The sequence below is a fragment of the Mesorhizobium sp. B2-3-11 genome (assembly GCF_006442215.1).
In the GTDB taxonomy this organism is placed as follows: Bacteria; Pseudomonadota; Alphaproteobacteria; order Rhizobiales; family Rhizobiaceae; genus Mesorhizobium; species Mesorhizobium salmacidum.
Window position 1 is genome coordinate 281767 of the sequence record NZ_VFVS01000003.1, and the last position, 103211, is coordinate 384977.

Annotated in this window: 101 protein-coding genes (1 of these 101 running past the window's edge); 68 read left to right on the forward strand and 33 right to left on the reverse strand. The window is 63.7% G+C overall.

The window, feature by feature from the left end; all coding sequences use genetic code 11:
* The 8 genes from FJ960_RS06745 to FJ960_RS06780 all read right to left on the reverse strand — a co-directional run.
* Positions 1–1071, reverse strand: the beginning of a protein-coding gene (locus FJ960_RS06745) for a Tex family protein (protein ID WP_140712678.1). The gene continues 1254 nt to the left of window position 1, outside the view; the window shows 1071 of its 2325 coding nt (coding positions 1–1071); its start codon is at positions 1069–1071; the stop codon falls past the left edge of the window.
* A 126-nt stretch (positions 1072–1197) separates the two neighbouring features.
* Positions 1198–2379 (reverse strand): serine hydrolase, encoded by a 1182-nt coding sequence (locus FJ960_RS06750; RefSeq protein WP_140712680.1) that lies wholly within the window; start codon positions 2377–2379, stop codon positions 1198–1200.
* A 32-nt stretch (positions 2380–2411) separates the two neighbouring features.
* Positions 2412–3608 carry a serine hydrolase gene (locus tag FJ960_RS06755; protein WP_140712682.1) on the reverse strand — a complete coding sequence of 399 codons (1197 nt, stop codon included), beginning with the start codon at positions 3606–3608 and terminating at the stop codon, positions 2412–2414.
* Positions 3609–3672: 64 nt separating this feature from the next.
* The gene (locus FJ960_RS06760; RefSeq protein ID WP_140504100.1) at positions 3673–4707 is read right to left on the reverse strand and encodes an extracellular solute-binding protein; all 1035 of its coding nucleotides are present in this window, start codon (positions 4705–4707) and stop codon (positions 3673–3675) included.
* Between the two features lie 23 nt (positions 4708–4730).
* Positions 4731–5531 (reverse strand): ABC transporter permease, encoded by an 801-nt coding sequence (locus FJ960_RS06765; RefSeq protein WP_140504102.1) that lies wholly within the window; start codon positions 5529–5531, stop codon positions 4731–4733.
* Positions 5524–6444, reverse strand: coding sequence for an ABC transporter permease (locus FJ960_RS06770; protein ID WP_140504104.1), 921 nt, complete (start codon positions 6442–6444; stop codon positions 5524–5526). Before FJ960_RS06770 ends, FJ960_RS06765 begins: the two co-directional genes overlap by 8 nt.
* Positions 6444–7538, reverse strand: coding sequence for an ABC transporter ATP-binding protein (locus FJ960_RS06775; RefSeq protein WP_140712684.1), 1095 nt, complete (start codon positions 7536–7538; stop codon positions 6444–6446). Before FJ960_RS06775 ends, FJ960_RS06770 begins: the two co-directional genes overlap by 1 nt.
* A gap of 137 nt (positions 7539–7675) precedes the next feature.
* The gene (locus FJ960_RS06780) at positions 7676–9358 is read right to left on the reverse strand and encodes an amidohydrolase (protein ID WP_140712686.1); all 1683 of its coding nucleotides are present in this window, start codon (positions 9356–9358) and stop codon (positions 7676–7678) included.
* Positions 9359–9618: 260 nt separating this feature from the next.
* On the opposite strand from FJ960_RS06780, the gene FJ960_RS06785 reads away from it, so the two are divergent.
* Both FJ960_RS06785 and FJ960_RS06790 read left to right on the forward strand, forming a co-directional pair.
* A complete protein-coding gene (locus FJ960_RS06785) occupies positions 9619–10272 on the forward strand; it encodes a TetR/AcrR family transcriptional regulator (RefSeq protein ID WP_140712688.1) in 654 nt (217 codons plus the stop codon).
* Between the two features lie 83 nt (positions 10273–10355).
* Entirely contained in the window at positions 10356–11387 is a 1032-nt protein-coding gene (locus FJ960_RS06790; protein WP_140712690.1) for a histone deacetylase family protein, read from the forward strand.
* A gap of 68 nt (positions 11388–11455) precedes the next feature.
* Here the strand turns inward: FJ960_RS06790 and FJ960_RS06795 are convergent, their stop codons facing one another.
* Positions 11456–12649 carry a TMEM43 family protein gene (locus FJ960_RS06795; RefSeq protein WP_140712692.1) on the reverse strand — a complete coding sequence of 398 codons (1194 nt, stop codon included), beginning with the start codon at positions 12647–12649 and terminating at the stop codon, positions 11456–11458.
* Between the two features lie 505 nt (positions 12650–13154).
* Here FJ960_RS06795 and FJ960_RS06800 point away from each other — a divergent pair.
* Both FJ960_RS06800 and FJ960_RS06805 read left to right on the forward strand, forming a co-directional pair.
* Positions 13155–13865 carry a helix-turn-helix transcriptional regulator gene (locus FJ960_RS06800; protein ID WP_140504115.1) on the forward strand — a complete coding sequence of 237 codons (711 nt, stop codon included), beginning with the start codon at positions 13155–13157 and terminating at the stop codon, positions 13863–13865.
* A complete protein-coding gene (locus tag FJ960_RS06805) occupies positions 13862–14632 on the forward strand; it encodes a helix-turn-helix transcriptional regulator (protein WP_140712694.1) in 771 nt (256 codons plus the stop codon). The genes FJ960_RS06800 and FJ960_RS06805 overlap by 4 nt, the downstream gene beginning before the upstream one ends.
* 24 nt (positions 14633–14656) lie before the next feature.
* On the opposite strand, the gene FJ960_RS06810 is transcribed toward FJ960_RS06805, so the two are convergent.
* The 6 genes from FJ960_RS06810 to motA are packed head-to-tail and all read right to left on the reverse strand — an operon-like array spanning position 14657 to position 19490.
* The gene (locus FJ960_RS06810; RefSeq protein ID WP_140504119.1) at positions 14657–15091 is read right to left on the reverse strand and encodes a hypothetical protein; all 435 of its coding nucleotides are present in this window, start codon (positions 15089–15091) and stop codon (positions 14657–14659) included.
* On the reverse strand, positions 15088–16170 hold the full coding sequence (flhB, locus tag FJ960_RS06815; RefSeq protein WP_140712696.1) for a flagellar biosynthesis protein FlhB: 1083 nt from the start codon (positions 16168–16170) through the stop codon (positions 15088–15090). The genes FJ960_RS06810 and flhB overlap by 4 nt, the downstream gene beginning before the upstream one ends.
* Before the next feature lie 3 nt (positions 16171–16173).
* Entirely contained in the window at positions 16174–17187 is a 1014-nt protein-coding gene (locus FJ960_RS06820; protein WP_140712698.1) for a flagellar motor switch protein FliG, read from the reverse strand.
* A 43-nt stretch (positions 17188–17230) separates the two neighbouring features.
* Positions 17231–17617 (reverse strand): flagellar motor switch protein FliN, encoded by a 387-nt coding sequence (fliN, locus tag FJ960_RS06825; RefSeq protein WP_140712700.1) that lies wholly within the window; start codon positions 17615–17617, stop codon positions 17231–17233.
* 17 nt (positions 17618–17634) lie between these two features.
* Positions 17635–18582 carry a FliM/FliN family flagellar motor switch protein gene (locus FJ960_RS06830; protein WP_140712702.1) on the reverse strand — a complete coding sequence of 316 codons (948 nt, stop codon included), beginning with the start codon at positions 18580–18582 and terminating at the stop codon, positions 17635–17637.
* Between the two features lie 32 nt (positions 18583–18614).
* A complete protein-coding gene (motA, locus tag FJ960_RS06835) occupies positions 18615–19490 on the reverse strand; it encodes a flagellar motor stator protein MotA (RefSeq protein ID WP_140504127.1) in 876 nt (291 codons plus the stop codon).
* 157 nt (positions 19491–19647) lie between these two features.
* Between motA and FJ960_RS06840 the strand changes: the two genes are divergently transcribed.
* From FJ960_RS06840 to FJ960_RS06990, 31 genes are all read left to right on the forward strand, one after another.
* On the forward strand, positions 19648–20769 hold the full coding sequence (locus FJ960_RS06840) for a DUF1217 domain-containing protein (RefSeq protein ID WP_140712704.1): 1122 nt from the start codon (positions 19648–19650) through the stop codon (positions 20767–20769).
* Positions 20770–20771: 2 nt separating this feature from the next.
* Positions 20772–21497 carry a flagellar basal-body rod protein FlgF gene (flgF, locus tag FJ960_RS06845; protein WP_027144745.1) on the forward strand — a complete coding sequence of 242 codons (726 nt, stop codon included), beginning with the start codon at positions 20772–20774 and terminating at the stop codon, positions 21495–21497.
* Between the two features lies 1 nt (position 21498).
* Positions 21499–22899, forward strand: coding sequence for a flagellar protein export ATPase FliI (fliI, locus tag FJ960_RS06850; protein WP_140504131.1), 1401 nt, complete (start codon positions 21499–21501; stop codon positions 22897–22899).
* On the forward strand, positions 22880–23713 hold the full coding sequence (locus FJ960_RS06855; RefSeq protein WP_140712706.1) for a hypothetical protein: 834 nt from the start codon (positions 22880–22882) through the stop codon (positions 23711–23713). The genes fliI and FJ960_RS06855 overlap by 20 nt, the downstream gene beginning before the upstream one ends.
* Positions 23714–23873: 160 nt before the next feature.
* Entirely contained in the window at positions 23874–24254 is a 381-nt protein-coding gene (gene flgB, locus FJ960_RS06860) for a flagellar basal body rod protein FlgB (RefSeq protein WP_027144748.1), read from the forward strand.
* A gap of 2 nt (positions 24255–24256) precedes the next feature.
* On the forward strand, positions 24257–24673 hold the full coding sequence (gene flgC, locus FJ960_RS06865; RefSeq protein ID WP_015315914.1) for a flagellar basal body rod protein FlgC: 417 nt from the start codon (positions 24257–24259) through the stop codon (positions 24671–24673).
* Entirely contained in the window at positions 24670–24993 is a 324-nt protein-coding gene (locus tag FJ960_RS06870) for a flagellar hook-basal body complex protein FliE (RefSeq protein WP_181174162.1), read from the forward strand. The genes flgC and FJ960_RS06870 overlap by 4 nt, the downstream gene beginning before the upstream one ends.
* Positions 24994–25003: 10 nt before the next feature.
* Entirely contained in the window at positions 25004–25792 is a 789-nt protein-coding gene (gene flgG / locus FJ960_RS06875; protein ID WP_010911276.1) for a flagellar basal-body rod protein FlgG, read from the forward strand.
* 6 nt (positions 25793–25798) lie between these two features.
* Positions 25799–26335, forward strand: a complete 537-nt coding sequence (gene flgA / locus FJ960_RS06880; RefSeq protein WP_181174163.1) for a flagellar basal body P-ring formation chaperone FlgA — start codon at positions 25799–25801, stop codon at positions 26333–26335.
* Complete coding sequence (locus tag FJ960_RS06885) at positions 26332–27573, forward strand: flagellar basal body P-ring protein FlgI (RefSeq protein WP_140712710.1); 1242 nt, start codon at positions 26332–26334, stop codon at positions 27571–27573. The genes flgA and FJ960_RS06885 overlap by 4 nt, the downstream gene beginning before the upstream one ends.
* Before the next feature lie 3 nt (positions 27574–27576).
* Entirely contained in the window at positions 27577–28158 is a 582-nt protein-coding gene (locus tag FJ960_RS06890) for a MotE family protein (protein WP_140712712.1), read from the forward strand.
* Positions 28155–28859 carry a flagellar basal body L-ring protein FlgH gene (gene flgH / locus FJ960_RS06895; RefSeq protein WP_140504140.1) on the forward strand — a complete coding sequence of 235 codons (705 nt, stop codon included), beginning with the start codon at positions 28155–28157 and terminating at the stop codon, positions 28857–28859. The genes FJ960_RS06890 and flgH overlap by 4 nt, the downstream gene beginning before the upstream one ends.
* 35 nt (positions 28860–28894) lie before the next feature.
* A complete protein-coding gene (locus FJ960_RS06900) occupies positions 28895–29389 on the forward strand; it encodes a flagellar basal body-associated FliL family protein (protein ID WP_140712714.1) in 495 nt (164 codons plus the stop codon).
* Positions 29386–30117, forward strand: coding sequence for a flagellar type III secretion system pore protein FliP (fliP, locus tag FJ960_RS06905; protein ID WP_140504143.1), 732 nt, complete (start codon positions 29386–29388; stop codon positions 30115–30117). Before FJ960_RS06900 ends, fliP begins: the two co-directional genes overlap by 4 nt.
* A 243-nt stretch (positions 30118–30360) precedes the next feature.
* A complete protein-coding gene (locus FJ960_RS06910; RefSeq protein ID WP_140504145.1) occupies positions 30361–31347 on the forward strand; it encodes a flagellin in 987 nt (328 codons plus the stop codon).
* Between the two features lie 278 nt (positions 31348–31625).
* Positions 31626–32696, forward strand: a complete 1071-nt coding sequence (locus FJ960_RS06915) for a flagellin (protein WP_027144759.1) — start codon at positions 31626–31628, stop codon at positions 32694–32696.
* A gap of 131 nt (positions 32697–32827) precedes the next feature.
* On the forward strand, positions 32828–34477 hold the full coding sequence (gene fliF, locus FJ960_RS06920; protein ID WP_140712716.1) for a flagellar basal-body MS-ring/collar protein FliF: 1650 nt from the start codon (positions 32828–32830) through the stop codon (positions 34475–34477).
* A gap of 3 nt (positions 34478–34480) precedes the next feature.
* Positions 34481–35098 carry a hypothetical protein gene (locus FJ960_RS06925; protein ID WP_140712718.1) on the forward strand — a complete coding sequence of 206 codons (618 nt, stop codon included), beginning with the start codon at positions 34481–34483 and terminating at the stop codon, positions 35096–35098.
* Complete coding sequence (locus tag FJ960_RS06930) at positions 35095–36501, forward strand: MotB family protein (protein ID WP_140712720.1); 1407 nt, start codon at positions 35095–35097, stop codon at positions 36499–36501. Before FJ960_RS06925 ends, FJ960_RS06930 begins: the two co-directional genes overlap by 4 nt.
* A complete protein-coding gene (locus tag FJ960_RS06935) occupies positions 36498–37853 on the forward strand; it encodes a chemotaxis protein MotC (protein WP_140712722.1) in 1356 nt (451 codons plus the stop codon). Before FJ960_RS06930 ends, FJ960_RS06935 begins: the two co-directional genes overlap by 4 nt.
* Positions 37854–38131: 278 nt before the next feature.
* Positions 38132–39226 (forward strand): flagellar hook-length control protein FliK, encoded by a 1095-nt coding sequence (locus FJ960_RS06940; protein ID WP_246672645.1) that lies wholly within the window; start codon positions 38132–38134, stop codon positions 39224–39226.
* Complete coding sequence (locus FJ960_RS06945; protein WP_181166653.1) at positions 39159–39743, forward strand: transglycosylase SLT domain-containing protein; 585 nt, start codon at positions 39159–39161, stop codon at positions 39741–39743. The genes FJ960_RS06940 and FJ960_RS06945 overlap by 68 nt, the downstream gene beginning before the upstream one ends.
* A 212-nt stretch (positions 39744–39955) precedes the next feature.
* Positions 39956–40624 (forward strand): response regulator transcription factor, encoded by a 669-nt coding sequence (locus FJ960_RS06950; protein ID WP_015315897.1) that lies wholly within the window; start codon positions 39956–39958, stop codon positions 40622–40624.
* Between the two features lie 79 nt (positions 40625–40703).
* Positions 40704–41963: a flagellar hook protein FlgE gene (locus FJ960_RS06955; RefSeq protein WP_140504155.1), complete on the forward strand. Its 1260-nt coding sequence runs from the start codon at positions 40704–40706 to the stop codon at positions 41961–41963.
* Between the two features lie 27 nt (positions 41964–41990).
* Positions 41991–43442, forward strand: a complete 1452-nt coding sequence (flgK, locus tag FJ960_RS06960; protein ID WP_140712726.1) for a flagellar hook-associated protein FlgK — start codon at positions 41991–41993, stop codon at positions 43440–43442.
* Between the two features lie 3 nt (positions 43443–43445).
* Positions 43446–44489 (forward strand): flagellar hook-associated family protein, encoded by a 1044-nt coding sequence (locus FJ960_RS06965; protein WP_140712728.1) that lies wholly within the window; start codon positions 43446–43448, stop codon positions 44487–44489.
* Positions 44490–44521: 32 nt separating this feature from the next.
* Positions 44522–44869: a flagellar biosynthesis regulator FlaF gene (gene flaF, locus FJ960_RS06970; protein WP_140712730.1), complete on the forward strand. Its 348-nt coding sequence runs from the start codon at positions 44522–44524 to the stop codon at positions 44867–44869.
* Positions 44866–45309, forward strand: coding sequence for a flagellar biosynthesis repressor FlbT (flbT, locus tag FJ960_RS06975; RefSeq protein ID WP_140712732.1), 444 nt, complete (start codon positions 44866–44868; stop codon positions 45307–45309). The genes flaF and flbT overlap by 4 nt, the downstream gene beginning before the upstream one ends.
* Complete coding sequence (flgD, locus tag FJ960_RS06980) at positions 45309–45716, forward strand: flagellar hook assembly protein FlgD (protein ID WP_140504163.1); 408 nt, start codon at positions 45309–45311, stop codon at positions 45714–45716. Before flbT ends, flgD begins: the two co-directional genes overlap by 1 nt.
* A 13-nt stretch (positions 45717–45729) precedes the next feature.
* On the forward strand, positions 45730–45996 hold the full coding sequence (fliQ, locus tag FJ960_RS06985) for a flagellar biosynthesis protein FliQ (RefSeq protein WP_140504165.1): 267 nt from the start codon (positions 45730–45732) through the stop codon (positions 45994–45996).
* A 184-nt stretch (positions 45997–46180) separates the two neighbouring features.
* Complete coding sequence (locus FJ960_RS06990; RefSeq protein WP_140712734.1) at positions 46181–47824, forward strand: MFS transporter; 1644 nt, start codon at positions 46181–46183, stop codon at positions 47822–47824.
* Between the two features lie 23 nt (positions 47825–47847).
* Here the strand turns inward: FJ960_RS06990 and FJ960_RS06995 are convergent, their stop codons facing one another.
* Entirely contained in the window at positions 47848–49629 is a 1782-nt protein-coding gene (locus FJ960_RS06995) for a chloride channel protein (protein WP_140712736.1), read from the reverse strand.
* 291 nt (positions 49630–49920) lie between these two features.
* On the opposite strand from FJ960_RS06995, the gene FJ960_RS29420 reads away from it, so the two are divergent.
* Positions 49921–50256: a hypothetical protein gene (locus FJ960_RS29420; protein WP_181169737.1), complete on the forward strand. Its 336-nt coding sequence runs from the start codon at positions 49921–49923 to the stop codon at positions 50254–50256.
* Between the two features lie 41 nt (positions 50257–50297).
* Here FJ960_RS29420 and FJ960_RS07010 read toward each other — a convergent pair whose 3' ends face one another.
* Positions 50298–50597, reverse strand: coding sequence for a putative quinol monooxygenase (locus FJ960_RS07010; RefSeq protein ID WP_140504171.1), 300 nt, complete (start codon positions 50595–50597; stop codon positions 50298–50300).
* A 115-nt stretch (positions 50598–50712) separates the two neighbouring features.
* Between FJ960_RS07010 and flhA the strand changes: the two genes are divergently transcribed.
* The 3 genes from flhA to FJ960_RS07025 are packed head-to-tail and all read left to right on the forward strand — an operon-like array spanning position 50713 to position 53934.
* Positions 50713–52800, forward strand: coding sequence for a flagellar biosynthesis protein FlhA (gene flhA / locus FJ960_RS07015; protein WP_140712738.1), 2088 nt, complete (start codon positions 50713–50715; stop codon positions 52798–52800).
* A complete protein-coding gene (gene fliR / locus FJ960_RS07020) occupies positions 52797–53549 on the forward strand; it encodes a flagellar biosynthetic protein FliR (protein WP_140712740.1) in 753 nt (250 codons plus the stop codon). Before flhA ends, fliR begins: the two co-directional genes overlap by 4 nt.
* A gap of 1 nt (position 53550) precedes the next feature.
* Positions 53551–53934 (forward strand): hypothetical protein, encoded by a 384-nt coding sequence (locus tag FJ960_RS07025; protein ID WP_140712742.1) that lies wholly within the window; start codon positions 53551–53553, stop codon positions 53932–53934.
* 30 nt (positions 53935–53964) lie between these two features.
* Here FJ960_RS07025 and FJ960_RS07030 read toward each other — a convergent pair whose 3' ends face one another.
* From FJ960_RS07030 to FJ960_RS07040, 3 genes are all read right to left on the reverse strand, one after another.
* Positions 53965–54834, reverse strand: coding sequence for a DUF1194 domain-containing protein (locus FJ960_RS07030; protein WP_140712744.1), 870 nt, complete (start codon positions 54832–54834; stop codon positions 53965–53967).
* 46 nt (positions 54835–54880) lie between these two features.
* Positions 54881–55576, reverse strand: a complete 696-nt coding sequence (locus FJ960_RS07035; protein WP_140712746.1) for a hypothetical protein — start codon at positions 55574–55576, stop codon at positions 54881–54883.
* A gap of 90 nt (positions 55577–55666) precedes the next feature.
* Positions 55667–56650, reverse strand: coding sequence for a DMT family transporter (locus FJ960_RS07040; protein WP_140712748.1), 984 nt, complete (start codon positions 56648–56650; stop codon positions 55667–55669).
* Between the two features lie 152 nt (positions 56651–56802).
* Here FJ960_RS07040 and FJ960_RS07045 point away from each other — a divergent pair, with 152 nt between their 5' ends.
* The 5 genes from FJ960_RS07045 (at position 56803) to FJ960_RS07065 (ending at position 60941) form a co-directional block, all read left to right on the forward strand.
* Positions 56803–58782: a BTAD domain-containing putative transcriptional regulator gene (locus FJ960_RS07045; protein WP_140712750.1), complete on the forward strand. Its 1980-nt coding sequence runs from the start codon at positions 56803–56805 to the stop codon at positions 58780–58782.
* A 122-nt stretch (positions 58783–58904) separates the two neighbouring features.
* Entirely contained in the window at positions 58905–59477 is a 573-nt protein-coding gene (locus tag FJ960_RS07050; protein ID WP_181174164.1) for a rod-binding protein, read from the forward strand.
* 13 nt (positions 59478–59490) lie between these two features.
* Positions 59491–59916 carry a hypothetical protein gene (locus tag FJ960_RS07055; RefSeq protein WP_027144780.1) on the forward strand — a complete coding sequence of 142 codons (426 nt, stop codon included), beginning with the start codon at positions 59491–59493 and terminating at the stop codon, positions 59914–59916.
* Positions 59917–59945: 29 nt separating this feature from the next.
* Positions 59946–60467, forward strand: a complete 522-nt coding sequence (locus FJ960_RS07060) for a hypothetical protein (RefSeq protein WP_140712752.1) — start codon at positions 59946–59948, stop codon at positions 60465–60467.
* A gap of 189 nt (positions 60468–60656) precedes the next feature.
* Positions 60657–60941, forward strand: a complete 285-nt coding sequence (locus FJ960_RS07065) for an SCP2 sterol-binding domain-containing protein (RefSeq protein ID WP_027144782.1) — start codon at positions 60657–60659, stop codon at positions 60939–60941.
* Positions 60942–61024: 83 nt separating this feature from the next.
* Here the strand turns inward: FJ960_RS07065 and FJ960_RS07070 are convergent, their stop codons facing one another.
* On the reverse strand, positions 61025–61579 hold the full coding sequence (locus FJ960_RS07070) for an N-acetyltransferase (RefSeq protein WP_140712824.1): 555 nt from the start codon (positions 61577–61579) through the stop codon (positions 61025–61027).
* 264 nt (positions 61580–61843) lie between these two features.
* Positions 61844–62977: an ornithine/lysine decarboxylase gene (gene odc2, locus FJ960_RS07075; protein ID WP_140712754.1), complete on the reverse strand. Its 1134-nt coding sequence runs from the start codon at positions 62975–62977 to the stop codon at positions 61844–61846.
* Between the two features lie 542 nt (positions 62978–63519).
* Here odc2 and FJ960_RS07080 point away from each other — a divergent pair.
* From FJ960_RS07080 to FJ960_RS07095, 4 genes are all read left to right on the forward strand, one after another.
* Positions 63520–64716 carry an amidase gene (locus tag FJ960_RS07080; RefSeq protein ID WP_140712756.1) on the forward strand — a complete coding sequence of 399 codons (1197 nt, stop codon included), beginning with the start codon at positions 63520–63522 and terminating at the stop codon, positions 64714–64716.
* Positions 64717–64719: 3 nt separating this feature from the next.
* Entirely contained in the window at positions 64720–65619 is a 900-nt protein-coding gene (locus FJ960_RS07085) for a LysR family transcriptional regulator (RefSeq protein WP_027144786.1), read from the forward strand.
* Positions 65620–65867: 248 nt separating this feature from the next.
* The gene (locus FJ960_RS07090) at positions 65868–66536 is read left to right on the forward strand and encodes a DUF1007 family protein (protein ID WP_140504191.1); all 669 of its coding nucleotides are present in this window, start codon (positions 65868–65870) and stop codon (positions 66534–66536) included.
* Positions 66537–66550: 14 nt separating this feature from the next.
* Positions 66551–67726, forward strand: a complete 1176-nt coding sequence (locus tag FJ960_RS07095; RefSeq protein WP_140712826.1) for a nickel/cobalt transporter — start codon at positions 66551–66553, stop codon at positions 67724–67726.
* Positions 67727–67766: 40 nt separating this feature from the next.
* Here the strand turns inward: FJ960_RS07095 and denD are convergent, their stop codons facing one another.
* The 4 genes from denD to FJ960_RS07115 form a co-directional block, all read right to left on the reverse strand.
* Positions 67767–68744 carry a D-erythronate dehydrogenase gene (denD, locus tag FJ960_RS07100; protein WP_140712758.1) on the reverse strand — a complete coding sequence of 326 codons (978 nt, stop codon included), beginning with the start codon at positions 68742–68744 and terminating at the stop codon, positions 67767–67769.
* A gap of 12 nt (positions 68745–68756) precedes the next feature.
* Positions 68757–68966 (reverse strand): hypothetical protein, encoded by a 210-nt coding sequence (locus FJ960_RS07105; protein ID WP_140504195.1) that lies wholly within the window; start codon positions 68964–68966, stop codon positions 68757–68759.
* Positions 68967–69055: 89 nt separating this feature from the next.
* Positions 69056–70039 (reverse strand): cation diffusion facilitator family transporter, encoded by a 984-nt coding sequence (locus FJ960_RS07110; RefSeq protein WP_140712760.1) that lies wholly within the window; start codon positions 70037–70039, stop codon positions 69056–69058.
* A gap of 14 nt (positions 70040–70053) precedes the next feature.
* Positions 70054–70740, reverse strand: coding sequence for a GNAT family protein (locus FJ960_RS07115; RefSeq protein WP_140712762.1), 687 nt, complete (start codon positions 70738–70740; stop codon positions 70054–70056).
* Between the two features lie 82 nt (positions 70741–70822).
* On the opposite strand from FJ960_RS07115, the gene FJ960_RS07120 reads away from it, so the two are divergent.
* Positions 70823–72007, forward strand: coding sequence for a pyridoxal phosphate-dependent aminotransferase (locus FJ960_RS07120; protein WP_140712764.1), 1185 nt, complete (start codon positions 70823–70825; stop codon positions 72005–72007).
* 48 nt (positions 72008–72055) lie between these two features.
* Positions 72056–72430 carry a YciI family protein gene (locus FJ960_RS07125; protein ID WP_140712766.1) on the forward strand — a complete coding sequence of 125 codons (375 nt, stop codon included), beginning with the start codon at positions 72056–72058 and terminating at the stop codon, positions 72428–72430.
* On the opposite strand, the gene FJ960_RS07130 is transcribed toward FJ960_RS07125, so the two are convergent.
* The 3 genes from FJ960_RS07130 to FJ960_RS07140 all read right to left on the reverse strand — a co-directional run bounded on the left by FJ960_RS07130 (position 72431) and on the right by FJ960_RS07140 (position 75277).
* Positions 72431–73186 carry an SDR family oxidoreductase gene (locus FJ960_RS07130; RefSeq protein ID WP_140712768.1) on the reverse strand — a complete coding sequence of 252 codons (756 nt, stop codon included), beginning with the start codon at positions 73184–73186 and terminating at the stop codon, positions 72431–72433. It lies immediately after the preceding gene.
* Positions 73187–73490: 304 nt separating this feature from the next.
* Positions 73491–74228: a tellurite resistance TerB family protein gene (locus tag FJ960_RS07135; protein WP_140712770.1), complete on the reverse strand. Its 738-nt coding sequence runs from the start codon at positions 74226–74228 to the stop codon at positions 73491–73493.
* Between the two features lie 116 nt (positions 74229–74344).
* Positions 74345–75277, reverse strand: a complete 933-nt coding sequence (locus FJ960_RS07140; protein WP_140712772.1) for a rhodanese-related sulfurtransferase — start codon at positions 75275–75277, stop codon at positions 74345–74347.
* Positions 75278–75477: 200 nt separating this feature from the next.
* Between FJ960_RS07140 and FJ960_RS07145 the strand changes: the two genes are divergently transcribed.
* The gene (locus FJ960_RS07145; RefSeq protein WP_140712774.1) at positions 75478–76116 is read left to right on the forward strand and encodes a 2-dehydro-3-deoxy-phosphogluconate aldolase; all 639 of its coding nucleotides are present in this window, start codon (positions 75478–75480) and stop codon (positions 76114–76116) included.
* A gap of 252 nt (positions 76117–76368) precedes the next feature.
* Here FJ960_RS07145 and FJ960_RS07150 read toward each other — a convergent pair whose 3' ends face one another.
* Both FJ960_RS07150 and FJ960_RS07155 read right to left on the reverse strand, forming a co-directional pair.
* Positions 76369–78183, reverse strand: coding sequence for a DUF882 domain-containing protein (locus FJ960_RS07150; protein WP_246672647.1), 1815 nt, complete (start codon positions 78181–78183; stop codon positions 76369–76371).
* A gap of 407 nt (positions 78184–78590) precedes the next feature.
* Positions 78591–80126 (reverse strand): sigma-54 dependent transcriptional regulator, encoded by a 1536-nt coding sequence (locus FJ960_RS07155; protein ID WP_140712778.1) that lies wholly within the window; start codon positions 80124–80126, stop codon positions 78591–78593.
* A gap of 172 nt (positions 80127–80298) precedes the next feature.
* Between FJ960_RS07155 and FJ960_RS07160 the strand changes: the two genes are divergently transcribed.
* From FJ960_RS07160 to FJ960_RS07225, 14 genes are all read left to right on the forward strand, one after another.
* Positions 80299–82140: a M3 family oligoendopeptidase gene (locus tag FJ960_RS07160; protein ID WP_181174165.1), complete on the forward strand. Its 1842-nt coding sequence runs from the start codon at positions 80299–80301 to the stop codon at positions 82138–82140.
* Positions 82141–82498: 358 nt separating this feature from the next.
* The gene (locus FJ960_RS07165) at positions 82499–83278 is read left to right on the forward strand and encodes a proton-conducting membrane transporter (protein WP_140712780.1); all 780 of its coding nucleotides are present in this window, start codon (positions 82499–82501) and stop codon (positions 83276–83278) included.
* Between the two features lie 168 nt (positions 83279–83446).
* Positions 83447–84589 carry an aminodeoxychorismate synthase component I gene (locus FJ960_RS07170; protein ID WP_140712782.1) on the forward strand — a complete coding sequence of 381 codons (1143 nt, stop codon included), beginning with the start codon at positions 83447–83449 and terminating at the stop codon, positions 84587–84589.
* Complete coding sequence (locus FJ960_RS07175; protein WP_140712784.1) at positions 84538–85200, forward strand: aminotransferase class IV family protein; 663 nt, start codon at positions 84538–84540, stop codon at positions 85198–85200. Before FJ960_RS07170 ends, FJ960_RS07175 begins: the two co-directional genes overlap by 52 nt.
* A 19-nt stretch (positions 85201–85219) precedes the next feature.
* Entirely contained in the window at positions 85220–85507 is a 288-nt protein-coding gene (locus FJ960_RS07180) for a YciI family protein (RefSeq protein ID WP_140712786.1), read from the forward strand.
* A complete protein-coding gene (locus FJ960_RS07185) occupies positions 85504–86433 on the forward strand; it encodes a DUF3445 domain-containing protein (protein ID WP_140712788.1) in 930 nt (309 codons plus the stop codon). The genes FJ960_RS07180 and FJ960_RS07185 overlap by 4 nt, the downstream gene beginning before the upstream one ends.
* A gap of 1 nt (position 86434) precedes the next feature.
* Positions 86435–87670 (forward strand): hypothetical protein, encoded by a 1236-nt coding sequence (locus tag FJ960_RS07190; protein ID WP_140712790.1) that lies wholly within the window; start codon positions 86435–86437, stop codon positions 87668–87670.
* Between the two features lie 210 nt (positions 87671–87880).
* Positions 87881–89326, forward strand: a complete 1446-nt coding sequence (locus FJ960_RS07195) for a homospermidine synthase (RefSeq protein ID WP_140504226.1) — start codon at positions 87881–87883, stop codon at positions 89324–89326.
* Between the two features lie 187 nt (positions 89327–89513).
* Complete coding sequence (locus FJ960_RS07200) at positions 89514–89894, forward strand: hypothetical protein (RefSeq protein ID WP_027146250.1); 381 nt, start codon at positions 89514–89516, stop codon at positions 89892–89894.
* Between the two features lie 189 nt (positions 89895–90083).
* Complete coding sequence (locus FJ960_RS07205) at positions 90084–92138, forward strand: bifunctional UDP-sugar hydrolase/5'-nucleotidase (RefSeq protein ID WP_140712792.1); 2055 nt, start codon at positions 90084–90086, stop codon at positions 92136–92138.
* Positions 92139–92284: 146 nt separating this feature from the next.
* Positions 92285–93346, forward strand: a complete 1062-nt coding sequence (hemH, locus tag FJ960_RS07210) for a ferrochelatase (RefSeq protein ID WP_140712794.1) — start codon at positions 92285–92287, stop codon at positions 93344–93346.
* A 52-nt stretch (positions 93347–93398) separates the two neighbouring features.
* Positions 93399–94610: an FAD-binding oxidoreductase gene (locus FJ960_RS07215; protein WP_140712796.1), complete on the forward strand. Its 1212-nt coding sequence runs from the start codon at positions 93399–93401 to the stop codon at positions 94608–94610.
* 121 nt (positions 94611–94731) lie between these two features.
* Positions 94732–95682, forward strand: a complete 951-nt coding sequence (locus FJ960_RS07220; protein WP_140504234.1) for an SPFH domain-containing protein — start codon at positions 94732–94734, stop codon at positions 95680–95682.
* A 14-nt stretch (positions 95683–95696) separates the two neighbouring features.
* Positions 95697–96161, forward strand: coding sequence for an NfeD family protein (locus FJ960_RS07225; RefSeq protein ID WP_140712798.1), 465 nt, complete (start codon positions 95697–95699; stop codon positions 96159–96161).
* A gap of 202 nt (positions 96162–96363) precedes the next feature.
* Here FJ960_RS07225 and FJ960_RS07230 read toward each other — a convergent pair whose 3' ends face one another.
* The gene (locus FJ960_RS07230; protein ID WP_140712800.1) at positions 96364–97365 is read right to left on the reverse strand and encodes a KpsF/GutQ family sugar-phosphate isomerase; all 1002 of its coding nucleotides are present in this window, start codon (positions 97363–97365) and stop codon (positions 96364–96366) included.
* A gap of 247 nt (positions 97366–97612) precedes the next feature.
* On the opposite strand from FJ960_RS07230, the gene FJ960_RS07235 reads away from it, so the two are divergent.
* Positions 97613–99388 (forward strand): outer membrane beta-barrel protein, encoded by a 1776-nt coding sequence (locus FJ960_RS07235; RefSeq protein WP_181174166.1) that lies wholly within the window; start codon positions 97613–97615, stop codon positions 99386–99388.
* Positions 99389–99470: 82 nt separating this feature from the next.
* On the opposite strand, the gene galU is transcribed toward FJ960_RS07235, so the two are convergent.
* A complete protein-coding gene (gene galU, locus FJ960_RS07240) occupies positions 99471–100385 on the reverse strand; it encodes a UTP--glucose-1-phosphate uridylyltransferase GalU (RefSeq protein WP_181169741.1) in 915 nt (304 codons plus the stop codon).
* Positions 100386–100588: 203 nt separating this feature from the next.
* Between galU and FJ960_RS07245 the strand changes: the two genes are divergently transcribed.
* Entirely contained in the window at positions 100589–101812 is a 1224-nt protein-coding gene (locus tag FJ960_RS07245; RefSeq protein ID WP_140712802.1) for a lytic murein transglycosylase, read from the forward strand.
* A gap of 31 nt (positions 101813–101843) precedes the next feature.
* A complete protein-coding gene (locus FJ960_RS07250; RefSeq protein ID WP_140712804.1) occupies positions 101844–103076 on the forward strand; it encodes a DUF459 domain-containing protein in 1233 nt (410 codons plus the stop codon).
* The last annotated feature ends 135 nt before the right edge of the window (positions 103077–103211 follow it).

A 103211-nucleotide genomic window follows, 5' to 3' on the forward strand; every position in this document is an offset into this window, starting at 1 on the left:
GAACGGATAGACCGTCGTCGTCGCCAGCAGCTTGCCGGTGCCGTCGACCACCGCAACCTTCACGCCGGTGCGGATGCCGGGATCGAGCCCCATCGTCGGCCGCGAGCCGGCGGGAGCCGCCAGCAGCAAATCCTTCAGGTTGCGGGCAAAGACATGGATCGCCTCTTCCTCGGCCCGCTCGCGCAGGTCGCGCATCAGATCGAGCGTCAGGTGCAACGACAGTTTTATCCGCCAGGTCCAGCCGGCGACCTCCATCAGCCAGCGGTCGCCCGGCAGGCTGGCGCCGATGGCGTAGGCATTGGCGATCATCCGCTCGACCGGCTTCACCGGTGAGGCATCGTCGGCATCGACCTCGATATCGAGCGACAGCACCTCTTCATTGCGGCCGCGCAGCATGGCCAGCGCGCGGTGGCTTGGCGCCGTGGACCAACGCTCGACATGGTCGAAATAGTCCGAGAATTTCGCGCCGGCCTCCTGCTTGCCGTCGACCACCTTGGCGCGCAGGAAGGCGCGCTCCTTCATGTAGCCACGCAGCTTGCCGACCAGATCGGCATTTTCCGCGAACTGCTCCGACAGGATGTCGCGCGCGCCATCGAGCGCCGCCTTGGTGTCGGCCACCTCTTCGGTGACATAGGCGAGCGCGACTTCCGCGGGCACCAACGAGCGGTCGTTGAGAATGGCTTCGGCGAGCGGCCCCAGCCCGCGCTCCCTGGCGATCTCGGCCTTGGTGCGGCGCTTCGGCTTGTAAGGTAGGTAGATGTCTTCGAGTTCCGCCTTGGTGGCCACCGCCCCGATCTTCGCTTCGAGGTCTGGCGTAAGCTTGCCCTGCTCGCGGATCGAACCCAGGATGGTGTCACGGCGGGCGTCGAGTTCGCGCAGATAGACGAGACGCTCGGCAAGGTCGCGCAGCTGCGTGTCGTCCAGCCCGCCGGTCACCTCCTTGCGGTAGCGTGCCACGAATGGCACCGTCGCCCCCTCATCGAGCAGTCCGATCGCCGCGGCCGCCTGTTCGGGCCGCGCCTTGATTTCGGCTGCGATGATGGCTGCGATGCGCTTGATGTCGGATGCCATGTCGTTCCCACTCTCGTCGAAAAGAGCGGCGACCATAGGCGCAGAGATCAGGTCCGCCAACCGTCACGTTTTCAACGGCGGCGGAGGTCCACAGGAAAGCGCGGGCGATTGGATTGTCCGGGCTGGTCAGACCATGCGGCTCAGCACTTCGAAAAAGGCAACGATTTCGAGGTCCAGTGCATCGTCGACCGGCTCCGGCTGCGACGACATCTTGGCGATGACCACTTCGGTCCTGGGGTCGACATAAAGCCATTGCCCATGAATTCCGATGCCGCAATAGGCGCCATTTTCGAAACCGGTCTGATACCATTTGTTGCGGTAACGGCCTTTCGGGAACAGCGGCAGCATGGCACCGCGCTGCCAGGCTTCCGAGCTGCCGCCGGTGCTGGTGGTGTCGCGCACCCAGGCCTCGGGCACGATGCGGCGGCCATTGGCCGTGCCGCCTTGCCGCATCATCTCGCCGATGCGCGCCAGGTCACGCGGCGTCACCGAAATGCCGCCTGCGGTACGTGCCGTGCCTTCCATGTCGACACCGACGGAGGCCTCACTGACGGCGCCAAGCGGCAGCCACAGTTTTTCGCGCATCAAGTCGCAGAAGCGCTGCCCTGAAGCGCGTTCCAGGAGAAGGCCGAGCAGGTCGGAATTGGGCGAACGGTAGCGGAAGGTCTGGCCATGCGGCTCGGCAAGCCGCTGCAGGGTCAGGATGAATTCGCGCAGGCTTTCGGTGCCGCCGCCGGGATTCCACAGCGTCGCGCGGCGATAACGGGCGAAGGCGCTTTCCGGATCGAGATAGGCCTCCTCGAAATCGAGGCTGACGCTCATGTCGAGCACATTACGCACGCTTGCATCGCCATAGGCCGAGCCGGCGGCTTCGGGGATGTAGCGCGTCACCGGCGCTTCAGGGTCGAACACCCCCTCGCCTTCCAGTATGCCGGCGATGATCGCCGTCACCGACTTGCTGATCGAGAAGATGATGTGGCGCGCGCCGAACTCCATATGCGGCGCGAACCAGTCGCCAATGATCTTGCCGCCTTTCATCACCGTCAATGCGTCGGTGCTGGAGCGGACGAGAAACTCGGCCACCGTCTCCGGCGCGCTCGCGACCGTGACCTTTTCCCCGAGCAAGCCGCCCAAGTCCCGCACAGGAGCCTCGATGACGCCCGGCGCCGCTGCCACGCGTGCCGTCGGCACCAGTTCGCCGAGGTTCTGGAATGACCACCGGTTGAACGGGGCCACGCGCCAGTTGGCGAGCAGCACCTCGTTACGGCCGAATTCGTATCGTGTCTCGAACGCGGTCTTGCCGGCCATCGCGTTTCCTACCAGTCCATTGTTCTTGAAGCTCAGCTAAGCGCCGCTGCGATGGCGTGCACGGCCTTCAGCGTTGCCACGGAATAGGCCATGTTGCTGAAATCCGGGTAGGTCGACAGCTTCACCACCACCATTCCTGTGTTCCAGTCGATATGGATCAACTGTCCAAACACGCCCCGGCACATCAGCGCCCGCGAGCTGGGATCCTCGATCCAGAACTGGTTGCGGTAGCTGCCCTCGGGCAGGCTGGCGGAGAAATCCGGACCATGCTTGCCAGTGCGCGTCGCCTCGATCCAGTCGGCCGGCACGATGCCGCCGCCATTGTCGAGGATCAGCTGGCCAAAGCGGGCGTAGTCGCGCAGCGTCGCGTTGAAGCCGCCATCGGCCAGCGCATAGCCGGCGCTGTCGACGGTGAAGCAGGCGCTTTCGTCGGCCCCGAGCTTTTGCCAGAGTTCCTCGGAAACCAGCTGCGCCAGCCGCTTGCCGGTCACCCGTTCCATAATGAAAGCCAGCACGTCCGTCTCGATCGAGCGGTACTCAAATTGCGCGCCATGCGGGCGCACCGTCTCTTTCAAGCCCAGGATCAGCTCGAACATGTGCGAGGGCCAGCGGAAATCCGGATCGCCGCCCGGCGGCACCGGCTTCCAGCCGGTGGCGACATCGACCTGGCCGATGTCGGAATAGCGGTCGGTGTATTCCTCTGAGAACCGCACGCCGGTGGTCATATCGAGCACATGCTGGACGCTGGCGCCGGACCAGCCGGTCGCGTTGAGTTCCGGCAGGTAGTCCGTCACTAGCTTCGTCGGATCGATCAGACCCCGCCCGGCCAATATGCCGAACACCGAGCCGGTGACAGACTTCGCCATCGACTGCGACAAATGCAGCGTGCGCTCGGTCATACCGTTGAAATAGCGCTCATAGGCTATCCGGCCGTCCTTGAGCACCAGGAAGCCATCCGTATAGGTCTCGTCGAGCAAGCCGGCGAGCGTCGAAGGCTTGCCCTCGCTGTCCTCGACAGCCAGTCCATCGAGATCGACCTCGGCGCGTTCGAGACGGTGGCGGTGACCAGTGCCGCGCCAAACTTCGGCGGTCGGCAGAATTTCCCTGATGTGCTGGAAAGCCCAGCGGTTCCAGGGTGGCCTGTCCCAGTCGAGCTTGGGGGGCACCATGGCGGGCGGCGAACCCTGCATGATCGGTGGCCGCGGATCGCTGTTGCGATAGGAGTCCATGAAGGGCCATTCCCGGAAAAGAAAAGACCCGGCGGCATGTGCCGCCGGGCCCTTGTGTCTGTGACTATTTCTGCAGTTCGGTCCAGATCTTGGTGTAAATGTCCTGGATTTCCGGAGCGCACATCTTCTGCAGTTCGCCAAGCGGCTTGGCGTCCGCCGGGATGACGACTTCCGGCGCGTCCTTCATGTCGGCCGGCATGTACTTGTCCGAACCGGCGATGGCATTGGCGTAGCGGTGGAAGGCCGAGAGACCCGCCGCATTTTCCGGATCCATGATGAAGTTCTGGAACAGCTTGGCGTTCTCGACGTTCTTGGCCTCCTTGAGAACGACGACGTTGTCGCTCCACAGGCCATAGCCTTCCTTCGGATAGTTGAAGTGGATGGCAGGGTTGGCCAGCCGCTGGCGCAGGGCCGAACCGTTCCAGTCGCTGGTTGCCTTGAAGTCGCCGGCGCCCATCTTCTCGATGGTGTTGTATTCCATCGATATCCAGTTCGGCTTGGCCGCGACAAGCGTATCGCGCACCTTCTTCAGAACCGCCTTGTCGTCGGTGCATTGCTGGCCACCGAGATACTTGATCGCCGCGAAGATGACGTCATTCATCTCGGGAACGACGTTGACCTTGCCCTTCAACTCGTCAGGCGTATTGAAGATGATGCCCCAGCTATTGGTCGGGCCCTTGTAGGCGTCGGTGTTGACGACGACGCCGATCGTGCCCCAAGCCCACGGAACGGTGTATTTGCGGCCTGGATCGAAGTCAGGATTGGCCCATTCGGGCGCAATGTTCTTGGCGTTCTCCATCTGGCCAGGGTCGGTCTCCTGGACGAGGCCTTCCTTGATCCAGATCGGCACGTAGGTCTGCGAAGGCACCGCGATGTCGAAGCCGGTGCCGCCCTGGCGGACCTTGGCCAGCGCGGTGTCGTTGGAATCGTAATCGGTGATGGTCACCTTGATGTTGTATTTGGCCTCGAACTTCTTGATCACGTCGGGGCTGGTATAGTTGCCCCAATTGTAGATGTTCAGTTCGCCATCGGCGCGGGCGATGCCCGTCGAAGCGAGCAGCGCCAACCCTATGGCGCTCGCTGTTGTCTTCCAGTTCATGGTTTTAACTCCCATTATCGGTTTCAGTCTCGTTTCCTGCTGACGAAGAAAAACAACGTGACGATCGCGACCGAAAGCAGCAGGAAGGCGGTCGATATCGCGTTGATCTCGGGCGTTATGCCGCGGCGGATCTGGCCGAGCATGTAGGTGGGCAGCGTGTCCTGGCCGCCCGATTTGACGAACTCGGTGATGACGACGTCATCGAGCGAGATGACGAAGGCCAGCATCAGTCCGGCCAGGATACCGGGCCACAAAAGCGGCAGCGTGATGCGACGAAAGGTTTTCCACGGCGGGGCGTAGAGGTCGGCCGCGGCGCGTTCCAGCGTCAGGTCCATATTCTCCAGCCGCGCCCGTATCGGCAGGTAGGCAAAGGGAATGCAGAACGCCGTGTGCGCGGCGACCAGGTAGCCGATACCGGAATAGCCGGTGAAGATCTTGATGCGCGAGAAGAAGATCAGCAGCGCCACGCCGGTGACGATCTCGGGCACCATCAGCGGCTGGTTGATCGCCGCGTATTTGAAGGTGAGGCCGGGATAGGACGCCGTGCGTGTGGTGGCTAGCGCGGCCATGGTGGCGAAGATGGTCGACAGCACCGCCGCGATGGAGCCGATCTGGAACGAACGCAGCGTCGCGTCGATGACCTGCGTGTTCTGGTATGCCGACTGGAACCATTTCAGCGAAAAGCCACCCCATTCGGATGTCGAGCTCGCCGCGTTGAAGGCGTAGATGACCAGCACGATGATGGGCAGATAGAGGATGACAAAGCAGGTCGCCGCGATCGCTGTGAAGCCGGTCTGATGCTTGATGGAAAAGTTCTTAGCCATGCCGCATCCCCGACTTGCCGGCATTGCGCACATAGGCAAGCAGCGCCACCATGACTATGATCATCACCGTGATCGACAGCGCCGAGCCCAGCGGCCAGTTGCGGCCCTGTCCGAACTGCAATTCGATCAGGTTGGACAGCATCATGTTCTTGCCGCCGCCAAGCACGCTCGGCGTCACGTAGGCGCCCAGTGCCGGAATGAAGACCAGGATCGAGCCGGCGATGACGCCGGGTTTGACCAGCGGGAAAATGATCTTCCGCAGCACCTTGAAGCGTGTCGCGTAAAGGTCATAGCCAGCCTCGACCAGCCGGAAGTCGAGCTTCTCCATGCTGGCATAGATCGGCAGCACCATCAGCGGCAGGTAGACATAGGCCATGCCGATCAGGATCGCCGTGTCGGTGTAGAGCATCTGGACCGGCGCCGAGACGATGCCGAGCTTGAGCAGGATCGTGTTTACGATGCCTTCGTTGCGGATGATCTGCAGCACGGCGAAGGTGCGGATCAAAAGGTTCGTCCAGAACGGGATGGTGATCAGGAACAGCCAGAGATCCCTGGTCTTTTCGCTGCGCGTCGCCATGAAATAGGCCGTCGGGAAACCGAGCGCCAAGGTGGCGAGCGTCGTCACCACCGCAAGCTTGATCGAGCGCCAGACGATGGTGACATGCGCCGCCGCGAGCGACAGCGTGTCGTCGAAAATATCGCGTTCCAGGAAGACCGATGTCCAGGCGTCGGATGAGAACTGCCATTTCACGTCGCCATAGGCGCCGGGGGTGAGGAACGAATAGACCAGCACGATCAGCAGCGGGCCGGTCGCGGCAAACAGAATGACCAGCAGCGCCGGCGCTGACAGAAGCCAGCGGTCACGGACATCGCGCCGTTCCGCTGCCTTGGCGACTTCTTCCGCGGTGGCCATCAGTCCCTCAGTACTTGCGCGGCATCGTTGCCGATCATGATGCCAACCTTGTCGCCACGCTCGAAACCGCAGCCGGCGCTGCGCGTGTTCTGCTGGCGCACGGTGAAGGCCTCGCCGCTGTCGAGATGGACATGGATATGCGTGTCGGTGCCGAAATAGACGATGTTCTCGACCGTGCCCGACAGGTCGCCCTTGTCCTTCGACAACTTGGCATGCTCGGGCCTCACCACCACGGTGGCGTTTTCCTTCGGCTGGAAGCCTTCGGCGACGGTGGCATCGATGACCGCACCGGATTTGAGTGTCGCGCGCGCTTTGCCATTGCCGGCGCCTGAAATGGCGGCGGTGAGGAAATTGGTTTCGCCGATGAAGTCGGCCACGAAGCGTTCCGCCGGCTTGTCGTAGATGTCCCAGGGCGAGCCGACCTGCAGGATCTTGCCCGACGACATCACCGCGATGCGGTCCGACATCGTCAGCGCTTCTTCCTGGTCATGAGTGACGAAGATGAAGGTGATGCCGGTTTCGTTCTGCAGCCGCTTCAACTCGATCTGCATCTCCTTGCGCAGCTTGTAGTCGAGCGCCGAGAGCGGTTCGTCGAGCAACAGCACTTTCGGCTGCGGCGCCAATGCCCTTGCCAGCGCCACGCGCTGCTGCTGGCCGCCCGAAATCTGGCCGGTGCGGCGGCCGGCCAGCGCTTCCATCTTGACCAGCTTCAGCATCTCGGTGACGCGCGCCTTGATCTCGGCCTTCGGCTTGCCCAGCATTTCCAGGCCAAAGCCGATATTGTCGGCGACCGTCATGTGCGGGAACAGCGCGTAGGACTGGAAAACGGTGTTGACCGGCCGCTTGAAGGGCGGCAATGGCGCGATGTCCTGGCCGTAGAGCAGGATCTCGCCGGCGGTTGGAAAGTCGAAGCCGGCGATCAGCCGCAGCAAGGTGGTCTTGCCGCAGCCGGATGGTCCCAGCAGCGTGAAGAACTCGTTCTCGCGGATGGACACCGAAACCTTGTCGAGGGCAGCGACCTGCCCCTCACCCGATCCGAAAATTTTGCTGACGTTTACTACCTCAATCGCATTCCGATCCGGTTTGTCCGGCACGATTACGCCTCACTGTTGACCCCGCTCTTGCTGGCGGAGCTTGTCCCCTGTTGGATGTGACCACACGGCCGGTAGGTTGGCAAGCCCGGCATTGAATCACAGTTCAGTCGGTCTTTCAGCCAGCAAGCCTCATGCCATTATCGGGCCTGATAGGTGATCTTGCCGCCGCAGATCGTCGTCACCGGCCGCAGCTTGTGCAGATCGGCCGGCGCCGTCTTCTCGATATCGGCCGACAGCACCACCAGATCCGCCATATAGCCTGATTTCAGCATGCCTTTGCGGTGCTCGGCGAATTCGGCATAGGCGCCCTCGACCGTGTAAGCTGCGATCGATTCATGCAGCGAGAAGCGCTGGTCCGGGTCGCTTTCTGCCCACGGTTTGCGCAGCACTGCCGCCTGGATGCCCAGGATCGGATCGATCGGCGACACCGGCCAGTCCGAGGCGAACACGACGTGGGCGCCGGCGTTCTTCAAGGTCCGCCAAGCATAGCTCAGCGGCCAGCGGGCCGGGCCGATGCGCGACACGGTCGGCTCCAGCGGAAAATCCATGGCGCCGGGCGGATGCGGCGGCTGCATGGAAGCGATGACGCCGAGTTCCGCAAAACGCGGCACATCCGCGGTGGTGGTGACCTCGATATGCTCGACGCGATGCCGGCTGTCACGCTTGCCATTGGCTTTTTGCGCTGCCTCGTAGCCGTCGAGCACGGCACGCACCGCGCCGTCACCGATCGAATGCACCGCGATCTGCAGCTCGCGCCTGTCGACGGCGACAGCCAGATCGATGAACTGCTGCGGCGTGAACAGCGGCTCGCCGACCCAGTCGGGCCGATCGGCATAGGGCTCGACCATGACAGCCGTCCAGGAATCGAGCACTCCGTCGTAGAATACCTTGACCATGCCCGATGACAGCCACTCGCTGTTATAGCGCTCGGCCATCTCGGATGCCTTGTCCAACATGTCGAGCGTCATGAAATTTTTGTAGTGGAAAGGGATCTGCACGCGGCAGGGCAGGCCTTCCCCGGCCTCGATCTCGGCCAGCAGTTCGAGCTGGTAGAGATTGCCGTCCATGTTCTGGATCGAGGTGATGCCGTGGCGCGCGCACCAGGCAAGCCCGCGCCGCATGATATCGCGGTCGGCGGCGCGTTCGGCGGCCGAAGGCATCGGGTCGGGCTCGCCGCCGGTCGCCAGGCCCAGCCGCACGCGGCCTTCGCCGGCAAGGTCGAGAACCGGGCCGAAGGCCTCGCCCTCGCGCAGTTCACCCGCTGCCAGGCCATCGTCGCCCATGACAATCTCATTGCCCGGACCAAGCGTGCGTCCATTGAGGATGCCGGCCATTTCAAGAGCCTTGGTGTTGGCCCACATCGTATGGTGGTCGGGCGCGGCCATGACAAAGGGCCGGTCCGGCAGGATCGCATCGAGATGATGACGCGTCACCCGCTCGTCGTCGAGCACGGTGTAGTCGACGCTCTGCCCGACCAGCATCCGCGCGTGGGGGTGCGTCGCTGCATAGTCGCGGATCGCCTTCTGCAGCGCCTCGAACCCATGCACGCCGGCCAGTTGCAGATGGGCAAGCTCGGCGGCGCCCGAAAACAGATGCATGTGGGCTTCGATGAAGCCGGGCAGGACCGATCCGCCAAGCGCGTTGATGACCTTGGTACCCGATCCCTTGAACTCTTCGATGGAGGTGCTGCTGCCGATGGCGATGATGGCGCCGTCCTTGACGGCAACGGCCTCGGCGGCGGGATTGTCACCGTCCATGGTCAGCACGCGACCGTTGACGACAATCAGATCCGCACTACCACCCGCACCCGTGACCGACATCGCGACTCCGCGTTTTTTTGACGACTGACTGAGACCGGCAAAGCTCGCGTCCAACGACCTGCGCACCACGGCGCAGCGCTATCGGACAAGAAATGATGCCAGTGCGCTGTCTTCGAAATTCCCCTTGTTATCCCAAGAGACAGCGTGGATAAAGAATGCGACTGATTATTCGCGTTTGTCAACATGCCGGATTTAGAATGTATTGTGGACAGAAGCGCTTCGCTTGTGTTGGGACCAGGCGGGAACGAGGGCATCAAGCAGTGAAGCGCAGTCTCGACCGCAAAACCAGGATAGCGCTCGAGCCGCGCAAGCAGCCGCGGCAACAACGGTCCAGCAAGGTCGTCGACAGGATTCTCGACGCGGCGCTGATCCTGACGCGGGAGCAAGGAACCAAGACGCCGACGACGCTCGCCATCGCACAGCGCGCGGGGCTGTCGGTCGGTTCGATCTACCAGTACTTTCCCAACAAGGAAGCCATTCTTCTGGATCTCGCCCGGCGCTGGCTGTCATCCTTTCCCGAGGTGATCGCTAGGCGCATCAAGGTCGCCCCGCCCTCCAACCGCGAAGAGTTCCGGCGGGAAGTGCGCAAGCTCTTCATCGACACATCGAAGCTCTATCTCGAAAACGCCACCCTGATGCCGGTGATCGAGGCCATTTCAGGCAATGCGGACCTGCGGCCGATCCAGAACGAATATGACGACCAGATCATCGCCCTTTATGCCGCATGGCTGCAGCATGTGAACCCGGCACTCGAAGGCAAGATCGCCAGCCGGCTCGGGGTGGTGATGATGGAGGTCGGGCATGCCTGCAGGCTCGTGGGGTTGAAGAAGGACCGCAGGACATTCGACCTCATCGAGGACGATGTCGAAACCATGTGGCTCGCTCTGCTGAGCCCCTATCTCAATCTTGGCTGACCGGTTTCAACGCAATTCAGGACGGAAAACCGCTTCCCACCTATCCCGGAATTGCCTTAGCTTCGCACTTTGAGAGGAATTTCATGAAGACTGTCTATTCGCCGCTTCACGCCGGCCATGCCGGCCAAATGGAACTGGTTACCTCAGCCATCGTGCCCGGCTTTGAAAAGCCCTCGCGCGCGGAGTTCATCAAGGCGCGGGTCGAAAGCGAGAAGCTCGGCCCGATCATAGCACCGGTCGAGCACGACCTTGCCTCCGCCAAGCGCGTCCACAGGGCCGACTACATCGACTTCCTGCCGACCGTCTGGCCGCAATGGGTGGAATCCGGCTTCACGGGCTCGGCCATGCCCTTCACCTGGCCGACGCGCGGCGTGCGCGGCGACGTGCCGCCCAAGCGCATCGATGCCCTGCTCGGCTACTATTCCTTCGACGGCGGCGCCACCTTCGTCGAGGGCACCTGGACCGCGATCAAATCGTCCTTTGACGTGGCGCTGACCGCAGCCGGCCTGGTCAAGGACGGCGAGAGATCGGCCTTCGCGCTCTGCCGTCCGCCCGGCCACCATGCCGGCGCCGGCTTCATGGGCGGCTATTGCTACATCAACAACGCCGCGGTCGCCGCGCAATGGTTCCGTGACCAGGGCGCCAAACGTGTCTCGATCCTCGACGTCGATTATCACCACGGCAATGGTACGCAGGAGATATTCTATGACCGCGCCGACGTGCAGGTTCTCAACCTGCACGGCGATCCGATGGTCGAGTACCCCTTCTTCCTCGGCCATTCCGATGAGCGCGGCGCGGGCGCGGGCGAAGGTTTCAACATCAACTATCCCATGCCCTTCGGCACCGGTTGGGATACCTGGAATGCCTCACTCGAGGATGCCTGCGCCAGGCTCGCCGCATACGCGCCTGACATCGTCGTCGTCTCGCTCGGCGTCGACACCTTCGAGAAGGACCCGATCAGCCAGTTCAAGCTGAAAAGCCCCGACTATCCGAAGATCGGCCGGCGCATCGCCAAACTCGGCCTGCCGACGCTCTTCGTCCAGGAAGGCGGCTATGCCGTCGAGGAGATCGGCATCAACGCCGTCGGCGTGCTGACCGGCTTCGAGGATCGGTAAGCCTGCCAGAAAATCCAGGCGAGCAACGACAGACAGTAAAAGGGCGGCGTGGCCGCCCTTTTTGCAAGCTACGTTGCGATGCCGGTGCTCGGCGCGGCCACTGGCGTGGCTGCCCCGCGTGATCGTCCGAGATAATAGACCGCCGCAGCCGCGACGACGCCGACCGCCAGGATGGCCGCTGCCAGAACCGGCCGATACCAGAACCAGGCAATCGCGATTGTCGTGGCGCCGACCAGGATCGCCAGGAAGAAGGCGATGATGCCGGTTCCCATCCGCGCCATGCTGCCAAGGAACGGAATCACATCGAGGATCACGCCGATCGGGCTGAGGAACAGCGCAAAGCCGATGGTCAGCAATAAAAGGCCGGCAACGCGCAGCAGCCAGGTAATCAGCGTGTTGGCGCTGACCGCCTCGGCGAACATCTTGTCGGCCGGCACCGAGCCGGTGTCGACCATCAGCAGCGCATCGCCCGCCTGCGTCTGGTAGGGCTCGAATCGGCTGCCGGCCTGGCGCGCCACGATGCTGACCACGCCGAGCGGCGCCAACTCGTAGCCGATACGGTAGTCGCCTAGCGCGGGCGTCGTGTTGTCGCTGCCGAGATAGATCTTCCCATCGAGGATGCTGAGCGGCCTCGTTCCGGTGTAGGCGGCCTTGATCGCGGCTGACTGGCTGGCCGACAACGAAAGACCCTTGTCGCCGTCGATGCGATCCAGCACCGGCGTATCGAGATCGAAAGCGCCAAGCTTGCCCTGTGGAATCTGAAAGGCATGGCTGTGGATCGCCATCGGCGGATTCTGATGGCCGTCGGGCTTCTTGAAGTCCGACGAGTCGATCTGGTTGTCGTCCCACACCTTCGAATAGCTGTAGGTCGTCTCCGTCTCCTCGCCGCCGCCAAGCTTCTTGGTGGTTTCCGATTTGGACTCTTCCTTCCACTGATACATCTCGACGCCGCGCGACAGGCGCAGCCCTTGCGCCGTGATGCCGAAATCCGGATCCGCCAAGCTGCTGTCCGCCGTCACTGGCCCGCTGACATGCACCAGTTTCCCTTCATTGGCGGCATCGGAACTATCAGCCTCCACCGAGACCACGGCACCAGAGCCCTCGGCCAGCGAGCGCGCCGTCTGCACCACACGGCCTTCGTTCCAGAACAGCCCAATCACCATCAGCACGATCAACAGCAGGCCGAAGATAACCCCGCCGACCGCGCGCTTGATCCGCCCGAACCACGAGATTGAAGTAACTTCCCGAAATGAATCGCTCATTGTTTCCCCCGAAACCAACCTTGCCAAGACCCGAGTAGCGCCGCAGCGGACAATCGCATTCCGCGCTGCCGACCTTTTGCTCGACTGCCGGGGGTGCCCACCCCTTCGGCACGAGCGAAGCTACCGCAACGGGCCGGACGCTGATATGGCCTACGCGCACAGTCCCGGTATTTTCGCCCCTCAATGGCTTCGAAAGCTCCCCTGAGTCGCAAGCAGAGTCCCCCAGATTCGATTTTGTCAAATCGCGTTTGATGTCGGATTCATCTGCGGGTAGATTAGACCCGAATCAGCCGGTCCGCGGGGGGCGCGGCGACCACCCAAAGTCTCACGTTCCGGACTTCTCCGGCGCCAGACGCGGATGTCTTCGCGTTCCCTGAATGGATTCCGTCTGGTTGGGCGCGGCCCCGCGCCTCGTGTGTGTCTCGTAAAAGTAATGCGTTTTCGGGTTCGGCGGCTGGCTCTCCAGCAACCGGACATCAGCATCGATTCCGGCCAAAAGCAGCAGATGAGCAGTCCCGCCGCGCCTCTTCAATCCGACACATTGGGCTCGCGCCTGACGTCGCGTGGTGATCTCACCAGCTTCTTCATGGAGCTGACCGCCGAGATCGGCGCCGACAGCTACATGCTGGTCGCCATCGTCCATGACCAGGACCGCAACGATGCGCGTATCGTCTCCTCGAACTGGATCTTCGACGCCATCGAGCTGATCGGCAAGCGGCTGATCGCCGGCCTCGCCCAGGGACCACTCACCGCCGCACCCGGTATCCGTCCGACACCGTTGGTGGCGGCCCAGGCGCCGGATGCCGACGGGCTGGTCTCGGGTGAAGAGGCCCGGCTGCTGGACGTGCTCGGCCATGCCGAGATCTATTCACTGCGGCTGAATGTCGGCCGTCAGCGCCTGTTCGCCTTGTTCTCGGCGGTGGCCGCCGGCCGGATCGACCCGCCGGCGCTGATGAAGGCGCAACTGAAATGCTGCTACGCGCTCTCGCACATTCCGCAGTTGATCGCCGCCGCTGCCATGCAGGATCCGCTGTCGGACCGTGAGCGCGAATGCCTGTTCTGGGTCTCGGAAGGCAAGACCACCGACGAGGTGGCCGTCATCCTCGGCGTCTCCTCAAACACCGTCAACAGCTACATCACCCACGCCATCCAGAAATTCGCGGCCAGCAACCGTGCGATGGCCATCGCCACGGCGATCAGGAGTGGCATCATTTGAAACACACCGAGATCAAGGACGCAGCGGAAGCCCTTTTCAACGAGCAGCGCAGCCCTTTCGGCGCCTTCTCGCTGGGATCCGAAACACATCACGCCGTCACCATTCCCGATGCGGTGCGCCGCTGCCGCTGGATATCAGTCGACATTAACGCCTCGGCCTTCGGCCTGTTCTTCGTCAGCCCGTCGCCGGAGCGCGCCCGGCTGGTCCCGTGCTTTGATTCCGATTATCCCAGCGTCGCGGTGGCGTCGAAATTCATTTCAGGCGCCAATGGCGAGGAGATCGTTCGCCATAGCCGGATTTCGACCGAGCCGCGCTGGTGGACGGATGATGGCGTGGCGGCGATGGCCGACATGTTCGGCAATCTGGCCTGGACCGGGCAGATGGCGCCGCTGACACCCGGATCGAGTGGCATTGCCTTTCCCGTCCATGCCGATCGCGGCCAATGCGGCCTTGTCGTCTTCCTGGGATCGGAGATCGCGCTGCCGCAGGATGCGCTCTACGAAATCCACGCTCGCTGCTTTTCGCTGTTCGCCGCCGTCGCGCGGATGCGTCCGGGCGATGTCGGCAGAATGCGGTCGATCTCCAAGCGCGAGCTCGAATGCCTGAAGCTGACCGCCAATGGCAACACCAGCGAGGAGATCGCGCGGCTCCTGAAACTGTCGGTGCACACCGCCAACCAGTATCTCACCCAGTCGACCCAGAAGCTCAACGCCGTCAACCGCAACCAGGCGGTCGCCAAGGCGCTGCGGCTGGGACTTATCGAGTAGCCGCTATCGGCTGACCGAAGCGCTTTAAAACGCCAGCGGTTCGACCTTGCGGATACGAGCCTGTTCGATCACCGCCTCCAGCAGCGCCGTATTGTGCTGGGGGTCTTCGCCCGGTTTTTCAAACGACACGTAATTGACCACCACCGTGTTGCCGGTCTCGTTCAGCGTCAGTTGGAAATAGACGGTCACGCCGGGTGGCCTGAGCTCCAGGTCGAGCACGATGCGCGGGCTGCCGCTCCAGTCGACATGCGCCTCGCCGCCATGGCCGAGCCGCAGCGTACCAGGCATGAAGAACAGCTCCGCCGCTGAATCGACCAGATCCGACAGGCAGGCGAAGTGCTCCAGCCGGATGAAAGCGATATAGTCGGCGACGTCGATCAGCCTGAGTTCCACCACCACCTGCTCGATGGCGCTGGCGACGATGATCTCGCGGGATTTTGCGTGCGGTTGACGGTTCATGAAATCTGTCTGCGCTCAGCCTTTTTCGAGTAGACGATCCGCACCAGTTCGGCGACGGCCTGGTAGAATTGCGACGGGATCACATTATCGACCGAAACTTGCTTGTACATGGAGCGGGCGAGCGCCACGTCCTCGAAGATCGGGATGTTATGCTCCTTGGCGATCTCGCGGATTTTCAGCGCCACGAGATCCTGCCCCTTCGCCACTACGAGCGGCGCCGAGTCCTCGTCGCGCACATATTTCAGCGCGATCGAGAAGTGGGTCGGGTTGGCGATAACAAGCGTCGCGCGCGGCACCGCCGTCATCATCCGCTTGCGCGCCCGGTCTCGCGCCAGCGAGCGCAGCCGCGACTTGACGATCGGATCGCCCTCGGACTGCTTGAACTCGTCCTTGACCTCCTGCTTGCTCATGCGCAGGTCCTGCTTCCAGTGGAAGCGCGACCAGACGATGTCGATCGCCGCGATCAGTCCCATGACGAAGACGATCGCCACCAGTATGTCGACGGCGATGCCGCGGATGACGAGGCCGAAAGCGACCGGATTGGTGATCATCCCGGCAAGCAGCTTGCGGTGATCCTCCGACAGCGTGAAGGTGAGCACCGCGATGGCAAAGCCGACTTTTGCGAGGGACTTCAGGAACTCGACCCAGCCCTGGGCGCCGAACATCCGGTTCCAGCCCTTGACGATCGAGATGCGTGACATCTGCGGCCTGATCCGCTCGCCGACGAATTGCGGCATATTCTGCAGCACCGAGGCGCCGATGCCGGCAACGGTGAGCAGCACCAGCAGGCTGAGTACGGCGCTGCCCACTTCCAGCATGACGAGCTTGTAGAGCGCGATGACATCGGTCTCGGTGTCCATCGGCCAGGCTTCGGGCTTCTCGAGGAACATCGACAGGAACATGCCGAGCTCGATGATGGCGTCCTTGGCATAAAAGACCGTGAACACCAGTATGGCGACAAAGGAGGCCAGGATCGCGGTCTCCCTCGAATGGGGCAATTTGCCCTGTTCGATGGTATCGCGGATCTTCTTTTCCGTCGCCTCTTCGGTTTTCGAGTCCTTGTCGACGGCGTCGGACATGCCTTAGGCGGCGTTCTGCGTCGAGGGAAGTTCGAAGGCGCCTTCGCGCGACAGCCGGATCGTCGTCGTCACGATCGTCTTGCGTGCCGCCATGATGTCGGCGGCGGGCACACCCTCCGACCCTTGCCCGAGTTCGGCCTCGATCATGCGCCGGGAGCGGGCGCCGATCGCCGACAGCACCGCTTCGGCCAGTGCCGCCGACGTGCCGCGCAGCGCCAGCGTGACAAGCTCGGTCGATAGCCCGTCGAACAAAAGCACGCGCGCCTTCTGGGTGAGCAGCGGCAAATCGTCGAAAGCGAACAGCCGGGCCCGAACACCGTCGAGGTCGGGCGTGCCGGCGGCTTCGAGATCTTGCATGACCTCATCGAGCAGGGGCTTTTCCAGCTCGTTGAGCACGCTGGCGACGCGCGCCTGCCCGGCCGAAGTATCCTTGGTCGTGGTGTCCGACAGCACGCTGGCGCGCAGCCGGTTCTCGACGATCCTGGTGGCGGCGGCCGGAACATTGGCCATCGTCACCATGCGCTTGATGATTTCGCCGCGCATCGGCTTCGTCAGCGTCAAAAGCACGCTCGCCGCCGCTTGTGGCGCCAATTTCGACAGCACCATGGCCGCCGTCTGCGGATGTTCGCCCGCGAGGAACGCGCCCAGCCGCGAGGGCTCCAGCTTTTCGAGATCGGGCCAGATCGGCGGTGGCCCTTCGGGTGCCGCCTCGGGCTTCTTGTTGCCCATGATGGCGTTCATCTCTTCGGGCGAGAGAGACTCGTTGAGGATGGTGTCCATCCTGTCGGCGGAATCGAGCAGGCCCGCGCCCTCGGTGAACTCGGCCTCGAATTCGGCGACGATGCGCTCGAGATCGCTTTGCGGAATGGTCCTGAGCAGCCGGGCGCCCTCGATCAGCGCCTTCAGCTCTTCCTGCTTGAAGAATTTCAACAGGCGGCTGGCGGACGGTTTGCCCATCGCCACCAGTATGGCTGCCGCCTTTTGTGCGCGCGTCAGGGTCGTCAGCGGCGTTGTCATGCCTTTCGCCTCCGCTGCCATCGGCAAGCCCCGCCAGCCATGTCTAGGCGCCCTTCGTGCCGGCGATGATTTCGGTCAGCCTGATGCCGAAGCGCGAAGGGTCGCTTTCGAGCACGGTGATCTCGCCGCGCGCTATTTTGCGGCCGTTCACCACCACATCGACCGGCTCGCCGATGCGCCGGTTGAGCGCGACCGTCGACCCCTTCTGCAGCGCCATCAGATCGGCAACCGCCATCTCGGTGCTGCCGAGAATGATCTGAACATCGACTGGGATGTTCATGATGACGCTCGAATTGGCTGCCGCGCCGGCCCTGAACGCCGCATCAGGGCGTTGCTCTTCTTCGTGCAGGACCCCGCGCAATTCCTCGATGGCGCGATCGAGCTGCTCGTCCGGCTGGTCGAGCTCTGGTTCTACCTTGGTCTTGGCCATGCGTCGTCTCCAAAAGCTCAGGCGCGCCCGGCACCAGCCGGCATGAGCCCGTCGATAAAGTCCTGCCCGGCATCGAAAGGATGTCTGATTCGGACGGTGTAATTCTGCCCCAGTTTGCCGAACTCGCATACGAACAGCGTCTGGCCGCGCGCGCCGAGGCGGGCGCGCGATTGCGCCGTTTCTTCGAAGTCGATGACCTGGCCTACTTCGAGATTGGCGAGGTCTCCGAGCGTCAGCCGTGCCAGCGGCATGGTGGCTTCGAGCGCCACGGTCGAGCGCATCACCTCTTCCGAAAAGCGTGCCCGCCAGCTGGTGCTGTGATCGTCGTCGCTGACGCTTGCCGTACCGTCGCGGCCGGCCAGCACGATACGCTGCGGCATTGTCACCGTGATCGAGCCGCTGTCGACCGGCGTCGAGATGCCGAGGACGATGCGGATCGCGGCGCCGTCGCGCAACACGTGTCGCCTGGCCTCGATGCCCGACATGGCCCGCGGCGCCGGCAGCCGCAGCTCGAGCGAGCGCCGCCCCGATCCGTTCAGTGCCTGCGCAACCTCCTGGAACACCATGGTCGAGACATCGGCCTCGATCGACGACAGGTCGCGCTCGATCGGCGACACCGGCATGTCCGGATCGCCGCCGAACAGCGTCGAGACCATGATCGCGATCGCGGGAGCGTCGATGACGAGGGTCATCGCGTCCGAGGACGCCGGGGAGCCGACGACGGTCATGGCGAAATTGTCGCCGGCGCGCGAGCGCGCCTCCGGAACGCGGCTGACCTCGACGGCCTTGAGGTCGACGATTACGGGAATGCCGAGCTCGCCCGAGATCGCCTTTTGCAGCAGCGGCACGGCGCGTTCGGCCATGGCACGTCCGGCGTCGATGACCTGATCGGCCTCGCCGCTGTCGCCGACCAGACGCTCGATGATCAAAGAACGCGCTTGCGAGGGGCTGCCCGGACCCGTCATGACAGTTTTGGCACCGGTCTGTCGTGCATCGCTCAGGCGGCCTTCTTCTCGGCGCTGCCGGTGTTCATCGTGCTCTGTTCGACGGCGTCGATGCTCGGCCGCTCATAGGAGGAGATAGTCTTGCGGCCGAACTCGATCGCCACCTGCGGCAGCGCGCCGTTCATGTAGGCGAGCAGCGTCTGCTTGACGATGATGTAGAGGCGGTTCTTCTTCTCGCGCACCGTCTTGATCTTGGTGGCGACAGGTCCGACCACCGCGTAGGACAGGAAGATGCCGAGGAAAGTGCCGACCAGCGCAGCGCCGATCAGGCCGCCGAGGATTTCCGGCGACTGGTCAAGCGCACCCATCGCCTTGACCACGCCGAGCACGGCGGCGACGATGCCGAGCGCCGGCAGGCCGTCGCCAACCGCGACCAGCGCGTGATAGGCCTTCATCTTGTCGGACTTGATGGTCTGGATTTCCTCGTCCATCAGCGCCTCGATTTCATGCGAGCGGGCGTTGCCGATGATGATGATGCGGCAGTAGTCGCAGATGAAATTCATCAAATCGTGGTTCTTGAGCACGGTCGGAAAGGCCTGAAAGATCGCCGATTCCTCCGGATTGTCGATATGCGCCTCGACCTCGCTGCGCGACTTGGAGCGTAACTCGCGCATCAGGCTGTGCAGAACGCCAAGGGTTTCCAGATAGTCCTGCTCCTTCGGCACAGCCTGTTTGAAGGCCTCCAGTATGCCTTTGCCGGTATCCTTGACCGTCTTCATCGGATTGGCGACCAGGAAAGTGCCGAGCGCGGCACCGCAGATGACCACGGCTTCCCATGGCTGCACCAGCACGTGCAGATGCCCGCCCATGGCCATGAAGCCGCCAAGGACGCAGCCAAGCGTCACCACAAGTCCAATCAGAATGCCCACGACCGGTCCTTCCGCATTTCACGTCGGAGAATGGATAGTCCCTGTGCCTTGTGTGAGGCTTGAATCGGAGCCGCCATGGAACCGAAAGTTGGCGATTCAGTTTCGCGCAAGGAAGTGAGCTTATTGTGCTGGCATAGCTTCGGCCGGAGGCGCGTCCTTGCTCAGTACCTATACCAGCTACCAGTTGATCACCAGAGACATCAACAAGTCGATCGACCGCATCGAGCAGCAGCCGACGGTCGATCGCGATACCCAATATTACCTCGCCAACATCACCAAGGTGAAATCGATCGACGATTTCGTCAAGAACGACCGCTTGTTCAAATATGCCATGAAGGCCTACGGGCTGGAGAACATGGACTACGCCAAGGCGTTCATGATCAAGGCGCTCAAGGAAGGCGTCGCCAATCCCGACAGTTTCGCGAACAAGCTGACCGACAAGCGCTACGCCGCGTTCGTCAGGGCCTTCAACTTCGCTGCCAACGGCGCCGACGCGACGATCTACAACAAGGCCCAGCAACTGGTGACGAAGAACTATGCCACGCAGGCGCAAATCGCAGGCCTCGATCCGAATTCAGACTATGTGAAGGGCGAGACGACGTATTATCTCGCCAACATCACCAAGGTGAAGTCCGTCGACGATCTGATGGGCAACAGCCGGCTTTACACCTATGCCCTGGCGGCGTTCGGTCTCGATTCGGCGACCGAGGACAAGGACCTCATCAAGCAGGTCCTGCAAGGCGGCGTGCGCGATCCCGACAGCGTCGCCAACAAACAGACGAATCCGGCTTACGCGGCACTGGCCTCGGCTTTCAACTTCGAGCAGTACGGCGAAGCGGCCACCACCATCAATCCGGCGCAGCAACCGACCGTCGACAGCTACATGCGCCAGACCCTCGAGGAGGACGCCGGCCAGACCAATGAGGGCGTGCGCCTGGCACTCTATTTCAACCGCAAGGCGTCAACCATCACCAGCTGGTACGACGTGCTGGCCGACACCGCGCTGGCCAGCGTGGTGCGCACCGCGCTTGGGCTGCCTGATTCCTTCGCCACCGCCGACATCGACAAGCAGGCGCAACTGTTCGAGCAGAAGCTCGACATCTCGGATTTCACGGATCCCGTGAAACTCAACAAGTTCCTGACCCGCTTCACCAGCATGTACGAGATCAACAATCCGACCTCGACGGCCGTGACATCGATCAGCGTGCTCTTCGCCAAACCGGTCACATCGGGCATCTCCACCGACCTGATGATGGCCATGCAGAAACTGAAATTCTGATCATGCGAGACAGTCTCTACGTCGCCCTCTCCGCCCAGATGGCCCTCGAGCGACGGCTCGATACGATCGCCGACAATGTCGCCAACGCCAGCACCGTCGGCTTTCGCGCCACCGGCGTGAAGTTCGAGGACGTGGTGTCGGGTGCAGGGCAGAAGTCGGTATCGTTCGCTTCCTCCGGCAAGACCTATCTGTCGGGGGCTCACGGTGCCATGACGGAAACCGGCAACCCGTTCGATTTCGCCATCCAGGGCGACGCCTGGTTCGCCATCGACACGCCGGCAGGCACCGTCATGACCCGCGACGGCCGCTTCTCGATGAACGAGAATGGCGAGCTGATGTCGGTCGAGGGCCATCCGGTGCTCGACGCCGGCGGGGCGCCGATCCAGCTCGATCCCCGTAACGGCCCGCCCAAGGCCGGCGCCGACGGCTCGCTGCGCCAGAACGAACAGCTCGTCGGCTCGATCGGCCTCTACAATTTCGATCCGGGCCAGAATTTCGTTCGCTACGGCAATTCCGGCATTGTGCCCGCACGCACGCCCGAACCAGTCACCGACCGTTCCGATGTCGGCATAGCGCAAGGTTTCGTCGAGGAATCCAACGTCAATCCGGTGCTGGAAATGACCCGGCTGATCATGGTTCAGCGGGCCTTCGAGAACACCGCCGCGCTGATGCGGCAGACCGATTCTTCCACCGACGAGGCGATAAAGACGCTCGGCTCGAAGTCGTAGCATGTCGTCGGAGCAACCATCCATCCGCGCACCCGAAAGACAGCTCCAGCCGGCGCCGAAGGATAGGCTTGCCGGGTTGGAGCGGATTATCAGGCGCTTCGGCGACGGCGACGGGCTGGTCAAGCGCGGCGGTCTCGTCACCGAAGTCACACCCACGCACTACAAGGTGCGCGGCCTTTCCGATTTCACCAGGCTGGGCGACATCGTCGAGCAGCGCGGCCAGGCCGGCGCGCGCCGCGGCGAGATTGTCAAGATCAGCCGGGACGAGGTTGTGATAGCACCCTTCGAACGCAGCGCCGACGCCGGCATCGGCGATGCCGTGTTCCGCAGGGGTCCGCTCGCGGTGGCGCCGCATGCCTCGTGGCGCGGCCGCGCCATCGACGCGCTCACCCGGGCGATCGATGGTGGTCCGCCTCTGATCAGGGGCGACGACATGTCGGCGACCGCCGCGACGCCCGGCGCCATGGCGCGGCAGCGTGTCGGCACAACCTTCATGACCGGCGTCAAGGTCATCGACATCTTCACGCCGCTCTGCTTCGGCCAGCGGATGGGTGTCTTCGCCGGCTCTGGCGTCGGCAAGTCGACGTTGCTTGCCATGCTCGCCGGCGCCGACGCGTTCGACACGGTCGTCGTGGCGCTGATCGGTGAACGCGGCCGCGAGGTCCGTGAATTCCTCGAGGACACGATCGGCGACAGCATGGCCAAGACCGTCGCCGTCGTCGCCACAAGCGACGAGAGCGCCATGATGCGCCGGCGCGCGCCCGACACCGCCATGCGCGTGGCAGAGCATTTCCGCGACCAGGGCCACCGCGTGCTTTTGGTGCTGGATTCGATCACCCGCTTCGCCCACGCGCTGCGCGAGGTGGCGACCGGCACGGGCGAGCCGCCGGTCGCCCGCGGCTATCCCGCCTCGGTCTTCACCGAATTGCCCAAGCTGCTCGAACGCGCCGGACCCGGAGCCGAAGGTAAGGGCTCTATAACCGCCATCATTTCCGTGCTGGTCGATGGCGATGACCACAATGATCCGGTCGCCGATTCCGTGCGCGGCATCCTCGACGGCCATGTCGTGCTCGACCGCGCGATCGCCGAACAGGGCCGCTACCCGCCCGTCAATCCACTGTCGTCCATATCGCGACTTGCGGGCAAGGCCTGGAGCGTCGAGCAGCGAGCCCTGGTGACGCGGCTGAAGTCGATGATCTCCCGCTTCGAGGACACGCGCGACATCCGCCTGCTCGGCGCCTATCAGGGCGGCGTCGACGCCGAACTCGACATGGCCGTGCGCCAGGTGCCCCTGATCTACGAGGCGCTGACGCAATCGCCCAGGGACCGTCCGTCCGCCGATCCGTTCTCCGACCTTGCCCGCTATCTCAAGGGAAAACAGAATGCCGAACCAGGAGACTGAACGCCAGTACACCGAGCGCCTCCTGAACGAGATGATCGCCGAGGCGAACGCCGCGGAGCAGGCTCGAGCGGAGGAGGCCAGGGTCGCCAAGGCAAACACCGCCGGCGCCATAGCCGCCCGGACCGCGGCTGTTCTGGCCAGGGCCGTCAAACCGGCTCTCCCCAGATCCGAACCTGTTCTGGGTCGGACCGCCCTTTCCTCAACGCATGTGGTTCCCGGCGTCGATACTCCCGAGATGGCGCAGGCCAGCCGCGAATCGCTGATCGATGGCCTGTTCGCCGCCACCGAATGGCCGCAACCGCCAAAGGCGCAATTTCCAAAATTGAGAAAGAAGGCTGACCGTCGCAGCGACGTCGTCATCGCCGCGCTCGGCATCACGCTCGGCCTGACCTGCGCCCTGTTTCCCTGGTACATTTTCTTCAACCAGGACCAGTTCGGCGTGCAGGCGATCAAGTTCGGCGGCACCGGCACCAATTCGGGACGCGCGGGCGGCGGTGTGGTCGCCGCACGCAGCGCGCCGCTGACCGCCAAGGACGTTCCCAACACCAGCGTCGACCTGCTTGCCACCGGCACGGTGCAGGACGATTCCAAAGCGGACCCACCTGGCGACCAACCCTTTCCCGCCGATATCGCGAAGTTCCGCATGGTCCATGTCGCCAACGGCCGCGCCATGATCGAGGACGACACCGGCCTGTGGATGGTCCAGCGGGGTTCGACGCTGCCGGATTCCAGCAAGGTATCGGCGATCGAACAGCGCAACGGCAAATGGGTCATGCTCACCAGCGCCAACCAAGTGATCGAGCTTTCCCGGTAAGGCGGTTCGGCTTTGGCCAGAGCTGGATCCAATTCAAGAGACGGAGCAAGATGCCGTCCAAAAGCCGCTTCATGCTTTTCGCCGTCATTTTCTAGCGACCGTCCGCAAGGTCCGCGCAAGACTGGCGGCCTAGTCTTTGGGCACATGCCCGGAGATTCCCATGGAGCCTGTTTCCCTTTTCGATCTCGCCGCCAAGCAAGCGCAGTGGCTGTCCGTGCGTCAGTCGGCGGTCGCCGGCAACATCGCCAATGCCAACACGCCGGGCTACACGGCAAATGATGTCGAGCCGTTCGAGAAGGTGCTCGACCGCACCGCGGTGTCGCTCCAGATCACCGAGCCCGGCCATCTCGGCAGTGCTGCCACCAATGCCGGCTTCACCATCAAGCCGCAGGAAGACGACGGCGTGATCATGCCGTCCAAGAACACGGTCGTGCTTGAAGACCAGCTTCTCAAGGCCGGCGAGGTACGCCGCTCCTTCGAACTCAACACGGCCATCGTCAAGGCATTCCACTCAATGATGATGATGGCGGTGAAGAGCTGATCATGGACGCACTGACCGCAGCCCTCAAAGTCGCAGCATCAGGCCTCGGCGCCCAGTCCGAGCGCCTGCGCGTGGTCTCGGAAAACCTCGCCAACGCCCAGTCGACAGGCACCACGCCGGGCGCCGACCCGTATCGCCGCAAGACCATCAGCTTCGTCTCCGAACTCGACCGGGCTTCCGGCAGCTCGACGGTTGAAGTGAATTCGATCGACCGCGACCCGAGCAACTTTCCCGTCGAATTTCAGCCCGGCAACGAGGCCGCCGACGACAAGGGCTACGTCAAGATGCCCAATGTGAACGTGCTGATCGAAATGGCCGACATGACCGAGGCCAACCGCTCCTACGAGGCCAACCTGCAAGTGGTGAAGCAGGCGCGCGACCTCATTTCAATGACCATCGACCTGATGAGGAACCAATGATCGTCAACGGCATCGGCGCGCTTAACCTGAAGCCTGGACTGGGCAATACAGCCACCGATCTGTTGCAGGGTGGCGTTGCGCCGGCGGCATCGGGCAACCTTGGCACCTCCTTCGCCGAAGCGGTGAGCCAGGCTGCCTCCAAGACCGTCAGCACCATGCAGAATGCCGAGCAGGTGTCGCTCCAGGCGCTCAAGGGCGACGCCGACACCCGTCAGGTGGTCGATGCCGTGATGAGCGCCCAGCAGGCGCTGCAGACCGCCGTCGCCATCCGCGACAAGGTCGTCTCGGCCTATCTCGAAGTCAGTCGCATGGGCATCTGAGGAGCACGCCATGAAAGCACTCGCCATCGCCGCTACCGGCATGAATGCCCAGCAGACCAATCTGGAAGTCATCGCCAACAACATCGCCAACATCAACACCACCGGCTACAAGCGCGCCCGCGCCGAATTCTCCGACCTGCTCTACCAGGTCGACCGCACGCAAGGTGTACCGAACCGTTCCAACGCCTCGCTGGTGCCGGAAGGCGTTTCGATCGGTCTCGGCGTCAAGACGACCGCCGTGCGCAACGTCCACACACAGGGCGAGCTGACCAGCACCGGCAACAGTTTCGACATGGCGCTCACCGGCAGGGGCTGGTTCCAGATCGAGGGTGCCGATGGCGGCACGCTCTATACGCGCGCCGGCGCCTTCAACACCAACGCCACCGGCCAGCTGGTGACGGTCGACGGGGCCAATGTCATTCCGGCCATCACCGTGCCGACCGATGCGGTCGAGGTGATCGTCAACAAGACCGGTCAGGTCTTTGCCCGCATCGACGGCCAGACCAACCTGCAAACTCTCGGCCAGCTTCAGATCGTCAACTTCGCCAACGAGGCGGGATTGGCACCACTCGGCGACAATCTGTTCCAGGAAACGACCGCCTCCGGCCCGGCCAATGCCGGCGTGCCCGGCGATCCCGGCTTCGCCACCATCCAGCAAGGCTATCTTGAGGCTTCCAACGTCGATCCGGTCAAGGAGATCACCGAACTGATCTCGGCGCAGCGCGCCTATGAGATGAACTCCAAGGTCATCCAGGCCGCCGACGACATGGCCTCCGTCGTCTCAAAGAACATCAGGTAACGGATGATGGCCATGCCGATCTCCTGCTCCGCATTCCGCCGCGCCGCGCTGACCCTTGCGCTGGTGGCCGGCGGCATGCCGGCTTTCGCCCAGGAATCGGCCAGCCAATCGACGGGGCAGTCGACCACCCAGATCGCCAGCAACCAGCCTGCCGGCGAGGTCGTGCTGATCCCCAACCGCGTCATCTATCCCGGCGAGACGATCGAACTCGGCGCCCTGAAGCAGGTGACCCTCATCCCGGGCAAGCACAAGCCGGATGCGGTGGCGACCCGTTCCGAGGAACTCCAGGGCAAGATCGCCAAGCGCACGCTGCTGCCGGGCCGCTACATTCCTTCCACCGCCATCCGCGAGGCCTGGCTGGTCGAGCAGGGTGCCGCCGTGCAGGTCTTCTTCGTCGCCGGCGGGCTGACGATAACGGCCACCGCCGTGACCTTGCAGCCGGGCTCGGCCGGCGACTTCATCAAGGTTCGCAACAGCGACAGCGGCAAGATCCTCTCCGGCACGGTGATGGCCGACGGCACAATTCAGGTCGGCGCTTCATGATGCGCCCATTTGCCCTTCTGCTCGCGGCGGCACTTGGCCTGCAGCCGGCGCTGGCCGATGGCCTGACGCCCAAGGCCAAACGCGAGCTCGCCGCCAGGAATGGCGGTGTCTACGACGATCCGGAATATGATCCGGCCACCACCACACGCATGTTCCGCGTTTCGCCCGGGCCAAGTTCGCTGCCACCAGGCCAGGTCGCTTCGCGCATCAAGGACATCGCGCAGCTGCAGAGTTCGCGCGACAACCAGCTCGTCGGCTACGGCCTCGTCATCGGGCTCGCCGGATCCGGCGACAGCCTGCGCAATTCGCCGTTCACCGAACAGTCGATCCGCGCCATGCTCGAAAATCTCGGCATCGCCACCGAAGGCGGCAGCGCACGCGCCAAGAACGTCGCCGCCGTCATCGTCACCGCCAACATGCCGCCCTATGTGCAGTCCGGCGCCCGCATCGACATCGACGTCTCCTCGATGGGCGACGCCACCTCGCTTGCCGGTGGCACGCTGATCATGACGCCGCTGAAGGCGGCGGACGGGGAGATCTACGCCGTCGGCCAGGGCGCGGTCATCGTTTCCGGTTTCATCGCTAAAGGCCAGGCCGAGCAGTTGACGCAAGGCGTGCCGACCGCCGGCCGCGTGCCGAACGGGGCCATAGTCGAGCGGCAGGTGAAGGCCGAGTTCGACGACCAGTCGACGCTGACGCTGCAATTGCGTAATCCCGATTTTTCGACCGCTATCCGCATCGCCGACGCGATCAACGACTACACCGCCCAGCGCTTCGGCATGCGCGTAGCGGCAGAGCGCGATTCCCGAACCGTGCAGATCAGGCGGCCGAAGAGCGTTTCGGCGGCCCGCTTCTATGCCGAGATCGAGAATCTGGTGGTCGAGTCTGACACGCCGGCCCGCGTCGTTATCGACGAGCGCACCGGGACCATCGTCATCGGCAACGACGTCAAGATCTCGCGTGTCGCCATCAGCCACGGCACGCTGACGGTGCGCATCACGGAAGCGCCGCGCGTCGTGCAGCCCGAACCCTTCTCCAAGGGCGAGACCGCCATCGAGCCGTTCACCGCAATCGATGCCAGCCGGCCCGATGCCCGCGTCGCCGTGCTCGACGGGCCCGACCTGCAAACCCTTGTTTCCGGCCTCAACCGTCTCGGCGTCAAGCCGGACGGCATCATTGCCATCCTGCAAGGCATCAAGTCGGCCGGCGCCCTGCAAGCCGATCTGGTTCTCCAATAGGCGATGCCGATGATCTCCTCCCTCTCGTCCCGTGAAAGACGCCGCTCCCGCACCTTCCTGTTTGCGGCCGCCCTCACGGTCATGCCTGTTTTTGGTGGCGCACACGCGGACGATACCGTGCGCCAGGTTCTGCCCGGTGCGCAGCCCGTGGTCGCGCCGCCGCAATTGACGCGGCAGAAAGCGCCGGACCAAAGCGAGATCGAGCGCTTCTGCTCCAATATCGCCGACGCCGCTCGCGACCGCCGCTATGCCTTGCAGGCCGAGGAGTTGAAACAGCTCCAGGCCGGCATCGACGAGCGCATGAAAGCTCTGGACACAAAGAAAGCCGAATACGAGACCTGGCTGAAGCGGCGCGAAGTGTTCCTGGCCCGGGCCGAGGACGGCGTCGTCAAGATCTATGCCGGCATGAAGCCCGATGCGGCGGCCGAACGCTTGGCGATCGTCAACGCAGACCTGGCCGCGGCCATCCTGATGAAGCTCGATTCACGCAAGGCGGGCGTCATCCTCAACGAAATGGACCAGAAGGCGGCGGCGACGCTCACCGGCATCATGGCCAGCGCAGCCCGAAGGGTAGATCCGTCATGATCCGCAGAATGCTCATCCTGTGCGCGGTGGCAGCCTTGTCCGGCTGTGGAACCAACTTCAAGGAGATCGGCAGGGAACCGGCGCTGTCGCCGGTCGGATCGGGCATCGGCAGCGACGGGGCAGCGCCCTACAGCTATCCTCAGCCGCCCGCCACGCCGGTCAAGAAGTTCTCTCTGTGGGACGATCGCCAGAGCCGGCTGTTCACCGATCCCAGGGCGCTGCGCGAAGGCGACATCCTGACCGTCAGGATCAAGCTCAACGACAAGGCCAATTTCAAGAACCAGAACGACAGGAGCCGCACTGCCGCGCGCAAGCTGGGCTATGACGTCACGCTCGGATGGGAAGGCAGCAGCACGAGCGGCAAGGGCGACGCCGGCTTGAGTTCCAGCACCGAAACCAACGCCGACGGCGAAATCAAGCGCTCGGAGAACCTCGAGCTCAACGTCGCCGCCGTCGTCACCGAGGTCCTTCCCAACGGCAATTTGATGATCAGGGGTTCACAAGAAGTGCGCGTCAACTACGAACTCAGGGTGCTCACCATCGCCGGCATGGTGCGCCCGTCTGACATCGGCGCGGAGAACACCATCTCCTATGAACGCATCGCCGAGGCGCGGATCTCCTATGGCGGCCGCGGTCGCGTCAGCGAGGTCCAGCAGCCGGCCTACGGCCAGCAGGTCCTCGACCAGGTTCTTCCGTTCTAGTTCTTGGCAATCTGGGGATTGGAGAGCAAAGCGCCATGGCCGATGTCGAACAGGTTCAGCCTCGCAAGGGTCCTTCCCTTGCCATCCAGGGCGCCATGCTGCTCGTGGTGACTGCCGCCGCCATCGGCATGGGCTGGATGTCAGGTGGCTACCTCAAAGGCGTCGATGCACCACCATCGGTGCCGGTTGCGCCTGAAAATGAGGGCAAGGTCGCCCAGCCCGCCGCCGCACAACAGCCTGGCACGGGCCCGACGCTTGTCGCACTGGCGCCGATCACCACCAACATCGCCTCGCCCGCGGATACCTGGATCAGGATGGAAGTATCCGTGGTCTATGACGCGCCGCAGCCGCCGGCCATGGCGGAGAACATTCAACAGGATCTTCTGGCTTTCGTACGTACCCTGAAGACGCACCAGATCGAAGGCGCCAGCGGCTACCAGCATCTGAAGGCCGATCTCGACGAACGCGCCTCGATCCGCAGCCAGGGGCACGTCAAACAGGTTCTTATCAGGACATTGCTGCTCGAATGAGAAAATTCCTTCTTGCCGCGGTACTGATCGGTGCCGCCACCTCCGTCGCGGCGGCCCAGCAACTGGACCTTGGTGCCATCGGCAAGGCCGATGGCACCACCGTCGGCTACATCATCCAGATGTTCGGCCTGCTTACCGTCTTGTCGGTGGCGCCGGGGCTGCTGATCATGGTGACGAGCTTCACCCGCTTCGTTATCGCCTTCTCGATCCTGCGTGCCGGCATTGGCCTGCAATCGACGCCGGCGAACCTCATCCTCATTTCGCTGTCGCTGTTCATGACCTTCTATGTCATGGCGCCGACCTTCGATCAGGCCTGGAATACCGGCGTCAAGCCGCTGATGGACAACCAGATCAGCCAGACCGAGGCCTTCGAGAAGATTTCCGATCCGTTCCGCACCTTCATGCTGCACAATGTGCGCGACAAGGACTTCGATCTTTTCGCCGATCTCGCGCGCGAGCGCGGCCAGGTCGTTGCCAAGGAGACCGTCGACCTGCGCATCCTGGTGCCCGCCTTCATGATCTCCGAAATCCGGCGCGGCTTCGAGATCGGCTTTCTGATCGTGCTGCCATTCCTGGTCATCGATCTGATCGTCGCCACCATCACCATGGCGATGGGCATGATGATGCTGCCGCCCACGGTCGTGTCGCTGCCGTTCAAGATCCTGTTCTTCGTCCTGATCGACGGCTGGAACCTGCTCGTCGGCAGCCTGGTGCGCTCTTTCACCTGAGCGCCCGCGCCCGGCATCAGGCACCGCGCGCGCCCAGGAACCGGGCGGCGCGAGCATCATCGAATTTTCTCCGAATTATTTTCGATTAACCGTCCGATTTAGTCCTTTGGTAGGGACTCGCCGCCATAGTCGCTCGCAGATGGCGGGTGACCCAAACGCAACGGTCATTGGCATGATGCCGCTCCGTCATACCGGACAAACCGGTATGCAAAAAACACCTGTAAAAACAAGGTACGAGTAGCCATGGCCAGTATCATGACCAACGCCGCAGCGTTGACCGCGCTGCAGAGCTTGAACGCCACCCAGAAGAGCCTCGACACCACCCAGTCCCGCATCTCGACGGGCTATCGCGTCTCCCAGGCTTCGGACAACGCCGCCTACTGGTCGATCGCCACCACGATGCGCTCCGACAACCAGGCCATGTCCACCGTCTCGGACGCGCTCGGCCTCGGCGCCTCCAAGGTCGACACCGCCTACACCGGCATGAACAGCGCGATCACCACCATTAACCAGATCCAGCAGAAGCTGACCGCATCCTACGGCCAGACGGATGCTTCCAAGGAAAAGACCCAGGTCGAAATCGCCGCTCTGCAGAAGCAGCTGCAGGCCTATGCCGATGGCGCCACCTTCTCCGGCACCAATATGCTGTCGGTGTCCACCGCCTCGGGCACGGCGGCCGACGTGAAGGTCGTTTCGGCCTTCAACCGCAGCGCCGCCGGCGCGGTTTCGATCTCGACGATCGACGTCAATGTGGAAAGCATCAAGCTCTATGACGCCGGTGCTGCCCCGACTGCGAAGGGCATCCTCGACACGGCTCGTCTCGGCACCACCGGCGCCGCGGTTACCACGGCATCGAACCCGACCCTGGGCGCTGCCGCTGCGGCCACCGATACCTATTCGGTCGCCTCTCTGGCCATCTTCTCGGGCACCACTGCTGCCAGCGATACCCAGATCCAGCAGATGATGAACGTCGTCGATGCCGCGCTCAAGGGCATGACGACCGCCGCCACCAAGCTTGGCGCCGCCAAGAGCTCCATCGACCTGCAGAAGACCTTCACCTCGAGCCTGATGGACTCCATCGATCGCGGCGTCGGCCAGCTCGTCGATGCCGACATGAACAAGGAATCGACCCGCCTCCAGGCCCTGCAGGTTCAGCAGCAGCTCGGCGTCCAGGCGTTGTCGATCGCCAACGGCTCCTCGCAGTCGATCCTGTCGCTCTTCCGCGGCTGATCGCTCTCGACCGACCAAACCAGGCAAACGGGCCGCGCAGAAGCGCGGTCCGTTTCGCGTTTGCTCCAGCCCCGCGCAACTCTCGTTCCTTAACCCTCTAAAGTCGGCTTTTAACAGGCCGTTAACCATAACGCGCTAGTCATGGTTAACCAATGACTTACAACGGATTACCGAATCGGTCCGATCGGGGCGGCGGCAATCCACGGGCGGGTCGAGCGGCTCGCGAGGGCAACGCCGGTTTTTGAGAAAGACCGGTCTGGAAAAAAGGAGCGAGTTTCTTGGCGAGCATCATGACGAACGCTGCGGCGTTGACTGCACTTCAGAGCCTCAACGCCACCAACAAGTCGCTTGAGCAGACACAGGCCCGCATCTCGACGGGCTACAGGGTCTCCGAAGCATCCGACAACGCGGCCTACTGGTCGATCGCCACGACGATGCGCTCCGACAACCAGGCGCTCTCGACCGTGCAGGACGCGCTCGGCCTCGGCGCCTCGAAAGTCGATACCGCTTATACCGGCATGAACAATGCGCTGGACACGATCGGCAAGATCAAGACCAAGTTGCTCTCCACCATTGGCCAGACAGCTGCTGCCAAGGCGAAGACACAGACCGAAATCACGGCCCTCCAGGCGCAGATGAAGTCCTTTGCCGATGCCGCCACCTTTTCGGGTTCTAACTACCTTTCGGTGACATCGACACAGGTCGCCGCCGCCAATGATGGCGTCCAGGCCAACGCCAAGATCGTCTCGTCCTTCAATCGCTCCTCCTCGGGCGCCATTTCGCTCGGCACGATCGACATCGATGTCGAGAGCACCAAGCTGTTCGATTCCGGTCTCTCCACCGCCGTCAAGAACCAGGGCACGCTCGACCGCCAGACCTCGGTCTATTCCACGGCGGCCGCCCAGAACCTGTATGATACCGCTTATGCGGCCGCAATCGCCGGCGGCGGCACGGACATTGCCGCCAACACCGCCGGCCAGACCGCGGCCGGTGCGGTGGTTCCCAGGATCGACAATGTTTCCGCTTACAATCTCGATATCACGGCGGCCGGCGTGACCGACGACATCATCACCCAGATGGTCGGCAAAATCGACAAGGTCATGAGCCAGTTGACCGACTCCGCCACCATCCTCGGTTCAGCCAAGAGCAGCATCGACCTGCAGAAGACCTTCACGCAGAGCCTGATGGACTCCATCGACCGCGGCGTCGGCCAGCTCGTCGATGCCGACATGAACAAGGAATCAACCCGCCTCCAGGCGCTGCAGGTGCAGCAGCAGCTCGGCATCCAGTCGCTGTCGATCGCCAACAGCTCCTCGCAGTCGATCCTGTCGCTGTTCAAGAACGGCTAATTCAACCTTAGCCGACGGATACGTCGATTTCCAATTCACGGGCCGCGTCGCAAGCGCGGCCCGATTTCATTTTCGCACAAGCTTCGAGGATTAGTGTTCCGGCGGACAGTCATGCTGGGAGTCGCTCAATCGTGCCGGAACAGATCCAGAGCATCATCTCGAATCTCCGCGGCTTTGGCGTCAGGCGCCTCGCCATGCTGGCGGGCATCGCTGTCCTGGTGATGGGCGTCATCGGCGTTGCCTCGGTCTACCTCAACCGCCCGGCCTACGACACGCTCTATGTCGGGCTCGACCGCTCCGACGTGAACCAGATCGGCCTAGTATTGGGCGAAGCCGGCATCGGCTTCGACGTCGGCGCCGACGGAACCTCCGTACTGGTGCCGGCCGGCACCACGGCGCAGGCGCGCATGCTGCTTGCCGAGAAGGGCCTGCCGACCAGCGCCAATGCCGGCTATGAGCTGTTCGACAATGTCGGCGCGATGGGCCTCACCTCCTTCATGCAGCAGATCACCCGCGTGCGTGCGCTGGAAGGCGAGATCGCCCGCACCATCCAGTCCATCGCCGGCATCAAGGCGGCGCGCGTCCACATCGTCATGTCCGAGCGCGCCAATTTCCGCCGCGACGAACAGCAGCCCTCCGCCTCGGTCGTCATCCGTTATGCCGGCATCGACGCGGAGAAGAGCGCCATGTCGATCCGCCACCTCGTCGCCGCTGCCGTGCCTGGCCTGTCGGCCGACAAGGTGACGGTGCTCGATTCCAACGGCAATCTGCTGGCCGCGGGTGATGATCCCTCCAATACCAGTGCCGCCCGCACGCTCGGCATCGAGCAGACCGTGGAGGCGCAGATCGGTGACAACATCCGCCGCGCTCTGACACCCTATCTCGGCCCGGACAATTTCCGCGCCAGCGTCAAGGCCGAGGTCAACACCGACACCCGTCAGACGGAAGAGACAATCTTCGACCCGAATTCCCGCGTCGAGCGCTCGGTGCAATCGGTGCGCGCCAATGAGAACAGCAACCAGAAGCAGGCTTCAACTCCCGCCAGCGTCGAGCAGAACCTGCCCGAAACCCAGGCGACCAGCACCGAGGGTCCGCAGACCTCCTCGGCCAACGACCGCAAGGAGGAGATCACCAATTACGAGATCAATTCCAAGAAGATCGCCACCGTCTCCAACGGCTATTCAGTGACCAAGATGTCGATTGCCGTCGTCGTCAACCAGGATCGGCTGAAGACGATCCTGGGCAAGGATGCGACACCGGAGCAGATCGCCAAGCGCGTCGCCGAAATCCAGAAGATGGTGAGCTCCGCCACCGGCTTCGACGACAAGCGCGGCGACGTCATCGACGTCTCGGCCGTCGAGTTCATCGACGGGCTGGACGGCGAGGCGGTGCCCCAGGCGGGAATGCTCGATTCCATCGGCCAGCACGCCGGCACGCTGATCAATGCCGGCGCCTTCATCGTCGTGGTGTTCCTGGTCGCCTTTTTTGGCCTGCGGCCGATGGCGGCCGCGTTGACGGCCAGGGCGACGCCCGCCATAGCAGGCCCCAATTTCGATGAAGTCCAGCGCTCTCTGCCGACGCCGGAGGCAGCCGCTTCCGTCGATGCGGGTGCCGCCATTGGCGCCCTGCCCGGCACGCGTGCCGGCGCCACCCCGCTCGACGATCTGCGCCAGAAGATCAGGCCGGCCCCGCAGGAGCGGCTTGCCCGCATGGTCGACATCAACGAGGAACGCACCGCGCAGATCCTGCGCAAATGGGCGGCCCAGGAAGTCGCAGCGTAGACCATGCCCTCCGCAGCCCTCTTCGATCTTCTCCCTGATTTCGGCACGCGCGCGCAACGCGCCAGCCAGCCCCAGGCCGCCACCGAGCACAAACCCGAGGCGGCACCGCCGGCCGATATCGGCACGCTGATCGCCGAAGCGGTTGCCCAGTCGGAGGCAGCGCTCGGCGAAAGGCTTGCCGCGACGCATGAAGCAGCGCTGGAAGCGGAACGCCGGGCCAATGCCGAGGAAGCGAAGGCCTTTCTCGACAGCTTCGGTGGCGATGTCGGCAAGGCGGTCTCGTCGCGGCTCGACGCCATGGAGGCGCGCGTGACGGATCTTGTCGGCGCCACGGTCGCCCGCATCATCGGCGGCGTGGTCAGCGACGATCTGCGGAAGCGCTCGCTTGAAGCGCTCGCCGGCGCGGTCCGCGAAGCCGTCGGCGATGGCGAAGCCGTGCGCATCACGGTCCGCGGGCCGCTCTCGCTGTTCGAAACGCTGAAGGCATCGCTTGGGCCGCGTGCCGAAAATCTCGACTTCATCGAGGCGCCCGGCTTCGACCTGACGGTCACCATCGACGAGGCCGTGTTCGAGACGCGCATGGCCGAATGGTCGGCAACACTTTCCGAGGTGCTGTCATGAGCGTCGCCGATGCCGATCATGGCAGGCACGAGATCATCATCGTGCGGCGCGGGCATGACGACCACGACGAAGGTCACCATGGCGGCGTCTGGAAGATCGCCTTCGCCGACTTCATGACCGCGATGATGTGCTTCTTCCTGGTCATGTGGCTGATCAATGCCGCCAACGAACAGACCAAGGCCGCCGTCGCCAGCTACTTCAATCCCGTCAAGCTGGTCGACCGTGAGTCGAGCCGCAAGGGCCTCCAGGATCTCGGCAATGGGCCGCGCTCGGTCGGGCTGATGGCCGACGACCCGCAGGAAGCGACAGCCAAGGCCGGGCAGGACGGCAGCGGCGCCGCGGGCTCATTCGACCGCAAGCAGGAAAAGCAGGAGCCGCAGCAGTCGCCACAATCCGACGAGCATCTTTTCGCCGACCCCTATGCGGTGCTCTCGGAGATCGCCACGGATACCGGCGTCATGCAGAATGTCAGCCAGAAGGGCGATGGCGGCGCGCAGAATTCCGGCCCGGCGACGGGTGCCTCGGGCGGCGCGTCCTACCGCGATCCCTTCGAGCCGGACTTCTGGTCGCAGCAGGTCGCCGCGCCCGGCGCCGAGGCGAGCGCCCAGCGGCCCAAGATCGAGGGCGACCCGCTCAAGTCCGGCGACAAGGCGGCCGAGACTCGGGTCGCCAAGGTCAAGGCCGTGCCGCCCGCACCGCCGGTCAAGGACGCACCGCTCGAGCCCCTGGCCGGAGATGGCAGGAATACCGCCGCGACAATGGTCAAGACGGGCGATGCCAAGACGGGCGATGCCAAGACGGGCGATGCCAAGGCCGGCGATGCCAAGGCGGGGGATACCAAGGCGGGCAACGCCGACGCTGGAGACAACAAGGCCGCTGATGCGGTCGCAAAGCAGGAGGCCGCAAAAACCGAGGCGGCGGACAAGGCTCCGACCACCGCCGCGCTGAAGGCGGCTGCCGACGTCAAGCAGCAGCTCGCCGATGCCTTCAAGCCCGGTGACAAGCTGCATGACGGGGTCTCGGTCGAAGCCACCGACAAGGGTGTCGTCATCTCCATCACCGACCAGCTCGACTTCGGCATGTTCGAGGTCGGGTCGGCGGTGCCGAGTCGCGAGCTGGTGCTGGCGATGGAAAAGATCGGCCACATCGTCAACAGCCAGAAGGGCACCATCAGCATCAACGGCCACACCGATGCGCGCCCTTTCCGCAGCGCCAGCTACGACAATTGGCGGCTGTCGACGGCGCGGGCGCACTCCGCCTATTACATGCTCGTGCGCGGCGGCGTCGATGAACGCCGCATCACCGAGGTTGCCGGCTTCGCGGATCGCCAGCCCAAGGATCCGGCAGACCCAATGTCGGCGGCCAACCGCCGCATCGAGATCCTGATGGCGACCGGCGGATGAAGCGGCCGGCGCTGACCAGCCGCCTGATGGGCCTGTTGCTGCTGGCCACGGCATATCCGTCGGCGGGCTTTGCCCAGGATATGCTGCAGCCCTATCAACTGGTGCGCTCATTGCAGCTCGTCCAGGACCGTATCGCGGCCGGCGATCACGCCGCGATGCCGATGCAGGCCAAGCTGCTCGAGATGACCGATGCGCGGTTGCGCGCGGCCGATGCCGAGGATTTCAAGGATCCCAGGAATTTTCGCGCGCTCCTGGTCTACGGCATGAGCGGCGGCAATCCGGTAACCGTCGAGGCGGCCGTGTCGCGCGCCGCCTCCGATCCGCGCAACCTTGCCATGGCCAAAGGTGTGATCGACTACCTGAACGGCCGGCCCGGCGAGGCGATCGAAGCCCTGAGGCCGATCGATCCGATGGCTCTGCCAGGCGATCTCGGCGCGTTCCTCGCCTTGGTCAAAGGCTCGCTGCTTGCCACGGACCAGCCGGCGACCGCACTCACGCTGTTCGACGAGGCCAAGCTGCTCAGCCCCGGCACTCTGGTCGAGGAAGCGGCGTTGCGGCGCTCGGTCGGCATTGCCGTGACGCAAGGCGACGCGGCACGGTTCGCGCTTGCCTCCACCCAGTATGTCGAGCGCTATCTCTATTCGCCTTACGCCAGCCAGTTCGCCGACTCCTTCGTCTCCGGCGTCATCGCCCTGCACATGTCGATCAGCCAGGACAAGCTTGCCGACATCACCTCGATGATGGATCCCGAGCGCGAGAAGGTGATCTATCTGCGCATCGCCCGCCGCGCCGCGATTGACGGCATGAGCGACTTGTCGGCCTTCGCCTCGGCACGGGCCGAGCAGGGTCGCGACGGCAACACCAATCAGGGCGATCCGCGCGCCCTGCTCTATTCCAGCCTGTCCACGGTGACCTCCGATACCATCGAGGACGTGCGTGCCAAACTGGGCAAGATCGACCGCAGCAGGTTGTCGGACGGCGACCGCGCCTTGCTCGACGCGGCCCAGACCATCGCCGGTGAAGTGGTGGCGCCGCCTGCCTCCCCTCCGGCCGCAAATCCGGCGCCCGCCGCGGTTGTGCCATCGCCCGAACCCGAGGTTGCGGCCACCGATGCCGCCGGATTGCCACCTGTCGAGGGCGCTGTCCCTGAACAGACCGCCGTTACGCCATCCCTGGACGCAGCAGCGGCTGCGCCGAACGCATCCACGCCTGCAACCGATGCGGCAACCGTCCTACCGGCACCGGCGGCCTCGGCCAGCGCCGACACGACAGACCCGACCGACGCCGCCATGACGAAAACCCGTCGACAGCTAGACCTGATCGACCAGATGCTTGGAGCCGCCCCGAAATGACCCCCAGCCTCGGTCCGGCTCTGCAAGGATTCACCGCCGTGCGCACGGCCGAGCAGCCGGCCGCGTCGGGAAAGAAGGACGACACCGGTTTCGGAGAGATGGTGCACGGCGGCGCGAGCCCTGCCCATTCGGAGAAGCAGCCACCGGCCGAGGCGGGCTCCCGCGATCCGCGGTGGACCAGGCTTGCCGCGGAGCTTGCGGCAAAGGCAGGCGAGGACAAGCCGATGCCCGCCGGCAAGGCAAGGGCCACGCCGAGCGGATCGTCTGCCGCGAAATCCATGAAGGACGGCAAGGACGCCGGGACGGACAAGGATGCCGATGCCGAAGCGCCCGCCGCCGATCCGGGCGCAACGCCGCTCGACGGGCATCTGCCGCTGCTGATGGCGTTTCATGACCTGCGCCATTTCTCGACATCGACCAAGTCGGCCGACTCGAGCGCGAGCGAAACAGGACAGGGCTCTGCTATCGATGGACAGCTTCCGTCGAAGGCCTATCGACAGAAATCCGCTGCGGGGCGTGACGGTCTTGAACCCATGTCCGAGCCTGAGCGGGTATCGCTCGTCGACGGGCCGTTGACGAAACTCGACGGCAAGCTCGTCCGCGATGCCGCCGGCGCGCCGAAACACGACAATGCCATCGTTGCCGGCCCGCTGCCCGAGGCGCCCGCGGAGGTGCCAGGCATGGAGACGGAACAGGCGCCGCCACAGCTGAAATCCATCGCCGACCTTCAGTCCTCATTGCGGTCCGAGCCGGGAAAACAGCAGTCGGCGGCGGCACGCATCGACGTGGTTTCCGAACGCAGCTTTCCCGCGCCGCCGCAGGCACCGATGAGCCAGGCAGCCCTCAACGTGATCGGCGCCATTTCAGCCGATGGGGGCCCGAACCAGACGCTTTCCACGGCTTCCGCGACAGCTCAACTGACGGGCTCTGTTGCCGTTCCGACACATGTGTTGAAGATCGAACTTCACCCGGCCGAACTGGGCATGGTCACGGCCCATCTTCGGCTCTCCGGAGAACAACTGTCGATTGAATTGAAACCCGAAACACACGATGCCTATCGCCGGCTTTCCAGCGACAGCGAGGCGATCGTCAAGTCGCTGCGCGGGCTGGGCTTCGAGGTTGATAAGGTCACCATCATGCAACCCTCGGTCGCAATTCCCTCTACAAGCCGGACGGATACAACCGCCTCCGTGAGCGCTGCACCCGGCCGCGATCCATCATCCTTCCAGCCCGGAAATTCCGGCGGCGGCAATAATGGAGCCGGCGGCCAGCAGTCGGGTCAGCAATCCGCAAGGGGTAACCATGATGAAGCGCAAGCACACGGCCGCGCCGCTTCGCCTTCTCGCGAGCGCGCTGGCGATATATTTATCTAGCCTCGCGAGCAGCGCCGGCGCCGCCACCAATCCTTGCGAACCCGAGATCCTGCGTGCCGCCGACCGCTATGGCGTACCCGCCGGCATCCTCTATGCCGTCGGATTGACGGAAACCGGCAACAAGGGCAGTCTTCAGCCTAATGCCTTGAACATAGAGGGAAAAGCAGTCTTCCCGAGAAGCCGGGCCGAAGCGCTTGCCGCCTTCGCCAACGCCCAGCGCGAGGGCAAGACGCTGATCGATCTGGGCTGCATGCAGATCAACCATCACTACCATGCCTCGCATTTCCGCAGCGTCGAGGACATGCTCGACCCACGCCAGAACGTCGACTACGCGGCAAGCTTCCTGGCCAGCCTCCATGCCCGCCATGTGACCTGGTCGATGGCCGTCGCCCGCTATCATGCCGGTCCCGACAACGATCCGGCGCAGAAGGTCTATGTCTGCAGGGTGATCGCCAACATGGTGGCCACCGGCTTCGGCAAATGGACCACGAACGCTCGCGCCTTCTGCAACCCATAAGCGCATTTTCTGCTTCTAATACGTCAACTCCCTGGATGCGAAGCGGTCCATTCGACCTGGGCTCACAAACATATCTGGCGGCGCGCTAATGCAACCGCTCCGATTCCAGACTCCCAAGAAACTAGTTACAAGAAATGACGGTTGTTCAGGATTCTCGCCAGCGGATACGCCTTTCCCCACGGGGCAAATGTGCTGATTCGGAGGCGGGGCCGATGATCGTTATCGTTGACGAGCGAGAGCTCGTGACAGAGGGCTATAATTCACTTTTCGACCGCGAGGGGATTGCCTGCGCCGGTTTCGCGCCGGGCGAATTCGGCGAGTGGGTCAACTCGGCCGCCGACACCGATCTGCGATCGGTCCGGGCCTTCCTGATCGGCGACTGTCGCGACGGCGCGATCTCGCCGCGCCAGATCCGCGACCGCACCGGAGCTCCGGTCATTGCGCTCAGCGAGCAACATTCGCTGGAAAACACGCTGCGGTTGTTCGAGAGCGGCGTTGACGACGTCATCCGCAAGCCGGTGCACATCCGCGAAATCCTGGCCCGCATCACCGCCATCCGCCGACGCGCCAGCGAGGACGTCGCCTATACCGAGATCGGTGCCATGCGCATCTTCATGGACGGCCGCGATCCCGAGATCGACGGCCAACCGCTGCCCTTGCCACGCCGCGAGCGCCGCATCCTGGAATATCTGGCGAGCAATCGCGGCCGCCGCGTCACCAAGACCCAGGTGTTCAACGCCATCTACGGCATTTTCGACGAAGAGGTCGAGGAGAACGTGGTGGAAAGCCACATCAGCAAACTGCGCAAGAAGCTGCGCGAGAAGCTGGGCACCGACCCGATCGATTCCAAGCGCTTCCTCGGCTACCGGCTGGTGTTCTGATGCGGCACCGCGCCAGCCTCGCGCAAGACAGGAGGCCTAGCCTCGAAGCCAGTGGCAAGGATATTGCGGAGACATCTCGATGAGCCTCTACGGAATGATGCGGACTGGCGTTTCCGGCATGAACGCCCAGGCAAACCGCCTGTCGACGACGGCCGACAACATCGCCAACTCCGACACCACCGGCTACAAGCGGTCCTCGGCCGAATTTTCGACGCTGATCATGCCGTCGACCGGCGGCGCCTATAATTCCGGCGGCGTCACCACCACGATCCGCCAGGCGGTCAGCGATCCGGGCGTACTTCAATACACGACCTCGGTCTCCGACCTTGCCGTCAGCGGCGATGGCTTCTTTGTCGTCCAGGACCCGAGCGGCACGCCCTTCCTGACCCGCGCCGGCGCCTTCGTACCCGATGCACAGGGCCGGCTGGTCAATGCCGCCGGTTTCCAGCTGATGGCCTACAGTTACGCCAACGGCACGCCGGCAGCGACCGTGAACGGCTTCGAAGGTCTCGAGCCCGTTGTCATCTCCGACCAGGGGCTGACCGCGACGCCGAGCACCCAGGGCAATTTCAGTGGCAATCTGCCGGCAGGTGCGACACCGGTCGCCGCCGGCAACCTGCCCACCACCAACACCGCAGGCGCGCAGTACACCTCGAAATCGTCGATGGTCGCCTATGACAATCTCGGCAACAAGAGGCTGCTCGACGTCTATTTCACCAACACCGGCGCCGGCACCTGGCAGGTGGCGGTCTTCGACCAATCGAAGGCGACGGCCGGAACTGGCTTCCCCTACGCTGGCGGCGGTGCACTGGGAACGGCCAACCTGACCTTCGATACCACCACCGGCAAGCTTACCGGCACCCCCACCGACGTTTCGTTCACAGTGCCGGGCGGCGCCAGCCTCGATCTCGATCTGTCGGCGCTCACACAGCTCGGCACCGGTTTCACCGTTTCCGACGCCCAGGTGAACGGCAACGCGCCGAGCACCATCGACAAGGTGCAGATCAGCAAGGACGGCACCATCTACGCCCAGTACAAGGACGGCACCTCCAAGCCGCTCTACAAAATTCCGCTGGCCGACGTGCAGAGCCCCGACCAGCTCAAGGCGCTGCCTGGCAATGTCTACGCCCAAGGCACCGACTCCGGTGCCATCCGTGTCGGTTTTGCCAATGAAGGCAAGCTTGGTTCGATCATTTCCGGCGCGCTCGAAAATTCCAACGTCGATATCGCGGAGGAATTGACCGACATGATCGCGGCTCAGCGCAGTTACACCGCCAATTCCAAAGTCTTCCAGACCGGTTCCGATCTGATGGACGTCCTCGTCAACCTGAAGAGATAAACCGGGCTCCGCCCGTGAAAGACCAGCATGTCGCTTTCCTCCGCACTGAGCATCGCCCAATCGGCGCTTCTAGCCACCTCGCGGCAGACAAGCGTCGTCACGCGCAACGTGGCAGACGCCGACAATCCGAACTATTCGCGCCGCATCGCGCTCGTCACCAGCACGACGCCCGGCGCGCGTTCGGTTGATGTCCAGCGTGCGGCCAACGACCTGCTGTTTCGCCAGAACCTCGGCGCTTTGTCCGCCTACGCTGGCCAGAATGCGCTCTACAGCGGCATGGATCAGCTCGACGTTTCAGTGAATGGCGTCGACAACGCCTCCTCACCTTCGACCGCCATTGCCAATCTGCAGCAGGCGCTGCAGCTATACGCCACCTCGCCGTCCAACCAGAATCTGGGCTCGAGTGTCATCGACGCGGCCAAACAGGTCGTGCGGTCCCTGAATGAAGGCTCCAAGGCCATTCAGGATTTTCGTACCCAGACCGACGGCCAGATCGATACCGCCGTCAAAGATCTCAACTCGCTGCTCAACCAGTTCCAGGATGCCAACACGGCGGTCATGTCCGGAACCCGTTCCGGTACCGACGTTTCAGATGCGCTCGACCAACGCGACGCATTGTTGAAGAAGATCGCCAATTACATTCCGGTATCGACCTTCACGCGTGGCGACAATGACATGGTCATCACTACGGGCGACGGCACGACATTGTTCGAGACGATCCCACGTACCGTCAGCTTCGCCCCATCTTCGGGCTATGCCGCGGGTGCGGCTGGCAACACGGTCTATATCGACAATGTGCCGGTCTCGGCGGGCAGCGGCGGCAACACAACCGCCAGCGGCACGATTGCCGGTATGCTGCAATTGCGCGACGGCGTCGCCTCGACCATGCAGAGCCAGCTCGACGAAACCGCGCGCGGCCTGATCACCGCCTTTGCCGAAACCGCACCGTCGATGCCCAACGCGGCGGGCCTGTTCACCTGGTCGGGCGCACCGGCGGTGCCAGCCGCGGGCACGCTCGTCGATGGCCTTGCTGGAACGATCAAGATCAATGCCGCGATGGACCCCAGCACCGGCGGCAACCCGACATTGCTGCGCGACGGCGGCGCCAACGGCGCCGCTTACGTCGCCAACACTGGCGGAGCTTCATACTCCAACCTTCTGGTCGCCTATGGCGACCAGCTCGACAAGCCGATGACGTTCGATTCCTCGGCCGGGATTTCGGCAACCTCCAGCGTTGCCGACTACGCCGCCAATTCGATCGGCTGGTTGCAGGGCGTTCGTCAGCAGGCTTCGACCGCCGCCGACGCCAAGGAAGCCCTGGCACAGCGCAGTGCCGATGCCTTGTCCAACGCAACCGGCGTCAATGTCGATCAAGAGATGTCGCTGATGCTCGATCTCGAGCACACCTATCAGGCATCCGCCCGGATGATGAAGACCGTCGACGACATGATGACGGCCCTGTTGAACGCGGTGGGATAAGCCATGACCTTTGTCTCCTCTGCTGCCCTCACGAATGCCATGCGCTATCAGCAGATGCGCATGCAGGCCGATCTCGTCAAAGCCACGAAGGAGTCCTCGACCGGCAAGGTCGCCGATGTCGGTCTGGCACTTGGTGGGCGCACCGCCCAGTCCGTCACTTTTTCGCGCGACCTCGACCGGCTCAACGTCATTGTCGATTCCAACGGACTGGTGGCCGCCCGGCTCTCATCGACCCAGACCTCGCTCGGCCAGCTCTCCAACGTCGCGCAGACTTTCCTGTCCAGCCTGACCACCGCATCGTCGGGTGACAACTCCGACAGTCTGACCCAATCGACCGGCCAGACAACTATCCAGCAGCTTACGTCGATCCTCAACACCAGCGTTAACGGCGAATATCTGTTCGCTGGCACCAACACCGACGTCAAGCCCATCAACGATTTCACGGCCCCCGGTTCTCCCGCCAAGGCTGCCTTCGACGCCTCCTTCGTCGCCAAATTCGGCTTCACGCCCAATGACCCGGCCGCAGCCAACATCACCGCGGCCCAAATGGACGATTTCATCACCAACGATGTCACGCCGCAGTTCCTCGGCGCGGGCTGGCAGACCAACATGTCGAATGCCACCGACCAGCAGATCGTCAGCCGCATCGCGCTCAACGAAACCACCGAGACCTCGACCGGCGCCAACAGCGACGGCATCAGGAAGCTCGCCATGGCGGCGGCCTTGATCTCCAGCCTGATGTCCACCAATATCAGCCGGGCGGCAAAGGACAGCATCGTCGGCCACTCGCAGGTGCTGGTTGGCGAAGCGCTGAGCGGCATCGCGCAGGTCCAATCCCAGACCGGCATCGTCCAGAAGCGCGTCTCCGACGCCAGCGACCGTATGAAGACGCAGATCGACCTGTTCGAACGGCACATTCTGGATCTCGAAGCAGTCGATCCGGCCGCAGCCGCGACCCGCGTCGCCGACCTGACGCAGCATATCGAGACGTCTTTCGCTCTGACGGCGCGCCTGCAGCAGCTCAGCCTGTTGAATTACCTGACCTGAAAGCACTCTGAACCGGAACGGTAGAGCCAACGATGTACCAATTCTCCTACGCCGACGTCCAAAGCACCTCCGTCACGGACGCCAAGGACCGTGAGCGCGAGCTGCTGACCCGCTCGATCGACATGCTGTCGGCTGCGGCGGTGGCCGGCCAGGATTCGATGGAGGCCGTGGAGGCACTGAATTTCACCAACCGCGTCTGGACTGTCTTCGTCCAAGACCTTGGCTCCAGCGACAATGCGCTCCCCAAGGAATTGCGCGCCAACCTGATTTCCATCGGCCTGTGGCTGCTGCGCGAGGCCGAGGACATCCGCCAGGGCCGCACCGACAATTTCGAGGGGCTGATCGAAGTGTCCCAGATCATCCGCGACGGCATTCAATGACGAACACGCTGAAGATATCGCTGAAGCCCAATGAGAAGATCTACATCAACGGCGCGGTCCTCCGCGTCGACCGCAAGGTCACCGTCGAGCTGATGAACGACGTGCAGTTCCTGCTCGAGAGCCATGTGATCCAGGCCGACGAGGCGTCGACGCCATTGCGGCAGCTCTATTTCATCGTGCAGGTCATGCTGATGAACCCCGCTGGTGCCGATGAAGCACGCGAGATGTTCCGCCGCTCGCTGCCGCTGCTCATTGCAAGTTTCGAAGACGCCGAGATCAGCAACGCGCTGAAACAGGTCGACCGCATGGTCGGCGAGGATCACATTTACGAGGCCTTGAAGGCGATCCGTTCGCTTTATCCTCTCGAACGCCGCGCGCTTGGCGGCAATGACGACGTTCCGGGTGCCGCGCGCCCGCTGGCCGTGGGGGCACGATACTGATGACCGTGGACATGACGACGACGATACCGGCTGGCGCCAACCAGACCACCAAGTCGACCTCGAAGACAGCGGTCGACTATCAGTCCTTCCTGAAGCTTCTGATCGCGGAGATGAAGAACCAGGATCCGACCAAGCCGATGGATTCGACGGCGTACGTCGCCCAGCTCGCCACCTTCTCCCAGGTCGAGCAATCGGTACAGAGCAACACCAAGCTCGACCAGATCATGCAGTCCTCGGCGCTGTCGCAGGCCGACGCTATTATCGGCCGCTCGATCACGTCGGCCGACGGCAAGACCACCGGAATAGTGGCTTCGGTGACGCTCGCCAGCAGCGGACTGATCGCAGTGCTGCAGGACGGCACCCAGGTCCCCGTCGGCGCGGGCGTGTCGATCAAGCCGGCGAGCTAGGCCAACCGCCGACATGAACGAAGCCGACGCTCTCGACATCGTCCAGTACGCGGTTTGGACGGTGCTGACGGCATCCGCGCCGGTGGTGCTGGTCGCAATGGCCGTCGGCATCGGCATAGCCTTGATCCAGGCGTTGACACAGGTCCAGGAAATCACCTTGACCTTCGTGCCCAAGATCATCGCCATTATGCTGGTGGTGGCGCTTACGGGCCCCTTCATCGGCGGCCAGATATCGGCCTTCACCAATGTCATCTTCGAGCGCATCCAGAACGGTTTCTGAGCGATTCCAGAAAGGGTGCTCGGCGCCTTCCGGCACGAGCGTGTGGCCCTTCGCTATCCCCTTGTTGGACCATGATCTTGCCCGCAAGGCATTCGCGCTTTGCGCCGTGATGCCATAGTTTCGGCAAATCATGCGGGGAAACGGATCACCGCAAGGATCGGCACGCCGTGGCAGGAACCCGCCCATGATTGACGAAAAGCCGGATAGCGAAAGCGTCTCGGCGCTGGCGCCGTTCCGGCACGGCATCTTCCGCGCCGTCTGGGGCGCAAGTCTCGTCTCCAATTTCGGCGGCTTGATCCAGGGCGTCGGCGCCGCCTGGATGATGACCACCATCGCCACCTCGCCCTATCAGGTCGCCCTGGTCCAGGCTTCGACCACCTTGCCGATCATGCTGTTCGCGCTTGTCGCGGGCGCCATCGCCGACAGCTTCGACCGCCGCAAGGTGATGCTGGTCGCCCAGACCTTCATGCTGGTCGTTTCGGTGCTTCTGACCGTATTCACCTATCTCGACCTGATCACGCCGTGGACGCTGCTGGCCTTCACCTTCCTGATCGACAGCGGCACGGCGCTCAACAGCCCGTCATGGCAAGCCTCCGTCGGCGACATCGTTCCGCGCAACAAGGTGCCTGCCGCCGTGGCGTTGAATTCCATGGGCTTCAACCTGACCCGCAGTGTCGGCCCCGCGATCGGCGGCATCATCGTCGCGGCCGCCGGTGCGGCCGCCGCCTTCGCGGCAAACGCGGTGAGCTATGTCGGCCTCATCGTCGTGCTGGCACGCTGGAATCCGGATCTACCGGTCTCGACCCTGCCGCGCGAGTCATTGGGGGCCGCCATGGGCGCCGGCCTGCGTTACGTCGCCATGTCGCCCAACATCGGCAAGGTGCTGGTCAGGGGCGCGGCCTTTGGCTTCAGCGCCGGCGCGGTGCTGGCGCTGCTGCCGCTGGTGGCGCGCGACGTCGTCAAGGGCGACGCGCTGACCTACGGCATCATGCTGGGCGCCTTCGGCATCGGCGCCGTCGGCGGCGCGCTGATCAGCGTGCGGCTTCGGCAGTTGCTCTCCAGCGAGACGATGGTGCGCTGTGCCTTCGCCGGCTTCGCTGCCTGCGCCTTCAACGCCGCCATCAGCCAGCATGCCTGGCAGACCTCGCTCGGCCTGCTGGTCGGCGGTGCCTGCTGGGTGATTGCGCTCTCGCATTTCAACGTTACCGTGCAGATGGCGACGCCGCGCTGGGTGGTCGGCCGGGTTCTGTCGGTCTACCAGACCGCCACCTTCGGCGGCATCGCGTTGGGCAGCTGGATCTGGGGTGTGGTCGCCGACGCGCATGGCGCCGAGACGGCGCTGATCGCCGCGGCCATCGCCATGCTGGCCGGCGGTGCCATCGGTCTAGTGCTGCCGCTACCACAACAGCAGGTGCTCAACCTGGACCCGCTCAACCGCTTCAAGGAGCCGCACCTCGCCCTCGACCTGAAGCCGCGCAGCGGTCCGATCGCCATCATGATCGAATATGTGATCCGGCGCGAGGACGAGGCGGAATTCCTCGCCACCATGGCCGAGCGCGGGCGCATCCGCCGCCGCGACGGCGCCCGAAACTGGACGCTGGCGCGCGATCTCGAAAATCCGTCGATCTGGATCGAGCATTATCACACGCCGACCTGGCTCGAATATGTCAGGCACAATGGCCGCATCACCCATGCCGACGCCATGGTCGGCGAACGCTTGCGGGCGCTGCACTCAGGCGACGAGCCGCCGCGCGTGCGCCGCGTCATCGAGCGTCCGACAACCGCCGGCACGGCGCTGGTGCCGGCCAAGGGACCGATCGAGCACTGACGAGTTCGGAGACCGCGGGCTCCTTACCCTTCCCCCGACAGGTCCCGGCGCGCCTTTTCGAGTTCCTCGGCATAGCGCCGCATCAAATGGCCCTCGGTCAGAAGCCCGAGCACAATGTGGTCGGCGAAGTCCTCGACCACGGCCAGTTCCTCGGCGCCGGCGCGCTGGAAGGTCTCGGCGGCGGCCTGCACGTTCATGCTGGGCACCAGGACGGCATCCTTGTACTGGGCAAGATCGCGCACCGGCACCTCGCCTCCGGAGGGATCGCTGTGCAGTTCGGCCACGATCAGCACGCCGACATACTCGTCCCCCGGGTCGACGGCGATCACGCGCTGGGCCGAACCCAGCGGGAATTCCTTGCGGAAGGCGGCCAGGGTCGTCGAGGCGTCGATGGTCTTGATGTCCTTGCGCATCATCGAGCCGACGGTCAGGCTGCGCATCCAGCCGACATCGTGGGCGCTGCGGATCGTCTCGCCGCGCAGGTGGAAGCGCCAGGTCGAGAACGAGTAGCCGAAGGTCTCACGCACCAGGATCGCCGCCATGATCGAGGCGGCCAGCACCACGCCGGTGAGCGTCAGGTCACGGGTCGATTCCAGCGCCAGGAAGGTCATGGTCAGCGGGCCGCCGACGACACCGACGGCGAGCGACGTCATGCCGACGACGGCGGCGACGGAAGGGTCGATGCCGGTCGCCGGCGAGACGAGCGCCATGACACCGGCGAACGACTTGCCGAGCAGCGCCCCAAGGAACAGCGAGGCGAAGAACAGTCCGCCGCGAAAGCCCGAGCCCAGCGAGATGGCCGACGCCGCCAGCTTCAGCACGAAGACGCTGGCCACCACCGCCAGCCCGTAATTCATGGCGAACTCGCGATGCAGCGCGCCGTGGCCGCTGGACAGGACCTGCGGCGTGATCAGGCCGAGGAGGCCGACCAGGACACCGCCGATGACGGGGCGCAGCGAGGCATCGACGGACAGCCTGTTGAACCCGCGCTCGATCAGCGTCACCAGATGCATGATGGCGATCGAGGCCGCGCCGCCAAGCAGGCCGAGCAACAGGAATGGTACATATTGACTGGCGGTGAGTTGCGGCAACCCTGAAAGCTCGAGCGGAAACGGTACGCCGCCGAACACTTCCGCTGTCAGCGACGCCGAGATCGCGGCGGTCAAGACAGGCGCGACATTGGCGACCGAGTAGATGCCGATGACCAGCTCGAAACCGTAGAAGGCGCCGGTCAGCGGCGCATCGAAGGCGGCTGATATGGCGCCGGCGGCGCCGCAGCCGACGAGGATGCGGACATCGTTGCGGCGCAATCGGAAGGCACGCGCCAGCCGCGAGGCGACCCCTGAGCCGATCTGCGTATAACCGGCCTCCAGGCCGACCGAAGCGCCGAAGCCGCTGGAAATCATCGTCTGCACGACGATGATGAAGGTATCGGTGAGCGACATGCGCCCGCCATAGAGCGCGTTGGCCTCGATCGGGTCGACCGGCGTGCGGAATTTCCGAAGCCTCAGCCAGACCACCGATATCCCAAGCAGGATGCCGCCGATCGCGGGGATCAGCGCCTGCATCGGATTGGCAAGCGAGAACATGCCAGACAGGCGTCCGCCGGGCTGGACACCAAACAGCAGCCCGTGCAGGTCCTGCACGATCTGGCTCATCGCGGTGACCAGTATGCCCGCCATGATGCCGACAACGCCCGCCAGGATGACCACGGCGATGCCGCGCGCCTCCAAGAGAGGGACTGACCTCAGAAGCACCGCGCGCAGCCGGCGGGCGTAGACTTGGGGTTGGTTTCTGGAAAGCACCGGGACGGCTCGCCGATATCAAAGGCAACGGAAGACCCGCCTGATACGCCGGGCGGCACGTCGTGACAACCACAATGCCGACATCAAAGGCGCCAATATGGCCGCGATGCCGCCTGACCCGGCCGTTCCCGTCCCGGGCGTGGAAAGCCACCGGCGCGGTGGTCAATCCGGGATCGTCAGCGGCCGCAATCGTCATAGGCAATAAAGGTCGCCAGCAGTTCGGCCGGCTCGGTGGTGCTGGCATTCTCGGCGACGAGATGGATCGCTCGCAAACGGGCCTGATTGCTGATCATGTCGATGTCTCCGGGCGGATTGGTTCAGGCGGGCAAGCGGAAATCGGCGCGCCAGCCGAGTTCCTCGGCCGCCTTTCGCGTCGAGACGGCCTCATTGGGTTCGGCCACGTTGAAGATGCCGGGCACGCCCTTGTCCAGCGCAAGCCGCACGCTGTTCCATGGCCGCATCCATCATATCGAGCTCAGCGCCAGCGGACAGGCCCTGCTGCGGCGATGCTGGGACCGTGTGCATGCGATCGAGAGCGAACTGACCGCCGGCCTGTCGGCGCCGGAGGAACGAGCCGTCAGGCGGTGGCTGGTCGGCGTTGCCACCGCAGACACGGCCGAGACCTGATTGCTTGCTGGCGGCCGGCAAGGATCCGGGCGCCGGACCGCTCAGGTCGGCATGGCTTCGCCGGTCTCGTAGAGCATGAGATTGCGTTCGCCGATGCCGAGGCCCGGCCAGCTCCCGCGCCAGTCGGCGATGTGCGGCGAGCGGAAATGCGCATCGAGTGCCGGCCTGTCGCGCCATGCCTCGGTGACCCGGATCAAGCCGGGATCAAGCACATCCTGCGCATAGGAATATTCAAGGCAGCCGTCCTCGGCCCGGCTGGCGCGAACCATGCGTTCCATTACCGGCCTGGCCTCGTCGAGCCTGTTGGGCGGCAGGCGGATCGTACCGATGATCAGCAGCATGAATTGTCCTTCGCGAGAGAGTCGATCCGGCCACTCTCCCACCCTCGCGCAAGCTTGGCCAGCTACCCTCGCCGGGCTGTCGCATGCTCGGCAGCCCTGTGGTTCGAGGACGAGAATGGCGATCAGCGAAAGCATCCAGCCCGGCGTGGCGGCCAAGAACGGCCGCGACATCTTCTTCGCGCTCGGCATCGTCATCATCCTGGCCGTGCTGTTCCTGCCGATCCCGGCCTTTCTCATCGACATCGGGCTGGCTTTCTCGATCGCACTTTCGGTGCTGATCCTGATGGTGGCGCTGTGGATCCAGCGGCCGTTGGATTTCTCCTCGTTCCCGACCGTGCTGCTCATCGCCACCATGCTGCGCCTGTCTCTCAACATCGCCACCACGCGCATGATCCTGTCGCATGGCAATGAGGGCACGCACGCCGCCGGCTATGTCATCGCCGGCTTCTCCAAGCTGGTCATGGCCAGCGACTTCGTCATCGGCCTCATCGTCTTCATGATCCTGATCGTGGTGAACTTCATCGTCATCACCAAGGGCGCCACCCGTATCGCCGAGGTCGGCGCACGCTTCACCCTCGACGCCATCCCCGGCAAGCAGATGTCGATCGACGCCGACCTCTCCGCCGGCATGATCGACGACAAGACCGCGCAGCTGCGCCGCCGCGAACTGGAAGAGGAATCCTCCTTTTTCGGCTCGATGGACGGCGCCTCGAAATTCGTGCGCGGCGACGCCATCGCCGGCCTCATCATCACCGCCATCAACATCGTCGGCGGCATCGCCATCGGCTACATCAGGCACGGCATGGGCATGGGCGAGGCCGCCGACGTGTTCATCAAGCTGTCTGTCGGCGACGGTCTGGTCACCCAGATTCCGGCGCTGATCGTCTCGCTGGCCGCCGGCCTGCTGGTGTCCAAGGGCGGCACGCGCGGCTCGACCAACCAGGCCGTGTTCGGCCAGCTCGGTGCCCATCCGCGCGCGCTCTACGTGGCGGCCGCACTGCTGGTGCTGCTCGGCCTGATGCCCGGCCTGCCACTGTTCCCGTTCTTCGCGCTCGCCGCCGGCATGGCTGCCCTCGGCTATGTCATTCCGATGCGCCACAACCGGGCAGCCGCCGAGGCCGAGGCGCTGAAGAGCCAGGAAAAAGCGAGCAAGGCCGAGGAAGAGAAGAATTCGGTCAAGGCCTCGCTCGCCACAGCCGAGATCGAACTCCTGATCGGCAAGCAGCTTTCGACCCGGCTGCTGGTCTCGCATCAGGAACTGGTCTTCCGCATGTCCAAGATGCGCAAGAAATTCGCCCAGCAATACGGCTTCGTCGTGCCGGAAGTCCGCGTCGCCGACGACTTCGCCATCCCGCCGAAAAGTTATCAGATCAAGGTGCACGGCACCGTGGTCGCCGAATATTCGATGCGCGTCGGCGAGATCATGGTGCTGCTCGGCAACCGCGACATCCCCGAAATCCCCGGCGAGGAAATCCGTGAGCCCGCCTTCGGCATGCGCGCCTACTCCGTCATGGAGACCTTCGCCGAGGATCTGAAGCGCGAGAACTTCACCTTCGCCGACAACATGTCGGTGCTGCTCACCCATCTCTCGGAAGTCATCCGCAACAACCTGCCGCAGCTCCTCTCCTACAAGGACATGAAGGCGCTGCTCGAACGCCAGGACCAGGAATACCGCAAACTCGCCGACGAGATCTGCACCACCCACATCTCCTATCCCGGCCTGCAGGCGGTGCTGAAGCTCTTGCTTGCCGAACGCGTCTCAATCCGCAATCTGCATCTCATCATCGAGGCCATTGCCGAGATAGCGCCGCATGTGCGCCGCACCGAACAGATCGTCGAACATGTGCGCATCCGCATGGCCCAGCAGATCTGCGGCGATCTCTCGGAAAGCGGCGTCCTCAAGGTATTGCGCCTCGGCAACCGCTGGGACCTTGCCTTCCACCAGAGCCTCAAGCGCGACGCCAAGGGCGAGGTGCGCGAGTTCGACATCGATCCGCGCCAGCTCGAGGAGTTCGGCCAGGACGCCACCAAGGCGATCAAGAAACATCTGGAAGCCGGCGAGCGCTTCGTGCTGGTGACAGCGCCCGACGCCCGCCCCTATGTGCGCATGATCATCGAGCGCCTGTTCACCACGCTGCCGGTGCTCTCCCATGTCGAAATCGCAAAGGGCGTCGAGATCAGGGTGCTCGGGACCATATCGTGAGCGTTCTCTCGCAGGCCGTCGTCATCGCGGCGTTTCTCGCTTTCTGCCGCATCGGCGCCTGCTTCATGCTGATGCCGGGCCTGTCCAGCGCCCGCGTTCCGGCGCAGGTCAGGCTGTTCGTCGCGGTCGCCGCCACCGGCGGCCTGCTCGCCTTCCTGTGGGACAAGATCTTTCCGTTCGTCGATCCGCGCCCGCAGATCCTGGTGCCGATGATCATCTCGGAGCTGCTGGTCGGCGGGCTGATCGGCGCCATGACCAGGCTCTACATGGAAGCGCTGCGCTTCATGGGCTCGGCCATCGCCATGCTGATCGGCTATGGCGGCTCCGGCGGACCGGCGATCGAGGAGCCGGAACCCCAGGCGGCCCTTGCCGCCATCATCTCGTTCTCGGCGCTGCTGATGCTGTTCGTCTTCGACTTCGACCACGAAATCGTCCGTGCCTTGGTAACGTCCTACACGGTCGCGCCGGTCAATGTCTTCTTCAACCCGCAGGCCGCACTGGTCGACATCACCGACACCGTGTCGGACACGTTCTTCCTGGTCATCCGCCTCGGCAGCCCGTTCGTCGCCTATGCCATTCTCGTCAATCTGACGATCGGCTTCGTCAACAAGCTGACCCCGCAGATCCCGATCTATTTCATCTCCCAGCCCTTCGTCATCGCCGGCGGCATGCTGATCTTCTATTTCGCCATCGGCACCATGCTGTCGCTGTTCGTCGACGGCTTCGTCGACCTCACACTGGCAAGGTGACATGAGCACGCGCAAGGACCGCTTGAGGAAACTAGTCAAGGTGCAGGAACAGCTGAAAGCCTTGCACGAAACCCGCCACGCCGCCTTCGTCGCCGCGGCAAACGCCGCCGAGACCGAAGCCCGCGAATTGATCGGCCATTTCGACCAGGACAATTCCCTCTCCGGCCTGTTCCCCGATCTCTATCATCGCCGCATCGCCCAGGCCGTCGTGCGCCAGGAGGAAAGCCTGGAAAGCGCGAGGAAAGAGGCCGGCCTCATCGCCGCGGCAAGCGCCCGCACCAACATGGTCGAGCGCGCCTACAAGGACGTGCGCAACCGCGACGAACGCGAGAGATCAGACCGCGAGCGCCTGGACCTGATCGCCCAGAAGCGGGGCGAGGAGTAGTGCCGGAGCCCGATCGTTGGCCCGAACTCATCAAGGTTGCGTAGAGAGTCCATCCGCCTGCCGGCTAACGTCCATGCTTACTTCCGTAACCAGCTTGCGGCGAAGGGCCATCACATAGTCGCTCGGTCCCTTCGGCGTTATAACGAAGGCTTGGGAACCGCCAATGACCGATTTGGCGAAATAGGATGCCAACGGTTGATCGGGATCCTCATCCTGCGTTGGAATGGCGATCGCGTTGATCGTATACCCCTTGGCAACGGCGTTCAGCCTGCTCGGCTGAACAGGAAGCCCATCGTTATTCTCGCCGTTGGCCGAGATGTCGATTACTTTCTTTGCTGCCGTTCCCGGAAACTGATCGAGCAGAAGGCTACCGACGTCAATAGCCGACGATACGGACGTTCCGCTCCGCCCCCGGCGAGCGAAGCCGGTATCTCCCTTCTTGCTGATCACCGACGCGGCCGCTCTGGCGTCTTCCAGCCCGCAGATGTTTGTCCACGGCAGCACGACGCGTGAGTGTCCGGGACTTGACCACTCAAAGTAGGCAATGCTGATGCAGCCGACGTAATTGCGCGCGATGGCGGCGATGATCTCTGGAGAAGTGAGTGCCGCGGCATGACCTTCGCGCTGTAGATCGGCGACCTTTGGATCAATCGAGGATGAGAAATCGACAGCGAATACTACGGCAACATCGACATTGGCCGCCCAGGCCCGCGGCGCCCAACCCACCGAAGCTGCAAGTGTCCCTACCAGCGCCAAAAATAGGCTGGCACGCTTTGCCGGCCCTTCGGCTGACCGCTCTGTCGCCGATGTCAGGGTGCCCCTGCATATCGCGCACGCCTGCTCGCGAAAAGAGGCCGCTACGGACAGGGCACCTACGCCCCGATGCATACTACCCAACATGTTATTCTCCATCTCAAGAACGGGCATTTTTTCAAACAGTCATTTTTCAACGTGTGGAAATCTCGCGAAGAGCCTTGCTCCGCGCGCCGAGCAGCAGCAGATCCGCCTTGGTCCATAGAAGGTAACAGCCCAGCAAAGTCAGTTGCATCGCGAGCGCCGCGAAGGACTCGCCCGACCAGACCCGCGGGAAGGTCCCCCCGAGGGCTACGGTTGTCGCCAGCATTGCCGGCAACCGGCTGGCGAGCACTGCGCTACGGAAGGGATCGGGCCAGGCGACCGGCCATAACGGAAGCGGCGTGCCCGTCCCATGAATGGCGCTGCCGAATTTACCCAACGCATGCAGCAGGCCGGAAGTCGCCGCCAGTAAGGGATCGCCGAGCAGCAGCAGGGCAGCGCCGAGCCCGAGCGCACCTATGCCTGACAGGAAGTCGCCCAGACGGTTGAGGGCGGGATCGGGAGCATCCGGCCCTGACCATGCCCGGTGATAGGCCTCACCGCCCAAGAAGAAAACCAGGGTAGCCAGGGTCAGCGAAACACTGCCATGGCTGCCGGCGAAACAGTTCATCACCGCGGTGGTGACGGCGCTTCCCTCGTGCAATTCGACCGGCACCGTGGCAATCTGAATTGCGACACCCACGACGATGCCGAGCGCATTGCCGCTGTTGTAATAGCCGCCGGGTCCCTTCACGCGGGCGCGAAGCGCCGCCACCAGATATGCGATCGGAGCTGCCCGAGCGGTCATCGCGGCGACCTCGCGACAAGCCCGGCAGCGACCGCTGCCGGGTCGTTTGAGGCCATGCCGAGTGGCGGTCGGATTTGGAATACGCATTGATCAACGGCAAGGATCATGACGTATCTCCACTGAACCTGAATTGGGGACGGAACGATCGCCCGCCCTGAGTGCGGGCGCGGCCACGACGACAGGCGCCGCATCAAAGGAATCGGGCCGGCCAGCGCGGGCACGCGGCGTTCCGTTCGCTGCGACGGACAGGATCGCACCGAGAATGATCGCGGCACCCAGTGCGCCCGCGGGTGAGCTCCGTTCGCCAAGGAAGATCGTCGCCGCGAGCGCCCCGAAGACACTTTCGGCACTGACGATCACGGCGGCATGACTGGCGGTGGTGAAGCGTTGGGCGGCGGTCTGTATGCCGAAAGCGATCGCGGTGGAGAACACGCCGAGGACCGCCAATTCCGGGCCAGCCGCGAATACAGCGGCCGGCGATAGCTTGCCTTGCAGCGCTCCGAGCGGCAGGGTGAAGGCCGCCGCCCCTAGGAATTGTGTCGCCGAGGCGGTGAACGGTCGCTGATGGGCCCGCATGTGCCGGCCAAGTTCGACCATCCAGAGCGCATAGCAGGCGGCCGACAGGATAGCGGTCAGATCGCCGCCGCCGAAACCGTCGATTCCGTCGGACAAAAGCAGGGCACCAAGGACGGTCAAACCGGCAGCTACGGCAAGGTTCGCCGTCGGGCGTTCGCCGATGAGCAGCCAGGCGGCCAGTGGTGTCATCACGGTTGCGGTGCTCACGAGGAAGCTTGCATTCGTGACCGTGGCGCCGAGATAGCAAAGCTGCTGAAGCGTGATGGAGATCGCGAACAACACACCCACCTTGGTCAGGCTGGAGAAATAGCCTGGCCCTGCAGGCAGTCTCCTTTCCTTCAAGACAAAGGGCAGCACCAGCAGCCCGCCGATCAGGCAACGCAGGCCGACGGCACTCAGAGCATCAAGGTGAGCAAGCACCGTCTTTTGCGCGACATTGCCGAGGCCCCATAAAGCGGCCGCCAACAGCAGCAGCAAATTGGCTCTGGTCTCAGACACCCGGCACCCCCTCAAGCCAAGGTCTTGATGACTCGGCCGCCCTTACTCGCCGGATCTAGACGATCCTGCATCACGGCAGCGCTTGAGGGTGGTGCGCTACTGTTTGCGAAGCGTTAGTTTTGAGTTAGAATTTCGTCAGGCGGGGAGAGCAAATGCAAAATGAAGATAAGGGCGAGACAAATAGAATCTCGCTCTTCGGTGGTTTCAGGATCGAAAATGCCACGGCGGATTCGCTCCGGCTGACAGGAAAACGAGGGCCTGCGATCATCGCTTATCTGTCCCGGTCTCCAGGCATGGCAGCGACACGGGAGAGACTGGCTGATCTATTCTGGAGTGACAGCGACAGCGAGCACTCCCGCAACAGTCTGCGGCAAACCCTCAGTATTCTGCGCCGGGATTTATCGCGGGCAGGCGTGAATCTTATCCATTCCCGCGGGGAATCGATTGGCCTCACGCCAGACGCGGTTCGGGTTGACGTGGACGAGTTCGAAGCAGGCCTCACGGCCCGTTCCGTGCCGGAGCTCGAAAAGGCCCTGGCGAACTACACCGGGCCGTTCCTCGACGGGCTTTATCTGGGAAGCGATGGGTTCGATGGCTGGGTCACATCCGAACGCGACAGATTGCTGAGCCGCGCACTTGAAGCTTTCGAAAAATTGGCCCGTCTCGTTGACGCGGAAACCGGAATCATACTGGTCGATCGCGTTCTCGTCATGGAGCCGACGCGGGAAGAGTCCTATCGGCTCAAGATGGAATTGCTGCTCGCATCGGGTCAACGCGACAGGGCGATCAGGACATACGAAGTTTGCAAAAGCATTTTGAAGAAAGAGTTCGGGGTCGAGGTCGGCCCGGAGACGCGAGCGCTTTGGCAATCCATGCTGTCTGCCGACACGGCGTCGAATACACAGTCGGCAAATGCTGTTCCAGCCAACCAGCGCCACGGGCGCCCATCGATCAGCGTTGCCGACTTCATCAACCTGACCGGAAAGCAAGGCGACGACTTTTTCTCCAAGGGGCTCGTGCAGGACATCACCACGGCTCTTTCCGAAGTGGCTGACTATGTCGTGCTCTCCGCGCCGCCACCCGCGGAGAAAAGTGGTGCCGAAGGAACAAAGATCCCGGGAACGCTCCGCGCGCGATACGTGCTTAGCGGCAGCGTCCAGAGATCGGGCAATGGGCTGAGGGTGAATATCCAGCTTGTCGATGCCGCTGGCGGCCACAACGTCTGGGCCCAGAAGTTCGACGGGCACTCCGAGAATGCGCTCGAATTCCAGGACAGGATCGCACAGTCTGTTGTCTTGGCCGTGATCCTCGACCTTCAACTGACCAACTGGAAAGTCCGCGACAAGAGCCCGCCTGGTCCCCCCGAAGTGCGCAGGTTGGTGAACGAAGCTTTGATGAAGTACTTTGAGATGACCCGGGACTCGCTTTTGATCGGGCTAGAGCTTGCGGAGAAAGCTGTCTCGATAGGCGCCGACAACGCTCGTGCGAAGCGGACGCTCTCGATTACAATTTCAATGGGCGTGGCGTTCGGTTCGTTGCCCAGGGAGCCGGGCCAGATCGAGCGGGCGGTCGAGCTTGCGGCGGCGGCGGTACGGGCGGTGCCTGACGACGAAATTGCCCGCTGCATCCTGTCATTCGCGCTCGAAAGCTGTGGCCGCATCGACGAAGCGATCGCCGAATGTCAGCACGCGATCAGTCTCAATCCAAGCTATCCGACCGGCCACGGCGACATTTCGATGCTGTTTGCATTGCGCGGACAGGTAAACGAAGCAGTGCGTGAGGCGAACGAGGCAATCCGGCTCGGAACGCATGACGTCATCGATTTCTGGCGTCATCATGGCTTGGTTGTCGCACTGTTCGCGGGCGGCGACGATCGGCGGGCGCTCGAAGTCGCCCGCAGGGTGGTCAGGACAAAGCCGGGATTTGTTCGCGGTGCCCTTTACTGGGCCGCGTCCGCGTCGGCGACCGGAAACAACGAAGAAGCCTCACGGGCCATACACCATTGCCTGTCACAACTTCCTCATCTCAACCTGGGCAATGTCTGCCCCGGCTTTGTGCCGCGCTATGTGAAGGATCATCATCACGCGAGATTCCTTGAAATGTTGTCGAGAGCTGGCCTTCCTGCTTCCTGACGGAAGCTGGCAGGGCGGCGTGGACCCGGAGAAACCAGATCAAGCCCGCCTCCCCGCAAGCCTGCCACAAGCTTGTTGAGGCATGGTCATGGCTAAGGAAACCCGGCAAAAGGCGGACCTTCTTGGCGATTTCTCCACCCAGCGACATCGTGATGGATGTCGCCCGAGCTGCCGATCCGATGGATATCGAGGCTGCCCGCGCCGCGCTGACGAAGCGCGCCGGGAACGTCGCCGGCACGTTTTCGGTCGACACCGCGGCCTCGGTCGATGCCGGCTCGATCCTGTCGCGCGCGACGGCTGACAAGGCCGCGGCGACGGCCGACCCGGCCAAGAAATTCAAGAAGTTCGAGGCGATGGTCTTGCAGACCTTCATCCAGAACATGCTGCCCAAGGACACCGAGGGCGTCTACGGCACGGGTCTCGCCGGCGACATGTGGAAATCGCAGCTCGCCGAGCGCGTCGCCGACGTCGTGGCCGATCGCGGCGGCATCGGCATCGCCAAGTCGCTGCTTGCCGACCACTACATGGACGGCAAGCGCACGGTACCGATCGGCCCGGTTTCGAATGGACCGGAAAAGACCGAGATCGACCAGCAGACCCGTCTGTCCACCTCGCTCGTCCAGGAATTGCAGCGCAAGGCCGCCAGGTCGATGACCGGCGACGAGACAACCATAAAAACAGACATCGAGATCTAGACTGGGAAACACCATGGCCGACTCTTCCGAATTCACCGCCAACCTGCCAGCGCGAGCAACAGCGTCGGACGCACCGACCCCTTTCGCGCGGCCTGGAAACCTTGCCGCCATCATCGGCCGCATCGAGGAGGTGGTCGAGGAAGAGACCGCCGGCATCCGCAGCGATACAAGCTATGACCTCAAGGCGTCGAACGCCCGTAAGAGCCGCTATCTCTACGAGCTGACCCGCGCCATGAAGGGCGGCAGCGAGGCCGAATTCCTCGAGCAGCACCGCGAGGGCCTGACCCGGCTGCGCCAGAAGCTGGCGAAGAACGAGGCCGCGATCCTGGCGCATCTGAGCGCCGTCAACGAGGTTGCCGGCCTGCTGCGCAGCGCCATCCAGCGCGCCGAAACCGACGGCACCTACTCCGCCGGCGAGTTTGGCAGGCAGAAAGGTTAGAGCGCGGCGATGCCGGGCTCGGGTTCAAAATGATCAAAGTCATCGCCATAGCGGTCTGGATCTGCGCCGCCACGCTCGGCGCGGTGTTCTATTCGTTCCAGGCCGCTGGCGAACGCGGCGTAGGCGAAAAACCCAAGCCGATGCTGGGCGGGCTGGACTACGTCAAGACCGACGTCATTTCGGTGCCGCTGATCCACGACTCCAAGATCGACGGCTACTTCCTGGCCAAGCTCGTCTATACCGTCGAGCCGGAACAGATAAAGAAGCTGTCGATCCCAGCCGAGGCGCTGATTACAGACGAGGTCTACAGTTATCTCTACGCCCACCCCCAGATCGACTTCAGCAAGAAGGCGACGGTCGACCTCGATGCCTTTCGCGCCGCCATCCGCGACACGATCAACACACGTGTCGGCGCAACCCTGGTGCATGAGGTCCTGATCGACCAGGTCAATTTCCTGAGCAAGGATGAGATCCGCGACAACTGGCTGCGCCGACGGCAGGATGCCAGCACCCCTGCGCCCGCGACGCCTAAGCCGGTCGGCGCGCATTGAACTATCGGCCCGGTGCCGGTGGTCCCGATAGCAGTCGGCGTCGGGGCCGATTCCTGCAATTCGCGTTGACGTAAACGTCAATCCAAAGCTATATGCGGCAGCGATCGTGATCGCCAGTGATGCCCGCATGGACTTCGGCTGGACCGAAGTGCCGTTGCGCGACAGAATGCAACCAGACAGGAGAACAGCGTGAGCGTTCAGGAGATTGCCGAGAAGATCAAGTCGCGCGTGGCCAGCAGCGGGTTCGATCGTTCCGTGAAATTCGACACCGGCAGCGACGGCGTCATCGTCATCGACGGCGCAACCGTCTCGACCACGGACGCTCCCGCCGACTGCACCATCAAGCTGTCGCTCGACGATCTGGATTCGCTGATCGCGGGCGACCTGAACCCGACCATGGCGTTCATGACCGGCAAGATAAAGGTCGAAGGCGACATGACCGTCGCCATGGCGCTGAGCCAGTTGATCGGCTGAACGGACGCGGCCGCCAGAAGCGGCTTTAGGTGATAAAAACGCCGCCTTTTCAGGCGGCGTTTTGTTTGAAGGGCAAGTCGCGCTTAAGCCTCACGCGCCAGGATCGGCGCCTGTGCCTTTAGCTTGCGGCCGGACGCCTTCAGCGTGCCCTCGGCGCCGTCGAGCGCGCCCTCCACCAGTTCCAGCGCCAGCAGGCGGTGCCGCTCGTAAGGTCCCGGCATGGCGAGCGCACCGGTCCTGGCGGCCGAAAAGCCGAAGCGGCCATAATAGGGCTCGTCGCCGACCAGCAGGATCGCCGCGTGGCCGAGGCGCGCGGCTTCCGCGATGGCATGGCGCATCAGCGCCGAACCGATGCCGGCACTCTTGAGCGACGGGTCGACGGCGAGCGGGCCAAGCAGCAGCGCCGGACCGCCCTCGCCCAGCGTGACGTCCCATAGCCGCACCGTGCCGGCCAAGCCGCCCGAGGCATCGCGCGCAACGAAGGCCAGCCCCTCCGAGGGCCGGCGGCCGCGCCGCAACTTCTCCGACGATTTGGTCTTGCGCTTCGGCCCCATGGCCTCGTCGAGCAGTGCCTCGCGCGCTGCAAGGTCGGCCGAGGTCTCTGCGACGACGCTAATCTCCTCCCTTGAGGGGGAGATGTCGCCGAAGGTGACAGAAGGGGTCGGTGCGCGCAGAGCGCCGGCGCGAAGAGAGGCCGCAGCAGTGGAGGAGACCCCCTCTGGCCTGGCGGCCGTCTCCCCCTCGATAGGGGAGATCAGCCAATCGCGCTGTCCAGCTTCAACAATGAAATTCGCAACGTCCATTTCCGCAATCCTTCACGAGCGGATATCTGTTCCACAGGCGAGCCGGTGCGGACGATCACTTCGCCCGCGCCGGATGATCTGAACAGCTCTAACGAGCCGTCAGATCACGTAGGATCGGAGAGGCTTGAAGCCGTTGAAGGCGACCGCCGAGTAGGTGGTCGTGTAGGCGCCGGTGCCTTCGATCAGCACCTCGTCGCCGATGGTCAGCGACAAGGGCAGCGGATACGGCGTCTTCTCGTACATCACGTCGGCCGAATCGCAGGTCGGGCCGGCGAGCACGCAAGGCGCGGTCTCGGTGCCGTCATGCGCGGTGACGATCGGGTAGCGGATCGCCTCGTCCATCGTCTCGGCCAGACCGCCGAACTTGCCGATGTCGAGGAACACCCAGCGCACATTGTCGTTGTCGGCCTTCTTCGAGATCAGCACGACTTCCGACTTGATGACGCCGGCATTGCCGACCATGCCGCGGCCTGGCTCGATGATGGTCTCGGGAATGGCGTTGCCGAAATGCTTGCGCAGCGCCGAGAAGATCGCCTGGCCATAGGCCTGCGCCGCCGGCACGTCACGCAAATAGCGCGTCGGGAAGCCGCCGCCCATATTGACCATCTTGAGCACGATGCCTTCTTCGGCGAGCGTCGCGAACACCTTCTTGGCGTCGGCCAGAGCACGGTCCCATGCGGTCAGGTCGGTCTGCTGCGAGCCGACATGGAACGACACGCCATGGGCATCAAGGCCGAGACCCTTGGCATGGCGCAGCACGTCGACGGCCATCGCTGGCACGCAGCCGAACTTGCGCGACAGCGGCCATTCGGCGCCTTCGCCATCGGTCAGCACGCGGCAGAACACGCGGGCGCCTGGAGCGGCGCGGGCGATCTTCTCGACCTCCTCGACGCAGTCGACCGCGAACAGCTTGATGCCGAGCTGGTAGGCGCGTGCGATGTCACGCTCCTTCTTGATGGTGTTGCCGAAGGAGATGCGGTCCGCCGGCGCACCGGCGTCCATCGCCATCTCGACTTCGGCAACGGAAGCGGTGTCGAAGGACGAGCCCATCGCAGCAAGCAGGCGCAGGATTTCCGGCGCCGGGTTTGCTTTCACCGCATAGTAGATCCTGGAATCGGGCAGAGCCTTCTCGAAGGCGCGGAAATTGTCGCGCACGACATCGAGGTCGACGACGAGGCAGGGGCCGGACGGACGTCGGGTGGCGAGGAAGTCGAGGATGCGCTGTGTAGCCATCGGGTTTCTCCATCGCGCCTTTCGGCGCGCACAGGGGTGCGGACACGGGCTTTCGGCCTCGCGAACACGCGGTCAAACAAAGGCGGGACGGAAAATCCATGGAACCAGCCGGTGGAGACCCCGGAACCATGAAACGCCGTCTCGCGGCGATGAACCTTGGCCTTGCCCGGCTTCGGTTCGCTTTGTCTGCCTTGGCTTGGATTGGGAGAACCCCGTTCCGCACTGCCGGCAATGAAGGTGTGCCTCTTCAGTAACCCCGGTCTTTGGACAACCGGCAGAGAACCAGAAAGGCCCGCACCGTCGTTGCTTCAAGGTGTCCTCGGTCTGGCGGTTGGCCGCTAAACCGACTGGAGGGGTTGGCTCCAGTTACCTTACCGATTTCCCTCACCATTCGAGGATCGGCGGACACCCACAGGCACGTGCGACTTTGGGCAAGCGCGATATAGGGGCGAAGCATTTCACAATCAATAAAAATCGTATCCCAGGTTGTAAAATATCTGGCATCGAACAATGTTGGCGCAACCGTATCCGGATATCGAACGATGACAGGCACGCACGGCCCCTTCAACGCCTTTCTCGATCTTCGCCAGATACCGGTGGCGCATGCCGAGCTTGGGCCCCTGGCCGGCCTGCGGCTGGCGGTCAAGGACATTTACGATGTTGCCGGCTATCGCACCGGTTGCGGCAATTTGCGGAAATTCGCCGAAGGCCACGCCGCTTCGCGCACGGCACCCGCCGTGCAGATGATTCTCGACGCGGGCGCGCGTTTCGTCGGCAAGACCCAGACCGACGAGCTCGCCTTCGCTCTGTTCGGCCAGAATGCGCATTTTCCGTTTCCAGCGAATCCCGCGGCTCCCGACCGCGTCACCGGAGGCTCGTCGTCCGGGTCGGCGGCCGCGGTGGCGGGTAGGCTGGTCGACATCGCCACGGGGTCCGACACCGGTGGTTCGATCCGCGCGCCGGCGAGTTTCTGCGGGCTGATCGGGCTCCGCACCACGCATGGCCGCATTTCCCTCGAGGGCACCATGCCGTTGGCGCCGAGTTTCGACACGTTCGGCTGGTTCGCCGACGGCATCGAAACCTACGAGACAGTCGGCAAGCTGCTGCTCGGCCGCGACCCGCACCAGCATGCGCTCGACCGCCCGCTGACGCTCGGCTGGCTGGACGAAATGGTCGCCCGGCCGGCACTCGCAGAATATGCGGGAATGAAGGCGCTGGCGAGCGCGGTTTTCGGCACGCCGGCGACGCCGACGACGTGCTTCAGCTCTCCCCCGGATGAACTCTACTGGTGCTTTCGCCGGCTGCAGGCCAGTGAGGCCTGGACGGTGCATGGCGAATGGATCACCAGCGGCGAGCGCGATCTTGGCCCCGGGGTCGAGGAGCGTTTCGGCTTCGGCCGTGCCGTCGACGACCGGACGGCACAGGCCGAAAAAGTGCGCCGGCTGACCTTTCGCGGCGAATTGAGTGCCCTGCTCGGCAAGGACGGCTTCCTTGTCCTGCCGACGGTGCCAGGCCCGGCGCCTTACGTCGACAGCACACCCGAGCAGTTCCAGGCCTATCGCGAGCGCGCCTTGCATCTTCTGTGCCTGGCCGGGCTCTCCGGCTTTCCCCAAATCACCTTGCCGATCGGCTCGGTCGCCGGCGCTCCTTTCGGCCTGTCGCTGCTTGGCCCTTCCGGCAGCGACATAGCCCTGATACGGCTCGGCCGAAAACTTCTCGACGCAGCACAAAGAGCCTGAACAATGGATACACTGACCCGCATGCGCGCCTTCATCGATGTCGTCGAGGCCGAGGGCTTTTCGGCGGCGGCGCGCAAAATCGGCCGCTCCAAGGCGCTGCTGTCGAAATATGTGCGCGAGCTGGAGGACGAACTCGGTGCGCTGCTGCTCAACCGCACCACGCGCCAGTTCTCGATGACCGAGGCCGGCCACACCTACTACCGTCGCGCCTCGGAGATCGTGCGCGAGGTCGACAGCCTGGCCGACGCCGTGCGCGAGTCCTCCGGCGATGTGCGCGGCCGGATCAAGCTGTCGGCGCCGCGCACCTTCGCCGACGCGCCGATCGGCCAGTCGCTGATCGACTTCGCCAAGCAATATCCCGACATCGTGCTCGACATCCAGCTCGACGACCGCTTCGTCGATCTGGTCGAGGAAGGCTTCGACCTCGCGGTGCGCATCTCGCGGCTGGAGAATTCGTCGCTGATCGCCAGACGGCTGGCACCGTTTTCGATCAAGCTCTGCGGCTCTCCCGAACTGATCGCCAGGCATGGCATGCCGACACGGCCCCAGGATCTCGGCCACATGCCCTGCATCGTCGACACCAATGGCCGCGGCCTGAACAACTGGCCGTTCAAGGGCGACAATGGCGATCCGGTGAGCATCGCCGTGTCGGGCCCGATCGAAGTCAACAGCCCGATGGCGGCGCGCGCCGCGGCCTTGTCGGGGCTTGGATTCTGCATCCTGCCGGATTTCATCGCCGCGCCCGACCTCAAGAGCGGCCAATTGATGGCGGTGCTCGACGACCGCATCCTGTCGGGCGGCGGCATCTTCGCCGTCTATCCACACCGCCGCTATCTGCCGGCGAAGGTGCGCGTTTTCGTCGATTTCCTGGTGCAGTGGTTCAGGACGCGCGAGAGCGCCTGACCCCGCTTCAGCGTGCGTGTCGTTGTCCCAAAACCGCTTCGCACTTTTGGGCGACACGCCTTTGTTGTGTGCGTGTCGTCGTCCCAAAACCGCGTCGCACTTTGGGCGACACGCCTTTGTTGTGTGCGTGTCGTCGTCCCAAAACCGCGTCGCACTTTTGGGCGACACGCACTGGCGGTCCCAATTTCGCCCCCTTTCTGGTAACCTTCGACAACTCTCTCCGAAAGCCAAGGGAATCGCGACCGCGAATGCATTTGAAACGGCACGCAATCATGCTGGCTTCGGCCTTGGCGGCGACCTTTGCCGCGACAGGACCCGCCCAGGTGCATCCGCACGTCTTCGCCGAGGCACGCCTCGACGTGATCCTCTCCCCGGATCACCAAAGTGTGAAAGCGTTGCGTCATCTGTGGCGCTTCGACGACCTGTTTTCGAGTACGGTGATGATGGAGTTCGACAAGAACTCCGACCTGAAGCTTGACGACAAGGAGCTGAAAGAGGTCGCCGATACCGTTCATGCCTCGCTGGCCGAGTTCAATTATTTCCAGCTCGTCACGCAGAACGGCAAGGACGTGACGATGGTGCCGCCGCCGCATCTGATGGCCAATTTCGATAACGATCAGTTGATCATCCTGTTCGAGTCCGAACCCAAGGTGCCGATCAAGCTGACCGGCACGATCGACATCGGCGTCTACGATCCGACCTTCTACACGGCGATCGACTTCACCGAGGATTCCAACATCACGGTTGAAGGCTTGCCGTCGAATTGCACGAGCAAGGTCATCCGGCCGGACCCCGACGAGGCGATCAAGGAAAACCAGAAGACCCTGACGGATGCTTTCTTCAACGATCCGACAGGCACCGATATGAGCAAGATCTTTGCCACCAAGCTCGAACTGACCTGCCAGCCAGAAGGATAGATCCGGTGAACCTGATCGGGAACTGTTCGAAACCGTCCTTGCGTTTGGCATTCGGCCTGATGGCCCTCACCTTTGCCGTGATGCATTTCGCCAATGCCGCGCACGCCCAGAGTTCGCTCGGCATCGGCGTCAATGACGGCATGGCGCCGACCACCGGTCCGTTCGCCCATATCCTGATGTGGATCAATCTCAGGCAGCAGGAATTCTATCGCGCGCTGGCGACAGCCATGAAGGCGATGCGCCAGGACAACAGCAAGCTCTGGGTGCTCATCGGCCTGTCCTTCGCCTATGGCATTTTCCACGCCGCCGGCCCCGGCCACGGCAAGGCGGTGATCTCCTCCTACATGGTGGCAAACGAAGTGGCGCTGAAGCGCGGCATCCTGTTGTCCTTCGTCTCGGCGCTGCTGCAGGGCCTGACGGCGATCCTGGTGATGCTGCTTGCCTATTTCGTCCTGCGCGGCACCACCATCTCGATGACCGATGCGGCCTGGTTCATGGAGATCATGAGCTTTGCCCTGGTCACCCTCTTTGGCGCCTGGCTTTTGTGGCGCAAGCTCGGTCCTTCCGTCCTGCGCCTGTTTGGCAAGGGGCCGGCCTACAGCCTGTCCGCGGCTCACGCAGGTCATTCCCACGCGGGCCATTCTCATGTCGGCGGCCATTCGCATGGCGCCCACGACCATGCTGCGCACGCACAGTCCCATGCACTTCACGCGCATGACGATCGTGATCATGCGCATGGCCATTCGCACGATCATCACGACCATGGCGCGCACGATCATGCGCATCACGACCACGCCGACGGCGAGGTCTGCGAAACCTGCGGCCACTCGCATGCGCCCGATCCGGCGATGCTGTCCGGCGACCGCTTTGATTGGCGCACGGCCTGGTCGGCGGTGGCGGCGGTCGGCATCCGCCCCTGCTCCGGCGCGCTGATCGTGCTGAGCTTCGCGCTTCTCAACGGGCTTTGGCTCGGCGGCCTGCTGTCGGTGCTGGCGATGTCGATTGGAACCGCCATCACCGTCTCGGCGCTGGCGACGCTTGCCGTGACAGCCAAGAACTGGGCGGTCTATTTCGCCGGCGGCGGCCGCATGGGCAACCGCATCCACTCGATCGTCGAGATCGGCGGCGCGGCCTTCGTGTTCCTGTTTGGACTGCTGTTGCTGTCAGCGAGCCTGACGGGCGGCGTCTAGACCCATCCAACCCATTGGAACGGGATAGGCGCCGCAACGCCTAACCGGCGATCTTGCCGCCCAGCTCATCCTCGATATGAACGCGGATGATCTCGTCAAAACTTTTCTCGGCACTAAAGCCAAGCTCCCTTGACCGCCGCGCCTCGAACCGGGTCGGCCAGCCCTTGACGATCGCCCAGATAGTCTCGTCGGGCACCTCGCGGATTAAGCTTGCCGCCTTCGATCCGGCGATGCGTTCCAGCGCCTCGATCTGCTCGCCGACGGTGACGGCGACGCCCGGCATCGTCAGGTTGCGGCGCGGCCCGACGGCGGCACCGTCGATGCCAGCCGCGTGGATCAGGAAATTCACCGCCGAACGCGGGCTGGCATGGGTGTGCAGCACCGAGCGCGGCACCGGCAGGATCGCCTCCTGCCCGCTCAGCGGTTCGCGGATAATGCCGGAGAAGAAGCCGGAGGCCGCCTTGTTCGGCTTGCCCGGCCGCACGCAGATCGTCGGCAGCCGGATGCCGATGCCATCGAAGAAGCCGCGCCTTGAATAATCGGCGAGCAGCGCTTCGCTCATCTGCTTCTGCGTGCCGTAGGAGGTCAGCGGCGTCGGGTGGAATTCGTCCGGAATGACATCCGGGAACGGCGCGCCGAACACCGCGATCGACGAGGTGAAGACGACGCGCGGCGCGAACCCCGCCAGGCGGATGGCGTCGAACAGCGCGCGCGAGCCGTCGAGGTTGACGCGGTAGCCGAGTTCGAAATTCGCTTCCGCCTCACCCGACACGATGCCGGCGAGGTGGAAGACGACATCGGGCCGCGACGCAACCAGGCCTTCCGCGGCGCCTGCTTCGGCAAGGTCACCCGTGTGCGGTGCGACGCTGACGCCGTCCATGGCTGGCGCTTGCGGCGGCACGATGTCGTGCAGATCGAGCGCGGTGATCTTCTTGCCGCGCAGCGTGCCGTCCTTGGCCAGCCGGGCGATGAGCTTGCGGCCGACCATGCCCGCCGCGCCAGTGATCAGAATGCGCATGTCCGATATCCCTTACTTCCGATTTTTGCGCTGGCTGCGCGCGCGCAGCCAGAACACCAAGAAGAACGCCAGCACGAAGGCAGTGCCGAAGATACCCGCCAGCACGGTCGAATAGTTGCCGAGTGCCAACATCACGGTCGGCAGGTAGAAAGCGGCAATGCCGAACAGAAGCATGATCCAGACCGCCGCGATGGCCGCATTGCGCGTGTCGCGGTCCATCATGCCGGACCGGAGCGGCGATCGTTCATCGGGCTGAGTTTCAAAGCTGGAGAACTCCTGAGGCAGGTCCGATCAATGATCATTGATCGGACCTAGTGATAGTGGCCGTGATGCGGAGCCGCATCGTGCTCATGCTTATGGTCGTGGCCGTCGCCATCGTCGGCGCAGTGGCCGAATTCCGGTTCCACGGTGGCATGGCTGATGCCGTGCTCGCTGGCAAGCCGCTTCTTGATGGCGCTGACCGCCTGATGCGCATCGACGCCCTGGTCAAGGCAGGCATGCAGCGTCGCCATGCTGCTCGTGCCGTCGATCGACCAGATATGCATATGGTGCACTTCGCGCACGCCCTTGACCGTTGCCTGGATATCCCCGGCGATCAGGTCGCGATCGAGGCTTGGCGGTACGCCTTCGAGCAGGACGTGGGCGGCGGCGCGCATCAGCGACCAGGCGGTGGACAGGATCAGCAGCGAGACCAGCACGGACAGGATCGGGTCGATCGGCGTCCAGCCGGTCGCCAGGATGACCAGTGCCGCCACGATCGCGGCGGCAGAGCCGAGCAGATCGCCAAGCACATGCAGGATGGCGCCGCGCATGTTGAGGTTGTCTCGATCGCCGCCATGCAGCACCAGGAAGGAGCCTATATTGACCAGCAGGCCGAGGATCGCCACCACCAGCATCGGACCGCCCAGCACCGGTGCAGGTGTCAGCAGGCGATTCCATGCCTCGTAGACGATCCACAGCGCGATGACGAAGATGGCGATGCCGTTGGTGTAAGCCACCAGCGTCTTGACCCGGCCGAAGCCGTAGGTGAGCTGGCCGGTCGCCGGCCGGCCTGCCAGATGGAAGGCATACCAGGCCAGGCCGAGCGCAATGGCGTCGGCGAGCATGTGGCCGGCATCGGCCAGCAGCGCCAGCGACCCCGTAAACAGGCCGCCGAGCGCCTCGGCGACCATGAAGCCGGCGGTAAGGCAAGCCGCGATCAGCACGCGCTTCTTGTCGGTCGAACCATGCACATGGCCGGCGCCGTGGTCATGCCCGCCGTGGTCGTGCCCGCTGTGGTCGTGGGTATGCGCCAAATGGCAAACTCCCGTTAGGCGCCGAATTCCGCGCGAAAATCCTCCAGGCGGCGCTTCTGCTGGCCATCGGCGTCGAAGTTGGCTGGATCGAGCCAGGCTTCATAAGCCTTGCGCAGAGCCGGCCATTCCTTGTCGATGATCGAATACCACGCAGTGTCGCGGTTTTCACCCTTGACGATGAGATGCTGGCGGAAAATGCCCTCGAATTTAAAGCCGAACCGTTCCGCCGCGCGCTTCGACGGCTCGTTGCGGTTGTTGCACTTCCATTCGTAGCGGCGATAGCCGAGTTCGTCGAAGATGCATTTCATGAACAGGAACTGCGCTTCCGTCGCCGCCGGCTTGCGCGAGATGAGCGGTCCCCAGTAGATGTTGCCGATCTCGATGACGCCATAGGCCGGATCGATGCGCATCAGCGTCTGGCGTCCCGCGATCTTGCCGCTGGCCTTGTCGATGACCGCGAAGAACAGTGGATCCTCGCTGGCCTCCACCTTGTCCAGCCAGGGCTGGAAGGCGGCGCGGTTTTCCGGCGGATAATCGGGCAGCCAGGCGAAGCGGCCGTCGACATCGGCGACGGCCGAGGCTGCATAGAGGCCGTCGCCGTGCTTCGCGGCACTCAGCGGCTCGAGCCTGACATAGCGGCCCTCCAGCACCTTGTGCTCCGGGCGCGGACGCGGTTGCCAGTCTTTGAGATTTTCCGACACCGAAAGCTCCAATCCGTTGACTTTTGCGAGCGGACGCTCACAAAAACGCTGCCGCACAGTAAGAACCACAGGGACGGGAAAAATGCTCCACACGATTTCGGCCTTCGACCGTCTCGGCGAGGAAAATGCGTTCGCGGTGCTGGCGCGAGCAACGGCACTTGCCCAGCAGGGCCGCGACATCGTCAACCTCGGCATCGGCCAGCCAGACTTCAAGACGCCGCAGCACATCGTCGAGGCGGCGATCAAGGCGTTGCGTGACGGCCACCATGGCTACACGCCGGCCAACGGCCTTTTGGTGACGCGCGAGGCGGTGGTGCGCCGCACGCTGACCACCACCGGCGTCGAGGTCTCGCCCGAGGCGGTGATGATCATGCCCGGCGGCAAGCCGACCATGTTCGCCGCCATCCTGATGTTCGGCGAACCGGGCGCCGAGATCCTTTATCCCGACCCCGGCTTTCCCATCTACCGCTCGATGATCGAATTCACCGGTGCGACCCCCATTCCCGTGCCGATGCGCGAGGAGAACGGCTTCGCCTTCTCGGCGCAAGAGACGCTGGCGCTGATCACGCCGAAGACCAAGCTCCTGATCCTCAATTCGCCGGCCAACCCGACCGGTGGCGTCACGCCCCGGGCCGAGATTGAAAAACTGGTCAAGGGGCTGGAGAAGCACCCAGACGTCGCCATCCTCTCCGACGAGATCTACGACGTCATGACCTATGACGGCGAGACGCATTGCTCGCTGCTCGGCTTTCCCGAGATCCGCGACCGGCTGATCGTGCTCAACGGCTGGTCGAAGAGCTGGGCGATGACCGGCTGGCGCATGGGCTGGTCGATCTGGCCGAACGGCGACAAGGGCGGCCATCTCTACGACAAGGTACGCAAGCTGGCGGTCAATTGCTGGTCCTGCGTCAACGCGCCGAGCCAGTTCGCCGGCATCGCCGCGATCGACGGCCCGCAGGACGACGTCGACAAGATGATGCGCGCCTTCGACAACCGCCGGAAGATCGTGGTCGAAGGCCTGAACGCCCTGCCAAACGTCTCCTGCATTACGCCCAAGGGTGCGTTCTATGCCTTCCCAAATGTCTCGAAGATCGGTTGGAAGGCCAAGAAGCTCGCCTCGGCGCTGCTCGACGAGGCCGGTGTGGCGCTGATCGGCGGCCCCGATTTCGGCATTCTTGGCGAAGGGTACATCAGGCTCTCCTATGCCAATTCCGAGGAGAACATTTTGCGGGCGCTGGAGCGGATCGGAACGTTTCTGGCGAAGTGAGCCGACGGGCTCTTTCCAGGACAGTCACGACAAGAGAGGTGACATCGGATGTTCTATGCAATTCTCGCCTATCATGTGGAAGACGCGATCAAGGCGCTGACGCCGCAGGAAGATGCGGCGCTGATGGCCGAGTTGCTCAAGATCCATGACGGGCTCTACGCGGACGGCAGCCTTGGCCCGTCGGCGCGGCTGGGCGAGACACGATTGGCCTTCACCTTGCGCGGGCCAGGCGAGGGGACCGTCATTGATGGGCCGTTCGCCGAGACCAAGGAACAGCTTCTTGGTCTCTACGTCGTCGACTGCGCCACGCGCGACGACGCCATCGCCATCGCGCGCGACCTGCGCCGTGTCAATCCGACCGCCGTCTACGAGATCCGTCCTATCGCGCTCTATCTGCCTGGCGCACCGTTGGGGGGCGCCTGATCAGCCGCGGCCCACGAACGGCATCTTGGTGGCCATCACCGTCATGAACAGCACATTGGCGTCGAGCGGCAGGCTGGCCATGTGAACGACGGCGTCGGCAACGCGCTGGACGTCCATCACCGCCTCGGCGGCGATCGAGCCATTGGCCTGCGGCACGCCGACTGTCATCGGCTGCGCCATGTCGGTCAGCGCGTTGCCGATGTCGATCTGGCCGCAGGCGATGTCATAGGGCCGGCCGTCGAGCGCCAGCGTCTTGGTCAGCCCGGTGATGGCATGCTTGGTGGCCGTATAGGGCACCGAGCCCGGGCGCGGCGCGTAGGCCGACACCGAGCCGTTGTTGATGATGCGGCCACCCATCGGCCGCTGCTTGCGCATGGCGCCGAAAGCGGCGCGGGCGCACAGGAATGAACCGGTCAGGTTGACCCCGACGATGTCGTTCCACACCTCGACCGGGATCTCGTCGATCGGCGTCGACTTGTAGCCCATGCCGGCATTGTTGAAGAGCAGGTCGACGCGGCCGAAAGCCTCCGCCACCGTCTCGAACAGATCGTCGACCTCGCCGGCCTTGCTGATGTCGCAGGAAACCGCCAAAGCCCTGGCGTCGGTCGGGCCGATCTCGGCGATCGCGGCATCCAGCACCGGCTTGCGGCGCCCGCAGAACACCGTGTTCCAGCCCGCCTTGAGCAATGCCGTGGCGACGCTCTTGCCGATCCCGGTGCCGGCGCCGGTGACGATGGCGGTTTTTTGCTCGGTCATGGCAATTGTCCTCCGGCAGCGCTGTGCGTGCTCGCCTGATCTACAAGTTTGGTTCGGGTGGAGAAGGCATCGCAAATGATGGCGGCGATGGCAAGCGCGGCCACCGGGACATGCCCTCGAAAAGTGAAACCCGTTTCTTTGGAGGGAAGCCGGCGAGCGCGCCGACAAAAAGGGCGGTCATTGGCGACCGCCCTGATCTGAACCGGGCTTGGGAGGAGGAAAAGCCGATCCGACTGTGTAGAATGATGCGCTTCCTGAGTTAACGAAAGGTAAACGCCTCCAGGGCCCTCTGTGCCAATCCGGACTACCTCTGCGGATTGGGTGACGTACCCTTGGCGGCGGGCACTTTCGCCGCCGAAACCGTCGCCTCGACATGGTCGATCAGCGCATCCGGCAGGCCAAGCCGCCCGGCAAGCAGGTCGAGATAACCGCTCTCGGCGCGGGTGTCGGGGTCGATGGTGAGGCGCGACGCCGTATAGAGCTCGAGCTTCTGCGCGTCGGTCCTGGCGCCGGCCACCAGCGTGTCGAGGTCGAGCGGGCTCTCCAGCTCCGCCATCAGGAATTTTTCCGCATCGGTGCCGATCCCGGCGAGGTTGAGCTTGCCGGCGATCTTCTGGCGTTCCTCGTCGTCGACATGGCCGTCGGCCTTGGCCGCCGAGATCATCGCCCGGACCAGGGTCAGCGTGAACTCATCCTCGCCTTGCGGCGCCTGCGACGGGTGGAAGGCGGTGTCCTTGGGTGGCGGCAACAATTCCGGCTCGCCGGCGGCAGGCGCCTGTTCCGGTGCGTTGCCGGCCTTGTAGTTCTGATAGGCCTTGTAGGCGAGACCGCCGATGGCGGCCAAGCCGCCGAGCTTCACCGCGGCACCCGTCACCTGCCGGCCGGCGCCGGTCCCAAGCAGCACGGCAGCCAGCGCACCGGCGGCCAGCGGATTGTCCTTGGCCATCTGCACCGCTTGCCCGGCCTTGTCGCGGACCGTGCCGCTGGTGCCGGGAATTTGCGAGCCGAGCAGATCGTCGAGAAGCTTCTTGGGATCGAACATCAATGCCTCCAGGATTTGCCCGGCCGAACGGGCAGGTTTCGACGCCGAAGACGTAGGTTCCAAAGCTTGACATTGCAATGACAGACGGCCCCGGTTTGCCCGGCCCCGCGCCTCCATCAGGATCCGATATGCGGTCCCCTGCCCCGGGCTTGCGCGAGCTCGACCTGCCGCTGGCGCTCTGCGTAGCGCTCGCGGTCTTCATCCGAGCGGGCATCGAAGCAGTGCGGGCACGAAACCCCGGCGGCATATTTCGGCGACACCAGCTCGCTCTCCGTCAGCGGATGGCGGCACGCGCGGCAGAGTTCCGCGTCGCCCTCCGCGAGGCCGTGCGACACCGAAACCCGCTCGTCGAAGACGAAGCACTCGCCCTCCCACAGGCTCTGCTCCGCTGGAATCTCCTCGAGGTATTTGAGAATACCGCCCCTGAGGTGGAACACATCCTCGAAGCCGAGCGACTTCGCATAAGCGGTCGCCTTTTCGCAGCGTATGCCGCCGGTGCAGAACATCGCCACCTTGCGCCCTTCGAGATCTGCCCGGTGCGCTTCCACCCAGGCCGGGAATTCGCGAAAGCTCGCCGTCGCCGGATCGACGGCGCCCTTGAAGGTGCCGATCGAGACCTCATAGGCGTTGCGCGTATCGATGACGATCGTATCGGGTTGCGAGATCAGCGCATTCCAGTCGCCCGGCTCCACATAGGTGCCCGCGCTTTTCGCCGCGTCGATGGTCTCGACACCCATGGTGACGATCTCGCGTTTCAGCCGCACCTTCATGCGATGGAACGGCATGGCCGCGGCACTGCTGTATTTGACCTCGAGACCCGACAGGCCGTGGATCGCTTCGATGTATTCGATGAGCGCGGCGATCGCTTCCTCGCTGCCCGCGACGGTGCCGTTGATGCCCTCATGCGCCAGGAGCAGCGTGCCCTTGATCCCGCGCCCGCAGCAGAAGGCCGCAAGCGGCGCGCGCAATGCCTCGAAAGCGTCAAGCCGGGCAAAGCGGTAGAGCGCGGCGACGCGGACTGGCTGGGATGGCGCGGGCAGAGTTGTCATCGCCAGAGCAACTAGACGCTCGTAGACGTCGATTCAAGGCGAAACGGGTCGGGCTGCTCGTCATGGCCTTGTCGGGAAAGAACCTTTAAGCTCGGCGACAATACGTGACATCGCGCCGCGACCGGTTTCGTGGACACGGCAATACCCGTCTGCTAATCGGTTGAAATTCGCTAGATGCGGCCCTCGACAAGGAGAGACAGATGCCCAGCAAGACCGAGAAACTCCTGTCGCTCCTGAATGGCCAGCCTGTCATTCCGGTGTTGAAGATCGCCAACGTAGCCGATGCGGTGCCGCTGGCCCGTGCTCTGGCGCGCGGCGGTTTGCCCGCGATCGAGATCACACTCAGGACCCCGGATGCGCTCGAAGCGATCCGTCGCGTGGCGGGCGAGGTCGAGGAGGCCATCGTCGGCGCCGGCACCATTCTGGACAGCAAGCAGTTCGACGAGGCAGCCGGTGCCGGTTCGCGCTTCATCGTCAGCCCCGGCATCACCCGCGAGCTTCTGGCCGCCGCCGCCGGCAGCGAGGTTCCGCTGCTGCCCGGCGCCATCACGCCCGGCGAGATCATGACCGCGCGCGAAGCCGGCCTGCGCTTCCTGAAATTCTTCCCCGCCGAACAGTCCGGCGGAATCGCCTCGCTCAAGGCCTTCGCCTCGCCGCTGGCCGACGTCAAATTCTGCCCGACCGGCGGCATCACCGGCAAGAACGCCGCCGACTATCTCGCTTTGCCCAATGTCATCTGCGTCGGCGGCTCGTGGGTCGCGCCCGACGACATGGTCAAGGCCGGCAAGTGGGACGAGATCGAAGCGCTCGCACGCGCCGCCAGCAAACTCGCGGAATAACCTTTCCGGACGGCCCGAAAAACCCGGCCGACTGGCGTCGACCCGGCCTTTTTGACTGACTGGGGTGCGATCAGTTGCAGACCGTTGACCGTCTGCTTGGGATGGTGCCGCCAGCACGTCACCACCCTGGTGCGGCAGTGCTTCTTCATCATGTGATCCTGCGGCATCAGGCACCACCTGCATCGCACCTCTGGACAGCAAAAAGCCGCGCGGGTCGCCCGGCGCGGCTTCAGCAATATTCCGGGCTGTTCGCTACTTCGTCTGGAAACGGGCGACCGACAGGAACTTGACGGCATTGCCGGTGAAACGGTTGGCGTCGGCCATCTGGTTGCCCGCCTGGAAGCCAGTCGTATAGACCTCGCTCGGCGGCGTATGCACGATGTTGTAGGCGTAACCCGGCGCGGTCGTCGCGCTCGAAACGGTGGCAACGTTTTCGCCGCTGGTCAGCGCCCAGCGGGCGGCCTGCGGAGCAGCGGCAACCACCACAGCCCTGGGGCCGGGTTTCTGGTCGCGGACGGTGGCCCTGGCTTCCTTGCGGGTCGTCTTCACACCAGCGCCGATCGCGGCGACCGGATCGGAACCGGCAGGACGGGCGGCAACAGCCTGGCGCGGCGAGGCCGCATCGACACCAGACGGATCGTTGAAGGCCGAACGCGGTTCTTCGGCCAACGAGGCCACCTGATATTCGTCGGCGGTGCCGACCTGGGCATTGGCCTGGTCGAGCACGGCCTTGACGGCGTCCGGCTTGGTCGGCTCGGGACGCGCTGTCGGCAGCACGGAGAACGCATCCGTCGCGGTCTTGCCCTGGTCAGCCGTTTCGGCCAGCGCCATCAGCACATCCTTGCTGGGCGGCGGTGCGAGGTCCGCCGGCAGCGAGCGCTCGGGGCGCCATGTCGGCAGTGGGATGTTGTTGACGGCGACCTGCGCCGGATCGGCGGCCGCGGCTTCCGCGATGGCTGCCGGATCGGACTTGCCGAAAGGCATGTTCGCCGGTGCCTGAGCCGTCGCCACTGCCTGTTCGGTGGTGGCCGTCGCATCCGCCGTGGCGAAGGGAACATTCTCAGGCGGCTGCGCGCCGACATCGGCCTTCGGCCGCGGCGCGAAATCGGGCAGCGGGATTTCCTTGGCCGGCAGCGCCGCGATAATCGTCTCCGGCGTGTTCTTCTCCGGTTCCGGAGCCTGCTCGTCGGCAACCTGCGGAATGTCGGCCCGTTGGGCATTCTCGGGGGCCACGATGGCGATGCCAGGCACGTTGCTGCTCTTGGCGGCGGCGGCCGGCTTCAGATTTCTAGCCTTGGGCGCAGGTGCGGCCGAAGCGGTCTCCACGTCGGCGCTGTCGTCGGCCTCGTCGTCGCCACCGCCGCCGAACAAGGCAGAGAGGAACCCGCCGGATTTCTTGCCGCTGCCGCCGGCGCTGGCCATCTCGATATTCGGTGTGCCGGAACCCTTGCGCGATTGGTAGGAGGCCAGCGCCTGTTCATAGCCGGGCAGCGGCCGGCCGTCGCTCGGCACATGCAGCGTCTTGCCATTGGGGAACAGGCTGACCAGTTCCTGGCGGCTGATGCCGGGCCAGTGGCGCACATTGCCGACATCCATGTGGACGAACGGCGAACCGGAGGTCGGGTAATAGCCGACGCCACCGCCCTGCATCTTGAGGCCGATGTTGCGCAGCTTCTTTAGCGGCACGCCGGGAATATAGAAATCCATCGCCTTGCCAAGCATATGCTGGCTCTTCTCGGCGACACCGCGGCTGCGGCTGCGCAGCATTGAATTGGTCGAGGGCGAGCGGTAGCCGCAGACGACCTGGATATAATCGGTGGCGCCGCTTTCGCGATAAGCCTCCCAGACCAGATCCAGCAGACGCGGGTCCATCTTGGTCGGCTCGTTGCGGCGCCAGTCGCGCAGGATGATGTTGATCTTCCTCAGGCCCTCGGGAACGTAGCGGCCATTGCGCTTGTAGACAATCTCCGCCTTCTCGTGCGTGTGGAGGTGGTAGAGCTTTAGCGAACGAACTTCGGCCTGGGCGCCCGTGGCGGCCGCGGCAACAAAACCAAATGCGACAATCACCGCCGCCAACCATCTCGGCCAGACGCTCAAATGATAGTGCCGCCCGTTTGTGAATCGTTCGATTCTGTTCAAATCAAAAGGCCTTGCAGGCTGCCGTTTGTCCCCGGATTTGCCCAAACGGACGTGTCGTTTTCACATCCGAATATCGATCCTAATGGTTAATCATCGCTTATTGAAGCCGAAATGCGGTAACACCGTGGCGATATCCCGTCAAAAATTGTCCGCGCGGTTTCTTGGTAAACCGCTGGTTTAGATCAGGATTCCGGCTTTGGCCGAACACGATCTGTTACCACTGGCCTCAATGCGTGAACAATACCCATATCGAGTGCCGCCTCGGACCGCGATAGTCCGGAAGGCACTCTGTCAGCCCACATAATGACGAGGGAAGCTGGTCCCGGCCTTGCGGTTCAGGATGCAAGCCTGTCGACGCGGCCGGTTTCCGGGTCGATGCCGTATTCCTTGAGCTTGCGGTAAAGCGTCGAGCGGCCGATGCCGAGCCGGCGGGCGACCTCACTCATCTGGCCGTTGTAGTGATCGATGGCGAGCTTGATCATTTCGAGTTCGACATCGGCCAGCGCACGCACATTGCCGCGCTCGTCGAGCGCCCGCAGCGTGCCGAAGCGGGGCTGCGCCCCGGCCGGCTGCACAGTTGCCGGAGCGGTCTCGTCGGGCACGACGTCCTCGTCGTGCGGCGCCAGCGGCGGCGCAGCGCCGCTGGTTTCGAACGTGTCGTCCACCTCAAGATTGACAGTGCCTTCCACCTGCGCGCGGATCTGCGGGAAATCATCGGCCGTCAACACATCGCCTTCGCACAGCACCGATGCGCGGAAGACGGCGTTTTCGAGCTGCCGGATGTTGCCAGGCCAGTCATAGGCCTGCAGCACCGCAAGTGCCGCCGCCGAAATGCCTTTCAGCCGATGGCGCGGGTCCGCGGGCGCCATCTTTTCCATGAAATGCGTGACCAGATGGGGAATGTCGTCGCGGCGGTCACGCAGCGGCGGCACGAAGATCGGGTAGACGTTGAGCCGGTAGAACAGATCCTCGCGGAACTTGCCGTCCTTGACCTGCTGCAGGAGGTTGCGGTGCGTCGCCGAAATCAGCCGGATGTCGACCTTGACGGTCGAGCGGCCGCCGACCGGATCGACCTCGCCCTCCTGGACCGCGCGCAGCAGCTTGACCTGGACGTCGAGCGGCAGGTCCCCGATCTCGTCGAGGAACAGCGTGCCGGAATGCGCCTCGACGAATTTGCCGGTGTGCTTGTCGGTGGCGCCGGTGAACGAGCCTTTCTCGTGTCCGAACAGGATGGATTCCACCAGATTGTCGGGGATGGCGCCGCAATTGACGGTGACGAACGGTTTCGAGCGGCGGTCGCCGCTACCCTGGATGGCACGCGCCACCAGCTCCTTGCCGACGCCGGATTCGCCCTCGATTAGGATCGGGATGTTGGAGGCCGCCGCTTTCTGGCCGAGGCGTATCACCCTGTCCATGGCCGGACTGTGGGTGATCATGTCCCTGAAGGTCAGCAGCCCGCCGCGTTTGCGCGATGTGCGCTTGACCTCGCCCTCGACCGCCTCGACCTTGAGCGCATTGGAGATCGAGGCCTGCAGCCTGTCGGGCGAAGCGGGCTTGACGACGAAATCGAAAGCGCCGTGGCGCATCGCCGAAACCACGGTTTCGATGCCGCCCTGTGCGGTCTGCACGATGACGGGCACGCTGATGTCGCGCTCGCGCATCGCCTTCAGCACGCCGATGCCATCGAGACCGGGCATGACAAGGTCGAGGATCACGACCGAGACGTCGCGGGCGCCAGGCCCGTCGAGGACTTCGAGGCCGGCAGCACCGCCGTCGGCGATGATTGCGGTATGGCCGAACCGAGTCACCGCCGCCTCGAGCAGCCGCCGCTGCACGGGATCGTCATCGACTATGAGTATGGAACCTGTCATGACTGTCTTGGTTTGCCCGGGCCCGAATTCCCCATGGATCATCTTGGCACAGGGTTCTAAATAAGGTTTCAAAAAACCCGGTGAACGAATTCCTTAGGATTTGACCGGCTTCTCCATTCGCGTTGAGTCCGGCTCGGTAATTCCGGTCACTTGATTCAAAGAAGGTATGTCGATGCGCATGATGTTTGATCGGCGGATTGCGGCGCCAGCGTCCGGTCAGGGTGCGGCGGCCGGGCTTGGCGATCTGCCGGAGTGGAACCTCGCCGATCTTTATGCCGGCATGGAGGCGCCGGAACTGAAGCGCGACATTGCCAAAGCGGCCGCCGACGCCATCGTATTCGAGGCCCGCTGGAAAGGCACACTAGCCGCCGAGGCCGGGCGCGGCAGCCCCGGCAGGCTGGGCGAGGCGCTTGCCGCCTACGAGGCACTCGAGGAACTGATCAGCCGCATCGTCTCCTATGCCGGCCTCGTCTATGCCGGCAACACCGCCGATCCGCAGCGCGCCAAGCTCTATGGCGACATCCAGGAGAAGATGACCGACGCCAGCGCGCATCTTCTGTTCTTCGCGCTCGAGCTGAACCTTATCGACGATGCGGCGATCGAAAGCGCGCTGGCCAGCGACCCCGCCTTCGGGCATTACCGCCCGTGGGTGCTCGATCTGCGCATGGACAAGCCTTATCAGCTCGAGGATCGCGTCGAGCAGCTTTTCCACGAAAAATCGATCACCGGGCGCGGCGCCTGGAACCGCCTGTTCGACGAGACGATGACCGATCTTCGCTTCGATGTCGACGGCGAGGAATTGACGCTGGAGCCGGCCCTCAACCGGCTGCAGGACGCCGATGGCGATGTTCGCCGGCGCGCCTCGGAGGCATTGGCCACGACCTTCCGCAAGAATTTGCGCACCTTCACGCTGATCACCAACACGCTGGCCAAGGACAAGGAAATTTCGGACCGCTGGCGCGGTTTCGAGGACATCGCCGATTCACGCCACCTCGCCAACCGCGTCGAGCGCGGCGTGGTCGATGCGCTCGCCACCGCGGTGCGCGAGGCCTATCCGCGCCTGTCGCACCGCTACTACGCCATGAAGGCGCGCTGGCTCGGCATGGAGGTGATGAACCACTGGGACCGCAACGCGCCCTTGCCGGAGACGCCGCAGGCGGTGATCGGCTGGGACGAGGCCAGGAACACCGTGCTGTCGGCCTATCACCGCTTCTCGCCCGAGATGGCCGAGATCGCGCGCACCTTCTTCGACCGCAACTGGATCGACGCGCCGGTGCGTCCGGGCAAGTCTCCCGGCGCCTTTGCCCACCCGACCGTGCCATCGGCTCACCCCTATGTGCTGCTCAACTACATGGGCAAGCCGCGCGATGTGATGACGCTGGCGCATGAACTCGGGCACGGCGTGCATCAGGTGCTGGCCGCCGGCCAGGGCGCGCTGATGGCCTCGACGCCGCTGACTCTGGCGGAGACGGCGTCCGTCTTCGGTGAGATGCTGACCTTCCGCTCGCTGCTCGAGCGGACCACCGACCGGCGCGAGCGCAAAGCCATGCTCGCCCAGAAGGTCGAGGACATGATCAACACGGTGGTACGCCAGATCGCCTTCTATGAATTCGAGCGCAAGGTGCATGCCGAGCGTCGCAACGGTGAATTGACATCCGACAGGCTCGGCCAGTTCTGGCTGGAGGTGCAAGCCGAGAGCCTGGGACCGGCGATCAAGTTGCGCGAGGGTTACGAGGTGTTCTGGACCTACATCCCTCATTTCATCCACTCGCCCTTCTACGTCTATGCCTATGCGTTCGGCGACTGTCTGGTGAATTCGCTCTATGCGGTCTACCAGAATGCCGAGCGCGGCTTTCAGGACAAATATTTCGAGATGCTGCGTGCCGGCGGCACCAAGCATCATTCTCAGCTTCTGGCGCCTTTCGGTCTCGACGCCACCGACCCCGCCTTCTGGCAGATCGGGCTCGCCGTGATCGGCGGCCTGATCGACGAACTGGAAACGCTGGACGATTGAGTCGCCTCTCGCCCGGCAAGAACAGTTTAGCCGGAATGCATGTTTGGGCCGCGCTATTCTTGGCCTAAATATTTGTTCTTGAAGAACTCTCCGGGAACGTTTTCCCATAGCTTTCCGCAAGCTCTATGGTAGCTTTCCCTTTAAGCTCAGCCGGAGCGCATGCGGATCGGCGAGGGAAAGTCCCGGCCGGCCGTGCGCCCAGGCGAACGCGACGACGGCCGTTGGCCATGGGCAGGCAAAGCCGATCGCCGACAGCTCGAACCGAAGCCGGCTGTTCCGCGAACCGCGGAACCATCATCGAGTAGTCCTGCGCCGAAGGTCTTGACCCACGGCAGACGGATCTGACTGGAGAGAGACAATGGGCACTTTTTTCTACGTGGTCCTGGCGTTCCTGGTAGGCGTGTTGGTCGGCTGGTTCATCTGGGGGCGTCTGCGCGGTGAACTCGACAGTTTGCGCGGCGACGTCGATCGCACCCGCAGCGAGCGCGACAAGCTGCGCGCCGACAGCGACCGCCTGACCGGCGAACTCAATGCATGCGGCAAGACCCGCTCCGATCTCGAGCGTCAGCTGCGCGAGGCGCAGGCCTCGTTGGGCGCCGGCGGAGCAAAGGCGTCAAGTCAGCCACCGGCAGCCCTGATGTCGACGCCTGCCGTTGGCAAATCCGCTTCGGCGACAGCCAAGCCAGCCGCCGCGAAGGCCGCCCCGGCAAAGACGGCGCCGAAGCCTGCGGCGGCCAAATCCGCAACTGCTTCGGCAGCGGCGGCCAAGGCTTCGCCGACCAAGGCTCCAGCAACCAAAACTCCGGCGAAGACCTCGGCCGCGCCCAAGGCAGCGCCCGCCGCAAAGAAGGCCGCAACAGCAGCAGCCAAGCCGGCGTCGGGCAAGCCCGACAATCTGCGCCGGCTGATCGGCATCGGCCCGGTCAACGAAAAACTGCTCAAGGCGCAAGGCGTTACCAGCTTCGCCCAGATCGCCGCCTGGACATCAGCCGACATCAAGCGGATCGAGGACGTCATGAACTTCGACGGCCGCATCGCGCGCGAACGCTGGATCGAGCAGGCCAAGCTGCTCGCCGCCGGCAACGAGGCCGAATTCGCCAGGCAGTTTCCAACGGCCGGAACCGCCAGCAACACCTGAACGATGGGGACCATGTGGCGGCGGCGCCAAGGGCGCCGCCGCCTTCTTTTTGATCGCAAGGTTCGATGCGGCAAAGGTCGGCTTTGAGGGACAGGGTGCCGTTCCCTCGATTGCGTGCGCCCGGCCCCCCATATAGAGCGATCGTCGGCTACATCGATCCCGGTTCCCATGTCCCTGCCCGCCGCAATTTTCCGCAACGACGAAAGCGCGCGCCAGCTCGTTTTCGAGCGGCCGGCCGATGTTATCGTCGCGCACGAGGCCAAGGATTTCCCGGCCGCGTTGCAAGCAGCGCAGGCCGCGCACGACGCCGGCAAATGGCTGGCCGGTTATTTCTCCTACGAGGCCGGTTACCTGCTCGAGCCGAAACTCGTTCCCCTTCTCCCGGGCCGGCGCCGGGCCCCGCTGGTCTGCCTCGGGGTCTTCGATGCTCCCGATGAAGAGGCGGTGCCGCCGCCAAGCACGCCGACCAACGGCCCGATCTTCGATGCAAGGGCGACGTGGTCGTTCGAGGACTACGAGAAGCGGTTCTCGCGGCTGCACCGGCACATCAGGCAAGGCGATTGCTACCAGGGCAACCTCACCTTTCCGGTGCAAGCGCAATGGTCCGGCGATCCGCTCGCTGCCTTCGACGCGCTGACCGAACGCCAGCCGGTGAAATATGGCGCGCTGGTCGCGCTCGGCGATCCCATCGTTCTGTCGCGCTCGCCCGAACTGTTCTTCGAGATCGATGCGGCGGGGAGGATCGAGACGCACCCGATGAAGGGTACCGCACCGCGCGGCGCGACAAGGGACGAGGACGAGCGGCAGAAGAATTTCCTGCGCAACGACGAGAAGAACCAGGCCGAGAACCGGATGATCGTCGATCTCCTGCGCAACGATATATCGCTGATCAGCGAGGTCGGCACGCTGGAGGTGCCGGAACTGTTCCGCATCGAGACCTACCCGACCGTGCACCAGATGGTGAGCGACGTCAGGGCCCAGCTGCTGCCCGGCCTCTCGATACGCCAGATCTTCGCGGCGCTGTTTCCCTGCGGCTCGATCACCGGCGCGCCGAAGATTCGCGCCATGGAGATCCTGCACGATCTCGAAGGCACGCCCCGCGACGTCTATTGCGGTGCCATCGGTTGGATCGCACCCGGCGGCACGATGCGCTTTTCCGTGGCGATCCGTACCATCTCGCTCTTTGCCAGCGGCGAGGCCGTCTACAACGTCGGCGGCGGCATCGTCTTCGATTCGGTCGCGAAAGAGGAGTACCAGGAATGTCTGCTCAAAGCCCGCTTCGCGACGGGGACGCCGCCGATTTCGAGCTGATCGAGACCATGCGCTGGGAACCCGCCTCGGGTTTCCTGCGCCTCGATCGCCATCTTGCACGTCTTTATGCATCGGCGGCGGAACTGGGCTTCAGCTATGATCCGCAAAAGGTCGGCGAAGCCCTGAGCGGCGCAGTCGATCGATCACCCATCGCCATGCGCACGCGGCTCGCTCTGTCGCGCGATGGCGAGGCCAACGCCTCGGCGCAGCCCTATGAACCGCTTGCCGCCGACAAGGTGTGGGCGCTGCGGCTGGCATGGACGAGGCTCGCTTCGAGCAACATGCTGCTGCGCCACAAAACCAGCCGGCGGCAGCTCTACACCCATGCCCGCTCCGAATATCTCATCACCCAGGCCGATGAGGTGTTGCTGGCCAACGAGCGCGGCGAAATCTGCGAAGGCACGATCACCAATGTCTTCGCCGATTTCGGCGACGGCATCCTGGCGACGCCCCGGCTCGATTGCGGCCTGCTGCCTGGCGTATTGCGCGCGGTGCTTCTGGATGAAGGCCGCGCCACTGAAGCGATCTACAGCTTGGATGACCTGAAATCCGCCAAGGCGCTGTTCGTCGGCAATTCGCTGCGCGGGCTGATCCCCGCCAGGCTGGCGTGACCCAAGCCCGGAGAATGCAATGTTCGTCGTGTCGCTGAACTACAAGGTGCCGCTCACCGAGATCGACCGCTTGGCGCCAGGCCATATCGAGTGGCTGGAAGCCTGTTACGCCGAAGGCATCTTCGTTGCGTCCGGGCCTAAGCGGCCAAGAACCGGCGGCGTCATCATCGCACGCTGCTCCCGCGAAGTGCTCGATGCCAGGTTGGCAGCCGATCCTTTCGCCCAGGCGGGCGCCGCCGACTACGACATCACCGAATTCACAGCGCGGATGACCGCCGCCGGTTTGGGCTCGTTCAAAGAGGCATGAGTTTCCGGCAACCTACCCACACGCCCTATGATGGCTCGTCGAAACTCTTCACCATCGGGCTGAAGCCGCTCGACCCCGCGAACTGGATCGAGGTCGACGGTCACCTGCTGCCCTATCTCGCCGAAAAGCGCCGGCTCTATGACGAAATCCCCGCGCGCGTCTTCGTCGAGGAGGACGGCACGCGCGCTGCCCAGCAAGAGGTGCTCGACTTGCTCGCCGCCTACCTGCCGGAAAGATTTCCCGACACCCACCGGCGCAGCGATGCGGGCGTTGCGGTCGTGGGCACGACGAGCCATCCCGCCATCCCTTCCAGCCTCATCGGCGCTCCCTTGGTCGCGGCCTCGCTGCTGGTCCAGGAAGACCTGATCCTCATGCGGCGGGGCGAAGACGGCTGGCGTCTGGCCGCGGGTTCGCTGTGCTTTCCTTCGTCCTGGGCGCTCACCGAAAAATTCGGCAGGCCGCTGCAGCGGATCCACGAGCCGGTGCCGGGCTTCGGCCCGGGCACAAGGCCGGCCGATCTCATCAACCGGATGTTCGATGGCCTGCAGGGTCAGGCCGTCGAGCGTTACAATTGGTCGATCCAGTCAGGCGACGCGCTCTACCATCCGTTGTCCAATGTCGAGCGCATCGACCGCGCGACCAGCCGGCCGACGCGTTTCCGCGACGGTGACGTCAAGGCGCACGCCTTCATCCGCGTCGAGCGTCAGACGCTGCGCAAACTGCCGGCTTCGCGCGATGTCCTGTTCACCATCCGCATCCATCTCGACCCGCTCGCCGTGCTGGCGCGGCACCCGGAACGGGCAACGCTGGCGGTCTCCTTCGCCGACCAGCTCATTGCGCTGGACCAGACGCAGCTTGACTACAAGGGCCTGACCGCCGACCGTGACAGACTGGCGGATTATCTGAAAGCCATGGCCCGGGGGTAAAATGTCTGTTCGCAATCTGCCACCGCTTGTCGGCGCGCTTGTCTTCGTTGTCGCGGCAGCTCAAGCCGAGCCTGTGACTTATGCCGGCAAAATCGGATCAGCCGACATCGTCGTCGAATTCACCAGCGGTCCGTCGGCGTCGGACGGGCCGCTCGCCGGACGCTATTTCTACCGCTCGCAAGGTGTCGACATCCCACTGCAGGCTAGGCCGCGCAAAGGGCGCCGGTTCGAACTGGCGGAGGAGGAAGTGTGCGGCGCCGAGCAATGCGGCAATGGTCAGGCAGCACCCGTCGCAGCCATCTGGCGCCTTGCCTCGGCTGACAAGGGCAAGACGCTGGAAGGCACCTGGAACGGCAAAAAGACGCGGCCCGTGAAACTGACCCGGATCTCGGCCCGCGAACAGACGCAGACGCCGGCTTCGCGCCCGTTCGACCTCCATGATTTCACCGAAACTAAATTCTTCGGCGACGACGCGCCGATCACCATGGAAGCGTCGCCCTACGATTATCTGCGGCTGGATTTTGCGCCCAAGGTCGGCAACAAGGCCGGTTGGCCGGATGCCTCCTACAGCTACGTCGTCGATCCCCGCACCAAATTTGCCATGCCGCGCATCGTCGAACTGTCAGGTGAGACGTCGGCCGAAGCGGCGAATGCCTTGCTGCAAAACCGGCACTGGCACGCCAGCCTCGACGCATTGAACTGTGCCGCCCTTCGTTACGCAGGCTTTTACGAGGGCAGCCCTGTCGCCACCACGGATGATGGCACGCTCGGCGGCTATGAGGACAGCACGTCCGAGGTCACTTCGCTGACCCCGCAACTGATGAGCTGGCGGGAATCCGGCAGCCTCTTTTGCGGTGGCGCGTATCCGAACAACTTTTCGGCCGCCTACACGATGGATATCCGCCGCGGCGCTCTGCTCGGTCTCCAGGACATGTTTACCGACACCGTCAACGGCAAGCCCGGCCCCTCGCTGATCGCCTTCGTCGACGAACGGCGCAAGAAGCGAACGGAGCCGACGGATGCCGGTTTCGAGGCTGAATGCGGCACCGACGAACTGATTGGCGAATATCTCGCCGCAAGCGTCAAACGCGACGGCGACACGCAACGCCTGGTCTTTGGACTGCAAAGTCTTCCTCATGCCATCCAGGTCTGCGGAGGCGACTTTCTGGAATTGCCCGCCGCCGATGCCAGCGCCCTGTTGAAGCCGGAATTTGCACGATTGCTTGGCCAATTATAGCCAGGAAAGCGCATCGAGAGCGCAGTGGCCCAGTCGGCCGCGGCAGGTTGGCGTCCTTAACCAAGTGGCCAATGGTGCTCGGGCTGTGGTTGGCGCTTTTTGCTGGTTTGTGACAATGATCTGTGATGTAGCGCATGGCCGCCGGCCAAAAAATGCCCGGTTTTGCGCGTGTTTCGCGGTTTCCTGGGTTTTGAAGGAGTGCTCGATAAAATGGCGAATGAAAACTGGCCCGTTTACGGTGAGATCACCGGCCCCGTGGTGATGATCGGCTTTGGTTCGATCGGACACGGAACGCTGCCGCTCATCGAACGCCATTTCAAGTTCGACAAGTCGCGCATGACGGTCGTCGATCCGCGCGATACCGATCGCAAGCTGCTCGACGAGCGCGGCATCACCTTCGTCCAGGAAGCGGTGACCGAGAAGAATTACAAGAAGCTTTTGACGCCGCTGCTGACCAATGGCGGTGGCCAGGGCTTTTGCGTCAACCTGTCGGTCGACACCGGCTCGGTGGACCTGATGCGACTCTGCCGCAAGCTCGGCGTGCTTTACATCGACACCGTCGTCGAGCCCTGGCTTGGCTTCTATTTCGACGCCAAGGCCGACAATGCCAGCCGCACCAACTATGCGTTGCGCGAGGCGCTGCTCAAGGAAAAGCACGACAAGCCCGGCGGCGCCACCGCCGTCTCCACCTGCGGTGCCAATCCCGGCATGGTGTCCTGGTTCGTCAAGCAGGCGCTGGTTAATCTGGCCACCGATCTTGGCATGGAGTTCTCCGAGCCGGCGCAGGAAGACCGCGAGGGCTGGGGGAAACTGATGAAGAAGGCCGGGGTCAAGGGCATCCACATCGCCGAACGCGACACCCAGCGCACCAAGAAGCCCAAGCCGATGGATGTGTTCTGGAACACTTGGTCGGTCGAGGGCTTCATCTCCGAGGGATTGCAGCCGGCCGAGCTCGGCTGGGGCACGCATGAGACCTGGATGCCCAAGAACGGCAAGAAGCACAAGCACGGCTCCAAGGCCGCGATCTATCTGGAGCAGCCTGGCGCCAACACCCGCGTGCGCTCCTGGTGCCCGACGCCGGGACCGCAATATGGCCTGCTGGTGACGCACAACGAGGCGATCTCGATCGCCGATTTCTTCACCGTGCACTCCAAGAAGGGCAAGGTTCAATACCGCCCGACATGCCACTACGCCTATCATCCCTGCAACGATGCCATGCTGTCGCTGGACGAGATGTTCGGTGCCGCCGGCAAGCCGCAGCCGGTGCACCACGTGCTCGACGAGAACGAACTGGTCGACGGTGTCGACGAACTCGGCGTCCTGCTCTACGGCCACGACAAGAATGCCTACTGGTACGGTTCCCAGCTGTCGCTTGCCGAGGCGCGCAAGCTGGCCCCCTATCAGAACGCCACCGGCATGCAGGTCACCTCGGCGGTTCTGGCCGGCATGGTCTGGGCGCTGGAAAATCCGGCCGCCGGCATCGTCGAGGCCGACGAGATGGACTACAAGCGCTGCCTGGACGTGCAGTCGCCCTATCTCGGACCGGTCAAGGGCTACTATACCGACTGGACGCCGCTCGACAGACGCCCGGGCCTTTTCCCGGAAGACCTCGACCGCAGCGACCCGTGGCAATTCCGCAACATCCTCGTCCGATAGCATCACCCGGACCATGTGCCATTGCCTTGCAATCGCCCGGAAATCGGGCGATTGAAGGGATGCGGCCTGGGGTGGCGATGTGCGTCCGTTGGACGCTTAAAGCATACCCCAGCACTTTGGACGTTCGCGTCGTGCTTCCCAGAAATCGGCCCGATTTTTGGACCGACGCGTTTGGAGAGGATTTCATATGACGATTGCGCGCAAAGTTCTTTCGATGGGCATGGCGGGTGCCCTTGCCTCGATGCTTGCTGCCTGTGCCACCAGCGGTCCCGACCAGCCGCCGATGGCTGCCACGCCCAAAGGCGTCGAAGGTTCCTGGATCGATGCCAAGGGTACCGGCCTGTCGACCTTCACCGGCGGCGGCACCTTCACGACCGTCGCCACCGACACGGGACAGAAGCTTGCCGACGGCAGCTACACGATGACCGGCGCCACGTCGGTGCAGATCAACGGCACCTCGCTGATCCGCCAAACCCCGGTGAGCTTCAATTGTCTGATGGTGTCTACCAGCCAGCTCAACTGCACCAGCTCCGCCGGCCAGAATTTCGTGCTGACGCGGCGCACCTGAACCCGGCGAACATTCCAGTCACAAAGGACGGCGGCCGCTTGGTCGCCGTCCTTTTTTGCGTCTGGAAATACCGCCGCATTTCCGCTTGCGTCAGCCGGAACGCGATGGGAACATGATCGAAACGCTGGCTGTAATATCCCAGTCAAGCAAGGGCGTAGACGCGTCCGATCAGCCTACCGGGAGACGAAGATGAAGAAGCTTGCCGCCATTGCCGCCCTTTCCGCGTCGACGCTTGGCCTGTCGGCCGGGGCATCCTTTGCCGACTACACACTGAACATCCTGCACATCAATGACTGGCACAGCCGCATCGAAGGCAACAACAAATATGAGTCGACCTGCTCTGCTGAGGAGGAGACCAAGGGCGAGTGCATCGGCGGCGCCGGCCGGCTGATCACCGCCATCGCCCAGGAACGCAAGAAGCTGGAAGGCCAGAACGTGTTGCTGCTCAGCGCCGGCGACAATTTCCAAGGCTCGCTGTTCTACACGACCTACAAGGGCAAGGTCGAAGGCGAGTTCCTCAACGACATGAAGTTCGACGCCATGGCGCTCGGCAACCATGAATTCGACGACGGCGAAGCCGCCCTTGCGCCCTTCCTCGACATGATCAAATTCCCGGTGCTCGGCGCCAACGTCAAGGCAAACGCGCAGTCCAAGCTCGGCGACCGCGTCAAGCCGTCGATCGTGATCGAGGTCGGCGGCCAGAAGATCGGCATCATTGGCGCCGTCACCAACGACACGCCCGAACTCGCCTCCCCCGGCCCCAACATCACGATCGAGGACGACGTCAAGTCGATCACGGCCGAAGTCGAGAAACTCAAGGGAGAAGGCGTCAACAAGATCATCGCCGTCACCCATATAGGCTACAACAGGGAACGCGACATCATTGCCAAGATCCCCGGCATCGACGTCGTGATCGGCGGCCACAGCCACACGCTCCTGTCCAACACCGATCCGAAGGCGGCTGGCCCCTATCCGACCATGGTCGACAACCCTGGCGGCTACAAGGTTCCGGTGGTGCAGGCGGCGTCCTATTCGAAATATCTCGGCGAGTTCAAGGTGGTGTTCGACGACAATGGCGTCGTCAAATCGGCGAGCGGCGACCCGATCTATCTCGACAAGTCGATCACGCCCGATCCCGCGGTGCTCGCCCGCATCAAGGAACTCGGCGCGCCGATCGAGGCGCTGAAGAACAAGGAAGTGGCCGAGACCACCGACGTGATCGACGGCAGCCGCGAAAGCTGCCGCGCCAAGGAGTGCGAGATGGGCAATCTCGTCTCCGACGCCATACTCGACCGCGTCAAGGGACAGGGCGTCGAGATCGTTATCTCCAACGGTGGCGGCCTGCGCGCCTCGATCGACAAGGGGACCGTCACCATGGGTGAGGTGCTGACCGTGCTGCCGTTCCAGAACACGCTGGCGACCTTCCAGATTTCCGGCAAGGATCTGGTCGCCGGGCTCGAAGCCGGTCTCAGCCAGATCGAGGACGGCGCCGGCCGCTTCCCGCAGGTCGCGGGGCTCAAATATTCCTTCGACAGGTCGGTCGCGCCCAATGCCGGCCGCGTGAAGTCGGTGGAGGTGATGGAAAACGGCGCCTGGACGCCGATCAATCCCGACAAGGATTATCTGGTCGCCACCAACAACTATGTCCGCCAGGGCGGCGACGGTTACAAGGTCTTCGCCGAAAAGGCCAGGAATGCCTATGATTACGGCCCTGGCCTCGAACAGGTCGTCGCCGACTATCTCGGCGCCCACCGGCCCTATACGCCAAAGCTCGACGGCCGTATCACCGAGATCGCCGCGACGACAGCGGCAGCTCCCGCCGCCGAGCCGGCCAAGCCTGCCGAACCAGCAAAGCCCGCGGAGACCGCACCGGCAGCGCCGGCACCGGCCGAAGCCGCCAAACCGGCCGCACCGGCGATGCCTGAACTGCCTGCCAACTCAGGCGATATCGCCAATACGCCGCCAGCCATATCGACGGAAAAGGCACCCCCGCCGCCGGCACCTGCCGAGACCGCCCCCGCGCCTGCCGCTCCCGCTTCGGCGGCGCCAGCAGAACCGACAACGCCCGCTGAAGCCGCGCCAGCCACCGGCAACCATGTCATCGTGGCCGGCGATACCTACTGGGATCTGGCAGAGAAAGCCTATGGCGATGCGACCAGGTGGAAACTCATCTATGAGGCGAACAAGGGTCAAAGGCCGCATCGGCTTGTGCCGGGCGCGACACTGACCATCCCCGCGAAGTAACCTCATTTCGCTTCCGGCGAGAACACCCGCCTGGGAAACCTGGCGGGTGTTCTTTTTCCAGACGGAAAGGCGGTATGGTGCGGCCAGACGCAGCATTGAAAAGCGGCGCGCCATCGCTAGTTTCACGCCGTCTCCGGAGAACCCTTATGACGCCTACCAATGTTGTCGACCCCAAGACGGTCAAGCCGGTCGCCGCGACGGCGGGACACGCGCCGGCCAGGGCCGGCAAGGTCGGCGTCATGCTGGTCAATCTCGGCACGCCCGACGGTACCGAATTCAAGCCTATGTGGCGCTATCTCCGCGAATTTCTGTCCGACCCGCGCGTCATAGAGCTCAACAAGGCGATCTGGTATCCGATCCTCTATGGGCTGGTACTGACCACGCGGCCGAAGAAGTCGGGTGCCAACTACGCCAGGATCTGGAACCGGGAGAAGAACGAGTCGCCTTTGCGCACCTACACGCGCGCGCAATCCGAAAAGCTGACCGGGGCATTGCGCGACTTGCCCAATGTCATCGTCGACTGGGCGATGCGTTACGGCAACCCTTCGACATCAAGCGTCGCCGAAAGGCTGGTGGCGCAAGGCTGCGACCGCATCCTGAGCTTTCCGCTCTATCCGCAATATTCGGCGACCACCACGGCAACCGCCAACGACCAGCTGTTCCGGGCGTTCATGAAGATGCGCGCGGCACCTGCGATCCGCAGTGTGCCGCCCTACTATGCCGAGCCGGTCTACATCGAAGCGCTCGCCAGTTCGATCGAACGGCATCTGGCGACGCTCGATTTCGAACCGGAGGTGGTGATCACCTCCTATCACGGCATCCCGAAACCCTATTCCGACAAGGGCGATCCCTACCTGGCGCATTGCCTGGAGACGACGCGGCAGCTGCGCGAGAAACTCGGCTGGGACGAGAACAAGCTGATCACCACCTTCCAGTCGCGCTTCGGGGCGCAGGAGTGGCTGCAGCCCTACACCGACAAGACGGTCGAGAAACTGGCCAAGGACGGCATCAGATCGATTGCCATCGTCAATCCAGGCTTTTCCGTCGACTGCATCGAGACGCTGGACGAGATCGGCCGCGAAGCAGCCGAGACCTTCCATCATGCCGGTGGCGAAAACTTCGCCCACATTCCTTGTCTCAACGACAGCCCCGAGGGCATGGCGGTGATCGAAGCAATGGTGCGGCGCGAACTGTCGGGCTGGGTCTGACGCCGGAACAACACAAGCTCCGAAGCGTTGAGCAGCGCCTCCGGAGAATTCAATGCTCCGCAAACTCGACCTCAGCACTGGCCGGCCCGTCTGGTCCGCCTATCGGGCGCCCGCGGTGCCGACGGGCAGTCTGATCCGGGACGTCAAGGCCGATGTGCTGATCGTCGGCATGGGCATCAGCGGCGCCATGATGGCCGAGGCGCTGACAGCGGATGGTCACTCCGTGATCTGCATCGACCGGCGGGGGCCGCTGAAAGGATCGACAGCGGCAACCACGGCGCTGGTGCAGTTCGAAATCGACCAGCCGCTTTCGGCTCTGTCGAGGATGATTGGCACGGCCCAGGCACGGCAGGCCTGGCGACGTTCGCGGCTGGCTATTTCCAATCTCGCCGCCCGCATCGCCGAACTCGGCATCAAATGCGGCATGAGCCGCACCCAATCGCTCTATTTGGCCGGTACCGCGCTCGGCCCCTCGGAACTCCGGGACGAAACCGAGGCGCGGCAGATGGCCGGCATCGGCGCGACCTATCTCACACCGGCGCCATTGGCCGAAACATTCGGCATCGATCGCGCTGGCGCCATCCTAAGCCATGGCAACATCGCGCTCGACCCGCGCAAGCTGACGGCCGGGTTGCTACTCAAGGCTCGGGAGCGCAAGGCACGTCTCTATACGCCGGTCGAAGCGGCGGCGATCAAGGACAGTGCCGACGAGGTGATCGTGACAACCAGGGATGGCCCCGCCATCACGGCACGGCATGTTGTCTTGGCCACGGGTTACGAACTGGTCGACATGGTGCCGGCGGCTGCTCACCGGGTCATATCGACATGGGCGATCGCAACCCGCCCGCAAACGCGAAAACTCTGGCCGGGTGCGGCGTTTATCTGGGAAGCTTCCGATCCCTATCTCTACGTCAGGGCAACGGTCGACGGCAGGGTCATCTGCGGCGGCGAGGACGAGGATTTCATCGACCAGACGCGGCGCGATGAACTGATCGGCGACAAGAGCGCACGCATCGCCGCAAAGCTAGGCCTGATGTTTCCGCATCTCGACGTCAGGCCCGAATTTGCCTGGGCCGGCTCCTTCGGCATCACGACGTCAGGCCTGCCCTATATCGGCGCCATTCCCAGGCACCCGCGCATCCACGCCGTGTTGGGTTATGGCGGTAATGGCATCACCTTCTCGCGGATCGCTGCGGAGATCGTCTCGGCGTCGATCGACGGGCTTGAAGACACGGATGCAAGCCTGTTTGCCTTCAACCGCTGAGTGTATACTCGCAAACAATCCCTCATCACCTGATTGTAACGTTCTTGAAACACACTTAAGTCTTTGGTGAAGTTGGCTGCGCGGGAATGGCTTGCGCGGCCTGCTTCTGAGGGAGAGCCAAATGGATTTCAGTGGTTTCGATATTGCGATCGTTGTTCTTGTCGCGCTTGTCGTGCTGGTGCTGTTCAAGGGCATCAAGACAATTCCGCAGGGATACAACTATACCGTCGAACGCTTTGGTCGTTATACCAAGACACTGAGCCCCGGCCTCAACCTCATCACGCCGTTCGTCGACCGCATCGGCGCCAAGATGAACATGATGGAACAGGTGCTCGATGTTCCGAGCCAGGAGATCATCACCCGCGACAACGCCATCGTCGGTGTCGACGGCATCGCTTTCTACCAGATCCTCAATGCGGCACAGGCCGCCTATCAGGTTGCCGGCCTGCAGAACGCCATCCTCAACCTGACGATGACCAACATCCGTACCGTCATGGGTTCGATGGACCTCGATGAGCTGTTGTCCAACCGCGACGCCATCAACGAGCGCCTGCTGCGCGTCGTCGACGAGGCGGCGCACCCGTGGGGCATCAAGATCACCCGCGTCGAGATCAAGGACATCAACCCGCCGGCCAATCTCATCGAATCGATGGGCCGCCAGATGACCGCCGAGCGCAACAAGCGCGCGCAGATCCTGGCCGCCGAGGGCCTCAAGCAGTCGCAGATCCTCGAAGCCGAGGGCCGCAAGGAAGCCGCCTTCCGCGATGCCGAGGCGCGCGAACGCTCCGCCGAAGCCGAAGCCCGCGCCACCCAGGTCGTGTCGGAAGCGATTTCCAAGGGTGACGTGCAGGCGCTGAACTACTTCGTCGCCCAGAAATACACAGAGGCGCTGGGCAAGATCGGCACCGCCACCAACAGCAAGATCGTGCTGATGCCCTTCGAGGCGTCGTCTCTGATCGGCTCACTTGGCGGCATTGGCGAAATCGCCAAGGAGGTCTTCCGCAGCGAAGGCACGACCGGTGCGCAGAGGCAGGCAGCCCGCCCGCCGGTGGTCCGCCCGAGCGAGAATTGAGATAGGCCACTCTCATGATCGACCGCATCGTTTCTGAACTCGGCCCGTGGAACTGGATGGTCCTGGGCTTCGTGCTGCTGGTGGTAGAGGTCATCGCGCCGGGCTTCTTCATGCTTTGGATCGGCATCGCCGCTCTGATCGTCGGCGCGGTGTCGCTGCTGGTCTGGGGTGCCGCCATTTGGACATGGCAGGTCCAGGTGCTGCTCTTCCTCGTGCTGTCGCTGGTTTCAGCCTTTGCCGGCAAGAAACTCATGGGCGGACACGACCAGCCGAGCGATCAGCCGCTGCTCAACCGCCGTGGTGCGCAGATGATCGGCAGGATGGCGACGCTCGCCGAGCCGATCCGCGACGGCCGCGGCCGCATCAAGCTCGGCGACACGCTGTGGCGGGTTTCCGGCCCGGATTTGCCCGCCGGCACACAGGTGCGCGTCACCGCCGCTGCCGACACCGACCTGGAATTGACGGTGGAACAGGTCTGAGTTTCCGGCCCCCAATACCTGAATAGCACCGGCACGAGGTGTGTTGAGATTCAGGTCAGGCCGAGCCGAGAATGGTGGCTTCCGAGAACCGGAGCGGAGCGGGCATTAAGTCCGTGAGCTCAGTTCTACTGCGACGCAGTAGAACGGGGAAGCGCAGGAGGCTGCCGTCCGCAGGCCGGCCTGACCTGAATACCGACACGCCTTAGGCAGCGCCGATGCGCAACAGGTCATGGAAATGCACCACGCCCAGCGGCATGTTGTTCCTGGTCACCACCAGCGCGCCGATATTGTGCTCGTTGAGCAGCGCGATGGCCGTGCCTGCAAGCGTCTGCGGGTCGACCGTCTTGGGCGTGCGGGTCATCACGTCGTCGACGATGACGTCGGCCAGGTTGCGGTGCAGGTTGCGCGCGACATCGCCGTCGGTGATGATCCCGGCCAGTTCGCCATTCGCGTCAACGATCAGAACGCAGCCGACCTTCTTCTGCGACAATGTCATCACAGCTTCCGGCATTTTGGTGCCGAGCGAAGCCAGCGGCATCTGGTCGCCGGCCCGCATGATCTCGGAGACCATGGTCAGGTTGGCGCCGAGCTGGCCGCCGGGATGGAAGGTGCGGAAATGGTCAGGCGTGAAGCCCCGCGCCTCGAGCAGCGCGATCGCCAGCGCGTCACCGATGACCAGTTGCAGCAGCGTCGATGTCGTCGGCGCCAGGCCATGCGGGCATGCCTCGGGGGTGCGTGGCAAAAGCAGCACCACGTCGGCCGCGCGCGCCAGCGCCGACGTCTCTCCGGAGGTCACGGCGATGAGCGGGATGGAGAAACGCCTGGAATAGGCGACGATGCCCATCATCTCCTTGCTCTCGCCCGACCACGAAATCGCGATGACGGCGTCGTCCTTGGCGATCATGCCGAGATCGCCATGATTGGCCTCGACGGGATGGACGAAGAAGGCCGGCGTGCCGGTCGAGGCCAGCGTCGCCGCGACTTTCGACCCGATATGGCCGCTTTTACCAATACCGGTGACGATGAGCCGGCCCTCGATCTTCGAGATCATCTCGACGGCCTGGGCAAAGGGTGCTGCCAGTCCGTTCTCGAGTGCCTCGGCAAGGGCCGCGATCCCGGCCTGTTCAGTTGCCACCGTTCTCAGCGCCGATTCGATCGACGCTTGCCTGTCCAGAGGCTTCTTATCGAGAGGTCTCGCATGCATGGATCATGCGATTAGCGCTTTGCCGCCCGCCTGTCCAACGGAAATGGCCCTCCGGCATCAAGGTCGAGTGTGCGGCGGTTGGAGCAAGGACAAGGATCAAGACAGAGGCACGACCCGGACCCGCATTGTCGCCCGCGAAAATCGCGTTCGAGCCGGGGGGATGCGTGCCGCCTCAACCCTCCATTAACCATCCCCATTTACGGTTCGGTAAGTATGGCGCGCATGCGCCGCGCAAGCAGTGGTGGCGATGTCCGGGGTCCAGCCAGAAAAATTGAGAGGACGACGGGACAAGGCGGCCTGCGCCTTGCTGCTGGCGACCAGCATCCTTGCCTTGCTGCGCCCTGCGCCCCTCCATGCCCAGGAAACGGAACTGCGTGGAGAAGTATCCGAATCGGCGATCCTGTCCGACCAGCAGCGCAAGGCGGGAAGCCTGGTTCTCGCCCAGCAAACGGCGGCCAACGCTGACGCGCGGGACAATGCGCCGGCGCGCACCTATTTGCCGGCCAGCGCCGACGCCGTGCCTGACGACACGGACGCCGCGAACTCGACCACCAGCGTCTTCGACCCGCCCCAGGCTAGCGACGATACCTCCGCTGATGCGCCCACGCAGCCCAAGCCGCGCCGCACTTCGATCGCCAGGCAGAATGCGGCCGACAAGGCAAGGGACAGGGCGGCCGACAAGTCGAAGAAGAAAAAGAGCACTACGGCGGCTACGGATCCAACCACCACTGCCACGACGGCCACAACGGACGACACCGACAGCATCGCGGCGGATCAGGACGCGGCCAACCGCCGTGCACTCACCATCGACAGTGCGGACAGGCAGAAACTCGACGCTGGCGCCGAGCGCACCACTGCGATCGAGGGCCGGAACAAGAAACCCGAAGACGATCCGTTCGCCGCCACCGGGGTCAAATGGGGCTCCTTCGTCATCCGGCCGACCATCGAACAGGGATTGACGGCCACGACGAACGGCGACTCGAGCAGTGCCGGCACATCGGCGCTGCTGTCCGAGACGGCGCTGCGCTTTACCGCCGCTTCCGACTGGCGTGAAAACTCCGCGACCATCGACGGCTACGGCATTTTCCGCGAAACGGTGTCGGGCTACCGGGTTCACGATGCGCAGGGCCGCATCGAAGGCCAGCTCAATGTCGACCTCGACAAGGAAATGCGCGCCATCGCCAAGCTCGGCTACGAAGCTGTGCCGGAATCCGCGTCTTCGCCCGATGCCATCGCCGGCGTCAGCACCCAGCCCCTGCGGCAGTCGATCGACGGCAGCATCGGCGTCGAGAAGGCGGTCGGCAAGATGCAGTACACATTGACCGGGGCGGTCTCACACGACTTCTATGGCGACGCCAAGCTCTCGGACGGCACCTCGCTGTCGCAGAAAGACCAGGACAACACGCTCTACACAGCAACCTTGCGCACCGGCTACGAGATTTCCCCGGCGCTCACGCCCTTCACCGAAATCGAGGTCGGCCGCCGGGCCTACGACCAGCGCATCGACAATGAAGGCTTCGAGCGCTCCTCGACGCGGCTTGGCGCCCGCGCGGGCCTGCAGCTCGACATGGGCGAGAAGCTGTCGGGTGAATTCTCGGCCGGCTGGCTCAGGGAAGCGGTCGACGACAAGAGCCTGGAAGCGATTTCGGGGGCCACCGTCAACGCGGATGTCAAATGGTCACCGCAACGCGGCACCATGATCGGCTTGACCGGCAAGACAACTGTCGAGACCACGACCACGTCAGGCGAAAGCGGCGATATCCTCTACTCCGGACGCCTGACGGGCGAACGTGTGATCCGATCCAATCTTACCGCGAATGCGGCTCTGGGCCTGGACTGGCGCGACTATGTCGGCATCGACGGCCATGACAGGATTTTGAGCGCGGAGGCCGGACTGACCTGGTGGCTGAACCGGTATGCCGGCCTCACCACCCGGGTGAGAACCGAGAAGCTGACCAGCAACCTGCCCGGCCGCGACTACACCGCCAACAGCATCTACCTCGGCGTGAAAGTGCAGCGCTGAAGGCCTATAAGCTTCGTCATCCTGGGGTCTCCGCGACGTCGCTACGCTCCTGCTTTGCCCGAGGATGACGAAAGTGCGGTGACTAAAATGCGGCCCCGCGGCGCTCGGATGGGCTCACCTCGTCGAGAAGCGTGCGGATGACGCCGGCCATGTTCTCATTCATGTCGCTGCGCCACAGCGCGAAGGCGACATTGGCCTCGACAAAACCTTCCGGCGAACCGCAATCGAAGGTGCGGCCCTGATAGTGGTAGCCGTAGAAGGCCTGCTGCTTCTCCAGCTTCAGCATCGCGTCGGTGAGCTGGATCTCGTTGCCGGCGCCCTTCTCCTGCCCCTCCAGAATCCCAAAGATCTCGGGCTGCAGGATGTAGCGGCCGTTGATGTAGAGATTGGACGGCGCCGTGCCGGTCTTCGGTTTTTCCACCATTTCGGTGATACGGAACCCGTGATGCGTGTCTTCGCCGCGCCCGACAATGCCGTATTTATGCGCCTCCGCCGGATCGCATTCCTGCACGGCGATGATGTTGTTGCCGGTTTCCTCATAGAGCTCGACCATTGCCTTCGTGCAGCTCTTCTCCGACTGCATGATCATATCCGGCAACAACAGGGCGAACGGCTCGTCGCCGACCAGTTCGCGCGCGCACCAGACGGCATGGCCGAGACCCATCGGCACCTGCTGGCGGGTGAAGCTGGTCTGCCCTGGCGCCGGCTGCAGCCGTTGCAGGCGAGCAAGCTGCTCGTCCTTGCCGCGCTGTGCCAGCGTGTCATAGAGCTCGAACTGGATATCGAAATGGTCCTCGATGACCGCCTTGTTGCGGCCGGTGACGAAGATGAAATGCTCGATGCCCGCCTCGCGCGCCTCATCGACGACATACTGGATGACCGGCCTGTCGACGACGGTCAGCATCTCCTTGGGAACGGCCTTGGTGGCCGGGAGAAACCGCGTGCCGAGACCGGCGACCGGGAAAACTGCCTTGCGAACTCTCTTCATGCCTTCAATTATCCGTTTGCTGGCCAGCTCCGCAATCCCCGTCTCGCGACATTTTCACGCCGGAATTGAAGATTACTGGGGCAACTGAGGGGAAACTTCCACCGGTTAAAGCACCCAGGTGTCTTTTCGTTCCAGGCGACGCCTATGGTAAACTAATTCCTAACCCGGTTCGGCGATGAATGGTCTTTCCTGAGACAGAGAAGGAGGAAAAGATGTCCGTTCGCAATGCCGCAAAACGTTTCGCCAGCGTCATGACGGCGGCCAGCCTCTCGCTCGCTTTGCTGATGCCGACCGGGCCGGCTTTCGCCGACGCCGGTTTCCGGCAATGGGTCGCCGGGTTCCGCGCCACCGCCTTGGCGGGCGGCGTTTCCGGCTCCGTCTACGACCAGGCTTTCAGGACTATCAACGAGCCCGATCCGGTGGTGTTGGAAAAAGCCCGAACGCAGCCCGAATTCACCGCCCCCGCCTGGGATTATTTCGACAACCGCGTCCATGATCAGTCCGTCGCCGTCGGGCAGCAAATGGCGAAAAAGTGGAAGCCTTGGCTGGACAGGATCGAGGCAAGGTTCGGCGTCGACCGCTATGTTCTCCTGGCCATCTGGTCGATGGAATCGAACTATGGCGAGATCCTCAAGCGCGACGACATCATGCGCAGCGTCATCCGTTCGCTGGCGACTTTGGGCTACGGCGACGCGAAACGTTCGAAATATGCCCGCACCCAGTTGGTCGCGGCGCTGAAGATCCTGCAAACCGGCGATATCGACGAGAGCCACCTGATGGGCTCCTGGGCGGGCGCCATGGGCCAGACCCAGTTCATCCCGACAAGCTACCAGCATTATGCCGTCGACATGGATGGCAACGGCAAGCGCGACATCTGGAATTCCATCCCCGATGCGCTGGCGACATCAGCCAACCTGCTCAAGAAGAATGGCTGGCAGGCCGGAAAGACCTGGGGCTACGAAGTCACGTTGCCGGCAGGCAAATTGCCGGGCGGATCGAAGACGCTGGCACAATGGCAGGCGCTCGGCGTCGTCAGGGCCAGCGGCAAGCCGTTCAAGAACCTCACCGACAAGGCGACGCTGAAAGTGCCGGACGGGCGTGGCGGACCAGCCTTCCTGATGGTCAGGAATTTTTCGGTCATCAAGGCCTACAACAATGCCGACAAATACGCGCTGGCCGTTGGTCTGCTTGCCGATGAGATCGCCGGCGGCAGCGGCCTGGTCCAGGATTGGAACCGGCCTTTCACCAAGCTCAGCTTCGAGGAACGGCAGGAGTTGCAGAAGCGACTTTCCCAGCATGGCCTTTATGATGGCAAATTCGACGGCAAGATCGGCGACGGCTCGAAGACGGCCATCATGGCCTATCAGGCAAAGGTCGGCTTGACCCAGGATGGCTATCCGAGCTTGGAAGTGCTGAAATGGCTCAGGCAGAAATAGAGCCTGACGAAGTTGAGTAGGGAGGGAGCGATTGGTTTGGCCTGCGCGCATCGGCACGTTCGTTCGTCGCATGCCGGTGCTGATCCTGGCCTTCGCCGTGCTCGCCATTGCCGTGGCCGGCGCCGTCCATGCCCCAGCCATGGCGCAGGAGCAGCCGCAGCAGAGTCGAGGCTGGTCGTTGCGCGACCTTCTGTTTCCGCGCCGCAGCGAGCGGATCGAGCCGCCGCCGGACATCCAGCAGGCGAGGCCTAAGCCGAAGAAGAAACCTCGTGCGCCTCGTCCACCCGAGGAGCCGGCAACGCCCGTGGTCGAAAAGGCGCCGGACGCCCGCACCGTCTTGGTGGTCGGCGACTTCATGGCGACGGGCCTCGCCGAGGGTCTGGACGAAGCCTTCGCCGAGAATACCGGTGTCAGGATCGTTGTCCGCGGCAATGGCTCGTCAGGCTTCGTGCGCGATGATTTCTACAACTGGCCCGAACAGATCAAATCGCTGATCGAAACCGAAAAACCCGCCGCGGTGGTCGTCATGCTGGGGTCTAACGACCGCCAGCAGATGAAGGTCGGCGACGTGCGCGAGCAGCCTCGTTCCGAAAACTGGACCAAGGAATACGAACGCCGTACCGATGAGTTCGGCAAGGCAATCGCCACCGCCAAGGTGCCTTTCCTGTGGGTCGGCATGCCGGCCTTCCGGGTGCCGAAGATGACCTCGGACATGCTGGCCTTCAACGACATCTACCACAAGGCGGCCGAAAGCCACGGCGGCGAATTCGTCGATGTCTGGGACGGCTTCGTCGACGAGAACGGCGCCTTCATTACCAGCGGCCCCGACATGAACGGCCAGCCCGTGCGGCTACGCGCCGATGACGGCATCAACGTGTCCAAGGCAGGCAAGCGCAAGCTCGCCTTCTACACCGAAAAGCCGCTGCTGAAGATCCTTGGACTGGCAGCGCCCGGAAGCGTGGCACCGGCGGCAGCGCCGGCGGGCGCACCCGTCGAAGCACCGGCTCCGGCGGCCGCACCTATCGTCATCGATCGCACCCAACCCATGCTGCTCAGCGATCCCGCGCTCGACGGCGGCACCGAATTGCTCGGCGCTGCCCCGCCGCCGAAAGCCAATCCAGCTCTTCCCGGGGAAAGGCTGGTGATCGAGGGCAAGGCACCGGAGGCGTCGCCCGGACGCGCCGATGATTTCTCATGGCCGCCGAAGGCAAGTCCGGCAGCCGCGGCGGCAGCAAGCGACACCACGACGGCGATCAGCCCCTAGAGCAATTCCAGGAAAAGTGTGTAACGGTTTTCCCGGGAAAAGCGCGTAGCGCTTTCCCTAGAGTCTTTCATGTTTTGACGGAAGCGTATCCGGCGTTTTCGAAGTAGTTCTTGCATTCGGCTGCCTCGATGGTTT

What these genes read in the sequence shown, in the direction of transcription:
- FJ960_RS07160 (WP_181174165.1), top strand. Translation starts at nt 80,299, where the DNA reads ATGCGCATGATGTTTGATCGGCGGATTGCGGCGCCAGCGTCCGGTCAG.
- FJ960_RS07135 (WP_140712770.1), bottom strand. Translation starts at nt 74,228, where the DNA reads ATGTTCGATCCCAAGAAGCTTCTCGACGATCTGCTCGGCTCGCAAATT.
- FJ960_RS07205 (WP_140712792.1), top strand. Translation starts at nt 90,084, where the DNA reads ATGAAGAAGCTTGCCGCCATTGCCGCCCTTTCCGCGTCGACGCTTGGC.
- FJ960_RS06870 (WP_181174162.1), top strand. Translation starts at nt 24,670, where the DNA reads ATGATCGTCAACGGCATCGGCGCGCTTAACCTGAAGCCTGGACTGGGC.
- FJ960_RS06885 (WP_140712710.1), top strand. Translation starts at nt 26,332, where the DNA reads ATGATGCGCCCATTTGCCCTTCTGCTCGCGGCGGCACTTGGCCTGCAG.
- FJ960_RS06760 (WP_140504100.1), bottom strand. Translation starts at nt 4,707, where the DNA reads ATGAACTGGAAGACAACAGCGAGCGCCATAGGGTTGGCGCTGCTCGCT.
- FJ960_RS06910 (WP_140504145.1), top strand. Translation starts at nt 30,361, where the DNA reads ATGGCCAGTATCATGACCAACGCCGCAGCGTTGACCGCGCTGCAGAGC.
- FJ960_RS07045 (WP_140712750.1), top strand. Translation starts at nt 56,803, where the DNA reads ATGCAAAATGAAGATAAGGGCGAGACAAATAGAATCTCGCTCTTCGGT.
- FJ960_RS07190 (WP_140712790.1), top strand. Translation starts at nt 86,435, where the DNA reads ATGTCTGTTCGCAATCTGCCACCGCTTGTCGGCGCGCTTGTCTTCGTT.
- FJ960_RS06935 (WP_140712722.1), top strand. Translation starts at nt 36,498, where the DNA reads ATGAAGCGGCCGGCGCTGACCAGCCGCCTGATGGGCCTGTTGCTGCTG.
- flgC (WP_015315914.1), top strand. Translation starts at nt 24,257, where the DNA reads ATGGACGCACTGACCGCAGCCCTCAAAGTCGCAGCATCAGGCCTCGGC.
- FJ960_RS07170 (WP_140712782.1), top strand. Translation starts at nt 83,447, where the DNA reads ATGTCCCTGCCCGCCGCAATTTTCCGCAACGACGAAAGCGCGCGCCAG.
- FJ960_RS07030 (WP_140712744.1), bottom strand. Translation starts at nt 54,834, where the DNA reads ATGTTGGGTAGTATGCATCGGGGCGTAGGTGCCCTGTCCGTAGCGGCC.
- FJ960_RS06990 (WP_140712734.1), top strand. Translation starts at nt 46,181, where the DNA reads ATGATTGACGAAAAGCCGGATAGCGAAAGCGTCTCGGCGCTGGCGCCG.
- FJ960_RS06800 (WP_140504115.1), top strand. Translation starts at nt 13,155, where the DNA reads ATGAGCAGTCCCGCCGCGCCTCTTCAATCCGACACATTGGGCTCGCGC.
- FJ960_RS07180 (WP_140712786.1), top strand. Translation starts at nt 85,220, where the DNA reads ATGTTCGTCGTGTCGCTGAACTACAAGGTGCCGCTCACCGAGATCGAC.
- flgH (WP_140504140.1), top strand. Translation starts at nt 28,155, where the DNA reads ATGATCCGCAGAATGCTCATCCTGTGCGCGGTGGCAGCCTTGTCCGGC.
- FJ960_RS07090 (WP_140504191.1), top strand. Translation starts at nt 65,868, where the DNA reads ATGCATTTGAAACGGCACGCAATCATGCTGGCTTCGGCCTTGGCGGCG.
- FJ960_RS06925 (WP_140712718.1), top strand. Translation starts at nt 34,481, where the DNA reads ATGCCCTCCGCAGCCCTCTTCGATCTTCTCCCTGATTTCGGCACGCGC.
- FJ960_RS06945 (WP_181166653.1), top strand. Translation starts at nt 39,159, where the DNA reads ATGAAGCGCAAGCACACGGCCGCGCCGCTTCGCCTTCTCGCGAGCGCG.
- FJ960_RS07200 (WP_027146250.1), top strand. Translation starts at nt 89,514, where the DNA reads ATGACGATTGCGCGCAAAGTTCTTTCGATGGGCATGGCGGGTGCCCTT.
- FJ960_RS29420 (WP_181169737.1), top strand. Translation starts at nt 49,921, where the DNA reads ATGTCGATGTCTCCGGGCGGATTGGTTCAGGCGGGCAAGCGGAAATCG.
- FJ960_RS06955 (WP_140504155.1), top strand. Translation starts at nt 40,704, where the DNA reads ATGAGCCTCTACGGAATGATGCGGACTGGCGTTTCCGGCATGAACGCC.
- FJ960_RS07060 (WP_140712752.1), top strand. Translation starts at nt 59,946, where the DNA reads ATGATCAAAGTCATCGCCATAGCGGTCTGGATCTGCGCCGCCACGCTC.
- FJ960_RS07155 (WP_140712778.1), bottom strand. Translation starts at nt 80,126, where the DNA reads ATGACAGGTTCCATACTCATAGTCGATGACGATCCCGTGCAGCGGCGG.
- FJ960_RS07165 (WP_140712780.1), top strand. Translation starts at nt 82,499, where the DNA reads ATGGGCACTTTTTTCTACGTGGTCCTGGCGTTCCTGGTAGGCGTGTTG.
- FJ960_RS06750 (WP_140712680.1), bottom strand. Translation starts at nt 2,379, where the DNA reads ATGGCCGGCAAGACCGCGTTCGAGACACGATACGAATTCGGCCGTAAC.
- FJ960_RS06795 (WP_140712692.1), bottom strand. Translation starts at nt 12,649, where the DNA reads ATGAGCGATTCATTTCGGGAAGTTACTTCAATCTCGTGGTTCGGGCGG.
- FJ960_RS06950 (WP_015315897.1), top strand. Translation starts at nt 39,956, where the DNA reads ATGATCGTTATCGTTGACGAGCGAGAGCTCGTGACAGAGGGCTATAAT.
- FJ960_RS07225 (WP_140712798.1), top strand. Translation starts at nt 95,697, where the DNA reads ATGATCGACCGCATCGTTTCTGAACTCGGCCCGTGGAACTGGATGGTC.
- fliI (WP_140504131.1), top strand. Translation starts at nt 21,499, where the DNA reads ATGTCGTCGGAGCAACCATCCATCCGCGCACCCGAAAGACAGCTCCAG.
- odc2 (WP_140712754.1), bottom strand. Translation starts at nt 62,977, where the DNA reads ATGGCTACACAGCGCATCCTCGACTTCCTCGCCACCCGACGTCCGTCC.
- denD (WP_140712758.1), bottom strand. Translation starts at nt 68,744, where the DNA reads ATGCGCATTCTGATCACTGGCGCGGCGGGCATGGTCGGCCGCAAGCTC.
- FJ960_RS07145 (WP_140712774.1), top strand. Translation starts at nt 75,478, where the DNA reads ATGCCCAGCAAGACCGAGAAACTCCTGTCGCTCCTGAATGGCCAGCCT.
- FJ960_RS07215 (WP_140712796.1), top strand. Translation starts at nt 93,399, where the DNA reads ATGCTCCGCAAACTCGACCTCAGCACTGGCCGGCCCGTCTGGTCCGCC.
- flhA (WP_140712738.1), top strand. Translation starts at nt 50,713, where the DNA reads ATGGCGATCAGCGAAAGCATCCAGCCCGGCGTGGCGGCCAAGAACGGC.
- FJ960_RS07125 (WP_140712766.1), top strand. Translation starts at nt 72,056, where the DNA reads ATGTTCTATGCAATTCTCGCCTATCATGTGGAAGACGCGATCAAGGCG.
- FJ960_RS07035 (WP_140712746.1), bottom strand. Translation starts at nt 55,576, where the DNA reads ATGACCGCTCGGGCAGCTCCGATCGCATATCTGGTGGCGGCGCTTCGC.
- FJ960_RS06770 (WP_140504104.1), bottom strand. Translation starts at nt 6,444, where the DNA reads ATGGCCACCGCGGAAGAAGTCGCCAAGGCAGCGGAACGGCGCGATGTC.
- FJ960_RS07010 (WP_140504171.1), bottom strand. Translation starts at nt 50,597, where the DNA reads ATGCTGCTGATCATCGGTACGATCCGCCTGCCGCCCAACAGGCTCGAC.
- FJ960_RS07080 (WP_140712756.1), top strand. Translation starts at nt 63,520, where the DNA reads ATGACAGGCACGCACGGCCCCTTCAACGCCTTTCTCGATCTTCGCCAG.
- FJ960_RS07105 (WP_140504195.1), bottom strand. Translation starts at nt 68,966, where the DNA reads ATGATGGACCGCGACACGCGCAATGCGGCCATCGCGGCGGTCTGGATC.
- FJ960_RS06930 (WP_140712720.1), top strand. Translation starts at nt 35,095, where the DNA reads ATGAGCGTCGCCGATGCCGATCATGGCAGGCACGAGATCATCATCGTG.
- fliN (WP_140712700.1), bottom strand. Translation starts at nt 17,617, where the DNA reads ATGGCCAAGACCAAGGTAGAACCAGAGCTCGACCAGCCGGACGAGCAG.
- FJ960_RS06900 (WP_140712714.1), top strand. Translation starts at nt 28,895, where the DNA reads ATGGCCGATGTCGAACAGGTTCAGCCTCGCAAGGGTCCTTCCCTTGCC.
- FJ960_RS07085 (WP_027144786.1), top strand. Translation starts at nt 64,720, where the DNA reads ATGGATACACTGACCCGCATGCGCGCCTTCATCGATGTCGTCGAGGCC.
- FJ960_RS07220 (WP_140504234.1), top strand. Translation starts at nt 94,732, where the DNA reads ATGGATTTCAGTGGTTTCGATATTGCGATCGTTGTTCTTGTCGCGCTT.
- FJ960_RS06830 (WP_140712702.1), bottom strand. Translation starts at nt 18,582, where the DNA reads ATGACGGGTCCGGGCAGCCCCTCGCAAGCGCGTTCTTTGATCATCGAG.
- FJ960_RS07235 (WP_181174166.1), top strand. Translation starts at nt 97,613, where the DNA reads ATGTCCGGGGTCCAGCCAGAAAAATTGAGAGGACGACGGGACAAGGCG.
- fliP (WP_140504143.1), top strand. Translation starts at nt 29,386, where the DNA reads ATGAGAAAATTCCTTCTTGCCGCGGTACTGATCGGTGCCGCCACCTCC.
- FJ960_RS07245 (WP_140712802.1), top strand. Translation starts at nt 100,589, where the DNA reads ATGTCCGTTCGCAATGCCGCAAAACGTTTCGCCAGCGTCATGACGGCG.
- fliQ (WP_140504165.1), top strand. Translation starts at nt 45,730, where the DNA reads ATGAACGAAGCCGACGCTCTCGACATCGTCCAGTACGCGGTTTGGACG.
- flgD (WP_140504163.1), top strand. Translation starts at nt 45,309, where the DNA reads ATGACCGTGGACATGACGACGACGATACCGGCTGGCGCCAACCAGACC.
- flaF (WP_140712730.1), top strand. Translation starts at nt 44,522, where the DNA reads ATGTACCAATTCTCCTACGCCGACGTCCAAAGCACCTCCGTCACGGAC.
- FJ960_RS07055 (WP_027144780.1), top strand. Translation starts at nt 59,491, where the DNA reads ATGGCCGACTCTTCCGAATTCACCGCCAACCTGCCAGCGCGAGCAACA.
- FJ960_RS06790 (WP_140712690.1), top strand. Translation starts at nt 10,356, where the DNA reads ATGAAGACTGTCTATTCGCCGCTTCACGCCGGCCATGCCGGCCAAATG.
- flgB (WP_027144748.1), top strand. Translation starts at nt 23,874, where the DNA reads ATGGAGCCTGTTTCCCTTTTCGATCTCGCCGCCAAGCAAGCGCAGTGG.
- flhB (WP_140712696.1), bottom strand. Translation starts at nt 16,170, where the DNA reads ATGTCCGACGCCGTCGACAAGGACTCGAAAACCGAAGAGGCGACGGAA.
- FJ960_RS06855 (WP_140712706.1), top strand. Translation starts at nt 22,880, where the DNA reads ATGCCGAACCAGGAGACTGAACGCCAGTACACCGAGCGCCTCCTGAAC.
- flgG (WP_010911276.1), top strand. Translation starts at nt 25,004, where the DNA reads ATGAAAGCACTCGCCATCGCCGCTACCGGCATGAATGCCCAGCAGACC.
- flgF (WP_027144745.1), top strand. Translation starts at nt 20,772, where the DNA reads ATGCGAGACAGTCTCTACGTCGCCCTCTCCGCCCAGATGGCCCTCGAG.
- FJ960_RS07185 (WP_140712788.1), top strand. Translation starts at nt 85,504, where the DNA reads ATGAGTTTCCGGCAACCTACCCACACGCCCTATGATGGCTCGTCGAAA.
- flgK (WP_140712726.1), top strand. Translation starts at nt 41,991, where the DNA reads ATGTCGCTTTCCTCCGCACTGAGCATCGCCCAATCGGCGCTTCTAGCC.
- FJ960_RS06755 (WP_140712682.1), bottom strand. Translation starts at nt 3,608, where the DNA reads ATGGACTCCTATCGCAACAGCGATCCGCGGCCACCGATCATGCAGGGT.
- hemH (WP_140712794.1), top strand. Translation starts at nt 92,285, where the DNA reads ATGACGCCTACCAATGTTGTCGACCCCAAGACGGTCAAGCCGGTCGCC.
- FJ960_RS07130 (WP_140712768.1), bottom strand. Translation starts at nt 73,186, where the DNA reads ATGACCGAGCAAAAAACCGCCATCGTCACCGGCGCCGGCACCGGGATC.
- FJ960_RS06890 (WP_140712712.1), top strand. Translation starts at nt 27,577, where the DNA reads ATGCCGATGATCTCCTCCCTCTCGTCCCGTGAAAGACGCCGCTCCCGC.
- FJ960_RS07195 (WP_140504226.1), top strand. Translation starts at nt 87,881, where the DNA reads ATGGCGAATGAAAACTGGCCCGTTTACGGTGAGATCACCGGCCCCGTG.
- flgA (WP_181174163.1), top strand. Translation starts at nt 25,799, where the DNA reads ATGGCCATGCCGATCTCCTGCTCCGCATTCCGCCGCGCCGCGCTGACC.
- FJ960_RS07025 (WP_140712742.1), top strand. Translation starts at nt 53,551, where the DNA reads ATGAGCACGCGCAAGGACCGCTTGAGGAAACTAGTCAAGGTGCAGGAA.
- FJ960_RS07175 (WP_140712784.1), top strand. Translation starts at nt 84,538, where the DNA reads ATGTCTGCTCAAAGCCCGCTTCGCGACGGGGACGCCGCCGATTTCGAG.
- FJ960_RS06810 (WP_140504119.1), bottom strand. Translation starts at nt 15,091, where the DNA reads ATGAACCGTCAACCGCACGCAAAATCCCGCGAGATCATCGTCGCCAGC.
- FJ960_RS07140 (WP_140712772.1), bottom strand. Translation starts at nt 75,277, where the DNA reads ATGACAACTCTGCCCGCGCCATCCCAGCCAGTCCGCGTCGCCGCGCTC.
- FJ960_RS06965 (WP_140712728.1), top strand. Translation starts at nt 43,446, where the DNA reads ATGACCTTTGTCTCCTCTGCTGCCCTCACGAATGCCATGCGCTATCAG.
- FJ960_RS06780 (WP_140712686.1), bottom strand. Translation starts at nt 9,358, where the DNA reads ATGTCGGTCACGGGTGCGGGTGGTAGTGCGGATCTGATTGTCGTCAAC.
- FJ960_RS07120 (WP_140712764.1), top strand. Translation starts at nt 70,823, where the DNA reads ATGCTCCACACGATTTCGGCCTTCGACCGTCTCGGCGAGGAAAATGCG.
- FJ960_RS06820 (WP_140712698.1), bottom strand. Translation starts at nt 17,187, where the DNA reads ATGACAACGCCGCTGACGACCCTGACGCGCGCACAAAAGGCGGCAGCC.
- FJ960_RS06765 (WP_140504102.1), bottom strand. Translation starts at nt 5,531, where the DNA reads ATGGCTAAGAACTTTTCCATCAAGCATCAGACCGGCTTCACAGCGATC.
- FJ960_RS06940 (WP_246672645.1), top strand. Translation starts at nt 38,132, where the DNA reads ATGAAGGACGGCAAGGACGCCGGGACGGACAAGGATGCCGATGCCGAA.
- flbT (WP_140712732.1), top strand. Translation starts at nt 44,866, where the DNA reads ATGACGAACACGCTGAAGATATCGCTGAAGCCCAATGAGAAGATCTAC.
- FJ960_RS07230 (WP_140712800.1), bottom strand. Translation starts at nt 97,365, where the DNA reads ATGCATGCGAGACCTCTCGATAAGAAGCCTCTGGACAGGCAAGCGTCG.